The following is a 115343-nucleotide window of genomic DNA, read 5'->3' as shown; positions in this document are numbered from 1 at the left end:
TCGCACCGGAATTGCTATACCCAATCTTCAAAAAAATATTTCTCCCGCTCGCTTTTTCGAATACCTCAGCGATGAATTCATGAGAATTCCTTTTACTCAAGCTAATACCGTGCATCGCTCGCCCGCAGCTCGATCCACCAACCGTCGCGCGAATAAACATACCGTAGCTTCTACGATAAGCACACAGCAACCAACGCGATTGCACTTTTAGGCGAAGCAAGCTAGCTGCAACCCCCGTCCGTCGCTTCCCATCGACCCGACGCGGAAACGGTCTGTCAGGCGGCCAGTCCGCCAGCGGCCGCAAGGCGGTCCAGGTGATGATCGAGATCTCCGAAAGACAACTCAATCATCGTCAATCGTTTGAAGTAGTGGCCGATCGCCAGTTCCATGGTCATGCCAATCCCGCCATGAAGCTGAATCGCCGCTTGCCCGATGCTTCGTGCTGATCGATTGATTTGTACCTTGGCTGCAGACAGGGCTCGTTCGCGCAGAGCGGCATCGGCTTGCTCACAGTTCATCGCTGCGAAAAACGCCATCGACCGCGCTTGCTCCAGCGCGATGACCATATCGGCCGCCTGATGTTGCAGAGCCTGAAACTTGCCAATGACCGTTCCAAATTGCTGGCGAGTGCGCAAATATTCCACGGTCTGCTCCAGGCAGCTTTCCATCGCGCCCACCGCCTCCGCACAAATAGCGGCTAGCGCCGTTGCGCGAGCCCGATCGAGCAATCCGCCGGCATCGCTTGCCGCCAGCCTTTGTGCCACCGCATCCTTGAACGTGATCTTGGCGCTCCGTCGTCCGTCCTGGGTTGGATAGCCCCGACGGGTTACACCCGCTCGCTCTCCTTCAATGAGAAAAAGCGCCAAGCCTTTTCCGGTCTCAGCCGGCAGGATCAACCAGTCCGCCTCACCGCCCCAGGGTACCAGCGACGCGTTTCCCGTAAGTCGCCATTCGCCGCCGGTCGATGCCGCCTGCACCAAGTCTGCCGATTCCTGCCGCGCAGCGACGGTGCAGATCGCCCGACCCTCCATGATGTCCCCGCGCAAAGCCGTGACAACGCCGCCGCCGTCTTCGGAGAGCAGTACTGGCGCCAGCACGCATGTTTCGAGGAAAGGCTCAGCCGATAGCGCCCTGCCGAGCTGCCGCATGACCAGCATCGTATCCACCGGGCCGCCGCCTATTCCACCCTGTTTTTCGTCGAACGGAAGCGCCAGAAGCCCAAGCCGGGCGAATTCTGCCCAAAGCTCCGGGCTCCAGCCCGGAGCGCGAGACGACAAGCGTCGCCGTGTCTCAAAATCGGCGTGGTCGGCCAGCAACCGCGCCAGGGAATCGTCGAGCATCCGCTGTTCGTCGCTTAGATCGAAATTCATGGTCAGCTCACAATCCCAGGATCAACTTGGCGATGATGTTCTTTTGCACCTCCGTCGCGCCCCCATAGATGGAGACCTTGCGGAGATTGAAATAGAGTGAGGGAGCGGCGTCCGCCCAGGACGGGCCCGGCGCCAACGCCCGTATGGCCTCGTCCCCCTGCGGCCAGGGCAAGGCGGCCGTACCGGCGATATCCAGCATCAACTCGGAGGTGCGCTGCTGAATTTCAGCCCCCTTGATCTTGAGCACCGAAGATGCGGGATCAGGCGTCCCGCTGTTACCGCGGCTCGCCTCCGCCGCCAGAAGCCGCAGGGCCGTCAGTTCCAGCGCCTTCAGTTCCACCTCAAGGCCGATGAATCTGTCGAGGAAACGCGCATGCTCGATCAGGGGACGGCCATCGCGAATGCAGGTGGAGGCAGCATCGCGGATCAGACGCATGCGGCCCTTGGAGATGCCGATGCGGGCGATACCGACACGCTCATTGCCCAGCAGGAACTTGGCGTAATCCCAACCCTTGCCCTCCTGCCCGACCAATGCATCGCCCGGGATGCGCACGTTGTCGAAGAACACCTCGTTGACCTCGCAGCCGCCATCGATGGTCTGGATCGGCCGCAAAGTAATACCCGGCGTCTTCATATCTATGAGGAAAAACGAGATGCCTTCCTGCTTCTTCGCAGCGGGTTTTGTGCGGGCAAGGACGAAGATCATGTTGGCGTACTGACCGTAGGTGGTCCAGGTCTTTTGTCCGTCGATCACCCAGCCGTCGTCGTTACGAACGGCACGCGTTTTCAATGAGGCGAGATCGGACCCTGCGCCCGGTTCGGAAAAGCCCTGGCACCACCAGTCCTCCATCGACGAAATACGCGGCAGATATCTGGCCTTCTGCTCAGCGCTGCCGAACGTGTAGATTACTGGCCCGACCATATTGACCCCGAAGCTGAGAAGATCCGGCGCCGGCGCAGCCTGGCATTCCTCGATGAAGATGTATTGCTGGATCGGGCCCCAGCCGGGTCCGCCATACTCCGCTGGCCAGCGTGGCGCGCCCCAGCCGCGGGCATGCAGAATGCGCGACCATGCGACGATCATGTCGCGGGTCGGCGATCGGAAGCTCTCCATGTGTCGACGGGTCGCCTCAGGTAGATTATCCTGGATGAAGCAGCGCACGTTCTGGCGAAAGGCTTCTTCCTCTCTAGTAAAACTCAGATCCAACTGGCTCTCCGTCAGTTCGAAATTGTAGCGCGGCGCTCTTGTTCCTGCGCGCGCAGTTCCAGCCGCGATGTCTTGCCCACGGCCGTTCGCGGTAGGGTGGAACGAAACTCGAGTTGTTGCGGCATCTCGTGACGTCCCAGACGCTCGGCCAGGAATTCGCGCAACTCTTCCAGCGAGAACTCGGCTGCGCCTTCACGCAATACGACGAACGCCTTGGCGGCCTCGCCTCGATATGAATCAGGAATGCCGATCACGGCGACATCGGCCACAGCGGAATGCTCATGCACCGCCTTCTCGATCGCGACCGGATAGACGTTGAACCCGGACGAGACGATCATGTCCTTCTTGCGATCGACGATGTAGAAGTAGCCGTCTTCGTCCATGTAGCCGATATCACCCGTCATTAGCCAGCCATCGATAAAGGCCGCGCGCGTTTCTTCGGGGCGTTTCCAATAACCACGCGTCACGCTTGGACCGCGCACACGAAGCTCGCCGTGTTCGCCGGGCCTCAGCAGCCGGCGCGGATCGTCAACTGCAACAATCTGGACGTCGATGCCCGGGACCGGTATGCCGACGGTGCCATCCTTTCCCGGCGGCAGCATCGGCGGAATGTTGATGCCTACCGGCGATGTTTCGGTCATGCCCCCCCCCCCGCGAATGTTGACGCCCATCAATTCCTTGACGCGGCCCGCCACGGCCACCGGCAGGGGCGCTCCTCCCGATATCGCGTAGTTGATGGAGGATAGGTCCTTGTCTTCGAGGCCGGGCTGTTGCAGCAGATTGATCCACATGGTCGGCACGCCACCAAACGCGGTGATGCGTTTCTCATGGATCAGATCCAACGCCTCAGAAGCATCGAAACGTTGACGCAGATAGATGCTGGCGCCTTCGGACAAACGACGTAGCAGACTCGTGGTTAGCCCGAAAATGTGAAAGAGCGGCGTATAGACAAGCACCCGTTGATCCGGACCGAACTGCGGCTCGCTGCGAAACAGTTCGCTGTAGCTCTGCACCGCTGCCGCAATATTGCGTTGGCTGAGGATCGCGGCCTTGGGCTCTCCTGTTGTACCCCCCGTATATTGAAGAAGCGCTACATCTTCGGGAGCGACCGCCACGTCTGGCAGTGCAGCGCCCTTATGCTCGGCGATCAGATCGGCATACCGCAGGGTTTGATCCGGCAATTTCGCAGCCGGAGTGGTCACTGCATCGTCGCACGTCACGGAAACAAGGCCGGAGAACCGCTGCTGTAACGCCGAGATACGAGACAGGTAGCCATCGCCATTCGCCGTGACGACCCAACGCGCGCCACTATCGGCTATCTTGTGCGCCAATTCACGAGGCGCATCGAGAGGCGAGAGGTTGACCACCGTCGCCCCTGCCGCCAGCACCGCCAGGAACCATACAGGCTGCCAGTTCGTGTTCGGCAGATAGAGCGCGATGACATCGCCGCGCCCAATTCCGCGGGCGCGCAGCGCAACCGCAGTTTCGGCGATACGCGCATACAAATCGGCATAGGTCCACTGCTCGCCGTAATAATCGATCGCGAGTCGCGACGGATGATTGGCCCAGCTGCACCGCAGCAATTCATTCAACGTACCGACGGGCGGATTGTAGTCGGCGCGCACGCCCCGGGGCAGCAGATGCGACCAGGGTCTCACTTCCCCACTAGACCGCATCCGATCTCCTTCTCGACGGAATCAGAAAACTCGTCATCATAAATTCAAATACTTAGTATGTTTCTACATCCATTACCACAAGACCCACGCATTCGCACACACGCGACGCTCAAACCTCACCCTGCCCCGGATTCCAAACAGACAAAAACGCATGCGCAGGACCTCCGTCCGCGATCGATCGCGCCCACCAAAATTGAGAGACACGTCGTTTGACACAACCAGTATTGCGTGTAATTTCCCTTGTCAATCAGCTTGATGGTGGTTCTCAGGCGCCAGAATTCGTCCCGGGCGCTCGCAAAAGACAAGCCTATACAATGCGGAAAGAGGCCGCCCGATCGTGACTGCGTTTTTCAGCTTCTTGATCAAAACCGGACCGCATCCCGCAGCTCCCACGGACTTCGCCTCAGCCAGAAAAAAAGAATATTTGAGTATTCAGTATGTATCTGTCGGCACCTCGCCCCCCTCCATCTTCTGTTTCGGCGCGCTGTCGAGATGACCCGGTTTCGGCTTCTCTGGGGTCACACTCATCCCCGCACTGTGCTTGCGACCATCACACTGGCCATTACGGGAGGCGCTTTTGCCGCGTGGTTGAACCTGCCGCTCGCTTGGCTGCTAGGATCGGTCGTCGCAGTCGGCCTGGTCGCAGCGCTCGGCATCAGGATCGGCCCCGACAGCCCGGATCTCCCCCCGCTCGCGCGCGCAATAGCCATTCCGCTCATAGGAACCGGGATCGGCGCCGGCTTCACGCCGGCCATCGTCGCGGAGATGCCGCGCTGGTGGATCACGATCCTCGCGCTGTTGATATTTCTGCCGGTGTTGCATCATTTGGTGTACCGGCTGTTTCTGCTCTCGCCTCATGTTTCCAGGCCAACCGCCTGGTACTCCGCCGTACCCGGCGGTCTGGTGGAGTCGATCGAACTCGGCCAGGCTGCCGGCGGCGACGTGCAAATGATGACCATGCTGCATGTGCTGCGAATGATCGCATGCGTCGTGCTGGTGCCGTTCGGCCTTGCCCTCGTTTCAGGGCTGGATACGGCCAGCGTTGTGGCTGGGTCCGATTCGGCCAGCGATCTTGTATGGTGGCGCAACGTGATCGAAGGCGTCGCCATAACACTGGCCGGCGTCATCACAGGCCGGTTCGCGCGCCTACCAGCGGCGAGTTTTTTCGGTCCATTGCTTGTCAGCGCGGTCTGCCACGCTAGCGGCCTGTCTTCCGCCACGATCTCCGTTTGGGTGATTGTCGCGGCTCAGATCGTTATAGGCGCGAGCCTCGGTGCACGGTTCGAAGGCATATCTTCCAGCAAGCTGATGCTTGCCATACGGCTCACCATGGTCAGTTCAGTCGCCACCTACGCGCTCGGCGCGCTTTTCGCGTGGACCCTGGCGAGACTGAGCGGCATCAACGCATACGCCATATTCCTCGCATACGCGCCCGGCGGGATAATAGAAATGTCATTGATAGCGATGGCGATGCAGCTCAATCCGATTTTCGTGTCAACCCACCATCTGCTACGCATCATGGTCGCTATGGTGGGAATGCGTTTGGTACACCCTAAGGAGCACACCCTGGACCCCTTACACTTGGGCGCTACGCCTGAAGAGGTTTCGTGTGAGCCGGACCGATCAGAGACAGAGCCTTGAGCGCCAGCAGCCACGCCAGAATCGACAGGACATGACGCCCGTGGTTGAGGAGCGTCCATGTCTCGAGGGTTGAAGCAACCACTGCCCCTGCGTCGCCGGTCTGCCCCTGGAGCCAGACCATGGTCGGTATGAAGTATGCGAATGTCGCGATGCGCTCCATGACCGAGACCACCAGCGCTGCAAGCCACCACGGCCGTACCGGTCCCACCGAACGCCATGAGAAGTAAAGGCCGGCGAGCACCAGAAGCGTCAATGGGCCAGTGGTGACGAAGGCCCAGAACGCGATTCCTGTGTTGAGCCAGGTTTCGGGCGGGGTATCCCGCCAGATCGGCACCATGATCCGGGCTTCGTAGAGCCCGGCGCCGACACTGATTCCAAGGAAAATAACAAACAGCCAAAGGATTATGGTGGCTGGTTTTTGCATGGACACGCCTCTCTGGTTTCCTGCCGGATGACCACTTGACCAGCCGTCCGGAATCGACGAAATTTATTCGGAATATATATATTACGAAATTCGAGATATCAATATCGCAAAGCAATTGAGTGCAAAGGCGCAATCGCGCGCGGAGATTCTCGATGCCCTTCAGCGCGCTCAGCGCCTGCAGGGCGCCCATTCGACCGTGCATGGGGCAGCAATCGCTGCAAAGGTTGGGATCAACCCGGTCGATCTGGAATGTCTCGACCTCTTACAGATCTACGGCCCCTTGCCGGCGGGCCAACTCGCGGCGCACGCGGGTCTCAGTACCGCGACGATAACGACCATCGTCGATCGATTGGAGAGGTCAGGGTTCGTATTGCGGGACCGAAGTGGGCCAGACCGGCGCGTGGTCCTGATCCGTATGCTGCCGAAGGCGTTGCAGATGATCGGTCCCCACTATCGCCATCTGATGGAACGGCTGACCGCGATGCATGAGAAGTTCACGGACGAGGAGCTTGCTATCGTAGCGCGCTTCATCGAAGGCACGGCAAGTGCCGTGGGTGCAGCCGTCGAGGCTTTGCGCCACGAAACGGACAAATAACGAAGCAGTCGCTTGAAAGCAGGCAAACCGCCGCCATCGACACTCGGCCACACGGCACGGTAGCCATATCATTCCGCGAACTGCACATCGATCAGCATGGGGCCGTAAGCGGGCAGCGCCGTTGCCAGCGTGTCGCGAAGTTCCTCAATGTGGTGACGGCCTGCGCCTCCACTTCGAACCCTTTGGCTATGAAACACCCGTCGATTTCGGGTCGGTCGAGGCTCATCATGCCACTCGCCATTTTGCTTGGCTTGGCGCCGACCTTGGCATAGTCGCCGAGCAGGATTGCGTATGATTGGTTGTTCAGGATCAGCGTCGTGACCGGCAACCTTTCGCGGGCCTGTGTCCAGAGACCCTGGATGGTATGGGCTGCCGGCCCGCCCGCCTGAAGGGTAATCACGCGCCACGAGAACAACCAACCCTTCGTAGTCAAGGTCATGACCTCGAGCGAAAAAAACATTGAAAATACTACTTATTGCGATAACTTCTTCAACGGCTTGACGCTTTGCGGCGCACGACCGGTCCAAGGCACATGAGGAGATCATGACCCAGGACGACAGGCAGACGATATCGGACCTCGGTCCTTCGCCCGCCAGAGCGAGGCGAAGGGAGTTGCTGGCCTTTCTCGTTCTCGCATTCGGCATCTGGCCTGTCGTGGCTGTTGGTGTCGTCGGCGGCTACGGCTTCATCGTCTGGATGTATCAGATCGTATTCGGGCCGCCCGGCCCGCCGGGAGGGTGAGGCGATGAGCAACAGCCCCGGCATCACCCGCAGGTCGCTCCTGACGGGCGGGCTTCTCTCCCAACATCACATATCGAGCGCCGTGATCATCGCCCTTCCCGCGCGAAGGGAAGAGATCGGCAGACAACTCGCCTCGATACCGGGCGTTGAGGTCCATGCCAGCGAGACCAGCCGCATCGTCGTGACGATCGAGGGGCCGACCAGCGGCATGCTCGGAGAAACGCTGAACAACATCTCGATGATGGACGGCGTCATCTCCGCCAACATGGTCTTCGAACACGTCGAGCAATGGGAGGATGCAAATACATGACGGCATCCATCAACCGTCGCGACCTCCTGAAGGCGCATGCGGCCTCACTCGCTGCAGCTTCGGCGGGAATAGCGCTTCCCGCGGCAGCGCAGCCGGTCCCGGGCGGCGTAGAGGCCCTGGAGATCAAGTGGTCCAAGGCACCCTGCCGCTTTTGCGGCACGGGATGTGGTGTGATGGTCGGGGTGAAGGACGGCCACGTCGTCGCCACGCATGGTGACATGCAGGCGGAAGTCAACCGCGGCCTCAACTGCGTCAAGGGCTATTTCCTCTCCAAGATCATGTACGGCGCGGACCGACTGACCACGCCGCTCATACGCAAGCGCGACGGCGTCTACGACAAGGATGGCGAGTTCGAACCCGCCTCCTGGGACGAGGCGTTCGACCTGATGGCGGAGAAGTGCAAGGCCGTGCTGCGCGAGAAAGGCCCCGAGGCCGTCGGCATGTTCGGCTCCGGCCAATGGACGATCTTCGAGGGCTACGCCGCGACCAAGCTGATGCGGGCCGGCTTGCGATCGAACAATCTCGACCCCAATGCCCGCCACTGCATGGCCTCGGCGGCCTTCGCCTTCATGCGCACCTTCGGCATGGACGAGCCGATGGGCTGCTACGACGATTTCGAGCATGCCGACGCCTTCGTGCTATGGGGCTCGAACATGGCCGAGATGCACCCCGTTCTCTGGACGCGCGTCGCTGACCGCAGGCTCGGACATCCACATGTGCGCTGCGCCGTGCTGTCCACCTTCACGCACCGCTCGATGGATCTCGCCGACATCCCGATCGTCTTCAAGCCGGGTACCGACCTGGCGATACTGAACTACATCGCCAATCACATCATCCAGACCGGACGGGTCAACGAAGCCTTCGTGCGCGACCATGCCGTCTTCATGAGTGGCGCGACGGACATCGGATACGGACTTAGGCCCGACAATCCGGTCGAGATGGCGGCGAAAGGCGCGGCCGATCCCGGGAAAACCGAGCCAATCGACTTCGAAGCGTTCAAGACGATGGTGTCGGACTACACGCTCAAGATGGTGTCCGAACTGTCTGGGGTCGAACCGGAGTTCCTGGAGGAACTCGCCGAGCTGTACGCGAACCCCGACATCAAGGTGATGTCGCTCTGGACCATGGGCTTCAACCAGCATGTCCGCGGCGTGTGGGCCAACCAAATGGTCTATAACCTCCACCTGCTGACCGGAAAAATCTCGGAACCGGGCAACAGCCCCTTTTCACTGACAGGGCAACCGTCCGCCTGCGGCACGGCGCGAGAAGTTGGCACCTTCGCGCACCGGCTGCCGGCAGATATGGTGGTCACCAACCCCGAGCATCGCCACCACGCCGAGGAAATCTGGCGCCTACCGCAAGGGCTGCTGCCGGACAAGCCTGGCTTCCATGCCGTCCAGCAGGACCGGATGCTGAAGGACAGCATGCTCAATTTCTATTGGGTGCAGGTCAACAACAACGTCCAAGCCGCACCCAACAACAGCAACGAGACCTACCCAGGCTACCGCAATCCGGACAATTTCATCGTGGTCTCCGACGCCTATCCGACCGTCACAGCGCTCTCGGCGGACGTGATCCTACCTGCCGCCATGTGGGTGGAGAAGGAGGGTGCCTACGGTAACGCAGAGCGTCGTACCCACGTTTGGCATCAATTGGTGAACGCACCAGGCGAGGCGCGATCCGACCTCTGGCAACTTGTCGAATTCTCCAAACGCTTCGCAACCGAGGACGTCTGGCCAACCGAGATCCTGGACGCAAATCCCGGATATAAGGGCAAGACCCTGTTCGACGTTCTTTTCAGAAACGGCAAGGTCGACCGCTTCCCGCTCGCCGACCTCGACGGCGAGTATGAAAACCGGGAATCGCGCGAGTTCGGCTTCTACCTACAAAAGGGTCTATTCGAGGAATACGCGGAATTCGGCCGTGGCCACGGCCACGACCTCGCACCCTACGACGTCTATCACCAGGTACGGGGGCTCCGCTGGCCCGTCGTGGACGGCAAGGAAACGAAGTGGCGTTACCGCGAGGGACTCGATCCCTATGTGAAGGCCGGCGAGAATGTGAAATTCTACGGCAGGCCTGACGGCAAGGCAGTCATTCTGGCGGTGCCTTACGAGCCTCCCGCGGAATCCCCCAATGACGAATACGACATCTGGCTGGTGACCGGGCGTGTGCTCGAACACTGGCACTCGGGCTCGATGACCATGCGCGTGCCCGAACTCTACAAGGCCTTCCCCGGGGCCGTGTGTTTCATGAACGCCGACGATGCGCGGCGGCGCGGGATCAACCAGGGAGCCGAGGTCAGGGTCGTCTCGCGGCGCGGCGAGATCAGGGTCCGGGTCGAAACGCGCGGACGCAATCGCATGCCGCGCGGCGTGGTGTTCGTGCCCTGGTTCGACGCAAGCAAGCTCATCAACAAGGTCACCCTCGACGCCACCGATCCAATCTCCAAGCAGACGGATTTCAAGAAATGCGCGGTCAAGGTCATCCCGGTCTGACGCGCCGAGCGCGCGTAGCGCTTGCCGCCGGGGCGCTATTTGCGGCCGGCACCGCCGCGCTGGCGCAGATGTCGGCCGAGACAGTCCCTCCGCTTACCGGTGCCGCAAAGCCCATGGAGGAACTGCCGGCTGTTCCGACACCGAAGTGGACGGTCGACGACATCCGGCAGATGCGCGCCTATCCCGACCAACCACCCGTCATTCCGCATTCGATCGAAGGCTACCAGCTTTCGGTCAACACAAATCGTTGCCTTTCCTGCCACAAGCGCGAGTTCACGCAAGGGTCCGGCGCGCCGATGATCAGCGTCACGCACTACGTCACGCGCGAGGGCCAAATGCTCGCCGACGTTTCCCCGCGGCGCTATTTCTGTACGGCCTGCCATGTCCCGCAGGCCGACACCGGGCCCCTCGTAGGCAATACGTTCACAGATATGAGCAAGCTCGGAGTTGGCCACGCGGGAGACCAGTAGGATGTGGCTGCAGCTCAAGGCCGCCACCTTATGGGCCTGGCGCATACTGGCGACGCCGGCCGCGACGCTGAGCCTGGGTTTCCTTACGCTGGGCGGTTTCATCGGCGGCGTGATGTTCTGGGGCGCGTTCAACACGGCCCTGGAACTGACGAATACCGAGCAGTTCTGCATCTCGTGCCACGAGATGGAAACGAACGTCTATGAGGAACTTACCCGCACGATCCACTTCTCGAACCGTTCAGGCGTAAGGGCATCATGCCCCGACTGCCACGTTCCGCACGAATGGACCGACAAGATCGCCAGGAAAATGCAGGCGTCGAAGGAGGTCTGGGGCAAGATCTTCGGCACCATCAACACACGCCGCAAGTTCCTCGACCACAGGCTCGAACTTGCCCAGCATGAATGGGCGCGGCTCAAGGCGAACGACAGCCTGGAATGCCGAAACTGTCACTCGTCGGTTGCGATGGATCTGTCCAAGCAGACAGAACGCGCCGCGACGATCCACACGCGATACCTGCTATCGGGACAGGCAACCTGTATCGACTGTCACAAAGGCATCGCCCACGAGCTTCCGAACATGGAAGGCGTCGATCCCGGCTGGAAAGTCCCGCCTGAACTCGAAGGAAAAACGCTCCCGGCCGCGTCGGTGTTTGACGAACTCGAGCAACTTGCCCGATCTCCGCACCGGATCATGTGGAATCTGGATGACGCCGCAGACCCCGCCGCTTCGCAGGTGGTGGAAACGACTAAGGAATAGCACCGGACTATCACGAGATTCTGTTACAAGCTCGGCGCCGTCTCTGAGCAGCCGGGGCTTCCCCGCCCGCGAGCAGCGTGGAAAGCCGTCACCCAAACGTATAGGCGGTTTTCACCACGGTGTAGAATTCGCTGGCATACTTGCCCTGCTCGCGCGGCCCGTAGGACGATTGCTTGCGGCCGCCGAAGGGCACATGGAAATCGACGCCCGCCGTCGGCAGGTTCACCATCACCATGCCGGCCTCGGCATGGCGCTTGAAATGCGTCGCATGCTTGAGGCTCGCCGTGGCGATGCCGGACGACAATCCGAAGGGCGTGTCGTTGGCAATGGCGAGCGCCTCGTCATAGTCCCTCACCCTTATCACCGCAGCGACCGGACCGAAGATTTCCTCGCGCGAAATCCGCATTCGGTTCGTCGCCTCGGTGAAGAGCGCCGGCTGGAGATAGAAGCCGGGCGTGTCGCGGCGCGCAAGGTCGCCGCCGAAGGCAAGCCTCGCGCCCTCCCGTTTGCCGATGGCGATATAGTCGACGTCCTGGTCGAGCTGCTTCTGGTCGACGACCGGGCCGATATGGGTGTCGGCCTTCAGCGCGTCGCCGACGACGAGATGCTTCATCCGTTCGCCCATTGCCGCGACGAAGCGGTCGTGGATCCCCTCGGTGACGATCAGCCGCGAGGAGGCGGTGCAGCGCTGGCCCGTCGAGAAGAAGGCGGAGTTGACCGCCGCCTCGACGGCAATGTCGAGATCCGCATCGTCAAGGATGACGAAGGGGTTCTTGCCGCCCATCTCGAGCTGGAACTTGCGGTTATGCTCGATCGATGCGCTGGCGACGCGCTTGCCGGTCACGGTCGAACCGGTGAAGGTGATGGCGTCGACATCCGGGCTGTCGAGCATCGCCTGGCCGACAACCGAGCCCTTGCCCATGACAAGGTTGAGCACGCCTTTCGGCAGGCCGGCACGGTGAAGGATGTCGACGATCGCATGGGCGCAGCCGGGCACCAACTCGGCCGGCTTGAAGACGACGGTGTTGCCATAAGCGAGCGCCGGCGCGATCTTCCAGGCAGGAATGGCTATCGGGAAATTCCACGGTGTGATGATGCCGACGACGCCGACCGGTTCGCGGCTGATCTCGACCCCGATGTTCGGGCGGACGGAAGGCAGCGTCTCGCCGGAAAGGCGTAAGGCTTCGCCGGCGAAGAAATCGAAGATCTGGCTGGCGCGCACCGTTTCTCCGATGCCTTCCGCGAGTGTCTTGCCTTCCTCGCGCGAGAGCAGCCGACCGAGCTCGTCCTTGCGGGCGAGAATCTCGTCGGCGGTCTTTCTCAGGATCGCATGCCGCTCGAGGATGCCGGAGCGCGACCAGGCCGGGAATGCCGCCTTCGCGGCCACGATCGCCGCCATCGCATCCTCGGCGGAGGCTTGGGCATAATCGCCCACCACGTCATTCGTGTTCGACGGATTGATGTTGTTGATCGCGTCCGATCCGACCCATTCGCCGGCTATCAGGTTCTGGTGGATGGTCATGAGTTCTCCGGATTCCAAGGCGGCGGATATGGGCGGCAGGTGGAACGCCCTCATCACGGAGATGAGGGCGCTCCGTTTGTTCACTGACGCTTGTGTTCCCCGATCAGGGTTTCCAGCACCGACATTTCCTCCGCCGTCAGATCCTGCAGTGGCGGACGAACGGGACCGGCATCGAAGCCCTGCAGGCGCACGCCTGCCTTGATGGCCGACACGGCATAGCCCTTCGCGCGGTTGCGGATCGCCATGAACGGGTAGAAGAAATCGATCAGGATTTCCTCGCACCTGGTCCGCTCCCCGGCGCGCAGCGCCTTGTAGAACTCCACGGCCAATCCCGGCACGAAGTTGAAAACGGCCGAGGAATAGGTGGTGAACCCGGCGCCGAGATAGGCTTCCGCAAAAAGCTCCGCCGTCGGCATGCCGCCGAGATAGGTCAGGCGATCGCCCATCTTGGCTGTGATCTGCCGGACGAGGCCGATGTCGCCGGTGCCGTCCTTGAAGCCGACGAGATTCGGACATTCGTCGCAAAGTCGCGCCAGCGTATCGGCCTGGAGAACGGAATTGTCGCGGTTATAGACCATCACGCCCATGCCCGTCGCCCGGCACACCGCCTTGATGTGCCGGTAAAGGCCTTCCTGCGGCGCATCGATCAGGTAGTGCGGCAGAAGCAGGATGCCGTCGGCTCCGGCTTTTTCGACCGCTCTGGCGATCGATACGGCCACGTCGGTGCCATAGCCGCAACCGGACACGATCGGCGTCTTGCCGGCGGCTTCCTTGGCGACGCGCACGATCTGCGGAATTTCCTCCGGCGCGAGCGAAAAGAACTCGCCCGTGCCGCCGGCGGCAAACAGAGTTGCCGCCTCGAAGCCGGACAGCCAATTGACATGCTCGCCATAGCTTTTCGCATTGAACCTGCCCTCCGCATCGAAATGCGTCACCGGGAAGGAAAGCAGGCCGGCGCCGAGCACATGCTTCAGTTCTTCAGTTTTCATGGGTGTAACCCTCCTTTGAAGGAAGCATCGGAGACGGTTGAAGCTTCCTGGTTGATCTGGTTGCCGAAAACATTTCTCAGGCCTTGATTGACCGCACCATCGCGGCAAGGCGCTGGCAGGCGCCCTCCAGTTCACGGTCGGACGCCGCGATCGACAGGCGGATGAACCCGGGAGCGCCGAACGCCGCGCCCGGAACGCTCGACAGACCGAACTCCCGAAGCAGGTGCGAGGCGAAGGTCGTATCGTCGGAGATGACCTCCCCGGCTGCCGTCTTCCGGCCCAGCAACCGGCCGACGCCGATGAAGGCATAGAAGGCGCCGTCGGGCGGCGTGAAATCGATGCCGTCGATCTCGACCAGCCGTTCAGCAATGAGCTTCGCCCGACCGGCGAAGGTTTTGGCAGCCGTGGCTACGAAAGCCTGATCGCCGTTCAGCGCGGCAAGCGCCGCAACCTGCGCGACGGTCGAGACGGAAGTCACGCTTTGCGACTGCATCTTGTTGAGTGCCGCGATCAGGCTCTTCGCGCCGGCCGCATAGCCCACGCGCCAGCCGGTCATCGCATAGGCCTTGGAGACGCCGTTGACGATGAGCGTCCGCTCTCGCAGCTCCGGGCAGGCCGACGCGAAGGATATGAAGGGCACGTCCTTCAAGAGGATGTGCTCGTAGATTTCGTCCGAGACGATCAGAACCCGTGGGTGACGTGCAAGCACTTCAGCAAGCGATCGATACTCGTCGGCGCTGTAGATCGCCCCTGTCGGATTGGACGGCGAGTTCAGCATCAGCCAGCGGGTCTTCGGCGTGATCGAAGCCTCCAGCGTCTGGGCAGTGATCTTGAAGCCGGCGTCCGGCCCGCAATCGACGTAAACCGGCTCGCCGCCATGCAGTGAGACGATGTCGCCGTAGGATACCCAGCACGGCGTGGGAATGACGACCTCGTCGCCCTGCTCCAGCGTCGCGAGAAACACGTCGAACAGGATCTGCTTGGCGCCATTGGCGACCATCACCTCGTCGACGGCATAGTCGAGCTGGTTTTCCCTCTTGAACTTGCCGACGATCGCCTGGCGCAGGCTTTCCATTCCCGCCGGAACGCCATAGCGCACCCTGCCTCCGCGAATCGCGGCGCAGGCGGCATCGGCGACGTGAGCCGGCGGCTCGAAATCCGGCTCGCCGAGCGACAGATCGATGATGTCACGGCCTTCAGCCGCCAGTTTCTTGGCGGTCATCGCGATCGCCATGCTCGGGGACGACTTGATACCCGCAGCGCGCGTGTTCTCGAATTTCATCTCCGGTTCCCTTCAGGTTTCGCATTGGGCCGGACGACGCTCACGTTTCGCCCGGCCTCCGGGAGGATTACCTAGCGACGACGTAGTCGAAATCCCTGTCGCGCCTGGCAGCGGCCGGATCGCGTTTGTCGGCCGGGCCATAGCCGCCACCGCCAGGAAGCTCGAGGATGAGCCGGCGCCCTGCCGGCACATGCTGACGTCCCTTGGCGGCAAGGCGCGTGCCGTCATCGAGCAGCACCGCACCGGGCGAACCGTTCTCGCCGCCATTGCGACCGCGCGCCGGATGCTCGATGCGGTCGAACATCGCATTGAAATGCATCTCGTGGCCCTCCGTCGGCGAAATTTCCACCACCTGGCCGAGACCGCCGCGAAACTGGCCGGCGCCGCCCGACCCATCGCGCAGTTCCTTGCGCCAGAAAATCACCGGACCGACATGTTCCGTCGCCTCGATCGACATCGAATGCACGCCGCTCGGGAATGCCGTGGCGCTCAGGCCGTCGAGCGTCGAACGCGCACCGGCGCCGCCGCTGTTGAACAGAAGCACCTCGGCGCGCTGCCTGCCGTCGACTGGTGCCTTGTCGCCTTGAAGCGGCCGCACGCTGACATGCAGGTTCCAGAGAGCGCCCGCCCCCTCGGCCGGCACGCGACCGGGCAGCATCTTGTGAACGGCACCCAGCACGGCGTCGGGAACGAGATGGCCGAGAACGTGACGCACCGAGACAGGCGCCGGATGCTGCGCATTGAGGATGCAGTCTTCCGGCGCCGTGACGCGAAACGGCAGGAGCGAAGCGTGGTTGTTGGGGATCTCCGGCGCGATCGAGCACTTCAGGCCGTAGCAGGCATAGGCCGCGGAATAGATGATCGGGCAGTTGATGCCCTTCGGGCTTGGCGGCGACGTGCCTTCGAAATCGGCGACGATATGGTCCTCCGCCACGTCGAGACGAACGGCGATGTCGATCGGCGAACCGTAACCGTCGACGCGCATCACATTGGAATAGGATCCCTTCGGCAGCGCCGCGATCCGCTCCAATGTCGCATCGTAGCTACGCTTGAAGATGAAGTCGGCCAGCATTTCCAGATCGGCGAGATCGAATTCCTCCATCATATCCATCAGGCGACGATGGCCGATTTCGTTGCAGGCAGCGAGGGAATAGACGTCGCCCACCACCTGATGGCTTTCGCGCACATTGTTGCGAAGGATGTTGACGAGGTCGTTGTTGACCTTGCCACGCTCGGCGAACTTCATGATCGGAACGAAGATGCCCTCTTCGTAGACCTCGTTCGCGTCCGGGCCAAAACCGCGGCCACCGACGTCCACCACATGCGCGGTGCAGGCGAAATAGCCGACCAGGACGCCGTTGCGAAAGCTCGGCGACACGACGGTGAAGTCGTGAAGGTGGCCGGTGCCCTTCCACGGATCGTTGGTGATATAGACGTCGCCCTCGAAGATGTTGTCGGGCCCGATGTCGCGGATGAAATGCCCCACGGCCTCGGCCATGGCGTTGACGTGGCCGGGCGTGCCGGTCACCGCCTGGGCGATCATCTTGCCGCCGCGGTTGAACACCCCGGCGGACAGATCGCCAGATTCACGCACGCTGGTGCTGAAGGCAGTGCGGATCAGCGTGACGGCCTGTTCTTCGACCACGGAGATCAGCCGGTTCCACATGATCTGCATGCGGACGTCGGAAAGCGCATTGGTTTTCATGGTTCCTACTCCGTTCAGGCGGCCTGCTTGGCGCACACGAGCAGGCAGCCATCGGCCTGCATGACGACCTCGCGGCTCGCCGTGACGATGGTCGAGGTTTCGCGTTCGGTGATGACGGCGGGCCCGGCGACCCAGTCGCCCGGCTTCATGTCCTGGCGGGAAACGATCGCCGCCTTCTGGAAGCTACCTTCCTGGACATCGAATATTTCACGCGCCCCGCGGGCGATCGCGGCTGCTCCCTTGGCGGTCCTGCCGATGCGTTCCGGCGGAATGACCTTCGAGCTGGCTCGCAGCGACCAACTGACGATCTCGACGTCGAGCCCATCGATGGTGCGGCCAAAGAAATGTTCATATTGCTGGTCGAACAGCTCGCGAAACGAAACACCGTCGCCATCGGCATAGTCGCGCACCTCGATCGTCACCGGCACTTCCCAGCCCTGGCCGACATAGCGCATGTAGGCCGTGCATTCGAGATCGGGCTCCGCGTCCGGCGCGCCCGACCGGACGAAGGACGTCGCCTCCGCGATCAGGTCCGAGATGGTCTGGTTGATCGCCTTCGCGTCGAACCGGCTCAGACGGCTATAGGCGCTGCGGACGGATTCGAAACCGAAGGGCGCGCGCAGGAAGCCGATGGCCGAGCCGACGCCCGCGCCGGGCGGGATCACCAGCTCCGATATGCCGAGCTTCTCGCAAAGCCGCGCGGCATGGATCGGCGCCGCCCCACCGAAAGCGATCATGGTGAACTCCGAGAGTTCCTTGCCGTTCTCGACCGCATGCATGCGGGCGGCGTTGCTCATGTTCTCGTCGACCACTTCGCTGAGCCCGTAGGCTGCCGTCGCGACATCGGTATTCAGTCTGGAGGCGACCCCGTGATCCATCACGGTGTCCGCGGCCGGACGGTCGAGCCTCATCGTGCCGCCGGCAAATTCGTCGGCGTCCAGACGACCGAGGATCAGGTCGGCGTCGGTGACCGTCGGATTCTCGCCGCCGCGGCCGTAGCAGGCAGGCCCAGGCTCGGAGCCGGCGCTGTGCGGCCCGACACGGATCTGACGCATGCCGTCGACGGTTGCGATGGAGCCGCCGCCGGCGCCGATCTCGACCATTTCGATCACCGGAATGGAGATCGGCATGCCGCTACCCTTCTTGAAGCGCCAGGTGCGGGCGACCTCGAAGGTTTTCGACGTTTTCGGCGTCTGCTTCTCGATCAGGCAGATTTTCGCCGTCGTACCGCCCATGTCGTACGACAGGACCTGATCGAGACCGTAGCTGCTCGCGATATGGGCCGCGAAGATCGCCCCCCCGGCAGGGCCGGATTCCAGGAGGCGAACCGGGAATTCGATCGCGCTTTCCACGCTGATGATGCCGCCGCCGGAATGGATCATGAAGACCGAGCAGCTTGTGCCTTCTTTCGTCAGCCGGCCGACCAGGCGGTTGAGATAGGAGGCCATCAGCGGCTTGACGAAGGCGTTGGCGCAGACCGTGTTGAAGCGCTGGAACTCGCGCATCTGCGGCGAGACTTCCGACGAGATGGAAACGGAAATATCCGGCTTCCTCGCCAGCAGGCGTTCGCGCACGGCTCGTTCATGCGCATCGTTGAGATAGGAGTGGATCAAGCCGATCGCCACGCTCTCGTAGCCGGCTGCAACGATGCGGTCGCAGAGAGCGTCCACTTCGTCAGGATCCAGCGCCTTGAGAATGGAGCCGTCGGCACCGATACGCTCGTCGAGAACGAAGCGTTCGTTGCGGGAAACCAGCGGCGCCGGCAGCACGATGTCGAGATCATACTGCTCGAAACGGCTTTCCGTGCGCATCTCTATGACGTCGCGGAAGCCCTTCGTGGTGATGAAGGCCGTTTTCGCTCCGCGGCGCTCGATCAGCGCGTTGGTGGCAAGCGTCGTGCCGTGAATGATCGTGTCGATCTCGGAGAGCGCCACTCCCGCGATGTCGGCAACCTGGCGGATTCCCTTGACGATCGCGTTCTCGGGGAACGAGTAGTCCGTCAGTACCTTGATCGAATGGAGCGCGGCGCCTACCTCCATCGCAACGTCGGTGAAGGTGCCGCCGATATCGACACCGACCCTGATCTGCTTGCCATCTTTCGTCATTTTCTTGCAGTGCTCCATAAGCGAGCTGTTGTTGCGCCGCCCGGTGAGGCTTGACTTCGACGTGCAGCGGCCAGTCTCCGCCCGCGAACGGGCGGAAGCCGTGAGCTCTTCGGTTGTTGATTGTTCTGGGGCCCCGCGCGGCGGCTTGCGCAGTCGCGCAGGGCCAGAGCGTTACTGCTTGCCGGTGAAATCGATGCCCGGCAGCGTGATGGGCAGATCGGCGCGTTCCACGCCAATCCACTTTTCGTAGAGCGTGTCGAGAGAGCCGTCCGCGGTGTGACGGGTGACGAAGTCGGTGAGGAAATCCAGCATTTCCTGGTCGCCCTTGCGCACCGCCATACCCTGGAAATTGTCCGCCACCTTGTATTTGCGCTCGTATGTCGCGCCGTGACCTGTCTGTTCGATGACGAGCCCATAGGTGACGCTGCCGAGGATCGCGTCGACTTGCCCGGAGAGAAGCGCCTGAACCGTGGTGGCATCATCGTCGAAGCGTTTGATTTCGGTGTTCGGCGGAGCGGCCTTTACAAGGACCGGTTCGAACACGCTGCCGCGATTTACGCCGATGACATAGTTGCCGAGATCCTCGTTGCCCGTGATCTCCGCATCTTTCTTCGCCCAGACGGTGATGTCGTTCGACGAATAGGGGATGACATACTGGATGACCCTGGCGCGCTCTTCCGTGATCGTCATCGACGGGACAAGGAAATCGACATTGCCGTTGACGAGCAGCGGAATGCGGTTCTGGCCGGTAATACGCTCGAACTTCACATCGACGCCGAGTTCCTCGGCGATAAGCTTGGCGATCTCGATGTCGAAGCCGTCGTTCTGGCCGTTCTGATCGATGAAACCCCAAGGAAACTGATCCATCTGGACGCCGACGACCGCCGTGCCCTTGGCCTTGATCTCGTCCGGGGTGACGGCATCGGCGTCGGTCGCGAAGGCGGTCGCCACCAGCAGGGCAGCCGCGAGACCCGACAGGACCCTGGAACATGAACTGGTCAGTGCTGAATTGAACATATTGGTACCTCTGTTGGCTTTGGTTGTGCGTTCTTCTTGTCATCGGGCGGCGTTGAGGCGCCGCTCGACTCTTGCGCTGAAGTAGGTCAGGGGTAGGCAGATGAAGAAGTATACGAGCCCGACCGCCCCGTAGACTTGCAGGGGTTGGAAGGTGATGTTCGCCATGAGCTGGCCCGAGCGGGTAAGCTCGGTGAGGCCAAGCAACGCCGCCAGCGCCGTGCCCTTGATCAGGTTGACCATGAAGCCGATGGTGGCGGGAAGGCCGATGCGAAACGCCTGCGGCAGAACCACGTCGATCATGCGGTGAAAATAACCGATGCCCAGCGCACGGGCGGCCTCGCTCTGGCCGGCGGGCACCGCCTCGATGCTGCCGCGCCAGATCTCGCCGAGAAAAGCGCTGGCGTGGAGCGACAATCCGACGGTCAAGGCCACCCAGATATCCACCTTGAGGCCAAGCAACGGCATGCCGAAATAGACGAAGAACAGTTGGACCAGCAGCGGCGTGCCCTGGAATATCTGGATATAGACCGCCGTCAGCCCGCGCAGCAGCGCCCACTTGCTGGTGCGAGCCAGTGCGACCGCGAGGCCGAGCGCGCCGCCGCAAGTGAAGGCGAGGAGCGAGAGAATGATCGTCCAGCGGGCGCCTTCCAGAAGAAAAAGGAACTCTGCGAAACCAAATTCACGGATCATCGCTTCCGCCTCACTTTGTCGGATAGGAGAAGTAGGATCTGCCGATGAATTGCAGCGCGACGGAGAAGAACTGCGACAGCAGGAGATAGATCGCGCCCAGCACGAAATAGATCTCGAAGCTGCGGAACGTCTGCGCATCGAGGGTTTGTGCCATGTAGGTCAGCTCTTCCGCTGAAACCGACGCAACCAGGCTCGAATTCAGCATCATCAGGATGAACTGGCTGCAAAGCGCCGGGTAGACGGCACGGATCGCCGGGCGGAAAACGATGAAGCGATAGATGTCGATCGTGTGCAGGCCTAGCGCCCTTCCCGCCTCGACCTGGCCGGGCTGGATGGACTGCACACCGCCGCGCACGATCTCCGCGGCATAGGCCGCGCAGTTGAGCGACATGGCGAGGATGGCCGCTTGTTCGCCACCCAGTCTGATGCCGAGCACCGGCATGCCGAAATAGATGAAGAAGACCTGCACGAGAAACGGCGTGTTGCGGATCAGCTCGATATAGGCAATCGCGACCGTGCGGAGAGGAGCGAACCCGCTCATGCGCATCAGCATGAAGATGATCCCGAGCGTCAGCCCCGCAACCATCGAGATCGCCGACATCCGGAGCGTCTGGATGGCGCCGTCCAGGAACATGGGCCAGGCGGAGAGAACCGGAGCGAAATCGAAGGAATATTGCATCGACCGCCTCCGCCCTAATGATTGAGGATCTGGCTGAGGAACGCCCTGGTGCGCTCGTGGCTCGGATTGCTGAAGAACTCCTCCGGTTTGGCGCTTTCCATGATCTCGCCGCGGTCCATGAAGATGACGCGATGCGCGACGGCCCGGGCGAAACCCATCTCGTGGGTGACGCAGATCATGGTGATGCCGTCGTCGGCGAGCGAGACCATCGTGTCGAGCACTTCCTTGACCATCTCGGGATCGAGCGCCGAGGTCGGCTCGTCGAACAGCATGATCTTCGGGTCCATGCAGAGCGCGCGGGCGATCGCCACGCGCTGCTGCTGGCCACCGGAAAGTTGCGCGGGATATTTCAGCGCCTGCTCGGCGATATGCACGCGCTCCAGATGGCGCATGGCCTTTTCCTTGGCCTCGGCCGCGGATGACTTGCGCACCCGGCGCTGGGCCAGCATGCAATTTTCAAGCACCGTCAGGTGGGGAAAGAGGTTGAACTGCTGGAACACCATGCCGACATCGCGCCGGATATGATCGACATTCGAGCCTTTCTGGTTAAGCCGGGTACCGTTGACGACGATCGTGCCCTCCTGGATTTCCTCCAGGCGGTTGATGCAGCGGATGAGAGTGGACTTGCCCGAACCCGACGGACCACAGAGAATGATGTGTTCGCCACGAGCGACGCTTAGGTCTATGGCCTTCAACACTTGCAGCGAGCCATACCATTTGTTGACTCCGATCATCTCGATGGTTTTTCCGGCGTTCGCGGTATCGCCCATAGGCAGTTCCCCTTCCTGTCGTCTTCAGGACTTTGTTGCGACTTCAAATACGGCATCGACCTCGACGGACGAGCCGCGCGGAAGCGATCCGGCGCCCAGCGCCGTGCGCGTGTGGCGTCCCTTTTCTTCGAAGATTTCAACGAGCAGGTCGGAAGCGCCGTCAATGACAGCCGGATGGTCCCGGAAGTCTTCGGGCGCGTTGACAAAGCCGCGAAGCTGAACGCAGGCCTCTACCCGATCGAGATCACCATCAAGAGCGGCATAGACCCGAGCCACGAGGTTCAGCGCACAAAGCCGGGCCGCTTGATAGGCGTCTTCCGGGGAAATGTCCCGCCCGACGACTCCAACGAAGTGCTCGACCCCGTCGATCCTCGGGATCTGACCCGAAACGAACAGAAGATTGCCGGCCAGCCGATAGGGAATGTAATTGCCCGAAGCCGGGGCAATCGAAGGCAATGCGATTCCGAGCTTGGAGAGGCGTGCGGCGACGTCACCCATAGCAGTTTCCACCTGATTTTTGCGTGCGCCACAAAGCGCGAGATTTCGTTCCCGGAGCCGTTGCGCCCTCATCCACTCAAGGACGGCGTCGGCTCTCTTTTCTAGAGGCCGAAATTATCGAAATAGTATCTCTTGTCAATAAGGAAGTTAGAGATACTATCTCTATGCAAACACTCGCAAGCCGTCACCAAAAAATCTTTTATTTCAAATTACTAGCCAGTTCCATTTGGCGGAATCCCATACTAAAGTTCGCAACCGTCGGAAATTTTTTTGAGTCCGATCAGGAGAAAAACTGGTACGGCACGCCACTTTCCAGGCGCTCTCACTGATGGTGTGCGCACTCTTGCACGCTCATTCTGCGCATGGAGATAGCATCACATTGCAAGGTCGTGATACCTTGTCAGAAAGGCAGAGAATGCCTATCAGTCGGGCATCGCGTGAAGAATGCGAAGCAGTTAGCGGGTGAACCTTGGACACACTGACAAGCCGGACCATACAGGCACTCAAGGCGCACATCATCGAGAGCCGGATCGGCGAAGGTGACAAGCTCGGCTCGCTCAACGAGCTGGCCCAGCAATTCGGCGTCAGCCGTACGGTCATCCGCGAGGCCGTGTCTGCGCTGCGCTCCGACGGCGTCGTCGAGGCGCGCCACGGCGTCGGTGTGTTCGTGCGCGAGGTGCCGCAGCCGGAAGACCCGAACAGCTTCGATTCCGGCGCGGCGCTTGCGCCGCTGCGTCGGCTGAAGACCTCGTTCATGGACCTTCTCGAACTGCGGATGGCGTTCGAGGTGCATGCGGCCGGCCTTGCCGCAGCCCGGCGCTCCTGGGCGCAGGAATCGAATATCTGGAATGCCGCCCGTCAGTTCGAAGCGTCGCTGGACGATGAAGCCGCACTCGACCATCTCGACTTCGTGTTTCACCGATCGATCGCGGAAGCGACGAACAACGGCGCCTTCATAGAGTTCTTCAATCTGATGAGCCTGCAGATACTCCCCCAGCCTGCATTCTCGAAAGCGCTCAACCCCGCGCTGGTCACACCGGAATACATTCAGAACACCGTGACGGAGCACCGAGCCATCTGCGAAGCGATCAGCACAGGAAATCCCGAACAGGCACGCGAGGCCATGCGCGCGCATCTCAACAGAAGTCATCTTCGATATCGGGGGTTCGCCGATGGCAATACCTCTCCCCTAAGCAACGTGGCGCGGGAGGAATAGGGGCTCGGAAAGGCGCTTAATCTTGAACGGGCGGTCGAAGTTCCGGCAGGCCCTTGAGGGTCATCTATACAGCGTGAACGTAGTTCTCATCGTTGACCGCGGTGGTCGGCCAGCGCGGGCGACCACATATCCCAATCGGATGGAATATCCTCGCAGGATAGCCGCCGATCAATCGCCGGCGAACTCGTTGCCCGATGGTCCGAGTGGTTCACGCCCGCCCTGGCGGCCTTCCGGCTGATCGTTTCGAGCAGCAGCTTTGCCGCCACCGTCGCCCCGTCCGTGCGCATCTTGCCAGCCACGGCGGTCGCCCGCGCGCGGGTCTGTGAAGACAGTGCTGCCTCGAGGGCGGCTGACAAGGCCTCGAAGGTCAGGACCGGACCATCCTGGGCAGCGCCGATGCCCAGCTCGATCACCCGGCTTGCCCAGCGCGGCTGGTCCGCGGCCTGGGGCACGATTACCTGAGGTGCGCCGGCCTTCGCCGCGGTCGTCGTCGTGCCCGCGCCGCCGTGATGCACCACGGCCGCCACGCGCCCGAACAAAGCCTGCTGGTTGATCTCGCCCACCGCGAAACAGTCGTCCCGGGCATCGATCGGTCCCAGATCCGCCCAGCCGCGAGCAAGGAGCACACGAGAACCCTGCGCACGGACGGCCTCGATGGCGATACGCGCGCTTTCTTCCGGGAGGCGCATGCTGCCGAAGCCGACATAGACCGGCGGGGTGCCGGCGTCTAGGAAGGCCGCAAGAGCCGCTGGGAGCGGTCGATTGTCCGGCAAGAGCCACGCGCCCGTCCTCACGACCGGCACGTCTCCGGATTCCTGCTCCGGACTAAGGATCGGGTCCGCCGCCAACCACGGATGATCGGTGAACAGGAACGTTCGGGCGTCGTTCACCGGCGGCAGGCCTATCGACGCCCGATGGGCGTTGAGCGGCGCGTTGACCAAAGCGTGCCAACCCTGCGCGCCCAGCAGGCTCGGACAGAAAATCACGAACCGATGAGGAACGCCCACGTTCTCGGCCACCGATTGCGCGATGAAATGCAACATGCCGCTTGCCACGAACAGGTCGCACCCCTCGGCTGCCGCTGCGAGCGTGTCGTATGTCGCGGCGATGTATCCGGTTACGAAATCGTCCACGCTCGGGACGCGCTCCTCGGAACTCGACCGGCTTTCCGCCCACGAGCGCCACGACCTCGCAAATGGCACGAATGGCACGTCGGCGCGGGCCAACAGTTCAGCGAACTCCCCGTCCGACGGTGCGCACACGCGCACCTGTGCACCAAGTGCCTGCAGTGCCACCGCCAGGGCCACCATCGGTTCGACGTCCCCGCGCGACCCGTAAGTCGATAACAATATACGCATTTCGGTTTTCCCTATTCCTCGGATTCAGGTTTAGGGCAGCGCTCATAGACTAGGAGCGGGGCCTTGCCGCAAGCCCCCCAGCGTGGTACACGCTGGCAATGGAAGAGACTGAGGGCTCTCCACCTCCCCTTTTGCAGCGATAGAACCTTCCGGAAGCGGGAGATCCGACTATTGCTCGTTTCAACGCTGCTCGAATATTCGAGTTAGGCGTCTCACCTCGACACCGGGTCATTAGGGGCGTCGAGTTGTCCTCTCCAGGGGCGCCCGTTTGCCAGTTCAAAGGCCAGATGATCGATCAGCACACGCAGCTTAGCCGGCATCGGGCTGATGTGAGGCCAGACCGCCATCACCGGCAATGAACGGGTCTCCCTGTCAGCCAGGACTTGCCGAAGCCGCCCTTTGGCGATCGCATCGGCCACGATGAAGCCCGGCAACATAGCCAGCCCCAGGCCGGCGATCGCCATGTCGCGCATCGCCTCGCCGTTGTTGAGCACCAGCCGACCGCCAACATGGGGCGAAACGAACCGGCTGCCGTCGCGGAACTGCCAGAGCTGGCTGTCGGCCATGTGGGCATAGCCGATGGTCTGATGGCCAGCGAGATCGGCCAGCGTTTGCGGCGTGCCGGCCTGCGCCAGATAGTCCGGGCTTGCGACGACGATCTGCCGGTCGTCGCACAGCTTGCGCGCGATCAGCGCCGAGTCGCGCGCCTCGCCGATGCGGATGCCGATGTCGAACCCCTCGCGTGCCAGATCATGGGTTCGGTCGTCATAGTCGATATGGAAGCTGAGGCCAGGGTGCGCCATGGCGAACCGCGCCAGGATCGGCCCCAGATGCATCGTTCCGAAGCTCATCGGCGCGGCGATCGACAGCGACCCGACGAGCGGCGCCGCGCCGTCCATGCCCCATGCCGCGCTTTCGGCAGCCTGCATCAATTCCCTCAGCGCCGGGCGCAGCCTTTCGCTCAGGCGCATGGCGTTTTCCGTCGCGCTGATACGGCCCGCATTGCGTCGGAAAAGCGGAGCGCCGACATTCGCCTCGAAGTCCGAGATCCGTTTCGAGACGACTGATTTCGACAGGTTCAGCCGTGCCGCCGTGGCGGTGATGGAGCCAAGTTCCATCACGCTCAGGAAGGTTTCGATCTCATCCAGATTGTAACGCATGGCACGAACTCATCCCTGTCCGGGTTCGAAATTTTCGAACGCCAGATTAGCTCCCCAGGCTCTGGTATCAAACCAGGATAGTGTCGATATGGACGTCAATGGTCGAAAGGAGACAGCCATGGACCTTACAGGCATTCACCATTTGACGGCGATCACCGCCGATGCGCCGGCCAACAACCGCTTCTACACTCAGACGCTCGGAATGCGGCGCGTCAAGAAGACCGTCAACCAGGACGATACCTCCGCCTACCATCTGTTCTTTTCGGACGGGGCTGGAAGCGCCGGCAGCGACATCACCTTTTTCGACTGGCCGGTTGCCCGCGAAAGACGCGGCACCCATTCGATCAGCCAGACCGGGCTAAGGGTCAATGAGGCGAGCCTCGACTGGTGGGCGAGCCATCTGAGCGAGAACAAGGTGACGGCCGGTGAAATCGGCCGGATCGACGGCCGCGCCACCCTCGATTTCGAGGATCCGGAAGGCCAGCGACTGCGTCTCACCGCCGACCAGCCCAGTGAGGCACATCCATGGGATCGCAGCCCCGTGCCCGCCGAACACCAGATCAGGGGGCTCGGCCCGATCACCATATCCGTGCCCGATCTCGCCAACACCGAGATCGTGCTGACCAGGGTCATGAACATGATCCGGGAGCGGGACTATGCGTCTCCCGACGGCAGCGGACAGGTGCACGTGTTCAAGATGGGTCAGGGTGGGCCAGCGGCTGAACTGCACGTCGCGGTTCAACCCGATCTGCCCGTGGCGCGCCAGGGCGCGGGCGGCGTTCACCATGTCGCATTCCGCACGCCTGACGTCGGCACGATCCATCAGTGGGCGGAGCGGCTGAACGAGTTCCGCGTCCCCAGTTCCGGCGAGGTCGAGCGATACTATTTTCGCTCGCTTTATTTCCGCGAGCCGGGCGGCAACCTGTTCGAGATCGCAACCGACGGACCGGGATTTGCCGTGGACGAGCCATTCGAGACGATGGGTGAGAGGCTTTCCCTCCCACCATTTCTCGAGCCCCGGCGGGCACAGATCGAGGCGGGCCTGAAGCCGCTGGCGTAAGCGGTATTGGCTGAAGTGGTCCGGGCGAGGTGCAGCCTTGCCCGGCTCCCGATGGTGGCGACCGCATCATTGCGGCTGGCCGCCGGAACTGATTTCCTTCAGAATCGGGTTCGGGCCTGCCGTTCAAGCCGGACCTGACGTGATGTCGGTGATGATCTTCAATGGACAATATTGCATACAAAGTTGACATCGTGATCATCGGCGGCGGGCAGGCAGGCCTGTCGTCGGCCTATCATTTGCAGAAGATCGGGCTCGCGCCCGGCCGCGGTTTCGTCGTCCTCGACAAGTCGCCGCGGCCCGGAGGGGCATGGCAATTCCGCTGGCCGACCCTGACCATGAAAACGATCAACCGACTGCATGATCTGCCGGGGATGGGGTTCGCCGAAGTGCTAGACCCGGCGCAGACGGAAGTACGCGCCGCCGAAGCCGTGCCTGCCTATTTCAAGGCCTACGAGGAGCGGTTCAGCCTGCCGGTCTATCGTCCGGTGACGGTCGGCGTGGTTTGCGCGCGCGGCGACCGTTTCCGCATCGAGACCGACCGCGAAACCTTTTCAGCGCGCGGCATCATCAACGCAACCGGGACCTGGGACGCGCCACAGGTTCCTTACTATCCCGGCAGGGAGCTATTTCACGGCCGCCAGATACATACGCGAGACTATCGCTCGGCAGACGAGTTCGCCGGCCAGCGTGTAGCCATCGTCGGAGCGGGGATCTCGGCGTTGCAGATGCTGGACGAAATCTCGCACGTGGCGACGACAATATGGGTCACGCGGCGCGAACCGGAGTTCCGCCCGGGCGACTTTACCGAGGAGGCGGGCCGCTTGGCGGTGGCACGCGTTGAGGAGCGCGTGCGAAAAGGCTTCATTCCGGGCTCGGTCGTGTCGGTGACGGGCATACCCGAAACACCGTCGATCGCGGCTATGCGTGCACGCGGCGTCCTGAACCGCCTGCCGATGTTCTCCGAAATCACGGAAACGGGAATCCACTGGACCGACGGGCGGGAAGAAGCCGTCGACGCGATCGTCTGGGCTACGGGCTTCCGCAGCGCTCTCGACCATCTCGCCCCGCTCGGCCTTCGCGAGGACAATGGCGGCATCGTCATGACGGGGCGGCTGGCGACGCGGGCGGCCAGGGATCCGCGCGTGCATCTGGTCGGCTACGGCCCTTCGGCCTCGACGATCGGCGCCAATCGCGCCGGGCGCGCCGCGTCCCAGGAGCTGGTCGCCCATCTCGGCCTGCGTCCCGAGGTCGAGACGCCCACGTCGCCTTACTGATCGCGCTTCTGTTCCACCGGCAAAGAAAGCATTGCAGGAACTATGGCCTGGTCATGTCGGCGAACGCCTCGCGGACAGCCCGTTGCCGAACGCCCAGACATAGACACACGGACCGAGTTCGATTGACCACGGTCGCCGCCCTACATTTTGCTGTTCTTGTAGCCTGGCGCGCGCAATCGCCTCGTGCGAAGCGATCTCCATGGCAATGTCGTAGTCGACGCGCATGCGAAGTCTTTCACAGCCGACGATCTGCGCCAAGTCAACGAAGGTTCCCTAGCCCCGAAGCACGAACGCCGAGGCTTGACGATTTCTTTCTCCGGCTCGTGCGGGCGGCGTGATAGCCCGCCCATACGCGGTTCATTGCGAAAGCGACGCCTTGATCGTTTCGCGAATCTTCTCCTTCTCATCGCCACTCATGTTGCTCGAAAGCTCAATGTCATGCGCGATCCGCGCCGGGCGCTTCAGCACGATGATACGATCGCCGATGTCGAAGGCTTCGTTGATCGAGTGGGTGATGAACACGGCCGTCTTGCCGTTTTCGCGTACGAGGCGGGCGAATTCGGTGCGAAGCTTCTGGGCGGTGATCTCATCAAGCGCCGAGAAAGGCTCGTCGCACAGGAGAAGTTCGGCGTTGGTTGCGAAGGCACGCGCAATCGACACGCGCTGGCGCATGCCGCCGGAGAGCGCGTGCGGATAGTCGTTCTCGTGGCCGGCAAGGCCGAGCTTGTTCAGCCAGTGCATCGAGGCTTCGTGGCGCTCGGCCTTTGGAACTTCCAGCATCTCCAACCCGAGCTCGACATTCTGAACGGCCGTGCGCCACGGCAGAAGACGGTCGTTCTGGAAGACGATGGCGATCTTGCCGCGAAACCAGTCGAAGTTCTTGAACGGATTCTGTCCGGAGACGACAACCGTTCCCTTCGATGGCTCCGACAAGCCCGCGATCATGTTGAACATGGTGGACTTGCCGCAGCCGGTCTTGCCGAGCAGGGCCACCAGTTCACCCTGATTGATATCGAGCGACAGATCGTCGACAGCCTGGAAAACGCCGAGCGGTGAATCGGGATTTCCGAACTGCTTTGAGACGTTTTCGAAGCGGATTTCCGGGATCTTGTTCTGTACTGCCATGTTCATAGCGCTCGCTCCGAAACTGCGCGATAGCGGAAGGCGAAGGTTTCGATGAGGGTCAGCACCCACTGGAAGAGCAGGACGAAGAAGACGAGCTGCAGCGTCCATGCGAGCGCGCCGGCCATGTCGAAAAGCTGCTGCTGTTGAAGCAGCTGATATCCGACACCGCCGGAAGCGCCGACCAGCTCGGCGACCACCACGACGCGCGAGGCGTTGCCGAGATTGACCTTCCAGGAAGTGAGTATCTCCGGCAGCACCGCCGGCAAGATCATCACCCTGAAGAATTTGAGCCGCGTCGGGCGGAAGCTCATCACCATCTCGAGCAGGTCCTTGGGCATTGCCCGCAGCGCACCCACCACCTGGAAGGTGAAAGCGGGCAATGTCGTCACGACCATGATGAAGAGGATCCGGAACTCCACGCCGTGGAACCAGATGATCGCGAACACCACCCACGAGAGCGCCGGTATGCCCTGGAAGAAGATCAGGACCGGCGAGAGAAAGCGATCGCCCAGCTTCGACTGAACGATCAAAAAGCCGAGCAGGCAGCCGATGATGAAGGCTCCGGCAAGACCGGCCAGGATGCGGCCGGCCGTCGCCAGGACGTCGGAGAATGCCGACCAGTCAGTCAGGATATCGAGGCATCTCCAAAACACGTCCACGAGGGACGGGAAGAGATAGGGCGGGAAGAAGAGCGAGCCGAACTGCCACACCAACGCCATCACGGCGAAGGGAGCAGCCGTCATCGCGATATTCTTCAGGCTCGCCATCCCGGGAATGCGCACGGGCGCGTTATCCGATGTCGCGCTGGTCATGGTTTCTCCGATCCGGAATAGATGGTCGCGTCCGTCGGCATGGACGGCAGATAGTCGATCGAGGTGCCCGCCTCGTAAACCTTGCGGATCTCGGTGGCCACGTCGCCGGCCCACTGGACGTTCAGCCCGAGCCGGTCGTTGTTGCGGATGAGATCGGCGTAATTCTTGCGGACCTCGGGCGTGCCCTTGGCGCCGATCACCTCGGCCGCTTCCTCGGGATTGGCCGAGACCCAGTCGGCCGCGTCCTTGTAGGCGGCGTAGAGACGCGGAACGAGCGCCTCATTCTCCTCGACCCAGGACGCATGGGCAGCCACGCCGAGATAGGGGATGTTGGTCGATCCGGCGAACTCGCTCCAGGCGTCCTGAATCTTCAGATCGAGCGTGCGGGTCTCCGGGCGCTGAGCCAGAAGCGAGGTGTAGGCCGGCTCCCAGAGCTGAACCGCTGCCGCGCGATTGGCCATCGCATAGCCGACGAGGCCCGGTGTCGCCGTGTTGACGATCGAGACGTTCGAGGTATCGATGCCCTGCTGGCGCGCGAACCAGTTGAACATGACATAATTGGTCGTGCCGGCCGCCGCCGCGAGGTCCTTGCCCTGGAGATCGGCCAGCGTCTGCACTTCGTCGTTGGACGTGACGACGGCGCCCCAGAAATCGAACAGATTGAAGAGGTAGGTAGCCTTCACGCCGCGCGCTTCCGCCAGGCCGACGGTCAGCAAAGCGGCGCTGCCGCCGACCTGGAACTCGCCCGAATTGAACTGCGCGGTATAGGCGTCGGGCGTGCGCTCGACAAAGGTGATATCGAGGCCATGCTTCGTGTCGAGGCCTTGCGCCTTGATGATCGGCGGCAGGAAGGCGCCCAGCGAAGGCGGCCCGAAGACGACGATCGAAACCTCGTCCGCCACCTGCTGGGCGATGGCCTGGCTCGAAGCGATGGCGAACGCTCCGGCGACGAGTAATGTCCTGCCTAGAAATCCTGACGTCATGATTTAGTCCTCCCGTTACTTTTTGACGATGGTTATTGGTTCAATGTCCGGCGAAGCTCCCTCAGAGTGCTGGCGAGACGATCCGGTTGCTCGACGGCACTCATATGCGCCGCTTCCATCACGACGAGTTCGGCGCCAGGGATGCGCTCCACGATTTCCTGCGCGCGCGTTGGCGGGGTGGAAGGATCCGACGCTCCGGCGACGACCTTCACCGGGCACGCGATCTTGGCGAGGCCGGCCTCGAGATCGAGCGTCTTGAGAAGCTCGCAGGATAAGGCATAGCCTTCCGGCGTCACCGTCTCGATCATCGCCGCGACCTCTTTCATCAGATCCGGATTGGCGGTGGCGAAAGCCGGCGTGAACCAACGCTTCAGCGAGGGTCCAACGAGCGGCGCCATTCCATCGGCCCGCGCCACGCTCGCCCGGCTCTCCCACATCGCGGGCGTTGGAAAACTCATCGCAGTGTTTGCAAGGCACAGGCCGACGATCCGGTCGGGCGCATGGATCGCCATCCACATGCCGACCGCCCCGCCAAGCGAAAGGCCGCAAACAAGGGCCCGCTCGACGCCGCAGGCGTCGAGGACGGCGAGCGCATCCGCTCCGGCATCCGAAATGTCGAAGGCGCCGTTCGACGGCGACGAGCGACCGTGCCCGCGCGTATCGTACCGGATGCGGCGTATGTCGCCGAGCTGGGAGCAGACCGCGTCCCACATGCGCCAGTCCGCGGCCAGCGAGTTCGAGAACAGGATCGGCGGTTCATCGCCGCCCTCGTCCAGGAAGGCGATGCGCGCGTCGCCGCCAACCGTCACCTCGACGGGCTTGCCACGAGCGGCACCATGGGAATGCGGAGCATTCATGCCTTGCCTCCCGGCGCGGCTTCAAGTTCCTTGCGCAGGCCGGTGAAGAAACGACCGATGAGATTGCGCGAGACGCTGCCCAGGATGCGCTGACCAACGCCGGCGACAAGCCCGCCGACCTCGCCGACGCCGCTGTAGTCGAGACGCGAGCCACCGTCTTCCAGCTCGACGATCTCGAAGCGGGCGTCGCCCTTTCCATTACCCAGAGTGCCTTGGCCGGAAACGGAGATGGTGCAGACGCTGGGCGGTTCCTTGTCCTTCAACGCGATCGCACCCTCGAAGGAGCCGCCGACGGCGGCCACGCGAAGCTGCATCTCCACGCGATAGGCGTCGGGCGCCGTCTCGGTCATCGCCTTGCAACCGGGAATGCAGCGGGTGAGCACGTCCGGATCGTTCAGCGCTTCCCAGAGTTTCTGCCGGGAAATAGAGAAGGTTTCGTTCCCACCGATGTCGAGCTTCATCAGGCAGCCTCCAGCCCGAGCAGCCGCGCGGCCAGACCGCCATTGATCGAAGCCTTTTCCGCGTCGTCGAAGCCGGTTTCGTCGACAATCCCGAGCGGAGCGAGGTCGCCGATGGGGAACGGCATGTCCGAGCCCATCATGATGCGATCAGGCCCGACGACGTCGCTGAGAAAGCGCAAGGCGCGTGTGTCCTGGACGATCGTGTCGTAATAGAAGGAGGCAAGCGCGGCGTCCGGATCGCCAAGTTTGTCGCGATCGAGGCTGAAGTTGCGCCGTAGGCGGCCAACCACGTAAGGCAGGGCCGCTCCACCGATGCCCGCAACGATCTTGGCACCAGCATAACGCTGGACGTGACCGGAATAGATGATGCGTGACAGCGCGATCAGCGTATCGGTGATGCGCCCGACCGCATTCGCCATGCCGTAATCGTGAACGCGCTCGTCACCGCTCTCGAAGACAGGGTGAATAAAGATCACCGAGCCCAGATCGGACGCCGTCTTCCAGAACGGGTCGAGATCGGGATCGTCGAGCACGCCGCCGCGTCCCTTCGGCTGAGTGCCGATCATCGCGCCCGCGAAGCCGACGCGGTGCGCCTCCTGCAGGACTTCAGCCGCGGCCGCGCCGTCCTGCAGCGGGACGGTGGCAAGCGGGATCAGGCGTGGCTCGGCCTTTGCCGCCGCCATCAGATGCGCGTTGATGAGCCGCGACCAAGCCGCGCCTTCCGATACAGGAATCTCATAGCCGAACATATCGAGCCAGCCGCCGAAGACCTGGCGGTCTATGCCCTGCTCGTCGAGCCATTTGAGACGGCCCTCGAGGTCGGTCAACGGCTTGGAGACCGGCCGCGTCGGCTTGTGCCCTGCGAAGGAGAATCCGAGGCTGGCGCCGTCCTCGACCAGGCGGACGGATGGGAATGCCGAGCGCTGCTCGCGGATCGCGGCGAGCAGGTCCTGAGGCACGAAATGAGCATGGGCGTCTATGATCATCGCAGTCAGTCTTTCTTCAAAGTGTCGGATGCTTCGGCCACGGTGTCGCCGATGGCCGAGATTCTGATCGGTAGGGAATGGAAGCCGATGCCGAGATGGCGAACGGCATCGTTGATCGCGCCGGAAATGGCGGCCGGGGCGCCGAGATAGCCGCTTTCGCCGGAACCCTTCTGGCCGAACACGGTGAAGGGCGATGGCGTGCAGTGATGCACGATCTCGACATGGGGCACCTCGTGCGAGGAAGGCAGGAGATAGTCCATGAAGCTCTGGGCGAGCAGCTGGCCCTCCGCATCGTAGGCGAATTCCTCCAGCAATGCGGCCCCGAGCCCGTGGGCGATGCCGCCCAGGGTCATGCCCTTGACGATATGCGGATTGATCACCGTGCCGCAGTCGTGGCCGATCACGTAGCGGCGTATCTCGGGCTTGCCGAGGACCGGGTCGATCGCCACCAGCAGCATGTGGAATTCGAAGGAGTGGCACGGATACATCTGCACCCGACCGTCCTCGGGCAGCTTGCCGCCCGTGGGGACCTGCATGATGTGGGTCGCCTCAAGTCCTGGCGTCATGCCCGGCGGCAGATCGTGATAGCGCCGGTGGGCGATGTTGACGAGTTCGGCCCATTCGATCCGCTTTCCGTCCGGAGCGATGACGGCCCCGGCCTCATACCGCGCATCGTCCGCCTCGCAGCCCAGCCGATGAGCACCAATCGCGACGAGCTGTTGCTTCAACTTCTCGGCGGCCTTGAAGGCGGCGCCTCCCAGCATGATGGCCATGCGGCTGCCGACCGGCGAATTCGACGGCAGGCTGGAGAGCGTATCGGGGCGAACGATCTGGATCCGTTCAGGGTCGATCTCCAGCACCTCCCCGAGCACGGTCGAGGTCAGCGTCTCGTGCCCCTGCCCCGCGGAGGTAGTGTGGATCGTCGCCGTGACATAGCCGAGGCCGTCGACGTTGATCCGGCACGAATCCATCCAGGTGGTTGTCTCGTTTTTCTCGTTGAGCAGTGGCTCGAAGGACGAGTTGCCGCCGCTGGGCTCCAGACAGGATGCGATGCCGATACCCGCAAGGAGACCTTCCCCGCGCAGACGGTCTCGCTCTTCGATCAGCGCCTTGTAGTCGATCGCGTCAACGACCTTCCGCGCGACGGTGTGATAGTCGCCGCTGTCGTAGCGCGTTCCCGACGGGATGAGGTAAGGGAACTGATCAGACTCGATGAAGTTGCGCCGACGCACTTCGAGCCGATCCATGCCGAGCGCCGCGGCGACCTTGTCCACGGCCGTCTCAATCGCATAATTGGTCGGCGACTGGCCAAAGCCGCGGACGGCTTCCTGAACGGTCTTGTTGGTCATGACCGAACGTGCCTGATAACGAACGCTCTCGATGCGGTAGGGGCCGACGATTGCGCCGATGGGCTTGCCGAGCTGGAAAGGAGCGCGGCCGGCATAGGCGCCAACATTGTCGGTGGCGCGCATCTTCATCGAGCGGATGCGGCCATCGGTCTCGTAGGCGACCGACACGTCGAAGATACGCTCTGGACCATGCGCGTCGCCCGCCCGCATATTCTCCAGCCGGTCTTCGATCAGGCGAACCGGTCGGCCAAGCGTGCGGGCGAGATGAGCGGCAAGCACGGTGTGCTTGATGCCACGCTTAACGCCGTAACTTCCACCGACATCGACATCCTGATGCACCCGGACCTTGTTGAGCGGGATACGCAGGGCCCGCGCGATCTGGTCCGAATATTTCGGCATCTGGATCGACGCCCAGACGTCCAGCATCTCAGCCCAGGGATCCCACTGCGCGACGACACCGAAGGTCTCGATCGGAACGGTCGAATTGCGCCCCCAGGTGACGCGGAAGTCGAGCTGGTGCGCCGCCTCCGAGAAGTGGCGGTCGACCTCTCCCCAGTTGAAGGTCTTATCGAGAAGGACATTCGTGCCATGCGCGGGATGCACCAGAGGGCTTCCGCTGCCCATGGCCTCCTCGACATCGACAACATGCGCCACCGGGTCATAATCGACACGCACGAGTTCCGCCGCATCCTCGGCAAGCGCCCGGCTGTCCGCGACCACGGCCGCCACCCATTCTCCCGAGTACCGGGCCTGATCCACGGCGAGCGGATAGCGCTTCACCCGGGGTGTATCGAGGCCGTTCATCAGGGGGTCGGTCGCCGCCGCCAGATCCTCACCGGTCAGCACGGCGTGCACACCATCCGCGGCCAAAGCTTGGGAGGAGTCGATCGAGACGATGCGCGCGGCCGGATATTGCGACGCCACAAGCGCCACATGCAGCATGTCGGGCAGGACGATGTCGGCGACATAGCGCCCCTTCCCGGCCACGAAGCGACGATCCTCACGTACGCGGCGATTGGAAGAGACGAAGCGGAAGGGTTTGGACGGAGCGTTCATGTCGGTCACTCCGCAGCCGCCGCGCGCGGTTCGTTCGCGCGGGCCAGGCGCTCGGCGGCAAACTCGATGGCTTCCACTATCTGGCCATAGCCGGTGCAGCGGCAGATATTCCCGGATATGGCGTCGACGATCTCTTCGCGCGACGGTGTCACGTTCTTCTGCAGCAGCGCGTGCGCCGTCAGGATCATGCCCGGAGTGCAGTAGCCGCACTGCATGCCGTGCGTCTCGCAGAATGCATCTTGCAGAACGCTCAATTCACCTGGAGCCGGAGCCAAGCCTTCGATGGTGGTGATCTCGTGTCCGTCCGACTGAACCGCCAGCATGAGGCAGGCACGCACCGGCGCGCCGTCCACGAGCACCGTGCAGGCGCCACAGACCCCGTGCTCGCAGCCCGTATGCGTGCCGGTCAGCCGAAGATCGTCGCGCAGCGCATCCAGCAGGGTCTTGCGAGGCTCGACGTCGATCTCGACCATTCTGTCGTTCACATTCAGCTCGACCTTCATCGCCTCGTCTCCAATGCTGCCGACGCGTTCGAATGCGCCTGAACCACGGCCTTGACAGCGAGATCGAGTGCCGCACGCTTGCGATAGGCCGCGCTGGCATGGAGATCGGTCTCCGCATGGAGCGCTTCGATTCCCGATGCGACCGCATCGCTCAGACGCCGCCGATCGAGTACCTCGCCGGCGACTTCGCCCAGATCGATCGCCACCGGTCGGTCCTCAACACCGCCGACACCGAGGACGATGCGCGATATCCGCCCCTCCGGGTCGAGAGAGAGCTGGGCGGCGGCGGAAGCAAAGGCGAAATCGCTGCGGCGCGCGCTGATTTCCTGGAAGCCCACACCCACAGCCCCGTTCCAGACCGGCAGGCGCACCGCGGTCAGACAAGCCTCGGGCGCAGCCGCCGTCACCATGGCGCCGATGAAGAAATCCTCGGCAGGAACGATGAATTCGTCCTCGCCCTCGCGAAGGATGATCTCTGCCCTAAGCGTCACGGCCACCAGCGGGATCTCGGCCGACGGATCGGCGTTGGCTATGGAGCCGCCGACCGTGCCGCGGCTGCGTGTGGGAGCATGTCCGATCCAGGGAAGCGCGGCGTGCAGCAGCGGCACATACCGAGCGATATCAGGCGACGCTTCGGCCTCGGCCTGCCGCGTCGCAGCGCCGATAACCAGGTGGTCGCCATCGATTTCGATCCTGCGCAACTCGGCGATGCGAGCCACGTCTATCAGGAGCGTCGGCCGGGCAAGCCGCATGGCCAGCATGGGTATGAGCGTCTGGCCGCCGGCAATGATCCGTGCATCGAAATTGTCCGCCAGGAGCGCACAGACGTTCGAGACGGTGTCGGGACGGATATAGTCAAAGGGGGCTGGCTTCATCGGAACTCCTCCATTCGCTTGCCTGCGCCGCTGCTCAGCCCAACGGCAGGCCCGCAAAAGCAGGAGACAGCACCGAAACGGTCTGCCGCGCCAGGAGCGGGCCGTCGGATTCGCTGGCCGTCTTGATCCGCTTCCAATCCGGATCGGAACCGAAACGCTCCCAAGCCGCCTTGCGTGCTTCCTCATTCGGGAAGCGGGTCACGTAGGTCAGCTTTCCGTCCTCTTCAGGAGCAACGAAGGCACCCAGCAGCTCTATGCCAAAGCCGGGAAAACGCGGGGCGACCTCCTGCTCGAAACGCCGCCTCATGGCCTCGGCCTTGCCGTCTGCGGCCTCATACACGCGCACTTCGTAGATCACGGAACCTCCTTCAGCCTCCTCATGCCCTCGATGCGGGCAATTGGCTGAAGGCTATAAATTGATCCCACTCAATGTCAACATATGATATGCTACAATCGCACCATATTTCTAGATTGTTCTCGATTTATTGGCTGTGCGCCGTTATAACAGGAACAATAACTGGGTACATCGGTGACATTCCCATTGCGGAAATGGCTTGCATGGCCTATCCCGCCAGAAGGTAACGCAAGGACGGGTACATTGAATGGGTGAATGGATACCTGTTCTGGAGAAGCAGGAGGCGCTTCGCTACACGGCGATCGTGGAAGCGCTCGAACGCGATATCGCCTCGGGGCACCTCCACGACGGCACGCGACTTCTTCCGCAGCGCGAGCTTGCCAATCATCTCGGCGTCAGCGTCGGCATGGTATCCCGCGCCTATGCGGAGGCGGAACGTCGCGGGCTGATCAGCGGTCAGGTGGGTCGTGGCACCTACGTTAGCGCCAAGACTGGCAAGCACAGTCCAAAAGCCGAGCAGGCGGGCGGCTTCGTCGACCTCGCGCTGAACGCTCCTCCGGATACGGGCGCGACGGAACTGGTGGAGGGCCTCCTTGCGGAAATCGCCGCGGACAGGACGATCCACAGGCTGTGCGGATATCTGCCGCATCAGGGACTAGCCGAGCATCGGGCGGCAGTCGCCGAGTGGCTGGCCACGACCGGATATCCCGTACCGGCGGACCGCGCCTTCATAACGCACGGAGCCCAGCACGGCCTGTTCCTGGGCATGTCCATGGTGGCGGCGTCGGGCGACACGATCCTGACCGAGGAACTGACCTACGCCGGCATCACTGCCTTGTCGACGATGGCCGGCTACCACATTCACGGAGTGGCGATGGACCGCCATGGACTGCTTCCGGACGCGCTGGACGCGGCATTCCGGGAAACGCAGGCGCGGGTCGTCTACATGATGCCGACCTACCAGACGCCAACGGCGCGCACCATGCCCCAGGAGCGGCGCGAAGCAATCGCGGAGGTGGTGAGCCGCCACGACGCCTATCTCATCGAGGACGACGCCTATGGATTTCTGCCACCCACGCCGCAGCCGTCGATCTCGGCGCGCATTCCCGAACGCTCCTTCTACGCCGTGAGCTTTGCCAAATGCCTGGCCCCCGGCCTACGGATCGGGGCTCTGGTCCCCCCCGATTCCTTCCGGGGACAGGCAATCAACTCGCTTCGCGCCACGGGCTGGATGGCGACGCCGACCATGGCCGAAGTGGTCAGCAGGGCGATCCGCGGCGGTCACCTGGCGGAACAGGCGGAGCGGAAGCGGGTCGAGGCGACGAGGCGACAGGACGCAGCCAAGCTCATCCTGGGCGAATGGCTTTCTCCTGTCTCGTTGGCCGGCGGCTTCCATGTCTGGCTTGAGCTGCCGCGAGGCAGAACGTTGGATACCCTCATCGCCCAGGCCTACAGCGCGGGGATACGCCTTGCCGCCTCCAGTGCGGTGGGTGGCGGAAACGGAAACCAGCTCAACGGCGTCCGCCTGTGCCTCGGTGGGGCTTCGAGCCTGACCGAGCTGGAAGGGGCGCTGCGCGGCATCAGACGCATCGTCAGCAGCGTCGAAGAGATTTCCCTCGTCTGAACCGCCCGAAAGAGGCACATCCGTTCATCCCATCCGAAAAAGAGCGAATGTCCCTGACCCTCCTCGCCCTCGTCTTCGTCTCCCTGCTCGGCGGCGGAATCGTCAAAGGCGCGGCCGGTCTCGGTCTGCCGATGATCGCCATTCCGGTCCTGTCGATCTTCATCGGCATCCCCCAGGCCGTGACGATCGTGGCTCTACCTATGTTCGCTACGAATGCATGGCAGATCTGGCAGTTCAGGCAGGAGCGGTCGAATGCCGGTTTCCTGCCCTCCTTCCTGACCGCCGGGGCTCTGGGCATCCTGCCGGGAACCTGGCTTCTGTCGAGCATATCGGCCGAATATCTTGACCTCGCGCTCGGCATCACGGTCGTCGTCTATCTGCTGCTTCGGCTGAGCGCGCCCGAGTTCAAGCTTTCCGAGGCACAAACCCGAAAGATTGCCCCGGTGGCCGGCTTTTCGGCCGGACTGCTGCAGGGCGCCACCGGGCTATCCGGTCTCGTCGGCGCGACCTTCTTTCATGCCGGCCGGTTGTCGCGAGGTGCATTCATGTTCTGCCTCGCTTCGATGTTCTTCCTGTTCATCTGCATCCAGCTATCCCTGCTGGTCGCCACCGGCATGGCCACCCGCGCCAATCTGGGCGCGGGCGTCTTCGCGCTGATCCCCGCGGCGCTCGGACTTTATGCGGGCAATGCCATAGCCGGCCGACTCGAACGACGCGTGTTCGATATGCTGATCTATGTCGTCCTTTCCGGTTCCGCGATCCCGCTGATCTGGAGGAGCCTCGCCTTGCTCTTTTGATCCGCCTTACCTGGCGGGGGCCGACCCATTTGGTCGGATGCGCGAGCACTCAAGACGGATGATGCTGGGTGTCCCTCGACTTTCAAGCCGTCGTCGCCGGCCCGAGAAAGCTCATGGTTCTCCCACGAGACATCGCCGCCCACACCCTTTTTCATGCCCCGAATGCACCAAAGCCAGCCGGAAACGTTATCGCCTAGAACCTCGCCTTCATGTTGATGCCGAAGGTCTGTGGTGCACCCAAGGTCGCATATTCGTTGCCGGAATCCAGATCGTAGTAAGTGTAGTGGCGTTCGTCGAACAGGTTCTCGGCGAAAGCGTTGATCTCCCAGTTCTCCGCGCGATAGCCGGCCTGCAGGTTGACGACCGCGTAGCCGTCGAGCCGCTCCTGCGGGGCGGCACCGAAGCGCGTCAGGAAGCTGGAGACGTATTTCGCATCCGCCCCGACATAGAACCCGTTCTGGAACTCGTAGCGCCCACCCAGCGCAATGGTCCATTCCGGGGCCTCCGGGAAAGGCGTGCCGCTGAGATCGCCGTAAACCGCATGGTCGAAATCCAGAAACTCGGTATGGACATAGCCGATCGACATGAAGGTCGAGAACTGATCCGTGACCTGGAAGGTCGGCTCGATCTCGAAGCCGTAGCTTTGGGACGAGGCGGCATTCGTGGTGATGCGGTAGAACGGGTCACTGGGATCGGGACGGATCTCGATCTGCTGGTCGGTATATTTGGTGTAGAAGACGTTCGCGTTCAGGGTGAGGCGATCATCCAGGAAACGTCCCTTGTAGAACAGCTCCACATTGTGCGCCTTCTCGGGATCGTAGGAGTAGACGTCCTGCGTCCTGCTGTCGAATACATATCCACCGGTGCGGAAGCCCTGCGAGTAGGTCACGCCGGCCGTATGCACCTCTCCGAAATCCTTCGAAAAGCCGACCTTTGGAACGAAATTGAACTCCTCGATCTGTGTAGAATAGTCGACAACTTGCGGGGTGGGAAGCAGGACGGCCGACCTCACATTGTGATGTTCCGCATCCTGCCACGTGTAGTCGGCACGCCCCCCGAGGATGACGTTCCAGGTTGGAGCGAATTCGTAGCTGAGTTCGCCGAAGGCGGCCAGATTGGAAGTGTCGCGCTTCATCGTGTTGCGGTCGTTGACCGAAAACGCCGGAAATCCCGGGATCGGCATGGTCCGATCGAAGAGCGTATCGTAATGCTGGTAGCTTCCGTAGACGCCGGCGACCCAGGTGAGCCTCTCTCCTTCGTAGTTCAGCCGCGCTTCCTGGGTGAAGAGCAGATCGTCCTGATAGCCCTTGAAGACGTTTGTTTCGCCAGCGGTGCCTTCATTGACGGAGGGGCGATCCGTATAGGAGTTGGTCAGGCCGGTCATCGAAGTGAAGCGCAGCCTATCCGACAGGTCGTGTGTTATCTCCAGGCCGGCATTGTGAACGCGCGTCGAACGGACCTCGGTATAATAGGGAACGTTGAAGTCGCCGCGATCATCGTCGAGGTTGAAGCCCGGGCCCGAGCCGATGTCGCGGGTTGTCGGTGCGTCGTGGGCAAACGAATAGCTGAGGAGCGCGCGCGTGCTCTCTAGCTCGGCCGGCGTCAGCAATAGTTTGCCGCGAATATTGTAGTAGAGGTCCTCGGAGAGTTCGTCGTACCGCTCGAACCGCTCGTAATCGGGAAAATTAAGGTCCGATTTGCTGCGTTGGAACGCACCGGATATGCGCATCGCGACCTGATCCTCGACCAGCGGCGTGTTGATCATGAACGCCGTACCGAGCAGGCTGTTCGTACCACCGGTACCGGAAAATTCCAGCTGCCTGTCGAAGGTCGGATCCTTCGTCTTGAGATATATCGCGCCAGCCATCGCCGCGCGACCGCTCTGCGTGGACTGCGGGCCACGATAGACCTCGACCTGCTCCACGTCCCAAAGGCCGCGCGCGCCGCGACGCGTGCCGTCCAAGGTCTGCAGGACTCCGTCGACATAGAAGGAGCCGACCGGCGCGCCTCCCGGCACCAAGCCTTCGGAGCTCATGCCGCGGATAATGAAACCGGAATCAGCCCAGGCCGCGTCGAGAACGTTGCCGAGGCGGCGAAACGCATCGCGGAAGCTGTTGATCTGACCGTCCTCGATATCCTTCGCCGTTACGACGCCTACGCTCGCGGACGTATCGCCCAGCGTTCCGGCATCTTTCGAACCGTAGATGACGATCCCGTCGAGCGTGATCACTTCACCTTGCGCCTCTTGGGCCATGGCGCTTCCCGCCACCGGCGCCACGAGCAAGGCTGCGACGCTCACGCTCCGCAGCGCCTCACGGCTCGACTTACAGAAAATATTCATATCCCCAGCTCCCTCACAAGCAATCCGGGGAACCTTAGATTAAATCTTGACTGTATCAATCATATTTTGCCGCCGTGCCCTGCCGGGCGACCGGACTGTTGCAGCGCGGTCACAGTTTAACCATTGTCGGGACAAACTCTCGTTCCGAGAGCCGGGATGCACATCGGCGCACCCGTATAGGGATCGGGGATGATGGAGGCGTCGACGCCGAAGACATCACGTATGTGCTCGCGGCTCATAACGTCGTGGGACGTTCCCTCCGAGACGATGGATCCTTCCTTCAGCAGCACCAGCCGGTCCGCATAGCGCGCCGCTTGATTGAGATCGTGGAGCACGGCGACAATTGTCTTGCGTCGTTCCCGCACGAGCTTGACGACGAGGTCGAGAACCTCGATCTGATGGCCTAGATCGAGGAAGGTCGTCGGCTCGTCCAGAAGCAGGATCTCGGTCTGCTGCGCCAGCGTCATCGCGATCCAGGCGCGCTGCCTTTGCCCGCCTGACAGGCTGTCCAGCGGCCGCCCCGCGAACTCCCCCATATGCGTGAGTTCGAGTGCCTCGGTGCATGCCACTTGATCCGCCTCAGACCAACGGCCGAACAGGCTTCGATGCGCGTAGCGGCCCTGCTGCACCAGCTCGGCGACCGTAAGCCCCTCGGGCGCGCGCGGATTCTGCGCCAGCACGCCGACATGGCGCGCGAGTTGCTTGATCGACAACCTCGCGATCGACTGTCCGTTCAGCTCGATCGTCCCAGCCTCCACCGGCAGAAGGCCGGCGAGCGCACGCAGGATCGTGGACTTGCCGCTGCCGTTCGGCCCGACGAGGACGGTGAAGGCCGCGGGCTCGATGGTCAGGTCCAGGGCGCCGACGACGCGCGTGCGCCCGTAGCCGATCGCAACGCCCGTGGCCGACAGAGAGGCCGGGCCCTGCCGCTCATGCTGCAACATGACGCCGCTCCCACATCAAAAAGGCAAAGAAAGGTGCGCCCAGCAGCGCGGTGAGGATGCCGGCCGGGATCTGCGCGGGCGCGATGATCGTACGCCCCACCAGATCGGCCGCCATGACGAGAACTGCGCCGAGAAGCGCGGCAGCCGGCACCAGCCTGACATGGCTGCGCCCGACGATGCGCCGCGCGAGATGCGGCGCGATCAGCCCGACGAAACCAATGAGCCCCGAGACGGCGACGGCCGCACCCGATAGAAGCGTGCAGGCGGCGATCATCATGAGACGCACGCGGTCGACGGGTTGGCCGAGCGAGCGCGCCGTCTCGTCGCCAAAGCTTATCGTGTCGAGCTGCCGCGCGCTTGCCCACACGAGAGCAAACGGAAGGCCCGCCCACATCAACAACGTCTGCACTTTCGCCCAAGAAGCGTCATAGATGCTGCCGGCGAGCCAGACCATGGCGCGCTGCACGTCACGCACGTCGCCAAACGCGCTCAGAAAGGCGGTCGCCGAGCCACCGAGCGAGGAGAGCCCTATACCGATGAGAATGAGTCTCAGCGAACTGGTGCCGTTGCGCCATGCAAGCAGGTAGACGGCGAGCGTCATGGCCGCGGCGCCGGCGAAGCTCGCGGCCGGAACCAGGTGATCGGGCGCCGGGTTCATGCCGACGATGATGATCATCGCCGCAAGCGCCGCGCCGCTGTTGATGCCCAACAGGCCCGGCTCCGCGAGCGGGTTGCGCATGACGGCCTGCGTAATCGCCCCGGCTACGCCCAATGCCGCGCCGACAAGCAAGGCAAGCACGGCGCGCGGCAGCCTCAGGTCGAGCACGATCATGTCGATTTCCGCGCCGACAGCCGGATCGCCGCGCAGCACCTGCCACAGTTCCGTAAGCGGGACCGGATAATCGCCTTGAACCAGCGATACCAGCAGCAGCGACATGATCGCCAGCACGAGCAGGGTTACGGGACGGATCATGCGCGTGCGTCCGCCCTGGAGCGCGCGAGATAGATGAAGAACGGCGCGCCGATCAGCGCCATGGTCACACCCACCGGGAGACTTTGCGAAGGCATCAGCAGACGCGCGACGGCGTCCGCGCTCACCACGAGCAACGCCCCGAAAAGACCGCTGAAAGGTATGATCCAGCGATAGTCGACGCCCATGGTCATGCGCGCGATATGCGGCACGACCAACCCGACGAAGGCGATCGGGCCGGCAAGGGCCACGGCACTGCCAGCCAGAATGACGACGATGCCGGCCGCGATAGCCCGCCAGAGAACCGCGTTCTGGCCGATCGAGCGCGCGATCTCGGCCCCAAGGCTCAACGTGGTGATCTGACGGCGAAACAATAAGGCGGCCAATATTCCCAGGATCGTGTAAGGCGCGATGGCCACCGAGCTGGAGAGCGGACGCCCCGCGAGCGACCCGACGGCCCATAGCCTTATCTGGTCCAGCGCACCTTGGTCGAAGATCAACACCGCCGTGGTGAGCGACGTCAGGAAGACGCTGAAGACCGCCCCGGCCAGCAGCAGCTTCAGCGGCGTGGCCCCACCGACGCCGAACGAAGCCACGGTGTAGACGGCGACCGCCGCCGCGGTCGCTCCCGCAAAGGCGAACCAGGCATGCACCGCACTGGAATCCGTGTTGAACAGGATGATCGACATGACCACGCAGAAGGCGGCGCCGGCGTTGATGCCGAGCAGATCCGGCGAAGCCAGCGGATTGTTGGTCGCAGCCTGCATAATCGCGCCGGCCACCGCGAAAGACGCTCCGACCAGTATCCCGGCAAGCACGCGCGGCAGTCGCACGTAAATCACCACCGTATGCTCCCTGGACCCGTCGAAACGTACCAGCGCATCGACGACCTCGCTAGCTGCAAGGTCGGAGGTGCCCACGGTCATTGCCCACACACCGGCAACCGCCAGCAGACCGGCAAGCAGCAGAAGGGTCGCGTTTTTTCCGACCGAACCCCCGGTCACGCCGCTATGGGCCGAAGTCCCGATCACCCGGCCATTCACTTATTCGAGAGAACGTAGCGCTCGACATCGTCGAGCACGCGATTGGCCGACGCGAGACCGCTGAACTCCATCCAGGTGGCGGGATCGACCCGATAGGCGCGGCCCGCCGCCACCGCCGGCAGCATCTGCCAGAGCGGATTGTTCAGCGTTTCCGTTTCGAGGCGCCCGCTCGGATCGTTGTCGTGCCCGCCGCCGACGATATAAAGGAGGATGTCGCCATCCAGCGCAGCGAGCCCTTCCCAGTCGGGGCGCTTGAGCACGGTGTCGTCGCTGACGGTTTCATAGACGGTTCGCGTCACGCCCGCCTCGCGCAGGATGCTGAACGGACCGTAGGAACCCGGCCCGTCGACATAGACCTGAAAGCCGCCCGGAATGATACGCACGACGGACACTTTGACCTCCGGCATTCGTGCCCGGATGTCGGCCGCCCGCTTTTCATAGGCGTCGAATTCGATGTCGGCCTCGCCCTTGCGCCCAGTGAAGTCGGCGACCAGCGCATAATATTGTTTCCAGTCCTGCGCCTCGATCAGAACCGTCGGCGCGATCTTTTGCGCGATGTCGTAGGCGCGCGCATGCATGAAGGCATCGCCGAGGATAAGGTCCGGCTTGAGCCCGATGATCGCCTCCACGCTCGGCTGGCTGGAACTGCCGATATCCGCGACGCCGCGCTCCTTCGCGGTGGCCTGCAAGGCGTCATCGTCCATCGCGAAGAGAGGCGCGCCGATAATGGGAGCTCCGAGCTCCAGCCCCATCCCGAGATTGTAATAGGCATCAAGCGTTACAATCCGCTGCGGATTTTCAGGAATGCAAACGGGCGGATTGAAGACGCCTTCCGTCAGCAGCCGCCCGTCGCAAGCGAAGGCGGACAGGACGCCGATGGCGGTGAACAGGATCGCAAGGATGATACGCATGGGCCCGTAAACTGGATTATCTATCTCATGTTTTGACTTAACCCGGCGCGTCGCCGTTTACAACGGCGTCTTCCGGACGCGGGGCAAGGCCGAGATGCCGCCTCATGCCAGCCTCGACGATTCGATCGCGATCCGCTGGCTTCTGAAGCACGCAGGTGGAGCATAGATGCCCGCCTTCCACCGTGTAGAAACGGCAGCATCCGCCGCGCGCCCGGAAGGTGCGCCGGGCCAGGACCCGGTCGGGGTCGGCATCGTCCCTCACCGTGACCTCGAAATAGTGCAGCTGCCGGTTGTTCAGCGGCGATCCGCGATGTTTCAGGATCGCCAGAGCGTCGCTCTTGGCTTCTTCCAGCCGGTCGAAATACTGGCCTGCATCTAGAAAGCGTGCGCCAAGCGAATCGCCGACCAGCCGCCACATCGCGCTCTCCGACAAGCTGGTCTTGCGATGCAACCCCGAGATCAGCGGCTCAAAATGTGCTTCCACGCCCTGCCGCAGGAGATCGCGCAGCAGTGCTCGTGCTTCGGCAGCGGCAGCGCCTTGCGCCACCAGGGCGTCCGAAGTCGCTGCTCGTTCCGACAGGAAGCGCAGACGCGTCAGCCGCTCGTCGACCAAGCGCGTCTTCAGTTGCAAGGGACGTGTGTCATGGGAAAGCGCGACGCTGGCCGGGCGGAAATCCGGCACGAGGCCGAAACCGACGAACGGCGCCACGGCCACCAGCGCGAAACGGTTGCTGTATTCCGTGATGTGGTATGCCGCGCGCGTCTTGAGGTCCATCTCGTCGGCGAAGCCGGCCTGATAGTCCAGCATGTCTTCCAGCGCGGCATCGTCGCCGAAGAGCAGATCAGCGCGTGTCCAGCCCGGCGCAAGCGCGCCTATATCCGCCATGGTCTGGGACGAGACCTTTTCCTGGAGCTTCAAGGCCGCGCGGAGGCCGGCTTCGCCATCGGCAATGGCGAGACGTTCCGACGCTCCGTCGAAAATGATCTCAGGGGTTATCTTCATCGAAGATGAGTACAACACTCGACTTTTGAAGCGCAATAGAAGATGGCCGCGCTTTGCTCGAAGACCTAGAGACTACGCAGGATATGGCATTCGATCTCCTGCGCGATCGACATCGGCACGCTGCGAAAAAGCCGAAGTCGCCACGGCTCAGCCGCTTTGGCAGCCACGGACAGGGCGTAATCCCCACCGGCATCGAGCGTCCAGAGCCGCCAGCCGAACGGCGCGTCCGGGGGATCGTCGACACGGAGGCTGATTGCATCCTCTTCCGGAAAGCCTATGCAGAAACTGTCGAGCGGGATCGAAAGCCCCCTCCCCAGCGCCTTCACATAGGCTTCCTTGAGAGTCCAGAGCATGAAGAAGCGCCGGTCGCGTGCGACCGCGACGTCTGGAAGGTCCGCCGTTTCCTCCGCGGCAAAAAAGTGACGGGCAAGATCGGCGCTTTCGATCTCCCTGCCACGCCATTCGATATCCACGCCGACAAAGGTCGAGCGCGACACGGAGATCACCGCACGGCCCGTCGTGTGGGAAAGATTGAAATCGAGAGCCTGCCCGATCTCGTTGGCGATGGCCGGCCTGCCATGCCCATTGCGCGTGAACCGCCAGTCGCGCGGCGCGACCCCTGGTACGTATTGTGACAAGGTGAAGCGCAGCAAGGCTCGGGTGATCGTGAACTGTCGGCGATTGCGCTCGAAATGGAATCTGTCGCAACGCTGATGCTCGTCGTCCGACATGACTTCGCGATAGGAGTCGAGGCGATTCTGGGCGATCTCGGCCTCGTCCACCATGTGCAGGTGGATCTCGCTTTCGGCAATATCCTCAAAGAACGACATGCCGGACCCATTTGCGGTCATGCCAGCGCCACAGCATCGCGATGCCCTTGATCGTTTCCTCGACGATCATCGCATACCACACGCCGACCACGCCGTAACCGAGATGCAGGCATAGGAACCAGGCCAGCGGCAGGCTCAGGCCCCAGGTAATCCCCTGGCTGACCATGACCGGCCAGCGGACGTCGCCGACCGCGCGCAACGACTGGAAAAGGACGGTGTTGAACGCGAAGCCGGGTTGCAGCAGCACGGTCAGCAGCGCCAGTTCCGTACCCAGCACCACCACCGCCGGATCGTCGGTGAAGAGCGCGAAGAACAAGTCCGCGAACAGATAAAGGAGGATAGCCAAAAAAGTAGCGAGAACCGCCGCGACGATGCTGGAGCGCAACGCCTGTGCAAACGCCTGCCCGGCCTCGCCCGCGCCGCGCCGGTACCCCAGCAGCACCTCGTTGCCCTGGCTCACGGCCATGATGACGAAGATGAAGAAGGTGACGGCGATCATCACATAGGCGCGGCTGAGAACGGCGACTATACCGAACCCGGTGATGAAACCGAGCAGGATCAACTGATAGCAGCCATAGGCGATGTAGTCGGAGACGCTGGGCATCGACAGGCCGAAGAGGCGGCGCAGCAGGCGCCAGTCCGAGAACGCCTCGCGATGCGGCAGGCTCAGGCCGAGCCCGCGCGCAAGGATAAGCAGGAGTGCAACGGCAGCCGCGATCCGCATCAGCAGCGTACCGAGCCCCGACCCCAATACACCCAATGCCGGTATCGGACCCCAGCCAAGAATGAGGACATATTCGGCCGCGATATAGAAAGTCGCGGCGAACAGGCCGAGCAAGGCGATCGTCCGGCTGCGGCCGAAACCACGCAACGAGGCGGTGGCGGCCGTCGCGAACCCGTTGAATGCCATGGCGATCCCCACCACGCCGACATAGAGGCGTATATCGGGCGCCATGGCTTCCGGCGTGCCGAGAAGCCACAGCACCACCGGCGCGGCCAGCGCGGTGAACAGCCCCACGAGCAATCCGAAAAGCGTGTTGGCGGTGACGGCGATCGCGGCCACGCGCTCTGCCCGCTCACGGTCACCTTGGCCGAGATGGTGAGCGATAACGATCACGGCTCCGGTGCCGAGCGCGGTGGAAAGCTCCAGCGCGACGATCAGGATCTGGTTCGCTATGGCGACCGCCGCCGCCGCATCGGCGGAGTGCGCGCTGATGATCATGGTATCGAGCAGCATGACGCCGAAATTCAGCAGCGAATTCAGGAACAGAGGAAAGCTGAGCTTGAAAAGCGTCGCGCGACGCGTCTCCTCCCTTTGGGCATGCGCGGCGGCCAGAGCGTGAGGCTCTGTCATCAAGGCATCTGAAGAACTCTGCGCGAGAGGCTCGACCGACACGGGCGCCCGATCAGACCCGGACCGGCCGCTGGCTCAGACGCCGCTGCATGAGCCGCTCGCGCCCCGCCGCGCGCATTTTGCCCCGGTCGGGTAATTCCGCGGCAGCCACGTCGCCGCCAAGTTTGGTCTCCAGATGGGCGGCAAGCGTCTCCAGTGTCGGAAATCTGAACAGATCGGCGACCGGGAGATCGACGTCGAACTGCTCACCGATGAGCCGCTGGACGTTGACCGCCAGCAGCGAATGTCCGCCGATCTCGAAGAAATTGTCCTTCGGTCCGACCCGATTTAGATCGAGCACGTCACACCAGATCCGGGCCACCGACGCGGCCGGCTCGTCGAAGCGGAGGTCGACGTCGGGCGGAGGCGTTGGCGCCAACCCGGGCGCAGGCAGCGCCTTGCGGTCGACCTTGCCGTTCGGCGTCAACGGAAAGGCGGCGAGCGATACATAGGCGGCAGGCAGCATATAGGCCGGAAGCGTCGTCTGGAGATGCGCGCGTAACAGAGCCGCGGCCCCGTCCGGCTCGGCGTCCCGCCATTTCAGATAGGCGACCAGACGGGCCCCGATACCGTCATCGGCGACATGCACGAGCGCCTGCGCCACGCCGGCAAATGAGACAAGCCTCGCCTCGATCTCGTCGAGCTCGATACGATGACCGCGCAGCTTGACCTGATTGTCCATGCGACCGAGGAACTCGATATGTCCGTCGGCGCGCCAGCGGGCACGGTCCCCAGTGCGGTAAAGTACCGCCTGGTCGTAGGAAGCCGAACAGAAGCCATTTGGAACGAATTTTCGCGCGGTCAGCTCCGGTCGCCGCCGATAACCGCTGCTCAGGCCCAGTCCACCGATGCACAATTCCCCCGCCACGCCCATGGGCACTGGAGCGCCACGTCCGTCGAGCAGCAGCAGATGGGTGTTTGCAATCGCGCCGCCGACCGGAACGGCGTGGCCTTCCAGCAATTCGGGCTCCACCTTGAGCGCCGCCGACCAGATGGTCGTCTCCGTCGGCCCGTACATGTTCCACAGCTCCCCACCATGGTTCAGAAGCGTCGTCGCGAGCCGGCTGTCAAGCGCCTCGCCGCCGCATAACATCTTGAGATCCGGCTTTCCCTGCCATCCGGCGTTGAGCAGCATCCGCCATCCGCTCGGCGTGGCCTGCATGACGGTGGCGTCCGTCTCCTCGATCAATCGCGCGAGACGCACCCCGTCTCGACAGGTCGCCGCGTCGGTGAGCACCAGGGTACCCCCCGAGACGAGCGGGCCGAAAATTTCGAGGCCGGCAATATCGAACCCGACCGTCGTCACGGCCAACATCCGGTCACGGGCCCCGATCCCCGGCCGCTCACACATGGCGGCGATCAGATTGGCAAGGTTGAGATGCGATATCGGCACGCCCTTGGGTCTGCCGGTGCTGCCGCTTGTGTAGAGCAGATAAGCCATGTCCTCCGGTTCGACCGAACCCATCTCGAGCGTTGCCGCAAGCGCGGCATGGCCGCCGGGCACCAGAACGTCGATGTCATACACCCGCTCCGCGCGTCCGGCATTGATCGCGTCGGTGACGATCAGCCCTACCGCCGCGTCCCGCAGCATGTGGTCGATGCGCTCGTCCGGATAGTCTGGGTCGATCGGAAGATAGGCCGCGCCGCTCATCATCACGCCAAGCAGAGCGACAATCAGATCGGGGCTGCGCTCCATCCATACGGCGACCACCGCCCCGCGATCGAGCTGTCTTTCTCGCAGCGTGGTTGCCAGCTTTCCAGCGCGCGAGACGAGCTCCGAACAGGTGAGGATCCGCCTCCCCTGCTCTCCGATGAATTCGATCGCGACGGCGCCGGGTGTGGCTTCCGCCCGCGCGACGATCTGATGGGGAAGCGGCGACGGCACGGCGCACGCTGGACCACGGCCGCGCGACAGCAGGCAATCGCGTTCCTCCGCCCCCACCATGTCCAGCTCGCACAATCGCGCATCGGGCCGTTCGCAGAATGCGTTGAGGATCGTCTCGTAATGTCCGAGCAGCCGGCGCGCGGCCTCCGGATCCATCTGCAAGGGATCGATACCGAGAACCAGTTCGACCGACGCACCCGGAAAAACGCGCAGGGTGAGCGGAAAATTGGTTCGCTCATGACTTCCAGCATCGCCGATGCGAAGCGCGCGTCCCTCCATCTCGACCGCGTCGAGTATTCCGAGCGGATAATTCTCGACGATGACGAGCGTGTCGAACAAGGATGTCGTGGCGCCAAGGCCGCTGCAACGCTGGATGCCGGCAAGGCCGATATGCCCGAAGCGCTCCCGGCCGGCCTGTCCGGCTTGGATGGCCTCCAGCAAGGAATCCAGCTTCCCGTCGGCATCGACCCGAACGCGGACGGGCACCGTGTTGAGGAACAGGCCGATCATGTCTTCCGCTCCGGGCAGGTCAGCCGGTCGCCCCGACTGCACCGCCCCGAAAACCACGTCGTCCTGCTCACCATAGCGCGCCAGGAGCAAGGCCCACGCCCCTTGCAGGATGGTCGCGAACGTCAATCGCCGTGAGCGCGAGAGCGTCCGCAGCCGCTCCGCGCACTCCTGTGACAGCGTCGCCCGCAGTTCTACCGCTTCGCTTGCCTCCGACGTTCCCTTTGCGATCGTGATCGCGGTCGGGCCATCGAGCCCGGCAAGCTCGTTCCTCCAGTAGGCTTCAGCCGCCCCAGCATCCTGTGCGGCGCGCCAATCGATATAATGCTTGTACGGAGTTGGGGCTGCCGCAGGCTGCTGGCCCGCGTAAAGCCGCAACATTTCGCGTACGAGCAACGCGCCGCACCACCCGTCCATCAACAGATGGTGGAAGCTCCAGACGAAGCGGTGCCGGTTCCCGGCAAGCCGGAACAGGGCGAAACGGAGCAACGGAGCCTCGTCCATGCGAAAACCACGCTGTCGATCCGCCTTGAGCCATTCCTCAAAGGCGACGTCCTGGGCACTCGAATCGAGGCCGCTCCAGTCCTCGATATGCCATTCCGGTTCGGCGTGATCGTAAACGACCTGGACGGGGCGATGCAGGTCGATCCAGTGACATTCGGTACGCAAGACGTCATGCCGCTCGATCACGCGCCGCCACGCAGCGCGAAACGCCTCGACGTCCAGTTCGCCGTCGAGACTGCACCAGAGCTGCTCGAAATAGATGCCCGAGCGCGGCTCCATCAGCGTATGCAGCAACATTCCCGCCTGCGCGGGATGCATCTCGAACGCATCGACCACGGCCGCCACGTCAGGCCTGCCGCTGCTTGAGGGTAGAAAGTAGCCGGTCCAGCCTTGCGGTCGCGGATTTTCCACGCGGCTCGACCGAGCGCAGGAATGCCTCGCAGGCACGCGACACCTGCTGAACGGCCGCCGACGCAAACCGCGCGGGATCGTGACACCACTCGATCCGTATGGCGTCGTCCGCAACATGCGCATGGGCAGCCAAGGCATAGCCGGGCGGAAAGGCCGTCGCCGGTGTGGAATGCCATGCGAGATTCGAGCCGTCGGTCGAAGAGACCGCCACCGCAAGATCGGACCGGGTTGGTGCTGCAGGATCCACGCCCTGACCACCCTGTGCGGAGAGCATGGCGGCGGTCGCGGCAAGCCTGGCCGCGACATCGCCGTTCGAGGCGGAAACGGAGAGCGGCACGAGACGCGTGAAATTGCCCACGGCCAGCCGAAGCCCATTGCCGAGACCGAACCGCGAGGAAGTCAGGAGATCGACTTCGGCCTGCTCGGCACCGTTGGCCTCCAACACGGCGTGGGCCACAGCGGTCAGGATCACCAGTTCCGCCGACGTTTCCAGATCGCGTGCCGCATCGAGCAGCCTCCGTGTGTCGGCGTCATCGAAAATGAGCGCACCGCCGTCGGCCATGGCGGCCGCCTGGGCCGCGCCGGTATCCGCGGCGGTCGAGGATCTTGGCGTCGGCTCGCCGCCCTCGAGCCAGGCTCGGTAATCGCCCATCGCCTGCAATGCGGGGTCGGCTCCCGCACTCAAGCGCGCCACCACCTCCCTGACGTCCGCGGCGAGCCTAGGCAACGACTGCCGGTCGAGTAGAAGCGGAGGAACCGCGAGCGCGAGTTCGGCATCGCCTTCCGCCCCCATCAACAGGGCGTGCCATGAATGATCCGCGTCGAACCCTTCGTTCGCCCATTGCAGCATCGCGTCGCCGGAAAGGCGTTTGGCAAGGACTTTCAGGCCGCCGAAACGCCCGTCCAGGCAAGCATGGTGCCGGGCGACGAAAGCAAGGGCCTCGGCGACCCGCGTTCCTCCGGCCGCCAGCGGGAAGCTCACCACCCAAGGTTCGTCGGCGGCACCGGCCCGCCAGCGCTGCCAGAGACTGACCTCCAACGCGGTCCCGCGCTTCGGTGGTTCAGCGATCAGGGCCTGCGCCGCGACCGTCTGGTGCTCGAACAATTGTCCCGGCGCCAGCACGAGGCCACGGCCGCGCGCTCCCGCGGCGATCCGGATCGCTCCGATCGAATCGCCGCCGAGATCGAACAGATTGTCCTCGACGCCGATGTCGTCGCGGCCCAGCACCTGCTTCCAGACACCGAGCAGGATCTCTTCCGTGTCGTTGCGCGGCGCAAGCGGCGTCTTGAGACTGGTCGGCGTTTCCGGCGCGGGAAGCTTCCTGCGATCGACCTTGCCGTTCGGATTGAGCGGAAACGCATCCATCAGCACGAAGGCCGCAGGCACCATGTAGCGCGGCAGCTTGGCGGCGAGCGCCCGCCTCAGCTCGCGTCGCATCGCGCCTTTGTCGGAAGAGGCCGCCGAGCCGTCGACAAGGCAATAGGCGACGAGCCGCTCGTTCGGCTTGTCCAGAACGACGATGGCCTGCTCGACGCCCGCCTGTTCATGCAACAGGCTCTCGATCTCGCCGATCTCGATGCGGTAGCCGCGCAGCTTGATCTGGAAATCGGTGCGGCCGATGAATTCGAGTTCCCCGGACGGACGGCGAACCACCAGGTCGCCGGTACGATAGAGCCGTTCACCCGCAATGGTCGTGGCGCTGGGGTTGGGAACGAATTTCTCCGCCGCCAATGCTGGCCGGCGCCAATAGCCGGGACTAAGACCGACGCCGCCAATCAGGAGTTCTCCGGGGTTCCCGTCGGGCACCGGTTGCAGATAGCCGTCAAAAATATGGAATTGCGTGTTGTCGAGCAGGCCGCCGATCGGGACTTTTCCGCCTTCGATATGGCGCGGCAGCACACGCAGCGCACTGGCCCAGATCGTCGTTTCGGTCGGGCCGTAGACGTTCCAGAGCGAGCCGATACGCTCGACCAGCCGCCCGGCGAGCTGCGCATCCAGCGCCTCGCCGCCGCAAAGGCCGATCAGGCCAGGCCTGCCCACCCAGCCGCTGTCGAGCAGCATGCGCCAGCTTGCCGGCGTCGCCTGAAGGTGGGTGATGCCATGCTCGTCGAGAATATCCGTCAAGCGGCGCGGCGCGAGCAACAGGTCCTGATCGTACATGACGACGGTCGCGCCCACGCTCAGCGGCCAGAGCATTTCGAGGATCGAGATGTCGAAAGCCGGAGTGGTCAGCGCCAGCATCCGGTCGCCGGGCGCGATGCCCGGCTCGCGCGCAAGCGAGCAAAGCTGATTGAGCAGGCCGACGTGATCGATCGGCACGCCTTTGGGCCGTCCCGTGCTGCCGCTCGTATAGAGAATGTAGGCGATGCGTCGGGGATCGCTGGCCGGCAACGCGCATTCGGGCAGCTCATCGGAAAAAGCGGTCGGATCGACGCATCGATGCGAGGGGAAGAAGGATGGATCGCGGGTCAGGACGACGGTCGCCTCCGCATCCTCCAGAATATAGGCGATCCGGTCGGCGGGGTTCTTCGGATCGACCGGAACATAGATCGCGCCCATTTTCAGGATCGCGAGAAACGCGATCACGGAATAAGCCTTGCCGGGCATGGAAACTGCGATCCGCACTCCGGGCCGCTCCAGTCCGGGTACGGACAGGAGATGCCGCGCGAGCGCTTCCGCTGCCTGCTCCAGCTCCGCATAGCTCCACGCACGGCCTTCGCAGACGAGCGCCGTCCGATCGGCATGGCCCGAAGCGATCTCCGAGATCGCCTGATGGACGCCGAGAGGCGGCAGCGGCCGGTTCTTCCCGAGGCCGCGCAGGTTCAAGGCATCCCGCTCATGCGGCTGCATGTAGTCGAGCGTGGGCAGCAACCCATCCGGTGAGCCGGCCACCGAGCGCAGCAGCTGCTCGAAATGTTCGATCATGCGTTCGATGCGCGCGGCGTCGAAAAGACCCGTGCGGTACTCCACCATCACGGCGAGACCGTCCTCGCGCTCCATGATATGCCAGCCCAGATCGAACTTGGTTTCGGCCAGCGGCAGCACTTCCTGCGTGACCTCGAGGTCGGCGACGCCGAGATCGACGGTCCGAGCGTTCTGCTGACGATAGCCGGCCGTCTGCGCCTGGAACATGATCTGGAAAAGCGGGTTCTGCGACGCCTCGCGTCCCAGGTCCAAAGCCTCGGCCACGCGCGGAAACGGAAACTCCTGATGCTCGAACGCATCCGCCAGCGTCGAACGCACCCGGTCCAGCCATCCCCGAAAGGAAAGAGCGGGATCGAGCGCGGTACGCAGCAACAGCGTGTTCGTGAACAGCCCGACGACGTCGGAAGCCGCGTCCTCGCGTCCCGCCACCGGCACGGCCACCGCGAGATCGGACTGACCGCTGTAGCGATGCAGGAGCAGCTTGAAGGCTGCAAGCAGAACCATGAACGGCGTCGCGGAGAGCTGTCCCGCCAACGCCGAGACGCGCTGCGAAAGATCGGCCGGCAGAGTTCGCAGGGCGGTCCCGCTCGTGACGGACAGCGCATGCGCGCTTCCGCGCGGACGGTCGGTAGGAAGCTCCAGCGCATCGAGCCCGGAAAGCTTGTCCCGCCAGAATCGCTTCTGCGCCTCATAACCGGCGCCGGCGAGCCATTCATGTTGCTTCAGCACGAAATCGCCATAGCTGCGCTGAAGCGGCGGCAGCTCGGGATCGCGCCCCGCGCTGAAGGCGCGATAGCAGGCGGCCAGTTCGCGCATGAAGATGCCGCGCGACCAGCCGTCGGCGACGATGTGATGCATGCAGATGACGAGTGTATGGTCCCGCTCGGCAAGCCTGAACAGATGCGCACGCAAAAGCGGCGCGCGCGCAAGATTGAAAGCGGATGCCGCCGCGCCTTGCACCTCTTTCGCCAGCCTCTCCGGCGCGGCGGCGAGATCGGTGAAACCCAGAGGGAGATCGCATTTCTCCTGGATATTCTGCCAAGTCTCGCCGTCCGTGACGGCAAAGGATGTGCGCAAGGGCTCATGCCGATCGACGATATGCTGCAGGCTGCGCTGCAACGCGTCCCGGTCCAGCGTCCCCCGCAAACGCCATGAGAACGCGATCAGATAGGCGGTGCTTTCCGGTTTGAGCTGCTGCTGAACCCAGAAATGCAGCTGTGCCGGTGTGAGCGGCAACCTGGACGGCCGGTGCGTTTCCTCCGGCGGCGCGACGCGCGACCAGTCGATGCCGCGCCGCTCGAGTTCGCGGCGCAATGCCGCCCGCTGCTCCTCGCCCAGCACGGCTACGCGGGAGCGGAGGGCCTCGATGGGATCGACCTGTGCCGCCTGCATGCCGAACATCACACAGCGATCTTCATGGCGGGAGCATCGAAATCCCGACCCGCAAGCTCGACGATATGGGGGAGCGACGCCATGACCAGATCGTAGTCCTGCACGAAATCGATCAGGCACGCGATCTCATTGACACCCGCATGAGCGAGCGATTGCACCATCGAATGGCAGCTTTCGGGCGTACCGATCAGCGACCTGCCCTTCATGAAGCCTTCCACGCCGAACTGGAGGAGGCTGTCGAGGTCGTCCTTGCTGAAATCCTCGAAGCGCACATTGACGCCCATGCCGCGGGCGAGACCTTCGAGCAAATGATAGTGGGTCCGTAGATAGTCGCTGAAGGGCCCGATGACATTCGCCTTCACCTGATCCACGTCATTGCCGAGGAAGGTATGCACCATCATGCTCACCGTCCCGCTCTCCGGATCGTGCCCATGCTTCTCCAGCGCGGTCCGGTAAGCCCTTATCTTCGGCTCGACCTCATCCAGCGTCTCGCCCAGCAGGGAAGTCAGCACGTTTATGCCGCGCTTGCCGGCCTCCATGAAGGATTCCGTCGACTGGCAGGCCAGCCAGAAAGGGATGCGGGGCTGTAACGGTCTCGGCAACGTGCGCGCTTCGACCAGATTGCCGTCGGCATCCTCGAAGGACACCGCCTCCCCTGCGAGCAGCGTCGTCAGTTGATCGTAGGCCTGCCACATGACGCTACGCCGGCTGCCATGCGGTTCGCGCGACATGACGAATTCGTCCTTGGTCCAGCCGGATGCGATCGCCATTCCCGCCCGGCCACCCGATAAATTGTCGATCACCGCCCATTCCTCGGCCACCCGAACCGGATGATGCAGCGGCAACACCACGCTGCCGGATCGCAATTGCACGTTCTCCGTGACCATGGCGAGGGCCGCGTGGATGACGGACGGGTTCGGATAGAGGCCGCCGAAAGCGTGGAAATGCCGCTCGGGTACCCAGAGCGCAGTCAGGCCGTTGGCATCAGCAAAGCGCGCGCTGTCGATCAGCAGCTTGTAGCTGTCCTCCCTTGGCCGCGATCCGTCACCGTCGAAATAGAACAGGCTGAACTTCATGGACGTTCCTCCTCGCAATTTAGTTAGACACTCTCGGGGGCGGCGAGCGACACGTGTCCCGCCTCGATGTCATCGAGCAATCCGGCTACGGTGTCGCGTTCCCGCGCTGCCGCTACAGCCGCATCGCGGATGACACGCGCGATGCCTTCGACGGTCGGCGCCTCGAAGAGCAGCGCACGCATCGGCAATTCCACGCCGAACCGCTTGCGAAGCTGGGTGACGACCTGAATCGCAAGCAACGAATGCCCGCCAAGCTCGAAGAAATTGTCCGTCGCGCCGATGCGTTCGACGCCGAGCAGGTCGCGCATCACCGCGGCCACCGTCTGCTCATATTCGTCGCGCGGCGCGACATAGGCCGCCTTCACATCCGACCGGCCGGTGTCCGCGCTCTTCGATGCGGCCTGCGCCAATGGCGAGGCTGCAAGGCGGTGCGAAAGGTCGAAAGGCGTGACGACGGCGCGCGCCACCTGCGGATTGGCGAGCATGGCGCGCGTCACCTGCCAGACCTCGCCGGGGTCGATGGCGTTAGCCAGCATCCCGCCGGCGCTGTCGGTATCGGTATCGTTGCGGCAGACATCCCAATTGACCGCCTGCCACGACGCGCTTGAGGCCGCCTGCCGCTCTGTGACGAAGGCGTCCAGAAAGGCATTGGCCGCCGCATAGGCTGCAAGCCCCGATCCGCCGGCCAGCGTCGAAAGCGACGATTGCACGAAGAAGAATTCGGGAGGCGTATCGGCGAGGCAGGCATCGAGGTTGCGCAGCCCGTCGATCTTCATGTCGAAGAGACCCCGATAATCCTCGTTCTCGATCTCCCCGAGCGGGCAATGATGACGGTCGCCCATCGCCGCCGTATGGAAAACGCCACGGATCGAGCCGAAGCTCCGCTGCGCCTCGTCGAGCGCGCTTTTCACCCATGCGGCATCGGCAAGATTGCCGCTGAACAGCATGTAGTCCCTGCCGGGCGCGCCTATGGCGCGCAGGCGGCGTATCCATTGCGATATGCCGTGCTGCGGGCTGTGCGACGCCAACCAGCGATCCCATTCATCTGCGGACGGGAGTCCCGGCCTGCCGAGCAGGACCACCCTGGCGCCGAGTTGCTTCACGAGCGCGTCGGCGTAAACAGGTCCCAGGCCCTCGACCAGATCGCCGGCCACGAGATAAGTAGCACCTGCCTGCAAGGCGGGGATGTCGGACGCCGCTTCCAGCGGCGTTTCCTCGTGCTCTTGCGTCCACCCAAAGCCGCGGCGCAGCGCGGTCACGCCGCCGTCCTGCCCATCTCGACGAAGGAGATCCTGCAGTCCGGCTACGGGTTGGCCTGCCGACAGCTCCGCGTCGTCCAGATCGATGATTCCGCAGTCGAGGCCGGCAATCTCCTGCGGCAGCACTCGCAGCAGGCCGGTTAGGAGAGCGGATCGAGGGTCGAGCGCTTCCGTGCCGATCACCTGCCGCGCGCCCACCGTGACGAGCGTCAGGCCCACCGGCCGTTCGGACGCGCCGGAAAGCGTCTGCGCGAGCGCCACGGCATGGGCGAAGGCTGCCTCGCCCCGCATGGTGTCGCCGCCGATCGCAAATCCGCCGACGATCCGGTCGGGTCGCCAGCCTCGCCTCGCGAGATCGGATAGGACCGCTGCATGATCCTCGGCGCTTGAGGGATCGATGGCATAGGAGCCATCGCGCTCCGCGAAGGTTTCGCCTGGCTGAACGAAGACCGCTTCGATCTCATCCGGCAAAGAACCAAGAGCCGCGCCGAGAGCGCCATCGTCGAAAACCAACCAGCGCATCTTCTGTTCCGGAACGAGCCTGGAAGCCGCCGGACGCCGCTTCCAGACCGGCTGGTGAAACCACGTCGAAACGTCCGGCCGGCGCAACTGCGGGTCCGCGGTGTCCCGCATCGCGGCAGGCGGTATCCAGAAGGAGCTGCGCTCGAAGGCGTAGGTCGGCAGACCGATACGGCGGCATTCGCCTTCTCCGTGCAGCGCCTGCCAGTCGATCTCCACCCCCGCCACCCAAAGCTGGCCGAGCGCCTTCAGCACATGGCGGCCGGCATCGGCCTGCCGCGCGTCGGGGTCCGGCAACGAGGCCACAGCACGCGCCCCGTCATGAAGCTGCTGGCGCAGAAGCCTTGTCAGCGTCGATCCCGGGCCGATCTCGAGGAACACCGGGCTGGAAAGGTCGAGTAAACATGAAACACCGGCGCTGAAGAGCACGGGCTCCCTCGCATGCCTGACCCAGTATCCGGGATCGGTCGCGAGCTCCGCGGTCAGCCAGTCGCCCGTGACATTGGAGACGAGATCGATCTGCGGCGGGCTGAGCGTGCACGAGGCCAGCACCTGCGCGAAGGTTTCCAGCGCAGGCTCCATCATGGACGTATGAAAGGCGTGCGACGTCCTGAGCATCCGCGAACCCAACCCCCGCCGCTCGAACCGCTCGGCAAGCGCCCGCACCGCTTCGAGAGGGCCGGCGAGCACACTGCTGCGCGGCGCATTCACTGCAGCCAGCTCGACGCCGTCGGCCACAGCGGCGCGCGCTTCCGCTTCGGACAGGCTGACGGCGAGCATTGCGCCGTTTTCGCATGCCTGCATCAGCCGACCGCGTTCGGCGACCACGCGCAGCGCATCCTGCAAGGAGAAGACACCCGCCAGGCAGGCCGCTACATATTCGCCAATGCTGTGGCCGATCAGCGCCTTGGGCCGCAGCCCCTTCGCCATCCACGATCTGGCCAGCGCGTATTCGACCGCGAACAGGGCCGGCTGCGCCCATTCGGTCCGGTTCAGCGCCTCGGAATCCGCCTCTGTCGGTCGATGGATGAGCCCGCACAGCCGCTCGCCTTCGGGCAGCAGGGACATGCATTCGTCGAACGCCGATTTAAAGGCTGCGTCGCTTTCATAGAGGGCGCGCGCCATGCCGGCATGCTGGGTGCCCTGTCCCGAGAACATGAAGACGAGACCGGGCTCTCCGGGCAGGGCCTTTCCGGTAACCACTTCCTCGTCGCCATCCGCCATCAGTGAGGCGGCAGCCGAGGCGGGGTCGCGCGCGAGGCAGGCCATGCGCTCCTGCATCGGCCGCCGGCCGAGCTGGAGCGTATGGGCGGCATCCGACAGGCCAAGGGCGGGATTTTCCTTCAGATGCCTTGCGAGAGCCTCGCGCATCGCCGCAAGCGATTGCGGCGTCCGCGCCGAGAAAGGCAGAACGTGCAGCCCCTCCACGGTTGCCGTCCGCGGCTCTTCCGGACCTTCCTCGATCACGACATGGGCGTTGGTCCCGCCCATGCCGAAGGAGCTGACGGCAGCACGGCGTGGCCTGCCTGCGACGCGAGGCCAGTCCATGCCCTCCTGCACGACACGGAACGGGCCGGCAGTGAAGTCGCAGGCCGTGTTGGGGCTCCTGAAGTTGGCCGTGGCGGGAATGCGCCCGTGCCTGAGCGCCAGGAGCGTCTTGATGAGGCCGGCCACGCCGGCAGCCGCGTCGATATGGCCGATATTGCCCTTGACCGACCCCAACGCACAACTTCCGCCGGCTTGCCCGAAGGCGGGTCCGTAGGCGCGGTTCAGCGCGGTGAGCTCGATCGGATCGCCGAGCGCGGTCGCTGTCCCGTGCGCCTCCACATAGCCGATGCTGGACGCTTCCACGCCCGATGCGGCCAGCGCCGCCTCGATTACCGCAGTCTGGCCCGCGACGCTCGGCGCCGTGAGCCCAACCTTGGCCGCGCCGTCATTGTTGACCGCCGACCCCAGGATGATTCCGTAAACGGTGTCGCCGGCCGCACGCGCGTCGCTCAGCCGCTTGAGAACGACGATGCCTACGCCGTTGGCAAAGACGGTTCCCTGCGCGTCGGCGTCGAAAGGCCTGCAGACGCCGTCCGGCGAACCGATACCTTCGCTCTTGTGCACATAGCCCGCGGGGCGCGGCTGGCCCACGCAGACGCCACCCGCCAGCGCCATCTCGCATTCCCCGGCAAGCAGACTGCGCGTCGCCATGTGGACCGCGACCAGCGAGGTCGAGCAGGTCGTCTGCACACCGAGACTCGGCCCTTTGAGGTCGAGATGGTAGGAGGTGCGCGCAGCGATCATGCCATTGACATTGCTCAACGCCGCCTGCACGGGATCCACCGTCTCGCTCAACGCGCTGTTCGCGCGCAGATGGGTGAGATAGTCGGTCAGCGCGCCGCCGCCATAGACCCCGATCCGCCCGGGAAAACGGCGACTGTCATAACCGGCATGTTCCAGAGCGCTCCAGGCGCATTCCAGGAAAACGCGCTGCTGGGGGTCGAGCAGCTCCGCCTCGCGCGGCGAATAGCCGAAGAAGCCGGCGTCGAAACCCGTGGGGTCGTCGAACCCGCCCCAGACCGGCACATAGTCGTCCTCGTCGGCCGGCATGCCGGCATCGGCGAGTTCCTCATCGCTCAGCCTGCGCAGCCCGGTGCGCCCCTCGTCGAGCATCCGCCAGAAGGCGTCCACATCGTCGGCCCCGGGGAAACGCCCGGCCATGCCGACGATCGCCACACGCTCGTCCTCCAGCCTGCGATGCTCCTCCAGCCTGCGTCTTGCGTCCCGAAGGGCCGCGAGAACCGGCCCGGTCATGGCTGCATCTGCTGCGGTTTTCTTCGACTTCGTTCTTGTCATGAGCGGTTGTCGTCCGATGCTGGTTGGGCGTGGCGCTCGCCTATCGATCCAGGCTGCAGGAGTGCCCTGAGCGCCGATATTTCCGCCGCTATGGCGGCATCCATGTCGGACTCTTCCCCGACCGCCGGCTGGGGCTGCGCCGAAACGCCGGTGTCCTCGGCGACGGTCGACGGCTCCGGCCGTCCAAGATTGTCGATCAGGTAGTCGACCAACCTCGACAAAGTGGGATGCTCGAACATCACGGTGGGCTCGACTTCGAAACCAAGTTCGCGCTCCAATATTGCGCCGATCTCCACCACGGCGACGGAGTCCAGGCCAAGGTCGAAGAAGCCGGCATCGTCGGACACGACCTCTCCCGCCGACAAGCCGGCGAGCCGCGAGACCTCGGTACGCAGCCGATCCCGCAAAACGCCCGCGCGTCGCGCTTTCGGCAGTACCTGCAATTCCTCCAGCCATATGGGCCGAGAACCGGCCTGCGCCCGATCCTCGTCAGCGACGAAATCAGCCTCCCATTGCGCCACGGCGGAGAGCGAGCCATCCAGCAACCGCTCGCGGCACTCGAAGCGCCGCACCTTGCCGCTCGGTGTGCGGGGCAGCCTGCCCGGCTTGATCAATGCGAGGGCCGAGAGCTGGAGATCGTGTTCACGCGACACCGCGCCACGTATCGCCGCAAAAAGCTCCGGCGCGTCCAGCGCGCGCAGCGCCTCGCGTGACACCTCGCAGATCAGGCCGACGCATTCCTCACCGTCACGCTCCATGGCGAATGCGCCCGCCATGCCCTCGACCAGAAACGGGTGGCAGGTGGACGCGGTCCTTTCCAGATCCTGCGGATAGTGGTTCTGACCGCGAATGACGATCATGTCCTTGAGCCGACCCGTCACGAAGAGTTCGGCCTCATGCAGAAAACCAAGATCGCCGGTGCGGAACCAACCCGGCTCGCCATCGAGCCTCTGATCGAAAACCTCGCCGTTCAGCTCGGCGCGATCCCAGTATCCTCCAGACAGGTTGGCGCCCCTGACCCAGATTTCGCCGACCTCTTGGTCCGGCAGGGGTTTCCTGGCGACGGGATCGACAATGGCGATATCGAGGGAATCCGCCGCCCTGCCGCAACTGACGATATCGATGGACTGCGCCTCCAATCCGCCCTTTGCACGCTCGACAATGCGGCGCTCGGCCGCGAGAACGCCCCGATCCACCGAGACGAGGCTCGGCGGATCGTGTGGCCGGTTGCCGCTGAGGTAAAGAGTAGCCTCCGCCATGCCGTAGCAGCAGAGAAAGGCCTCCCACCTGAAGCCGTTCGGCGAGAACACCTCGTGGAAGCGATGCAGCGTGTCGCCGCGAATGGTCTCGGCGCCGTTGAAGGCGACCCTCACCCCACTCAGATCCAGTTTCGCGCGTTCATCGTCTGCGATTTTGCGGACGCAATGGTCATAGGCGAAATTCGGACCGCCGATGATCGTGGCACCGAAATGGGTGGCCAGAGCGAGGTATCGCGAGGGCCTTCGCAGGAAGGATGCGGGCGCCATGAGGGCGATGGGGAAGCCGTTATAGACCGCCGAGAGCAGACACCCGACCAGCCCCATGTCATGATAGTGCGGCAGCCAGCACGCCATGCGATCGGCCCTGCTCAGGCCGAAGCCGTCGCGGATCTGATCCAGATTGGCCATCAACCCGCCATGTGTGACCATGACGCCTTTCGGCTCGCTGGTGGAACCGGACGTATATTGCAGGAAGGCGAGGTCTTCAGGGCCTGGATAGGTCACCGGGACGGCACCGTCCGGCCAGACGTTCGAATGCTGCGGATCGGCACCCGCGGGCGCGAGACAGAACCCTTCTCCCAGCTCGTCCACGAGCGTCGCGAAGGTCGCCGAGGCATCTGCCGCGCATAGGACGCCCGACACCTCGGCGTCTCGAGCGATATGCAACCAACGATTGAGTCCTTCCGAACGCCGTGGAGCCGGAACCGGCACCGGAACGGCGCCGAGATAGAGGCATCCGAGGAAGGCGGCGAGGAAGCCCGGCCCGGCCGGATAGACCAGAAGGATACGAGCCCCGGGCATCGGCACACCGGTCGCCTGCAACTCTCCGGCCACCGACAATGCGCGGTCGCGCAACTCACACCAGTTCCAGGAATCGGTTCGTGATTCCGCTATCGGCTGCGGATCGTCATGAACAAAAATCGTTGCAGGATCGTGACCAAAATCGTGAGCCGACTCATCAAGTATTTGAAGAATCGATGTAAATTCGATTGGTCGTTCGCTTCCGGCTGATCGGCCACGGGCAGAAGCCATCATTCAGCACCTTCATTCAGCATTGGCGAGCACGCGACTTGGACACTTCCGCGAGGCGCAGCCACGGTCGGGAAACAAGCATGCATGTGCCGCATCGACTCCACGAAAAATAACATGAGCCCTTCCGATTTCCCCTTGCTTATAATTCATGATTCAAATAGTCAACTTTACGGATGAGAATTTTTCGCTGCCCGATGCGACAGAAACGATTACAACGTTTGGATGTATTTCGTGAGCGCCCGCCGATCACGGGTAACCCTTGCGACCGTGCCCGAACCGCGAAAATTCCGGCCATGGAATGGCGCTTGGGCGGCGGCGGTCGCAAAGGATGGACGGCGTGACGGCGGTGGTCTCCATAGAACGGCTGCTCGCCGACCTTTCGCGGCAGGACATCCGCCTCTGGGTCGATGATGGCCGCTTGCGGTGCACAGGGCCGGACGGTTCGCTGACACCTGAGCTGACTGCTTCGATAAGAGCTCGCAAGACGGACATTCTCGCTTTCTTCGACGGAGCCGCATCACCCCAACGCGCGGAACGGCATGCAGCCGAGCCTGATCGACCCGGCCAGCTGTCCTTCGCGCAGCAGCGGCTATGGTTCATGGAGAAGTTGGGCGCGGAACCCGGTCTCCATGCCCTGCCGGTCGTGCTCGACGCGCGCGGCAAGCTCAACATGAACGCTCTGAAAGTCGCACTTGACGCCGTTATCGCGCGTCACTCGATCCTGCGCACGCTGATCCGCGAGAAAGATGGCGAACCATATCAGGAGATCCTGCCCTCCGCCGCCGCCCCCGTGCGCGTGATTGACCACGCATCTCCATCCGAAACGATCCAGGACCTCGTCGGCAAGGAGATGCGCCGTCCCTTCGATTTGTCACGGGAACTGCCGGTGCGGCTGGCGGTCGTGCGGCTCGGAGCGGACCGGCATCTGCTCATTTTCACGCTCCATCACGTCGCGACGGACGCATGGTCCGTCGACGTGCTCACCAGGGATTTCGCGACCTTCTATCGCGACGCGGTGAAAGGAACGAAGTCCGCGCTGGCGCCTCTGCCCGTGCAGTATGGAGATTTCGCGCGCTGGCAGCGCGAGCGCCTCCAGGGCGCGTCTCTCGAACACGCGCTGTCTTTCTGGCGCGGGCATCTCGGCACGCCGCTGCCCGTCACACAGCTTCCGACGGATCGTCCACGCCCGCCCACGCAAGACCACTCGGGCGCGCATCATCGTTTCGAGATCGCCGCTCCACTCGTCGCGCGCCTGAAGAAAATCGCGCGCGGTCAGGGGACCACGCTTTTCGGTGCGCTCTTCACGGCGTTCAATATTCTCGTGCATCGCTATACCGGGCAGGCCGACCTGATCGTCGGCACGCCGGTCGCCAATCGTGGCATGAGCGAGTTCGAGAATCTCGTCGGTCTTTTCGTCAACCCGCTCCCCGTTCGCTCGCATGTCGATCGCGCAAACGGTTTCAACGCCAATCTGCGCGCAACACACGCAAGCCTCATGGACGTCCTGCAACATCAGGACATGCCGTTCGAGCGGTTGGTCGACGAGCTCCAGGCCGCTCGCGATCCCAGCGCAAGCCCCCTGTTCCAGCTCAAGTTCCAGCTCGACCGCGCGCGTCAGGACAAGGTTTCCCTGCCGGATCTCGACTTGGAGTGGCTTCCCGTCCCGGGCGGCGTCGCCAAGCACGATCTGAGCATGGATCTTCGCGAGACTGGCGACGCCATATCGGGAACGATCGAATATGCGGCGGCGCTGTTCAATTCTGTCACGATCGAGGCTCTGACCGAGCATTTCCTCGCCCTGCTGGAAGCCATCGCCGCTGATCCGGAAGCGCCCGTTGCAACCTTGCCATTGCTCACCTCGGCGGCGCGAGATCGCCAACTTCGCAAATGGAACGAAACGGCTGCCCCCTATGACGAGACGGAGTTCTTCCACCGTTCGTTCGAAAAGCGCTCGGCGGAGACCCCGGATGCGGTTGCGCTGATCCACGTCGAGGGCGACGCCGTCACAGAGGAGACCTATGGCGCGCTGAACCGGCGGGCAAACCGTCTGGCGGCACATCTCAGGGCGCAGGGCGTTGGCCCGGAAAGCGTCGTGGGCATCGCGCTGGCGCGCGGGCCGGACATGATCGCTGCATGGTTGGCCGTGCTGAAGGCCGGCGCCGCCTACCTGCCGCTCGATCTCGACTATCCGGCAGAGCGGCTCACCTACATGGTCGAGGATGCAGGAGCGCGGCTGGTGCTGACGTCCAGCGGCGTGGCTCTCCCGCAAGGTTTCGCCCGTCTCGATCTTGATACCGGCTGGCCCGCCGATACGCCGGACGAGAACCCGCCCTGCCTGACCCATCCGCGCCATCTGGCCTACACGATCTACACCTCGGGCTCGACCGGGCGGCCGAAGGGCGTGCTGGTGGAGCATGGCGGCCTCGTCAATCTGACTGCGGACAAGATCCGCACCTGCGACGTCCGGCCGGGCGATTGCGTCCTGCAATTCTTCAGCTTCAGCTTCGACGCATCCATTCCAGAGCTGGTGATGAGCCTCGCGGCCGGCGCGTCGCTTCTTCTCGCGCCGAGCGCCGACCTTCTGCCCGGCCCGCGTCTCGCGAACCTTTTGCGCGACCGCCGTGTCACCCATGTCACGATGACACCTTCCGCCCTGCTCGCCATGCCGGCCGGCGAGTTTCCCGACCTGCGCATGGTGCTGGTTGGCGGCGAGGCGCCATCCGCCGAGCTGATTCAGCGCTGGAGCGCGGGGCGCCTCTTCATCAACGCCTATGGCCCGACAGAAACGACCGTCAACGCAAGCATGGTCGCGTGCGGCAACGGCCACCCCATGGATGCCACGGTACGGCCGTCGGCGAACAAGCAACTCCATGTCCTCGACGAAGCGATGGAGCCGTTGCCGACGGGTGTTCCCGGTGAGCTCTACATCGGAGGGCACGGACTGGCGCGGGGTTATCACGGCCGGCCCGGACTGACCGCCGAGCGGTTCCTTCCAAACCCGTTCGATCACGATAACGGCGCCCCGCTGCTCTATCGCACCGGCGACCGCGCCTGCCAGTTGCCGGACGGCCGCATCAGAATACTCGGCCGTATCGACGACCAGGTGAAGGTGCGCGGATACCGCATCGAGCTTGGCGAGGTGGAGGCGGCGCTCTCCGCCCATCCGGATGTCGCTTCGGTCGTCGCCACCGCGCGCGAGGCAGGTCCCGGCGACAAGCGCCTCGTCGCCTACGCCGTTCCCACCATGTCCGAACATGCTTCCGCCGGCGCGCTGCGCGACTGGATGGCTCAACACCTGCCTCGTTTCCTCGTACCGGATGCGATCGTCTGGATCGACGCCTTGCCGTTGACGGTGAACGGCAAAACGGATCTCAACGCCTTGCCGAGCCCCGACTTTCGCACGCGCCGCACCGGCCGCGCTCCCGAAGGCGGAATGGAAGAAGCGATCGCGGCGGCCTTCCGCGCCGTGCTCGGCCTCGAGGCCGTCTCCGCCGAGGATGATTTCTTCGAGGCCGGCGGCCATTCGCTCCTCGCGACGCGACTCGTCGCCGTCGCCCAGGAGCAATCCGGCGTGACGCTGAAAGTGCGTGATGTCTTCGAGGCCCCGACCGTAGCAGCCCTGGCTCGCCGGGCGAAGCACCCGGAAACCGGCCAGCCGGCCAATGCCGTATGGCAGGCCGACACCACTCTCGAAGCCGCGCTTTCGCCCGCCGCCCCGATTCCCACCCGCGATCGTATCCGGAAGGTTCTACTCACCGGGGCGACCGGCTTTCTCGGCGGCTATCTGCTACGCGAACTTCTCGCTGATCCAGACTGCACGGTCTATTGCCTGTTGCGAAACGAGGACGCACTGAACCGCCTGCGCGACGCGCTGGCGCAAGACGGGTTCGACGAGCGTGACCTTTCCCTGCGTCTGCGCACCGTTGCCGGCGATCTGGCGAAGCCGGGTCTCGGCATCGACGCAGCATTTCGCGCGAAACTCGAAAGCGAGCTCGACGCCATCGTCCACAACGGGGCCGAGGTACATCATCTTTCTCCCTATGAGCGGCTGAGGGCGGCCAATGTCGAAGGCACGCGCGAGATCATCCGCCTCGCACTGGCAGGCTCCGGCCGACCGCTGCATCACGTTTCCTCGCTGAGCGTCCTGCATTCGCGAGACGACGAGCGGACGGCCTTCCGGGAAATCGACGACATCCGAACCTTGGCCGCGCCCGCGGGAGGCTACAATCTCAGCAAATGGGTGGCCGAACATCTCGTCGCGGAGGCCGCCCGCCGCGGTCTGCCGGCCAGCATCTATCGACCGGGCTCGATCAGCGGTGACAGCCGCACCGGCCATTTCAACAAAGCAGACATTCTATGCCGCCTCATGCAGGGTTTCCTGTGGTCGGGTACGGCTCCCGATCGACTGGCCCAACTCGGCATGCTGCCGGTCGACTATGTCGCCAAAGCGATCGTCCACATCGCTCGCAAGCCGGAAACACTCGGCCGGACGTTCCATCTTACACATTCGCGGCCCGTCTCCTCCGATGTTCTGTTCGAAGCCTGCGATGCGGAAGGCATGTTTGTCCGCCGCATCGCTGTCGACGAATGGCGACGCGACCTCGCCGCCATAGCGAAAGGCAAGCCGGATCATCCGCTCTTTCCGCTGGTCGGCCTGTTCGAGACGGGCGGCGGAGACCGGCCGTCCATGCGGCGCGGCTATGACCGCGGCCAGGCGCAGGCGGCGCTTGCCGACGCGCCCTTTGCCGAGCCGGCGCTCGACGCCGCGCTGCTACGGACATATCTGCGCGCCTTTTCGGCCGCCAACGCCCTCCACCGCGAAGTCGTCGGGGACCAATCATGACTGATCAGCAAAGCGACTATGACGACTGGGCATGGCTCTACAACCAGACTCTCGGACTGGAGTACGGGCGCGAGAAAATGGCGTTCCTGGAACGCGCCTTCCTGCCCACCCTTCCGGTCGGCGGGCGGGTGCTCGATCTCTGTTGCGGCACCGGACAGCTCATCGCTCCGTTGTTGCAGCGCGGTTATCAGGTGACGGGCCTCGACGGATCGGCGGGCATGCTCCGTTTCGCGCGCGAGAACGCGCCGGAAGCCAGCTACATGCAGGCCGACGCCAGGGATTTCCGCTCCGATGAGGCGTTTGACGGCGTTCTCTCGACCAGCGCGTCGCTCAACCACATATCCGGCCTCGCCGATCTCGAGCGCGTATTCGCCTGCGTGCGCAACGTTCTGCACGACGGCGGCGTGTTCGTTTTTGACATCAACCACCCCGCCCAGATGAAGCGTTACTGGCGCGGCCAGGCCGCCGAGGGCGAAATTAAAGACGATCATGCCTGGCTGATCACGCCGCAGTACGACGCGGACGCGGCACAGGGCACCTTCACGGTCGACATATTCCGCCGCCCCGCGGATGCAACTCGCACACCGCTGAAGGCATTCATCGCGAGACTGGCATCGAAACGCAGGGCTTCGCGCCTGAAACTTGGCCTGCTCGCCCGCTTTTCACGATTCCAGCCGGAATGGGAACACCGCGCCACCGCCTATCCGGTGCATGGCCACGACGTCGAAGCAGTCCGCGATCTCCTTCGCAGGCTCGGCTTCGACGCCGAGTTCGCCACCATCGCCGGTGACCCGCTGGATGACAACCATTCCGCATATTTCGTGTGCCGCAAGCTGGCGGATGCCGGCCACGCGGATCCCAGGCAAAAAACGGAGACCGCCGCATGAACGCACCGTCTCACCTGCCGTCCGATGTTGATCCGGCCGCGACCATCATCGCCGAGTTCAACCGGCTCACAGCCGCGTCGAAGCACACTAGCATTCGGAACCGCCAGTTCCTTGCGGACAAGAGCGCGGTTTCGCTGCCCTACTCTCGCGAGTTCAAGGAAGCTTTCTATCCGATCGTCGCCGAGCGGGCCGAGGGCGCGTATCTCCACGATGTTGACGGGCGGCGCTATGTCGATATTTTGATGGGACTCGGCTCGGCGCTGTTCGGGCACAATCCGGCGTTCATCCGCACCGAAATTGAAAAGCGTCTCGCCGGAGGCTTTCCCGTCGGGCCGCAATCGGCACTCGCCGGTGAGACGGCCGAGCTGTTTTGCCGGCTCACCGGCATGGATCGCGTGACGTTCAGCAATACCGGCAGCGAAGCGGTGGCGGCCGCGATCCGCATCGCGCGCGCCGCGACCGGACGCGATCGCATTGCGGTATTCACCAACTCCTATCACGGCCACAATGACCAGATGCTGGGTCGCGCCCGGCGTCTGGAATATATAAGGCGCGGCGCGATCGCCCGCGCCGAGTCGGGCGCGCTGGCCACTTTGCGGCCTCTGCTCGAAAAGATGATGTTCACCAGCGGCGAGCCGGGTTTTCCGGGTATCCCGCGCAATACCGTCGGCGACGTCATCTATCTCGACTACGGCAACCCCAAATCGCTGGACGTTCTGCGGCGCAAGGCATCGCGACTGGCGGCGGTTCTGGTCGAGCCGGTGCAGAGCCGGGTTCCCGAACTGCAGCCGCGCGAATTTCTCCATGCCCTTCGCGAGATCACGGAGAAAAGCGGCGCGGCACTGATCTTCGACGAGATGATAACCGGCTTCCGCGTGGCCCCCGGCGGGGCACAGGAGCATTTCGGCGTCGAGGCCGATCTTGCCACATACAGCAAGATCGCCGGGGGCGGCATGCCCCTCTCGCTGATCGCCGGCCGCAGCCGCTGGATGCAGCATGTCGATGGAGGCGCACTGCTTGACGGCGAAAGGCGCGACGAGGCAGTCGCGACCACTTTCTTCGCCGGTACCTTCTGCCGCCACCCCCTCGCGCTTGCCGCCGCCCGCGCGAGCGCTCTGCATCTCCTGGAGCGCGGCCCCTCGCTCCAGCAGGAACTGAACGCCAGAACCGATGCGCTGGTCGAGCGTCTCAACCGGTCGGTCGAGGCGGAGTCCCTGCCGATCGCGTTCACCTCCTTCGGTTCGTTCTTCGCGATCGCGGCGAGCCGCAGCGCTATCTCGCCGAAGACGCTCGCTCTCCTGTCACTGCTTCTCTTGAGCAACGGCATCCACCTCAGGGTCGGCGATCGCGGCGGTTTCCTGTCGACCGCCCATTCCGACGAGGACGTCGATTTCATCCATGACGGCTTCCTCCGCGGGCTGCGAACGCTTGCGGATTTCCGCCTTCTCAATCGCCTTGATGGGAGCACGAGCACATGACCGCACAGACGCCCGCCGGTGAGCAGGAATATATCGTCGTCATCAGCGACGAGGAACGCTACTCGATCTGGCCGAGCTACAAGGAGATTCCGCTGGGCTGGCGCGTCACGGAATTTTCCGGCGGCAAGGAGGCCTGCCTCTCCCACATCGAGGAGGTCTGGACCGACATGCGACCACTCAGCCTGCGCCGTCTGATGGACGGCGAGGCGACGCAGCCACAGAGCGGGGAGGGCGTCTCGTGAGCGTAAGCGAGAGCCTGCTCGGGACGGCTTCTGCGGACGTTGCGGAGGAGGTCGCGGCCACCATGGCCGAGCGGGCGGCGGAAGACCGCCAGCCGCGTCCGGAAAGGCATGACGATCCCGACGGCAACGACGTCCTGGAACTGATCCTGCCCGACGCGCTGCCGGCCGAACTGCACCTTCCCGATGCGGAGAAGGAAGTCCTGCACGCGATGTTATGCGACCTCGTCGCCGCTCTACGGATGAACCGACAGGACGGTGCGGAGCGGCTCGCCCTGCTGCTCCTGCGCATCGGGTCTCCAGACATCTCTTCGGCGCCGGTCGAACGCACGGGCATTCCGGCCGATGCCGAAAAGGTCGCGGATTTCGACGAGTTCTTCCGCGTCAGCCGGATCGCCAGCACCCGCCCTTCCCTCAGCCTGGTGAAAGGGCTCGCGCGTACGGCACATGCCGTCGTCAGGCTGTTCGACCGTCTCGACGATCTGTCGGAAGATCGCGCGAAACAGCAGATCGACGGCTTCATCGCCTATGCGCATCTCATGGCGCGGACGTTCGGCCTTGGAAAGCTGCCATGACGAGGCGTCCTCCTTCCCCCCATCTCATCTGGCGTGAGTTCCACTGGGCATTCTTCATCGCCGTCCAGGGACTGGTCATCTGCCTGCGGCGCTTCGAGAAGCAGCTGGACGACGGCCGCATGCCCGAAGCGGCGCAGGAGCTGCGAACGGCGTCGACATTGTTGACCGCATCGGCCGCCGCGATGGAGCTCGCCGCCAGCTTCACGCGGGAGGTCTACGAGAACACGGTCCGCGTTTCGATGACCCCGCCGACGGTTCGCTCCGAGGATTTCAGTGGCCTCATGTCTTGGGAGCACGGGGTCCTCATCAATGTCTGGCGCAATCTGCGCTCACGTTTCGCGGATCTGCCCGCAGAGCTCGGCGCGGCGCATGCCGATTTCGTCGAGGCCTATCGCGACCTCGCGGAGCGCCATACCGGCGTGTGCGAGCGGTTCGTCGGCGCGCAGGCGGGAAGCATACGCTTCGACGACCGTAACGCGATCGAGACACTGCGCCGGTTCGGCCGCAGCCGGCTGGGCCTGATAGATCCCGAAGGCAAGACTTGCCCGTTCCACCCATGAAGCACGACCATCTTGAGGGTTCCGCCCCGCACAAGGACCATGATGCCATGACAAGCTCAACGCGCGAGGAGTACTCGGGGCTGGAGATCGCCGTCATCGGCATGGCGGGTCGGTTTCCCGGTGCGCCGGACCTCGCTGCCTATTGGCGCAATCTCACCGAAGGGCGGGAATCCATCAGGCGCTGGAGCCACGAGGAGCTCATCGCCCTGGGCCTTTCCGCCGAACATATAGAGCAGCAGGACTTCGTCCGGGCCGGCGCGCCCCTTGAGGAGGCGGATCGTTTCGACGCATCGTTCTTCGGCTACAGTCCTGGCGAGGCGGAGATCCTGGATCCGCAGCAGCGCCTCTTCCTCGAATGCGCCTGGCAGGCGCTGGAGACGGCGGGCTATTCCGCTGACAGTTACCGAGGCGCGATCGGCGTCTATGCCTCGTCGGGCATGAACACCTATCTGTTCAACCTCCGTGACAATGCGCGCATCCGCGAATCGGTCAGCCGGTATGAGCTGTTCGTCGCCAACGACAAGGATTTCCTCGCGACGCGCACGGCCTTCAAACTGAACCTGCGCGGACCGGGCGTCACCGTGCAGACGGCCTGCTCGTCCTCGCTCGTAGCCATACATATGGCCGTCCAGAGCCTGCTTGCCGGCGAATGCGACATGGCGCTCGCAGGCGGTGTCGGCCTTTCCTGGCAATATGGTTATCAGGCCCGCGAAGGCGGCATCCTCTCCGCGGACGGCCATTGCCGCGCCTTCGATGCAAAGGCGGCGGGCACGGTCCCGGGCAGCGGCGTCGGCGTGGTGACGCTGAAGCGGCTCGAGGACGCGCTTGCCGACGGCGACACGATCGACGCGATCATCCGCGGATCGGCCATCAACAACGATGGCGGGCTGAAAGCCAGCTTCACCGCCCCGCAGGTCGACAGCCAGGCGGCGGTGATTGCCGCTGCGCAGGATGCAGCCGGCATCTCGGCCGACACGGTCGGCTATGTCGAGGCGCACGGGACCGGAACGCCGCTCGGTGATCCCATAGAACTCGCCGCGCTCAACCAGGCATTCCGCCGTCACACCGACCGGCGCGGCTATTGCGCGCTGGGCTCGGTCAAGACGAATATCGGCCATCTCGATACGGCGGCCGGTGTCGCGGGCTTCATCAAAGCGGTGCTGATGCTGCGCCATCGCAAGCTGCCGCCGAGCCTCCATTTCGAGGCAGGCAACCCGCAGATCGATTTCGCCGCGAGCCCCTTCATCGTCAACGACAGGCTGCGCGACTGGGAAGCCGCGCCTTCGCTGCCGCGCCGCGCCGGCGTCAGTTCATTCGGCATTGGCGGCACGAACGCGCATCTCATCCTCGAGGAAGCGCCCGCAAGCGATCGCGCCGCGGACGACACGTCTCCGCAACTCCTCCTCCTCTCGGCGCGCAATCCGGATGCCCTTGGCGAAACGGTGTCGGCGCTCGCCTCGCATCTCGAAGGCAGGCCTCATGCGTCGCTCGCCGATGTCGCGCACACGCTGCGCGAGGGTCGCCGTGCCTTCACGCATCGGCAGGCCATCGTCGCGAGCTCGGCACAATCGGCCGCGGCGCAACTGCGTGCTCTCGGGGATTTTTCAGCCGCGTCGCCCGAAGCTACTCCGCCGGCGGTCTTCCTCTTTCCCGGTCAAGGCAGCCAGCATGCCGCGATGGGCCGCGAACTCCACGCGGGCTTCCCTGCCTTCCGCGAGCATTTCGATGCATGTGCGGAACGGCTCGACGAACTGCTTGGGCGCGATTTCCGGCAGGCACTGTTCGCGGGAACCGACGAGGTTCATCGAACGGAGCTGGCACAGCCTGCGCTGTTCGCGATGGAATATGCACTTGCCCAGGCCTGGTCTTCATTCGGCGTCGCGCCGCGCGCGATGCACGGCCACAGCATCGGCGAATATGTCGCCGCCTGCCTCTCCGGCGTCTTCGATCTCGACACGGCACTCCGGCTGGTGGCCGAACGGGGCCGGCTGATGCAGCAGGCGCCGGCCGGAGCAATGCTCGCGATCATGCACCCCGACGGGTCGATAGACGAATGGCTGGGTGACGACATCGCACTGGCCGCCGTCAACGCGCCCGGCGTGAGCGTCGTCGCGGGCCCGGCGGACGCGATCGGGCAGTTGCGCGACCGGCTCGAAAAGGCGGGACTGGCGGGCCGGCCGGTGCGGACGTCGCACGCCTTCCATTCGCCGATGATGCGTGACGCGGCCATGGCGTTCCGGGAAATCGTCGCCGGAGTTCGACTCAATGCCCCTGCCATTCCCGTGATCTCCAACGTCACCGGCGACTGGCTGACGGAGAAACAGGCAACCGACCCGTCCTATTGGGCGGATCACCTGCTCGGCACGGTGCGCTTCTCTCAGGGCACGCAGCGTTTGCTCTCGCTCGGCGATGCGGTGTTCATCGAGATGGGCCCCGGGAATGCCCTATCCACGCTCACAGCGCTCCAAGCGCCGGCCAATGCGCGCATCATTCCAGCGCTCGGCAACGGAGATGGAGACGAGGCGGCGCGGCTGCTTGCCGCTGCGGGCAAATACTGGCAGGCGGGCGGACGGCTCTCATCGCCCCGCACCGGCGCGCGCCGCAGAGTGCCGCTGCCGACCTACCCGTTTCAGCGCCAGCGTTTCTGGGTCGATCCCGATGGGATCCGACAGGCGACGGGAGAGCCCCGCAAGGGCACGGCTACTGCCGCGGGTCCGACGCTCTATCGCCCGAGCTGGCACAGATTGCCGCCTGCCCCCGGCCATGCCGGCCGCGGCCGCTGGTTCATCTGCGACGATGGCGTCATCGGCGGCGCGCTTGCGGGGCTGATCGAGCGCGGCGGCGGCGATGCCTATCGCGCAACGCCCGCTGCCGCCCTCGAGGAAAGCGGCTATCGCGGCTTCACGGTCCCGGCGCACGACAAGCAGGGCCTTCGATCCCTGCTACGGGCCCTGGAGGAGCGCGATGCAAGCCCGGATCATATCGTCTATCTCTGGCCACTGGCCGATCACGCCGCAGACGACGCCTTCGACCCCGCCCATGCATTACAATGGCTGATTGACGCCGTGGCGGCCGCCGAGCGTCCCCTGAGCCTCACCGTCGTCACGCGCGGAACCACCGACGTCACCGGCGATGAAGCCCTGGACGCCGCACAGGCGGCAACCGCCGGGCTGCTCGAGGTGATCGACCAGGAATATCCGTGGGTCTCCTGCCGTCTCGTCGACCTGGAGCCCGGCTCCGATGCCGTGCCGGCAAAACAGGCCGAGTGGCTGCGTGACGAATTGGGCGCATCCGAGCGTATCGTCGCGAGGCGCGGAACCCATCGCTGGGCGCTGGACTTTGCCACACATCGCCTGCCCGAGAGTGCGGCAAGGCCCCCGCGCCTTCGCCAGGGCGGCGTCTTCGTCATCGTCGGCAACATCGCGGAAGGCCTCGGCCGCATCTGGTCCCACGGCCTCGCCTCGATACAAGGGAGCCGCATTGCGTGGCTGCACGACATCGGCGCTCCGGACTGCCCGGCCCCTGCGGGCGTCGAATTGGTCGAGCATCGGATCGATTGCGCCGACCCCATCGCGCTTGGCGCCGCGCTGACCGAGATCGACGAAAGATGGGGCCGCATCGACGGCGTCTTTCTTAGCATCTCGCTGATCAGCCCCGAGGCGATCGCGCCTCTGGCGATCATGGAACGGAACCATTGGGCGTTCAACCGGCGCTCGACGGTCGAACCGGTTCGCGCTCTTGCCGAGGCGCTGGGCGATCGCAGGATCGGCTTCTGCTGCATCCAGTCCTCGCTTTCGACCGTCGTGGGCGGGTTCGGTCTGGGTGCCTATGCCGCCGGTTATCGCGAGGCTGAAATGCTGGCGGCAAGCCAAAGCCGTGGTGCTTCCTGCACGTGGCTCGTCGTCAACTATGCGCTGAACCATTCCGCCGATGACGGGGAGCGGCACGTCGCCAATCCCTTCGCGGTGGAGGCAGATGTCGCTTGGGACGTTACTCGCGGGCTGATCGAAGCGGGATGGGGTGGCCAGTTTGCGATCGCGCACGGCGAACTCGATCGCCAGCGCAACCGAATCGACCTGCATGACAGCCCCGTCGAAGCGGGTCGCAACCGCCGACCCGACCTGCCTATAGACCATGTCGCGCCGCGCAATGAGGTCGAGGCGACGGTGGTGAACATCCTCGAAGAGCTTCTCGGCATAGACGGCATCGGCGTGGAGGACGGCTTCTTCGAGCTCGGCGGCCATTCGCTGCTCGCCATTCGCGTGGTGGCGAGGCTTCGACAGGCGTTCCCCGTCGACGTCGAGATGCGCGAGCTGCTTTTCGAGAACCCCACCGCCGCGGGCATCGCGCAAGCCATTGCCGCGCGTTTGCCGCAAGCCTCGGAGCTGGACGCGATGGCCGCCCTCCTGGCCGAGGTCGAGGGTCTTTCGGATCAGCAGGTAAGAAAGCAGATAGCGGGAGCTGGCGGACAGTGAACGAACTTTACAACAAGCTCTCCACGCTTTCGCCCGAGCGGCGAGCCCTTTTTGAGCGAAGACTTGCCGAACAGGGCCTTGCGGACGGGTTGCGGGAAACGATAGCGCCACGCCCGGCGGGTCTTTCCGAGGCGCCGCTTTCCTTCGCGCAGCAGCGCCTCTGGTTCATGCAGCGGCTTGAGCCCGACAACACGGCCTATAACATGAAGACCGTGCTGCGGTTGCGCGGAGCGCTCGACCGCGCGCGCCTCGACCGCGCTTTTCATGCGCTTGCGATGCGTCATGAGCCATTACGCACGCGCTTCGTTCTCTCCGAAAGCGAAGAAGTACGGCAGTGTGTCGAGCCGTCGGGTCCGGCTGCGCTCGACTATGTCGATCTTGCCGGCGAAGCGAGGCCCGAGCAGGCCGCGCGCAACTATGTCGCGCGATTGATCGGCGCTCCTTACGACCTCTCTCGCCCGCCGCTGCGCGCCGCTCTGCTGCGCCTCGGCGAAAACGACCATCTCCTCGCCTTCGGCCTCCATCACATCGCCGGCGACCGGTGGTCGCTGCACCTTTTCGTGCGCGACCTATCGCTTCTCTATCAGGCCGGGGACGCCAGCGGCCTGCCGGACCTGCCGGTACAATATCTGGACTGGTCGCTGTGGCAGAGGAAAACTTTACGGGGCGAACGCCTCGACCAGCAACTCGGCTACTGGACGTCCCAGTTGGCGGACGATCTTCCGGTCCTGGAACTGCCCTTCGACCGCCCCCGGGGAGCCACGGCGAGCACGCGCGGCGCACTTCATCCCGTGCATTTCGATCCAGCGCTCTCGGCACGGCTACGGGCATTCGCCCGCGCAAAGCGCGTCAGCCTCTTCACGGTATTGCTCGCCGGCTTCAAGGTCCTGCTGCATCTTTGTTCCGACAGCGACGACATCGTCGTCGGCTCGGAGGTGGCCAACCGCGATCGTCCCGAGACGCAGGCGATCATGGGACCGCTGGTCAACACGCTGGTTTTGCGCACGGATCTCGGCGGCGATCCCGATTTCGAAGGCGTGCTTGCGCGCGTCGGCGCTGTCGTTCGCGGCGGGTTGGCGCATCAGGACCTGCCCTTCGAGCGCCTTGTCGAGGCGCTCAATCCCGAACGACGGCTTAATGAGATGACGCCGCTGTTTCAGGCGAAATTCGACCTCCAGCATTCCGTCATTTCCTCGCCCGCCCTCGGCGATCTTACGGTCGAGCCTTTCGCCATGGAAGACGAGGAGGTCAAATACGAGCTCAGGTTCAATCTCGAGGACCGCGATCCCGAAATAGGCGGCCGCATCGAATATTCAGCCGACCTGTTTGACGCCTCCACCGTTGCGCTGCTCGCCGAACGTTACGAGCGACTTCTGGCTACGCTCCTCGACAACCCCGATCGCGCATTGTCGCGCATTTCCCTTCTGACTGGCGGGGAAGTCGCGACGGCACTGGCGGAGGCTTCCACTCCGATGCCGGACCTTCCCGCGGAGCTTCGCCTGCACGATCTCGTGCGTGCGCAGGCCGAGCGGACACCGGACGCGGCCGCCATCACCGACGGCAACGCCTCTCTCACCTATGCGGAGCTCATGAAGCGGGCGAATGCCGTCGCCACGCAGCTCATCGCCGCCGGCATCGAGGTCGAGGACCGCGTCGGAGTGTGCATGCGGCGCACGCCGGATCTCGTCGCCGCGCTTCTCGGTATACTGAAGGCCGGCGCGGCCTATGTGCCGCTGGACCCGGACTATCCGCAGGAACGGCTCGCGTTCATCGCCGGCGACGCAGGCATCGACATGCTTGTCTGCGACGGAGAGACCCTGCCCTTCAAATCGGAGCGCCCGCTGCAGACACTGAAATTCGGCGATATCGTCCCGGCAACGGGACCCGTCGATCGCGGTACGGCCGATGGCCTCGCCTATATCATCTACACATCCGGCTCGACGGGCCGGCCCAAGGGCGTCGCCATCGAGCATCGCAACGCGGTGGCACGCATGTTCTGGGCGGCGGAACAATATTCGGCCGACGAACTCGCCGGCGTGCTCGCTTCGACCTCCGTCTGCTTCGATCTTTCCGTGTTCGAGATTTTCGCGCCGCTCTCGTGGGGCGGTAAGGTCGTGCTGGTCGACAATCTCCTGAGCCTGCCCCGGCTCGACCCTGCCGTCGGCGTCACCCTGGTGAACACCGTGCCGAGCCTTCTGCGCGAATTGCTGCGCAAGGACGAACTGAGCACCGGTGTGCGAACGGTCAACCTCGCGGGCGAGCCCCTGCCGCCGGCGCTCCTCGAATCGCTGAAAAGCGATCCACGCGGCCTGAAGATCTACAACCTCTACGGCCCCTCGGAAGACACGACATACTCGACCGGAGCAGCGCTTCACGGCGACGCCTATGGCGGCGGGGCGGTTCCCATCGGTCGGCCCCTGCCCGGGACGACGGCGCTCGTTCTCGATCGCGCCGGGCGGCTGCGGCCGAAAGGCCTTGCCGGCGAGCTCTGGCTGGCTGGAGCGGGATTGTCGCGCGGCTATCTCAATCGTCCGGAACAGACCGCCGATCGGTTCGTTTCCGCCGCGTTCGGCGACCAAACACTGCGCCTTTACCGCACGGGCGACAGGGTAAGGCAACGTCACGACGGCCGTCTCGATTTCCTCGGACGTATCGACCATCAGGTGAAGATCCGCGGCTTCCGCATCGAGCTGGGCGAGATCGAGCACCGTCTCGAAAAGCACCCGCAGGTGGCGGAAGCCGTCGTCATCGCCACCGGCGACGCGGCAAGCCCCGACCGCCAGCTCGCGGCCTATTTTTCCCCGAAAGCCGGTGAACAGGTCCGCGAACAGGAGCTGCGCGACGCGCTGGCGCGAGACCTGCCTTCCCATATGGTCCCGACCTTGTGGCAACGCCTTGATACGCTTCCGCACCTGCCCAACGGCAAGGTGGACCGCAAGGCGCTGCCTGGGATCGGCGGCACCGGGCGCCACGAACTCGTTGCCCCGCGCAATGAAACCGAGGCACGGCTCGCGGGCATCTGGGCCGACGTGCTTGGCGTGCCGGAGATCGGCGTGCATGACGGCTTCTTCAATCTCGGCGGACATTCCTTGCTGGCGATCCGCATCATCGCGCGGATCGAGGCCGAATTTGCGATTTCCCTGCCGCTCAAGACGCTCTTCGAACGTCCGACCGTGGCGCGGCTTGCCGAGGCCGTGGAGGAACGAAACAACGCGTCCGCGGCTGCGCGACCGCAACTTGTGCCCGATCCCTCGTCGCGCTTCGAACCATTCCCGCTGACCGACATCCAGCAGGCCTACTGGCTGGGACGGAACGGAGGCTTCGAGCTGGGCAATGTCGGCTCGCACGGCTATCGCGAATTCGATGTCGACGGGCTGGACCTCGAAGCCTTTGAAGCGGCTCTTCGTAAACTCATTGCACGGCACGACATGTTGCGCGCGGTGGTGGATGCCGATGGCTCTCAGCGCGTGCTGGAGGATGTGCCGCCTTACGCGGTCGCCGTCACCGATCTGCGCGCCGACGCCGAACGCGACGACCGCCTTGCGGTTATTCGCGAGCGCCTCTCGCATCAGATGTTCGCACCGAGCCGCTGGCCGCTGTTCCACATCGAGGCGGCGCGGCTCGACGATGACACGACGCGCCTTTTCGTCGGCTTCGATGTGCTGATCGGCGATGCCTGGTCGTTCAAGCTGATGGCACGCGAGGTTGCCGTGCTGCTGGCGGGCGAGGAGTTGCCGCCGCTCGAACTCACCTTCAGGGATTACGTGCTCGCCGAGCGGGCGCTCGAAGGGTCTGAAAGCCATCGCCGTGCCGTGGAGCATTGGCGAGCGCGGCTGGAAACCCTGCCGCCGTCGCCGGAGCTTCCGCTGGCCAAGGCCCCGTCGCAGATCGCAACGCCACACTTCCGCCGACGTAGCGCAACCCTTTCGGCCAAGGACTGGGCGCAGTTCAAGGAACGTGCGTCGGAAGCAGGCCTGACGCCGACGAGCGCAGTCCTGGCCGCCTTCTCCGAGGTCCTGGCGCGCTGGAGCCGCAAATCGCATTTCACCCTCAACCTGACGCTCTTCAGCCGCGAGCCGGTGCATCCCGATGTCGGATCGATCGTCGGTGACTTCACCGCCTCGTTGCTGCTGGCCGCCGATTTCTCCGGGCGTGACGCTTTCGTCTCGCGCGCGCGACGTCTGCAGGAGCGTCTGCTGGACGATCTCGACCATCGCTCGGTCAGCGGCGTGCGTGTCCTGCGCGACCTGATGCAGCGGCAGGGTCGCGCCGCCTCGGCCCTGATGCCGGTGGTTTTCACCAGCGTGCTCAACCAGGCACAGGCCAGCGACGGCGGCAGCCCGCTCGGGGCGCGTCTGGTCAACAGCGTCAGCCAGACGCCACAGGTCTATCTCGACCATCAGGTCGCCGAAGAGCAGGGCGCGCTGGTCTTCAATTGGGACGCCATCGAGGAGTTGTTCCCGCAGGGGATGCTCGATGCGATGTTCTCCACCTATGAGCGCTTTCTCCGCAGCCTCGCGACGGATGCGGAAAGCTGGCGCCGAATGCCCGACCTCGTCGCCAGCGAGCCCTTCGACATGCTCAACCAGGCCGCAACGCAGACTCTGGAGGGAAGCGGCAAGCTGCTGCACGAGGCATTTTTCGACTGCGCGCAACGCTGGCCGGAACGCGTCGCGGTCATCGGCGGCAGCGTGGAGGTCAGCTATGGCGAGCTTGCGGGACGGGCGCTCGCGCTTGCTGCCGCCCTGCAAGAGCGCCGTGCGCAGCCGAACCGGCTTGTCGCCATCTCCCTGGAGAAAGGTCCCGACCAGGCGATCGCCTGCATGGGCATATTGGCAGCGGGCGCGGCCTATGTGCCGATCGATCCGGATCTGCCGCGCGAGCGCCGCTGGCAGTTGATCGAGGACACGGCGGCCTCCGTGGTGATCTCGGCGGACAGCGACTGGCCCGCAAATGTCGAGCGGGTGGCCGTTCCGGAAGAGGCGGGCGCGCAGCCACGCCCCGTTGCGACACGCCCCACCGACCTTGCCTATGTGATCTTCACCTCGGGCTCCACCGGCCGACCGAAAGGCGTGATGATCGACCATCGCGGCGCGATGAACACGGTGCTCGACATCAACCGCCGTTTCGCGATCGGCGCGGAAGACCGTTTCTTTGCCCTCTCGTCGCTGAGTTTCGACCTATCGGTCTATGACATCTTCGGGCCTCTCGCCGTGGGCGGCGCGATCGTCTTCCCGACCCCGACGGAGGCGAAGGAGACGGCGAGTTGGCCGCAGCTGCTCCGCGACCATCGCGTCACCATCTGGAACTCCGTCCCGGCGCTGGCCCAGCTTCTCGCTGCAGAGATGAAAGGAACCGCGCCGACAGTGCCGCTGCGCCTGATCATGATGAGCGGAGACTGGATTCCGCTCGGCCTGCCCGACACGCTGCGTGAACTGATTCCGGCGGCCGGAATCGTCAGTCTGGGTGGCGCCACGGAGGCGTCGATCTGGTCGATCTTCTATCCCGTCGAAGCCATCGCGCCGGAATGGTCGAGCATCCCCTACGGCTATCCGCTCGCGAACCAGCGCTGGTATGTGCTCGACGAAGAGGGCGAGCCCTGCCCGCCCTGGGTGCCCGGCCGGCTCTTCATCGGCGGCATGGGCGTTGCCCGCGGCTATTGGCGGCAGCCGGCGCTCACGGCCGAAAAATTCGTGCCGGATCGCTTTGCGACGGCAGAGGAGGCGGCGCAGGGCGCGCTCATGCTCTACAACACCGGAGATCTCGGCCGCCTGCGCGGCGACGGCTTCCTGGAATTCCTCGGCCGCGAGGATTTCCAGGTCAAGATCAACGGCTTCCGCATCGAACTGGGCGAGATCGAAGCGCATCTCCTGCAGCATGACGGCATCTCGGAAGCCGTGGTGTCCGCCATGGGCTCGCCATCGAGCCTGGTCGCACATGTGGTGCCACGCCTGCAAGGCGGCAATGGACCATCGCGCTTCGAGATGAAGGCCGAGCGCATGGCGCTGCGAACGCCGTCACAGGACGAAGAGCGCATCGCCCTGCCCGACGCGCCGAAGCCTGGCGCACTGCATGTCGGTCGGCAAAGCCACAGACGTTTTCTCGACCGTCGGCTCGGGCCCGATCTTCTGGGCGGGCTTCTGGCCGCCCTTGGCACGGTCGCCCCGACCGGCGCACCACTGCCCAAATACGCCTATCCGTCCGCCGGCAGCATCTACCCGATCCAGACCTATGTGATGGTGCGCGAAGACCGCTTCGATAGCATCAACGGCGGCTGGTACTACTACCATCCGGACCGTCACGATCTCGTACGCATGCCGGTCGACTGCCCGCTCGGGGCCAATGCGCCTCTCGAACGGCTTTTCGGCAGTTCAGCCGATCTCGCCGGCGATAGCGGATTCTCCATCCTGCTCGCAGCACACTTGCCAGCCATGACGCACCTATATGGCGACCGCGCGCGCGATTTCTGCCTGCTCGAAGCTGGCTATATGGGTCAGTTGCTGATGATGCACGCTCCCGAATTCGCGATCGGGCTCTGCCCGGTCGGTGGTGCGGATTTCTCCGAAATCGCCCGAGTCCTTGATCTCGGATCCGATCATGAAATCGTTCACGCCCTGTGCGGAGGGGCAATCGATCCCGCCTGGAACCAGACCTGGCATGCCGCGGCAAATTCATCCGGCGCGGCGCCCCTTTCCGAGCGACTTGGCACGTTCCTGGCCGAGCGTCTGCCCGCCTACATGATCCCGCGCGACGTGGTGATCATGGATCGCCTGCCGCTCACCGCAAACGGCAAGGTGGACAGGAAGGCGTTGCCCGAGCCCGGCCGGCGTCGTCGCGAGGCGGTGGAGCCCGACACGGCGGACGAAGCGCGCATCGTCGAACTCTGGCAGCGGCTTCTCGACAATCCGGCGATCGGCGTGACGGACAATTTCTTCGAAGCCGGCGGCAATTCGCTGACGGCGATGCAGCTCCTGACCGAGTTGCGCCGCGAGTTTTCCGCCGAGTTGACGATCGCGCAGCTTTTCGGCGCGCTAACCCCGCGCGCTCAGGCGAAGCTGGTCGCCGCTGGCCAGCCCGCCGTAGAATCCAAGGCAATCCCGACCCTTGCCCGCACTCAGGACATCGCCGAGCTGGCCGATGCGGATGTGGACGAGATGCTTGCCACGTTGCTCGACGAGGAAGGGGAAGCCCGATGAGCGACCGCGATCTCACCAGCCTGTCGGCCGAAGAGAAGCGCGCCCTGCTGGCGCGCATGCTGCAACGCAAGCAGAACCGCCCCGCACGTAGCTTCCCCCTGAGCTTCGCCCAGGAGCGTCTCTGGTTCGTCGATCATCTGCGGCCCGGAACCAGCCTCTATTCGGTTCCCGTCGCGATCCGGCTGCGCGGCGTGCTGGATGTGGACAGGCTCGCTGCCTGCCTCGAAGCGCTGGTGGAGCGTCACGAAAGCCTGCGGACACGCTTCGTGACGCGCGAAGGCTTCCCGACACAGGTGATCGATCCTCCAGCATCGATGCCGCTCGCGATCGAGGATATCGGCGCCGACGAGGACAGGCTGCAAGGAAAGCTGAACGAGCTGGTCGCGCAACCGTTCAATCTCGCGCAGGGCCCGCTTCTGCATCGGCGGCTCTTCAGGCTGACTTCCGATGAGCATGTACTGGCTCTCGTCTTCCATCATATCGCCGTGGATTACTGGTCGCTCCAGACCATCATCCGCGAGCTGATCGCGCTCTATGGCGGTGACGAGGAACCGGCCGCGCAAAATCTGCCGCCCCTTTCGATCCAGTATGCGGATTATGCCGCGTGGCAGCGGCAGCACGAGACGGATTACGAGGAAAAGCTCTCCTTCTGGAAAACGGAGCTTGCCGACGCGCCGCAACTCCTCCAATTGCCGACGGACCGCACCCGGCCCGCCGTCCAGAGCTTCGATGGCGCGCGCCATGCCTTCAGCCTGAGCGCCGAGATCTCGGCCGCGATCGACCGCACCGCCCGCGAGCACGCCGTGACGCCCTTCATGGTGCTGCTGGCGGCGTTCCAATATCTCCTGCACCGCTACAGCGGCTCCGACGACATCTGCGTCGGCTCCACCGTATCGAACCGCGAGCGCCCCGAACTGCGCGACCTGGTCGGCCTGTTCGTCAACAACATCGTCCTGCGCACACGCATCGCGGATGACGATACGTTCGAGACGTTGCTTCGACGCGTGCGGGCAACGGCATTGAATGCATTCGCTCATCAGGACGTCCCGTTCGAACGCGTGGTCGATGCGCTCGGCGTCGAACGCAGCCTGGGCCACAACGCCGTCTTCCAGGCCATGCTGGTCCTGCACAATACGGAGCGCCGGCAATTCTCGGTGCCAGGCATGGAGCTTTCTCAGATCGACTGCTCGAACCGGGCTGCCCGGTTCGATCTCGGCCTCGACATGTATGAGGGCGACGCCTATCGCGGCGTCCTCGAATATCGGACCGATCTTTTCGATCCCGCCACCATTGCCCGGTTGAGCGATCATTTCGCGACCCTGCTCGGGGCGGCAGTGGCTGCGCCGACAAAGCTGCTGCACGCCATCGACCTGCTTGGCCCGCGCGAGCACGAGCGGCGCGTCGCGCTCAACGACACGACCGTGCCCTTCCCGGGGGAGGACGTCGCCACACTTTTCGAGGCGAGCGTGCGCGAGCGCGGATCGGCGGAGGCAGTGCGTTGCGGCGACCGTGCGCTCAGCTACGACGAGTTGAACGCTGCAGCGAACCGTCTGGCCGCGCGCATCCGCGCCGCTCTGGCGTCGCATCGCGAGCAGCCGCGCATCGCGATCTGCCTGCCCCGTTCGGAGGAGCTGGTCGTTGCCATTCTGGCCATTCTGAAGATCGGCGCGGCCTATATACCGCTCGACCCGGCCCACCCGGCGGATCGGCTGCGACAGTCACTCGAGGATGGTGAGGCCTCCCTGCTGCTTCATGGCGAGCTGTCAGCCGGTATCGCGGCCATCGCCGGCCAGCCGCCCTGCCCGATGCTCGGCCTTGAACCGGCCGCGCCAACCGCTGAGAACGACGCGGAGAACCCCGCCCGCCGGGTGAGCCCGGCGGATCTCGCCTATGTGATCTTCACCTCGGGCTCGACCGGCCGGCCGAAAGGCGTCCCGATCCGGCAGGACAGCCTCGTCAACCTGCTGAACAGCATGGCCCGCGAGCCCGGCATGACGGCCGACGACATCTTCGTTGCCGTCACGACCCCGGCATTCGATATCGCGACGCTGGAATTGCTGCTGCCGCTGATCGTCGGCGGGCGGCTCGTCGTCGCGGAAGCCCATGCCGTTTATGACGACGTCGAGCTGACGAGGCTCCTTGAAGACAGCACGGCCACGATGATGCAGGCGACGCCGGCCACATGGCGACTGCTGACCGATGCTGGATGGCACGCCCCCGCGGGTTTCAAGATACTCTGCGGTGGTGAAGCTCTCGACCCGTCATTGGCAAAACGACTGCTCGCCGGTCAGGGCGAGCTCTGGAACCTCTATGGACCGACCGAAACGACGATCTGGTCGGCCTGCCTCCGCATCACGAATCGGCATGTCGAGGGACCGATCATTCCGATCGGCCCCCCCATTGCCAACACCCAGTTGCACGTTCTCGACAGCCACCTGAAACCGGTGCCCGCGGGTGTTGCGGGCGAACTCTACATAGGCGGCGTCGGACTCAGCCCCGGCTATTTCAATCGCCCCGACCTGACCGCCGAGAAGTTCGTCGGCAATCCCTTCCACGCCGGCGATCCATCGACGAATTCGCATCGCCTCTACAAGACGGGCGATCAGGTCAGGCAGCTCGACGACGGCAGCATGCTTTATCTCGGTCGCCTCGACTTCCAGGTGAAGCTGCGTGGCTTCCGTATCGAACTCGGTGAAATCGAAGCCGCGCTCTCCGATGCGCCCGGCATCGAGCAGGCGGTCGTCGCCTTGTGGCCGGAGCTGAATCGCGGCGGCGAGCTTGTCGCCTACTGCCGCACCACGGCGGATGCGCCAGCCGATTTCGGCGTATATCTGCGTGGCTTCCTCGCGGGCCGCCTGCCCGCCTACATGATGCCGTCGACCTTCGTGAGGCTCGACGCCTTCCCGCTCAACACCAATGGCAAGGTCGACCGCAAGCGCCTGCCGCAGCCGAAAAACGCGCCGCGCGTGGAAAATCATCACGCGCCCCGAACGCCGACCGAAACGCTGGTGGCCGAGTTGTGGGGCGAGATCCTCAATGCACAGCGGGTCGGCCGCGAAGGGCATTTCTTCGAACTGGGCGGACATTCGCTGCTGGCCGCCCGCATGATGGCACGGCTGCGTCCGATCTTCGAGACCGTTCCACCGTTGCGCACATTGTTCGAGATGCCGCGGCTGAAGGACTTCGCGGAGGCGATCGATCAAGGCCTCAAGCTCCAGCCCTTGCAGACGAGTTCCATCGAACGCGTGCCCCGCGACAAGCCCCTTCCGCTCTCCTTCGCGCAGCAGCGCCAATGGGCGCTCGCCCAACTGGAAGAGGAGAGTGCGGCCTATCACATGCCCGCAGCCGTGCGCCTTGGAGGACCGCTCGACATCGCGCGTCTGGAGCAAGCCTTCATGCTGCTGTGCGATCGTCAGGAGGTTCTTCGCAGCCGCTTCCCGACGGCAGATGGGCGTCCCTTCGTCGACATCGCACCGAAGCTGGAATTCAGGCTTACGCCACGGACCGTCGCCGCCGAAGCCCTGGAAAGCGCGATGATGGAAGAGGCCCGGCAGCCGTTCGATCTGGCGGAAGGTCCGCTTCTCAGGGTATGCCTGTTCGAAACGGGCGAGGAGCGGAACACGCTCCTGCTGGTGCTGCATCACATCGTCGCCGATGCACTCTCGGTCGATGTTCTCGTGCGCGAGCTGACGCAGCTCTACGCTGATCTTGGCCGGGCGGAAACGCCGAGGCTGATGGCGCTGCCGGTCCAGTATGTGGATTTCGCCGCATGGCAGCGCGAGCAGGAAATGGGCACGCAACTCGCCTACTGGCGCGAAGCGCTGAAGGGCGCGCCCGCCCTGCTCGAATTGCCGACGGATCTTCCGCGACCGCCCGTGCAGGCTTACGCGGGCGACAGCGTGCGCTTCTCAATCGGCGCGCCCCTTGCGGCGGAGCTGCGCGCGCTCGGCGTGAAATCCGGCGCGACCTCCTTCATGACCGTGCTGTCCGCCTTCGCCTCCCTGCTCGGCCGCTACAGCGGCATGAACGACGTCCTCATCGGTACGCCGGTCGCCCAGCGCTCGCACCCAGCGCTGGAAGGGCTCATCGGCATGTTCGTCAACACGCTGGTGCTGCGGCTCGAATGCGACCCGGACCTGCCGTTTGCATCGCTGCTTTCACAGGCACGAACCAGGGTTCTGGAAGCCTTCGCAAACCAGGATGCTCCGTTCGAGAAGGTCGTCGATGCGCTGGAACTGCAACGCAGCCTCAGCCACAATCCGCTGTTCCAGGTCATGTTCGTCTGGCATGCGGAGGAAAAGCACGCCACCCGCCCGGTTGATCTGGACTGGGAACGCGTCAGGCTGCCGGACCGCACCTCGCGCGTCGATCTTTCCCTGATCGTTCATGACGGGGAGCACGGCCTCGACTGCAAGATCGAGTACAGGACCGACCTGTTCGATCGCAAAACCATCGTCGGCATGGCCGAGGCGCTCACGGCCTGGCTGGAGACGGTCGCGCGCGAGGCCGGCAGTCCGCTCGGGCAGTTCCCCTTGCCGCAAGGCCGGCGCAGGCTCGTCGAGAGACAGTCCGGCCACAAGCCGTCGTCGCCGATCGACGCCTCCGGCACCCGCAGTTTGCCACAGCCGGACATAGAAGCCCGTATCGCCATGGTCTGGAGCAGCCTGCTCAGGCGGCCCGATATCGGGCGCACCGACAATTTCTTCTCGCTCGGCGGCGATTCCATTCTCGCCATCCAGAGCGTCTCGCGGATGCGACGGCAGGGCTTTCGGATTTCGCCGCGCGACATCTTCCAGCATCCCACGATCGCGGCTCTCGCTGCCCATGTAGGCGCGGTAACGTCGACCTCGCCGAAAGGTGTGGCAAGCGGCACCATGCCGTTGAGCCCGATCCAGAAGTGGTTCTTCGAGCTCGAACTTGAAGATCCCGTCCACTGGAACCAGGCGGTGCTTCTCGCGACGACGCAGCGCCTCGATCCCGCCAATGTCCAGGCCGCCCTCGAGGCCCTGTCTGCCAGTCATCCGATGCTGCGGGCGAGGTTCCGGGCAGGCACCGAGGGTCCCCGGCTGCATGTCGCGAAAACTCGTGACGCTCCATGTTTCCAGGTCGTACGGAACGATACGGCAGCGCATGAAGCAATCCGCGATGCTACGGCTAGCCTGCAGGCCGCGTTCGACCTCGAGAACGGTCCTCTCTGGGGTGCGGTGTTGGTCGAGGGTGGCGAGGATGGTCAGTTTCTCGCACTCGCCGCGCATCACCTCATCATCGACGGTGTATCCTGGCGCATCCTGGCCGCCGATCTGGAACTCGCCTACCGCTGCCTGTCCTCGGGAGCGGCACTTCCGCCTGCCCGCGACGACAACGCCTTCGCGGACTGGGTGGAACGGCTTGCCAGGACGGATTTTCCGGCGGACGAGGCGGCATATTGGAGAGCTGTCGGCAACGCGGCCGTCGCCACACTTCCTCAGGATCATTCGGACGGCGAAAACACGGTGGGACTTTCCGGAACCATCGAAACCGCCCTCGGCGCAGACCTGACCGCATGCCTGCTGCGCGAGGTTCCAGCAGCCTATCCGGTTCGCGTCGACGACCTGCTGCTTGGCGCGCTCCTACTCGCCCTGCGCGAATGGACCGGCGAATCCAGCTTCCGCATCGACCTGGAAAGTCACGGCCGGGCTGATCTTTTCGACGACATCGACCTTTCGGAGACCGTCGGCTGGCTGACCTCGCTCTACCCCGTGCGGCTCGAGGCTGCCCCGGACGCGGATGCGGCACAGGTGCTGCTTTCCGTCAAGGAGACGCTGCGGCGCGTACCGCGTCACGGCATCGGCTACGGCGTGGCACGTTACCTGCACGGGATCGACATACCGGCGCCGCGCAGCCAACTCCGCTTCAACTATCTCGGTCAGGCGGATGTCGTGGCGGACGATACGCTGTTCCGTATCGCCGACCAGCAGGCGCTGGCGTCCACACGCGGCGCTCGCAACGCCCGGGACGTCGAGATCGAGGTAAATGCCATCGTCGTTGACAATCGCCTGCGCCTGCGTTGGACCTTCGCGCCGACCTTGCACCGGCGCGAGACCATAGAGAAGCTGGCGAGCAGTTTTTCGGCCAACCTCGCGCGGCTGGTGGACCACTGTCTGACCGACGACAGCGCTGGTTACACCCCAGCCGACTTCCCTCACATGGATTTCGGGCAGGACGAACTCAACGCCTTGCTGGAGCAACTTTGAGCATGTCGCAGACTTCCACCGCGGCCGAGCGCCACAAGACCATCGAGAACATCTACCCGCTGACGCCGATGCAGGAGGGGCTGCTCTTCCACAGCGCCCTGCAACCGCGGGACGGACTCTACGTGCCACAAGCGGTGCTTTACCTGGAGGGACCGCTCGACGCCGGGCTTCTGGAACAAGCATGGCAGGACGTCGTCAGGCGGCACGCCGTTCTGCGCACCACCTTCCACTGGGAAGAACGGGACACGCCATTCCAGGTCGTCCATCGCGCATCGAACGAACAACCGTTCCGCACGCTCGACTGGAGCGACGCAGACGATGCACAAGTGGATCTCCGGCTCACCGAGCTGCTCGAAACGAACCGCAGGCAGCCCTTCGACCTCAAGCGCGCGCCCCTCGCCCGGCTCGATCTGGTCCGTTGCGGTGGCGCACGGAACGTCATGGTGTTGTGCTACCATCATCTCATTCTCGACGGCTGGTCGGCGGGGCGCGTGCTCCGTGAAATCTTCGAGCTTTATCTTGTCCGAAAGGACGAGCGCGCGCCACTCCTCCCCCCGGGGCGACCCTATGCGGATTATGTCGGTTGGCTGAGGCGCCAGAACGCAGCGGCGGCGGCCCGGTTCTGGCAGACCTATCTCTCCGGCCATCCGGGATCGACCCGGCTTCTGCCCCCGAGCGAAGGCCGCGACTTCGCCCGCCGTGATTGGTCGTCCACGCCTGCCGTCAAAGCCGCACTCGATGCTTTCTGCCAGGCAAACGGCGTCACCTTGAACACCGTCCTGCAGGGCGCGGTCGGGCTGTTGATCGCGCGAACCACCTTCGAAGACGACGTTCTTCTCGGCAACACCATCGCAGGCCGGCCGCATGACCTTGCTGGGTCGGACGACATGGTCGGGCTCTTCATCAACACGATTCCCGTTCGGGTGAAGATCGATCCCGGTGCGAGCCTCGGTCAATGGCTGGGCGGCCTGCAGAACCGGCACGCCGAAGCCAGCGAGCAGGGTTTTCATCCGCTGCGCGAAGTCCAGGGGCGTGCCCCGGCGCTGTTCGATTGCCTCCTCATTCTGGAATCCTACCCCGTGTCGGCCGAGTCGCTTGCCGACCTTCCCTTCCGCCTCACCAAGGTCAATTTCGAGGAATGGACCCATTATCCACTGACGCTCTACGTCTCCAGCGGCGAAACGCTGACATTCAGCGCGCGGTATGCGCGGGATGTCCTGGAGGCGGAAACGCTCGATCTTCATCTGGCCGAGATCGGCACGTTGCTGGAGGAGTTCACGGCGAACCCGGAAGCGCTCGTGTCGCGATGGGCTCCGCAGGCACCCCTTGCTCCGCGTCCAGCCGTCGGACCCGAACACTCGCCGGCCGCCGCGCGCCGCGCCTCGGACGGTGGAGACGGTGCAGGCACCACAGCAGCTTCCGGGTTCAGTCCCGCCTCCACACCGACGGAAAAGATGCTGGCCACGGCCTGGGCCGACATTCTGAAGATACCCGAACCGGGAACGGAAGCGCACTTCTTCGATCTGGGCGGGCATTCGCTGCTCGCCGCGCGCGTCATCGGCAGGGTCAGGCGCGAGATCCGGATCGAGCTGCCGGTGAAGAGCCTTTTCGACCGCCCGGTGCTTGGCGATCTCGCCACCTATATCGACGCGCTACGCGCGATGGCGGCTCCGCCGGACGACACGTCCGCCATCGAGATATGACGCGTCAAGCAGCACGGAAGGAACCGACATGCAGCAAAGACCGCGCCTTATCTGCCTACCACCCGCGGGCGCGGGACCCAGCCTCTATCGCCCGTGGATGAGCCGCCATCCGGCCCATGTCGAGGTGCTTCCGGTATCGCTCCCCGGCCGCGAGTCCCGCATTGCCGAGCCGCTACCGGAAAGTCTCGACGCATTGGCGGAACATCTGGCAGAAGAACTCGAGGAGCAGCTCGTCGGCCGCTTCGCGCTGTTCGGCTATTCGATGGGGGCACTGCTCGGGCTGGAAATGGCGCGCCGATGGGAGAAGTGGGGCCTGCCCGCACCCGATGTCTTGTTCGTGCTCGCCTGCAACGCGCCCGACCGCCTCCTGGCCGGCCGCGATCCGATCCACCGGATGCCCGCGCCGTTGTTCCGCCAGACCTTGCAGGACATAGGCGGCACGCCCACTGAAATCCTTGAGAACGAGGAAGCGATGGCGCTGTTCGAACCGGTGCTGCGCAACGATTTCCGCATCTGCGAGACCTATGGCGCGCCGTCGGACGGCAGGCTTGTCGAGTGTGGCGCGCATGTCTTCGTGGCCGAGCGCGACAACCTCGTCCAGTGGGAAGATGCCGCCGGCTGGGCCGATTTCGTCGCCGGCGACCTTCGCATGCATCGCCTGCAAGGCAATCATATGCTCGAAAGGAGTCAGTTCGACGCCGTGCTCGACACGGCACTGGAGCTGTGGCTCGGCGTTGCGGCGCAGGTCGCATCAGTTCGTGATTTGGGCGTTGCCGGCCCCATTGCGCGCGCATAGCTGGCCGGCGAGACACGCCAATAGAGGATGGCGACGCTAGCGGCGCAGCAAAGGTGAAGCACCCAGCCGACTGTGAAGCTGCCGGTGAGATCATGGAGGATGGCGACGATCCAGGGCGGCAGCGCCGCCAGCAGGAACCCGCCTCCCTGCATGAGCGCGGAGAGCGCGCCGGCCTCGACCGGGTCGGGCAGATGGTCGAGCGCCACGATCATGGAAAGCGCAAAACAGCCACCCAGCCCCGCGCCAAGCACGGCCACCCACAACAAGGGTGCGACCTCGGGCTGCAAGGCCAGCGCCGCGAAACCAAACCCCTGCATGGCCAGCGTCAGCCACAACCATGGGCGGCGATCCTTTCGTCTGCCGGCCAGAACCGGTATCGCCAAGGCGGCAACGGCCTGGCACACGGACATGACCGCCAGCAGGCTGCCACTGGCAGCGGCGGTCCAGCCGAGATCCCGATAGAAGGGAGCAAGCCATGCCACCACGGTCGAATAACCACCATTGACGAGACCGAAACAGGCCATCAGCAGCCAGGTTCGCGGCCGCCGGAGAAAGGCGGCGGTCGTGTTTGCGCCAACCTCGTCTTGCGTGTCCTTCGGCAGGCTGCGCATGACCAGCCAGAGCGCCAAGAGGGCCGGCAGGGCCATCCAGCCAAGCCCGGCACGCCAGCCTCCGCCGGCGGTGGCGACCAGCGGCGCCAATTGCGCGCCCAGCGCCCCACCGCCCATTAGCATGGCGGAGTAAAGCCCCATCACCACGCCGACATGGCGAGGAAAATACCGTTTGATGAGGCCGGGAAACATGGCCTGCACCACTGCCGCCCCCAGCCCGAGAAGGGCGCCCGTGGCCACCATCTGCCAGCCGGCCGATACGAACAGGCGAAGGAACGATGCAAGGGCCAGTACGACAAGCGCGACGATGATCGAACGCCGTGCTCCCGTCCGTGCCTGTAATGAGGGGCCTGCGAAGGCCAGTACTCCCATCAGCAACATCGGGACCAGCGTCAGTAGCGCAATGCCTTGCAGGCCAAGGCCGGTCTCGGCCCCGATATCGGACGCAAGCGGCCCGATGCCGGTGATGAACGGCCGCAGGTTGAGCCCGACCATCACGATGGCCGCAAGCAGCAGCAAGCGGCCGGAGGCCGGTGCGCAGCTCCCCTCCATCGCTATCGCCGGCCGTCGCGAGCCCGCACCCACTGCTCGTAAAGGCTCTGGCCGGATTCACGCTCTACCGGCATGTGACTGATCGCCATCGACTGTTCGGCGAAGGGCCGCTTGAGTTCGGCGTAGATGTCCGCCGTGGACAGGTTGAAGGGCGCGCCATCCTCGTTGGAATAGGCAAAGGCGACCGTGCCCACCCCGGCCAGCCGCATGGCGGCAAGGCACATGGGACAGGGATGGCCGCTGGCATAGACGGCACTGCCCTCGAGTGCCTCCGGACCGTGTATGCGGGCAGCTGCGCGGATCGCCAGCAACTCGGCATGATCGGTGACGTCGTGGCTCAGATGCATCTCGTTGACGGCACTTGCGATCACCTCGCCATTGTTTACCACGACGGCGCCGAAGGGACGGCCACCCGCTTCGACATTGGCGCGCGCAAGCTCGATCGCCTGGCGCAGGTAACGGCTTGCATCATTCATGGAAGCCTCCTTTGTCTATCGGGCGCCGGCGGCGGCGAGAATTTGTTCGATTTCGCGATAGCCGGCGCTACGGGCGTGCTGAAGCGGCGTCACGCCGTTCCCGTCCGCCAGATTGACATCGGCGCCCGCCTTGACCAGCAGATCGACGATCTGCTGGTGGCGGGAGCCACCATCGCCGAGGATGATCGCCTCCAGCAGTGCGGTCCAGGCCAGATTGTTGACGTGATCGACGTCGACGCCCGCCTCGATCAGCGTGCGCACCGTTTCGACATGGCCGCGTTCCGCCGCCGGGATCAGCGCCGTGCCGCCATAACGGTTGGTGCTTTTGAGATCGGCGCCTTGCGCCAAGGTGAGCTTCAGTATCTCGAGGTGTCCGCGTGCGCCGGCATAGAGATAAGGGCTGTCGTTGATACTGTCCTTGGCATTGACATCGGCGCCTGCTTCGATGAGGGCGCGTGCCGCATCGATCGCATCGACGTGGGTGGCGACCAGAAGCGCAGTCGCTCCCCTGTCATCGCGCGCGTCGATTTTCGCGCCTTCGGCCAGAAGCCGGGTGATGAGGGCGGCATCATTGCTCTGGGCCGCCTTATGCAATGGCGTTTCACTCATGGCTTTTCCTGCTGCAACGAAGGGTACGGCCATCAGCAGCAGGCAGGCGGCACCTGTAAGGATCGAACGCCGAAGCATGGTGGAACTCCCGATCAATGGCCGCAGCGGGCCTGCTGCATGATTGCTCTGTGGCTACCATGCCTAGATAGGGAGGAGCGTTTACATTTGAAAATTAAATATAGAGATGCTTTATATCATGATTGTGAATGTTCTTCGGAACCTTGTCCCGGGATAATTATGCTCGATCCACGCCTTCTTCGCGCCTTTACCGCGATCGTCGATGCGGGCAGCTTCACCCTCGCAGCCGAGCGGCTGCATATGACACAATCCACCATCAGCCAGCAGCTTGCCAGACTGGAAGATGCCGTGGGCGCGGCGCTGATCGAGCGTTCGGCGCGGCCGGTCGGGCCCACTGCCGCCGGAGAGCGGCTCCTCGGCTATGCACGCAGGCTGCTCACCCTCCAGCAGGAAGCGCAGGCGGCCCTCGGCGACCCGGCGGGAACGGCCGCCATTCGCATCGGCGTGCCCGAAGACATCGTCAATGCGGAGATGGCCAAGACTTTCAGCGACTTCGCCCGCCGGCATCGCGAGATTCGGCTCGATGTCACGGCGGGATTGAGCCGCGAGCTCACCAGGCGTTATCGCGGCGGCGAATTCGACATTGCCATCGTCAAGGAGAATAAGCCGGCCCCTGATTGCCGGGCCGCCTTTCAAGAGCCCATGGCGTGGTTCGAAAGCGCCGATGCACCAAGCGATTGGCCAGATCCCCTTCCCCTGGTAGCCTTTCCGCCAGGCGGCCTTTACCGCGAGACGATGTTTGAACGCATAGAACGCGAGCAGCGTCGCTGGTATGTCGCCTTCGCAGGCAGCAGCCTGCACAATGTCCTCGTTGCCGTGGAAGCTGGGCTCGGCCTGTCGCTGCTGCCCGTCGGTGCAGCGCAGAAATACCACGTCCGGCATTACGCGCCCTTCGGCGCAGAGACCGCCATGGCCGTTTCCCTCTATTCGTGGGAAAATGCCGGAGCCGTTTGCGAGCTTGTCAATGCGATGCAGGTTGTGCTTGCTGCCAGGGCGGCAACACATGGTGCTGGCCAAGAAGCGACATAGACAAAAAACGGCCGAGTGCATTTCAGTCGTGCGCAGGCTGCAAGGATGCATCCATGACGAGCAGCCGTCCAATCCTTGAAAGCCCCTCAAGCTGATCGTTATCGGAAGAATTCTGCAGCCTGCCGTGGCGAGTACGCTCGCAACCCTCCAGCGATGCTGGAAAGCTGCTTGACGAGGCGGGTCTCTCCAATCGATTGAGAAGCCTTCATATCTGGACTATCTGTTACCGATGAATGAGCGGCTTCCAATACTCAAGCAGAAGACCAGGCTGCCGCGGGGCGTCCAGTCGATCGATACGGGCGGTGTAATCCTCAAGGCACTCGCCGAGGCGCGCGGCCCCCTCAAACTGCGCGATCTGGCCGAAATGACGGGAATGGCGGCCGCGCAACTCCATCCTTATCTCGTCTCGTTCCGCAAAATGGGCATGGTGGAGCAGACCGAAGCGGGGCATTACCAGCTCGGCGCCTTCGCTCTGCATCTCGGCCTGACGCGGTTGCGCAATCAGAACGCATATCGCGAGACGGTGCGCCGCGTCGCCGCGCTTGCCGACGAGCTGCAGCTGATGATCGCCATCACCGTTTGGGGCCTGCACGGGCCGACGATCGTCTACGTCCAGGAATCCTCTGCGCGCATTCACGCCAACGTCCAGGTCGGCAACATCTTCCTGATGACGGCGACAGCGACGGGACGCGTCTTTGCCGCCTATCTGCCGGCCAACATCACCCAGCCCATGCTGCGCCTGGAGCGCTCCGACCGCACGTTGCTCGAACGCGGCCCGTTCGAGTTCGACGAGGCCCGGTACTGGCAAGACGTTGAGACCGTGCGCCAGCGCGGCTTCGAGACGACGCGGGACCTGCCCATACCCGGGGTCAGCGCCGTGGCCGCACCCGTCTTCGACCATACCGGCAAGATGCAGCTGGTGCTGACGGCGATCGGGCCAACCAGCATGATCGATCTGTCCGAGGACGGCCCGGCGGTACGCGGCTTGCTCGACTTCACGCGCCGTCTGTCGTCCGAGCTCGGCTATCGCCAGCGCGAGAGCGAACACGACGCCTGAAATCGAGCGAGACGGCGAGGCCGCAAGTCGCCAACGCGATGCCCGACAGTGCCATCAGGCTCGGCACTGAATCGGCGATCACGACCCCGACCAGGATCGCAGCCGGCGGCAAGAGCGCGGGAAACAGCGCCGCCGTTCCGGTGCCGAGACGCACCACGGCACCGGCGAAGGCAACGATGGCCAAGGCACCGCCGAGGATGCCCTGGTAGACGGCCTGTTCGAGCCAGAGCGCGGCCGGCATCGGCGTGACGCCGAAGCCGAAAAGGTGGACGGGCAGAAAGGCGAGCGCCGACAGAATCGAGATTGCTCCCGTCGTCTCGACCGGCGGCAGATGCCAGCGCCCGACCAGCCAGGTGAATACGCCCCAGAGCGTCCCCGAGGCCACAAAGCACAGATCGCCCAGCCAGATCGGCAGATCGGAATGCGGGCGAATGTCGGGCTGGTCGACGGCGATGGCGATCAGACCGGCGACGAGCAGCGCCATGCCGATCCGCCGGTTGAGTGGCATTCGACGTCTATCGACCAGGATGGCGAGAGCATTGGCCACCAGCATGGTCACGCCGGGTGAGATCACCACGGCGTGCGACAGCGGCGCGATGCCGTAGCCGGCATTGATGAACAGCGCGAAGGGCGGACCGATCATCGCCGTCAAAAGGAGAAGCCGGCGCCAGCCGATCGCACGGGCGACGGCAAGGCGCGGCACGAGGAACGGCAGCAGCACCAGGGCGGCAACGCCGTAGCGCAGCATCGCCAGATCGGCGCTGGAAAAGCCGTCGGCCCGCCCGATCGCGGTGCCGACATTGTAGAGCGCCCAGGAAAGCGTGGCGGCAAGACCCAGCGCCACGCCCTGCATGTAGCGGGCGCTGCTTGCCTCGCTCACGCGTTGCCGCCGGCCATATGGCGAGCCGCAATGTAGCCGAAGGTCACCGCCGGGCCGAGCGTGATGCCGCCGCCCGGATAATTGCCGCCCATGATGCTGGCAGCATCGTTACCCACCGAATAGAGACCGCCGATCGGCCGGCCGTCGCCATTCAGCACCTGTGCATTCTCGTTGCAGCGCATACCAGCAAAGGTGCCGAGGTCTCCCACGACGAGCTTGACCGCGTAGAACGGACCCTTTTCAATCGGCGCGACACATGGGTTCGGCTTGTGGTCGGGATCGCCAAGTGAACGGTTATAGGAGGTCGAGCCCTTGCCGAACTCGGGATCCTCGCCCTTGCGCGCATAGCCGTTGAACGTCTCGATGGTCCGGCGCAGGCCTGTCGGATCGGCACCGATCTTCCGTGCCAGTTCCTCGATCGTCGCACCCTGGATGAGATAGCCGTTGTTGACATGCTGGCGGTAGGGCACCGGCGCCGGCTTCACATAACCCAGCCCGTATTTGCGCAGCACGCCATGGTCGGCAATGAAGAAGGCACAGATCTCGCTATCCTCCTCGCGGCAGCGCGCGATCATCGCCTGGCAAAAGTCATGGTAGGAGTTCGCCTCATTGACGAAGCGGCGACCCGATCGCGTGACGGCTATGACGCCGGGCTTGGAGCGATCGACGAAATGCGGGAACGTTCCCAGCGTGCCGTCCGGCTTGACCGGCCGCGAAATCGGCACCCAGGCGGCCGCGTTCGGCAGTTCCGTCTCGACCGTGCCGCCGGCAGCTTCGCCGAGCCGCAGCCCGTCGCCGATATTTCCGGGAGGGGCTGGCGAAGCGTGCTCATAGCCAGACGCGGCGTGCGGGAACATCTCCTTGCGGCGCACCGGATCCTGCGGAAAGCCGCCGGCGGCAAGCACGACGCCCTTCGACGCATGCACCCTGACAGGGCCTTCGGCCGTGTCGACGATCGCGCCCGTCACCCGGCCGGTCTCGTCCTTGACGAGTTCGCGCACCGACGCGCGCGTCCAGATCGGCACGCCCTTGTCGAAGCAGGATTTCGCCAGCCGCGCGACCAGCGCATTGCCGTTCATCAACCGCATCGGCCGACCATGAAAGACCATGTCACGCAGGAATTTCAGGAAGAGCTTGCCGACATAGTAGGCCGAGACGGGCGAGCGCGTGACGTTGAAGAAGTGCAAGAGCTCCTTGCCGGAGCCGATCATCATGCCGAGGAAAGTGATCTCGGCCAGGGGCGGGCGCAGGCGTTTGATCTCAGGGCCCAGTTCGCGCCCATCGAAGGGGCGGGCGACGATCGAGCGACCGCCATCCATGCCGCCCGGCGCGTCGGGATGATAGTCGGCAAAAGTTGGGCCGAGGTCAAACTGGAGGGACGTTTCCTCCTCGTAGAATTCCACCGCCCTCGGGCCCGCCTCCAGGAACGCGTCGACGCGCGCCGCATCGAAATGCTCGCCCGCCTCGTGCTGCAGGTAGATGCGCGCCTTTTCCGCCGAATCCTCGACGCCCGCGCGCTTGGCCGGCGCGTTGCCGGGAATCCACATCCAGCCGCCCGAGCGCGCGCTCGTGCCGCCGAAGACCGGCTCCTTCTCGACGACGAGCACGTTGAGCCGCCGGTGCGCGGCACTGACCGCCGTCGACAGTCCCCCTGCTCCCGAACCGACGACCAGCACGTCGCAATGATGTTCTTTCATCTGCATGTTGAATTCCCTGGATCAGGCGGCGAGATAGCCGCCATCGACCGGCAGAAGCGCACCGGTCACGTAGCTCGAAAGATCGGATGCGAGGAACAGCACCGGGCCGGCGAGTTCGTCGGGCTCACCGACGCGGCCGAGTGGCGTGTGGGCCATGAAGCGGCCGATCGCCTCGGGATTCTCGCGCGTCACCTTGGTCATGGGCGTCGCGATGACGCCTGGCGCGATCGCGTTGACGCGGACCCCCAGCGGGGCAAGGTCGTGTGCCAGCGCCTTGGTGAACTGCAGCACCGCGCCCTTCGATGCCGCATAGGCGCTGAGCGCCGGTCCGGCCGTCACCGACATGATGGAGCCGAGGTTGATCACGCTGCCACCAGATGCCGATAGCTGCGGCAGGAAGGCGCGCACCATGTTGCGGATACCGTCGACGTTGACTCGGAAGATCGCGTCCCAGTCGGCATCGAAGGCCGGATCGTCGATGGGCGTTCGGCGGATGATGCCGGCATTGTTGACGAGAATGGCGGCCGGGCCGAGCTCGCGTTCCACCCGCGCGGCGAAATCCGCTGCCTCGGCGCTGTCGGAAACATCCGCGCGCGCGGCGATCACCGTCGCCCCGGACGCAGTGATCTCGCGCGCCGCCGCTCGTGCCGTCGCTTCGTCGAGGTCGCAGATCGCGACGCGTGCGCCGGCCGATGCCAGCCCGCGGGCAATGGCCAAACCATTGCCCTGCGCCGCCCCGGTTACGACGGCGGTCTTGCCTTCTATGCCTTTCACGGCCCCTCCCATTCATTCGTTATTCGCAAACGCGTTTGATTATAGCTAATTTTTTTGTTGAGCCAAGACGCGGAATTTGCGACAGTGCACCCAGGTCGAAGGCGCTCGGCGCACACGATCAGTGGTTGGAGGCCGCTCCGGCGGCACAGGGAGGAGAACAATGAAGCGCATCGTCGCCGCGGCAGTCCTTGCCGCATCCGTTGCCGTGAGCACTCAGGCCATGGCGCAGTCGTTCGATCTGCAGAGCGTATTCGGGCTCAACGTGCCCTCGATCGGACCGAGCCCGGTCAACTGGGCGGACAAGGTCCGCCTGATGACCAATGGCGAGGTGGATATCAAGGTTCACGGCGCAGGCGACTTCGTGCCGCCCTTCGAGGTATTCGGTGCGGTGTCGTCGGGCGCCATCCCGATGGGCTTCGACTGGATAGGCTATTGGGCCGAGTCCATCCCCGTCGCCAATCTGGTCGGCTCCATGCCCTTCGGCCCGACCCCGGAGATCGCGCTCGGCTGGATGTTCGAGGGCGGCGGCCTGGAGATCATCCAGAAAGCCTATGACCCGCACGGCGTGAAGGTCATCCCGTGCCATCTGGTCGTGCCGGAGGCCGGCGGCTGGTTCAACAAGGAGATCAACACGCCGGAGGACCTCAAGGGCCTCAACATGCGCATCGCCGGCCTCGGTGGCCAGGCGCTCGCCAAGCTCGGCGCCAACACGCAGCTCGTGCCGGCCGGCGAGATATACGTCTCGCTCGAAACCGGACGCATCCACGCCGCCGAATTCTCCGCGCCGCAGCTCGATCAGGGCTTCGGCTTCCAGGAGGTCGTCAAGTCCTACTACTTCCCTGGCTGGCACCAGCCGTCGAGCTGGGATTCCATCATCATCAACATGGATGTCTGGAACGGCCTGTCGGAAGACCAGCAGAAGATCATGGTCGAGGCGTGCAAGGCCAACATCACGGAGAACATGGCCGACCAGCTCAACGCCCAGATCGAGGCCGTCGAGGCCATCGAGGCGGCAGGCGTCGAGATCAAGCGCTTCCCCGACGAAGTGCTCGTGGCAATGCGCGATGCCGCCCATGAGGTGATGCAGGAAGAGGCCGCCAAGGACGAGATCTTCAAGGAAGCCTATGAGTCGCTGACCGCCTATATCAAGCGCACCTCGCGCTGGGGCGACCTGCAGGCGCTGCCGCGCTAATCGATCTGGCGGCCACCCTGGCGACACGGGTGGCCGCCGGTCTCTGACTTTGCGCATTGTTGGAGCCTGCGGATGAAGCGCATTCTCGATCTCGTTGTTCTGCCCGGCAAATGGGTCGGCTGGCTGGTCCTGCCGCTCATCCTGTCCGTGTGCCTGACCGTGCTCGCCGCCAGGATGGGGTGGAACGCCTTCGTTCGCTGGGACCAGGCGCTGCCCGTGCTCGGCCGGGGCATCACGGTCAACACGCTGGCCGACCTTCAGTGGTATATCTTCGCCATCGTGGCGATCTTCGGCGGCGTCTACGCCTTCCGCGATGGCCAGCACGTCAGCGTCGACGTCTTCTCGGCCGGACTGCCGCGCCGCGTTCAGCTCGGCATGCGCCTGTTCGGCGACCTCGTCTTCCTGCTTCCCTTCTGCGCCATCATCTTCTGGTACGGCTGGTCCTTCGCTCTAACCTCGTTCAATTCCGGCGAAGGCTCCACCTATGGCGGGTTGATGAACCGCTGGCTGATCAAATCGATCATCCCGATCGGCTTCGCGCTACTCGGCATCGCCGCCATCACCCGCGCAATCACGACCATCGGCGAGATCCTGCACCCCGCCGCGACCGACGAAACGACATCGCAATGACCGAATATTTCTGGCCGCTCGCCATGCTTGCCGGGCTCGTGCTCGGCATCTTCTCCGGCTATCCCGTCGCCTTCGTCCTTTCGGGGATCGGCATCCTGTTCGCCGTGCTTGCCGGCGTGCCGATGCTGTTCCTGTCGACGGGCGTCTCGCGCATCTATTCGGGCATCCTGACGAACTGGCTGCTGATCGCCATCCCGCTCTTCGTCTTCATGGGGCTGATGCTCGAACGCTCCGGCGTCGCCGAGCGCCTCCTGAAGACGCTGGCGGCGCTGTTCGGGCGGGTGCCCGGCGGCTACGCCTTCGCCGTCGCCATCATAGGCCTGATCATGGCCGCGTCCACCGGCATCATCGGGGCCTCGGTGGTTCTGATGGGCATGATCGCGCTCCCGGCGATGAACAAGGCGAACTACGATCCGCGCATCTCCACGGGCCTCATCGCCGCATCCGGCACGCTCGGCATCCTCCTGCCGCCATCGATCATGCTGATCGTGCTCGGCGACCAGCTTCGCATCTCGGTCGGCGACCTGTTCATCGGTGCGATCGGGCCGGGCCTTTTGCTCGTCGCGCTCTACATCCTCTACCTGATCGCGATAGCCATCTTCCAGCCGCACCGGATGCCGCCGAGCGAGCACGAGCGCGCGCCCGACCTGGGCACGGCGGCCCTGCGGCTGATCCGCGACCTCCTGGCGCCGGCGCTGCTGATCACCGCCGTGCTCGGCACCATCGTCATGGGCGTCGCGACACCTACCGAAGCGGCCGCGATCGGCGCGGCCGGCGCGCTCTTCCTGGCGCTGATCTCCGGCAAGCTCAATTTAGAGACCCTGCGCACCTCGCTGCGCGACACGACCAAGACAACCGCCATGATCATCTTCGTGATGATCGGGGCAACGATCTTCTCGGTCATCTTCCGTCGGCTCGGCGGCGACGAGATGGTCATCCACGCCTTCGACGCGCTCGGCACCGGTCCTTATTTCGTGCTCTTCGTCATCATGGCGCTGGTCTTCATCCTCGGCTTCTTCCTCGATTGGGTCGAGATCGCACTGGTGGTGGTGCCGCTCGTTGCGCCGGTCGTCGCCAATCTCGATTTTGGCATGCCGCAGGGTCAGGTGCTCGCGTGGTTCGCGATCGCGCTCGCCGTCAACATGCAGACCTCGTTCCTGACGCCGCCCTTCGGCTACGCACTCTTCTACCTGCGCGGGGTCGCCCCCGATGTGTCTATCGGAACCATATATCGCGGCATCATCCCTTTCGTTCTCCTGCAACTTCTGGCGCTCGCGCTGGTCATCGCTTTGCCCCAAATTAGCTTGTGGTTGCCAAGCTATTTGTCGAAATAATCGAGCTTCGCTGCTAAAGTATGCCGGGCTCTCGATCACAAGCTCATCAGCGAGAACGGTTCGCATATTTCTTTATGAACGAGCTCGACGGATCAAAAGAACAATCGAATCGGAGCTGACATGACGAAGAACTTCGCATCCACCGGCGATATGGCCGAGAAGAACATCTCCTTCACGGAGATCGGCCGCGACCTATGGGCCTTCACCGCCGAGGGCGATCCGAACACCGGCGTCATCATCGGCGACGATTCGGTCATGATTATCGATGCGCAGGCAACGCCGCGACTGGCGGGTAAGGTTATCGAGAAGATCAGGACCGTCACCGATAAGCCGATCAAATATGTGACGCTGTCGCACTACCACGCCGTGCGCGTGCTCGGCGCGTCAGCCTATGGCGCGTCGGAAATCATCATGTCGGAAAAGGCGCGCGCCATGGTGGCGGAGCGCGGGCAGGAGGACTGGGATTCCGAGTTCGGCCGCTTTCCGCGCCTCTTCCAGGGCCATGAATCGATCCCGGGCCTGACCTGGCCGTCCATGACCTTCAACGACCGGCTGACCGTTCACATGGGCAAGCGCCGCGTCGATCTGTTGTTCCTCGGCCGTGCGCACACAGCCGGTGACATCGTCGCCTACGTGCCGGACGAGAACGTGATGTTCACCGGCGACATCGTCGAGTACTACTCGGCCTGCTATTGCGGCGACGGGCACTTCTCCGACTGGCCGATGACGCTGGAGGAAATCCGCGCCTTCGATCTCGACGCCATCGCGCCCGGCCGCGGCGATGCTCTCGTCGGGGCTGCGATGGTCAACGACGCGATCGACAACACCGCCGATTTCGTCATGTCGACCTACCGACCGATCGCGCGCGTGGCGCTGGGAGGCGGTTCCCTGAAGGAAGCGTGGGACGCCTGCCGCGAGGTGTGTGATCCGAAATTCGGCGAATACGCGATCTACGAGCACTGCCTGCCGTTCAACGTGGCTCGTGCCTATGACGAGGCATTGGGCATCGACACACCGCGCATCTGGACGGCCGAGCGCGACAAGGCGATGTGGGCACAGTTGCAAGGCGGAGCGGCTTGATATGGCAGCTTTCCGCGGCTCGGATTCCCTATTTCCAAGCGCGGTCGAACTAGTTGGCAAGTGCCTCTCGGAAATGGCGGGCGTGGATGGTTTGCCGCCCGTCCGCCTAGGAGTTGGCTGCCTGGAGCAGCCGCCATCCTCCAGTCCACCTAACAGGTAAATTCGAACCCTCGGCTTGGCGTGCGACGAAGGTCGGAGCGACGTTTGTCATTCGACTGCGGATCGTTCGGTTGCCGCGGCGATGAGGTTGGCTACCATCTTGAAATGGCTGCCCCTTCTACGCGCCAACCCGAACACGGCCTGGAGATGGCGCCGCGGCGCCAACTATCGCACGCTGTCAGGCCGCAACTGATGCACGCAGTCGATACCTGAAGCATCGCGCTCTCCGCCCGGAGCGGCATGGGTCTCGGATATGATCTCTCGAAAACACCCCGTAAGCGCGCAGGTATCTGACAATCCACAGGCTTGAGGTTGACAAGTGGTAAGACCACGGTAAGTTCTCTGCATGACCACAACGGCGACAATTCGACGAGAGACTAAGGAGCCCTCCAGCGGCTACGCGAAGATTTCGTCGTTCCTGCGCGAGCAACTCCTCACCGGGCAGCTCAAGACTGGGGATTTCCTCCTGCCCGAGCGTGAGTTGGCGGTCCGGCTCAATGTCTCGCGGCCGGTCGTGCGCGAGGCGCTCCGAGCGCTGTCGATGATCGGCATCGTTGAAATCCGCCATGGGGTCGGCACCGTCGTGAAACGCCCGGACGTGTCCACGTTGCGTGAGTTCTTCACCTTCGCGCTCGCGCAGCAGTCCGACGTCATCGACGACATCATGCAGGCGCGAATTGCGATCGAGCACCAGGCGATCCGACTGGCCTGCCAACGCGCGACGCAACGCGATTTCGATCGGCTGGCCGACGCCCTCACCACCATTACCGAAACCATTCACGATCCGAGCGCTGGCGCCGCGGCCGACTTCGCCTTTCACGAGGCGATCGTCCAGGCGGCGCATTCGCCGACCTTGGCGAGTATCTACGGTTCGATCTCCGAATTGATGATGCGTTCGCACCGCGAACGGCGCGAGCAGATCATCCGCATCGACGGGATCGAGGAGTTTCTGGTCGATCATCACCGCTCGATCTTCGCGGCGATCGTCGAGCAGGACGTATCGCGCGCCGACGAGCTTCTGGCTCGGCATTTCGAAATCGGCGCCGACTTCCGGCGCCGCGCCACGGCGCGTCACGCCTTGCCGCAGTCGGCAACGGTGCAATCGGCGCAAACGCCGCACATTCAGGAATAGGGGTTGAGTGAATGAAGATCGTGATCGGCAGCGACCACGCAGGGTTTCCGATGAAGGCGGGCATCCTCGCATTCCTGAAGGAGAGTGGCCACGAGGTGGACGACGTAGGTAGCTTCGATCCCGATCCGGTCGATTTTCCCGATATCGCGCGCCTCGTCTGCAACAAGGTTCGCAGCGGAGAGGCCGATCGCGGGCTGCTCATCTGCGGCACGGGGGTCGGTGCTTCGATCGCGGCCAACAAGATCCGCGGCATCCGAGCCGCCGTCTGCCATGACGTGCATTCGGCGCACCAGTCCGTCGAACACGACGACGTCAACGTGATGTGCATCGGCGCGCAGATCGTCGGTTCGTGGCTCGCGCGCGACCTCGTCGAATCCTATCTCGCCGCGAACTTCGACCGCGACGACGCCGATTTCGTGCGTCGCGTCGAGAAGCTCGCCGACCTCGAGAACGCCGGCTGAAGCGGCGAGTGGGAGGAGCAGACCAGATGAGTGACCAGACACAGAAGGGTGTCGTCGGCTTTGTCGGCCTCGGCGTGATGGGCCGCGAGATGGCCCGCAACCTCGTGGAGGCCGGCTTCGACGTGCGCGTCTTTGACGTGATACCAGCGGCCGCCGAGGCCTGCCTGGCCTTCGGCGCGTCCCCGGCCGCATCACTACCCGAAGCGGTCGGCGAGGCCGACGTGGTCGTCACGATGCTCCCGGACACCCCTCAGGTCGAGGAGGTCATTCGCGGTCCGGACGGCCTCCTCGCGCATCCGCCGGAGGGCCGGCTCGTCGTCGACATGAGCACGATCTCGCCGCAAGCGACGCGCCGACTCGCTGCGGATCTCGCCGAGGCGGGCATCGCCTTGCTCGACGCGCCGGTGTCCGGCGGTCCGGTCGGGGCCAAGAGCGGCACGCTGTCGATCATGGTCGGCGGCGACGCCAATGCGGTGCGGCAGGCGCGTCCCGTTCTGGAGGCGATGGGCACGACGATCAATCACGTCGGCGCGTCCGGCGCCGGCCAGACCGTCAAGCTCTGCAACCAGCTCATCTGCGGCATCAACCTGCAGGCAATATGCGAGGCCCTGGCGCTCGGTCGAGCCTGCGGCGTCGACCTCTCCCAGATGCGCGAAGTGCTGCTGGGCGGCTCGGCCAATTCCTGGATGCTCGAGAAGCTCGGCCCCGCGATGATCGAGGGCGACGACAGCGCGGGCTTCCGCATCGATCTGATGTTCAAGGACCTGCGTCTCGTTCTCGAGATGGCACAGCACGAGAACGTTCCCTTGCCCGGCACCTCGCTCGTCACCTCGCAATACATCGAGGCGCGCGCGCACGGCGAAGGGTCGAACGGCAACCAGGCGCTGTTCCGCGTCTACGACCGAATGAGCGGCCAGGTCCGCGGCCGCGTCACGCGGGATGCCGCGGAATGACTCTCGATTTCACGGCCATCCTTGCCCGCTGGCAGATGCTGCTCGACGGGCTCGCGCTCACGGTGCAGCTCGCGGCCGTGACAACGTTGACGGGGTTCCTCATCGGCACGCTCTGCGCGATAGCGCGGCGCTCCGACGTGTCGGCGCTGCGGTGGGTCGCTTCGGTCTATATCGAGGCGATCCGCAACACGCCGTTCCTCGTTCAGATCTTCGTCGTCTATTTTGGCTTGTCGAGCCTCGGCTTCTCCTTCTCGGCCGTGACGGTGGCGATCATCGCCCTGACAATCAATGTCGGGGCTTACACCGCCGAGATCATGCGCGCAGGCTTCGACGCAATCCATCCGGGCCAATGGGAGGCCGGCGAATGCCTCGGCCTGTCGCGCACCCAGACCTATTGGCACGTGGCCCTGCGCCCGGCGATGGAACGCGTTTATCCCTCGCTGACCAGCCAGTTCATCCTCCTGATGCTCGCTTCCTCGGTCACCTCGCAGATATCGGCGGAAGAGCTGACGGCCGCGGCGAACTTTATCCAGTCCGAGACCTACCGCCCGTTCGAGACCTACATCGTCGTCGCGCTGATCTATCTCGCGCTGTCGCTGGCGATGCGCGTCGTGTTCTGGGCGTTCGGCCTCGCCGTCTTCCCGCGCCGCCGGCGCCTCGGCACCAATCTTTGAGGGGGAAAGGACGGCAATGAACACCGCCATCAATTCCGGGCACCTCGTCTTCCTGCTCAACGGCGCGATGTGGACGCTGGTGCTCTCGCTCCTGGCGTTCGCCGGCGGCGGGCTCGGGGGCTTCGTCGTCGCGCTCGGTCGCACGTCGCCGATCAAGGTGCTCCGCATCCTCTCCAGCGCCTATGTTCAGCTCATCCAGGGCACGCCTCTCCTGGTGATCCTGTTCCTGACCTTCTTCGGCCTGCCGACGCTCGGCTTCTCGATCACTCCGCTTTTTGCCGCCGCCCTGTCGCTGACGATCTATGTCAGCGCCTATCTCGGCGAAATCTGGCGCGGCTGCATTGAATCCGTGCCGAAGGCGCAATGGGAAGCGGCGGAATGCCTAGCGCTGTCGCGCGTCCAGCGCATGTTCAAGGTGATCCTGCCGCAAGCGGTGCGGATCGCCACGCCGCCGACCGTCGGTTTCTCGGTACAGATCATCAAGAACACCTCACTCGCGTCTGTGGTCGGCTTCGTGGAACTGGCCCGCGCCGGGCAGCTCATCAACAATTCGATCTTCGAGCCTTTCGCGATCTACATGATCGTCGCACTCCTCTACTTCTGCCTCTGCTTCCCCGTTTCCGCCCTCAGCAAGCGCCTCGAGCGCACCGGCGCCGCCCGGCTTCGCACCCTGAAGGCCGCGTCCGCTTGAGGACGCCACAGTCCCGGAGACTTCAATGTCCGTCGTCGTTCTGAAAAACGTCAAAAAGAGCTTCGGTTCGCTGCCGGTCCTGCACGGCGTCTCTTTCGCGGTCGCCAAGGGAGAGGTGCTCGCGCTCATCGGAGCCAGCGGCTCGGGCAAGAGCACGGCGCTGCGTTGCATCGACCGGCTGGAGATCGTCGACAGCGGCGAGATCGAAGTCTGCGGCCATATGGTCCACGATCCCGGGCTCGACCTTCGGCGGCTGCGTCTCGATGTCGGCATCGTTTTCCAGAGCTACAACCTGTTTCCGCATCTGACGATCAAGGAAAACGTCACGCTCGCCCCGCGCTCGGTGAAGAAGCTGGATCGGCGCGCCGCGGACGAGATCGCCATGCAGTCGCTGCAAAAGGTCGGCCTCGCCGAGAAGGCCGACAACTATCCCGAGCAGCTCTCCGGCGGGCAGCAGCAGCGCGCCGCGATCGCGCGGTCGCTCGCGATGGAGCCGAAGGTCATGCTCTTCGACGAGGTGACCTCCGCGCTCGATCCCAAGCTGACCGGGGAGGTACTCAAGGTCATTGAGGCGCTCGCCGCCTCCGGCATGACCATGATCATGGTGACGCACGAGATGGGCTTTGCCCGCCGCGTCGCCGATCAGGTCGTTTTCATGCACGAAGGCCTCGTTCACGAGGCCGGCTCGGCCGACATTCTCACCAATCCGTCAACCCCGGAACTGCGCGAGTTCGTCTCGAACGATCTCTGAAGAAACCAAGCATGCTCAATCCACAGGGAGGAAACCAAATGCGAATGCTGAAAAAACTCGCCGCCGCCATGGCGCTCTGCACCCTCACGCTGGTAGCCCCGGCCAGCGCCGATGCCTATGAGGATATCATCGCCGCCGGCAAAATCCGCGTATCCACCGATCTCGCCATTCCGCCTTCAGGCATGCTGGACGCCAATCTCCAGCCGATTGGGTCGGATGTCGAGACTGCCAAGCTACTGGCGGAGGATTGGGGACTTGAACTCGAGTTCGTACAGACGACCGGCGCGACCCGCATCCCCAACCTGCAGACTAACAAGGCGGATATCGTCATCTCGACCCTGTCGGTGACGCCGGAGCGGGCGCAGGTTATCGACTTCTCAGCGCCCTACGCCGCCCTACGCTCCGTACTCGGCGCGCCGGCCGCGGCCGACATCTCCGGCTGGGACGATCTGCGCGGCGCGACCGTGACGGTGACGCGCGGCACGACCCAGGACAGCGAACTGACGGCGATGGCATCCGAGCACGGCTTCACGGTCGCACGCTACGACGACGACGCCACGATGGTGACGGCGGCCGTCAGCGGGCAGGCGCAGATGGTCGCAACCTCCGAGACGGTCGTGAACCAGATACGCGAGCGAAGCGCGGAGCGGGCTTTCGAGCCTAAATTCACGATCCGCACCTTCGATCTCGCCATAGGCGTGCGCAAGAACGAGCCGGAGCTGCTCGCCAAGCTGAACGAGTGGATCGAGGCTAATCTCGCCAGCGGCAAATTGAATGAAATCTACGAGAAGCACCACGGCGCGCCGCTTCCCGACGAAATGCTGAAGTAGGTCCTTTGGTTCGGGGCGGCGGTCGAAAACGCCGCCCCTTCGCAAATGGAACGGCAAGACAATTCCGGCCTTCGGCTCGGTGAATGTCGATCTCGTCTCGCGCGTGGAGGAAGCAGTGCAAGGCGCACGCCACCCGTCGACATGGCCGTTTGTCCGGGTTGCGCATGTTTTCAATGCATCCTCGGCAGATAGATGCGATCGCCGGATCGTATCAGATGGGGGCTGGCGATGTGCTCCATGTTGAGCACGACGGTTTCCGTCACGTCGGCGAAGTGGGCCCTGGCGATATGACCTATGCTGTCGCCATCCCGGGCCTCGACCCAATGGTGTCCGTCCCGCTCCAGGCCCGGGTTCGTGCGCGCTCCCGTTCGGCCATCCGGATGAAGAGTGTCCTCCTTCGGCGCCGAATGGCCGGAAGCATGGTCCATGGAGGCGCCTCGCACCCATGGCAGCACGTAGCGCACCCCCGTCGCAGCGTCGACGTACAGAATATGCGATTTGTGCGCCAATTCCGGCTCGTCGCCGCGCGCATGCGGGGCGTCGGCTTGAGGCACGTAGACATTCTCCGCGCTCCCGGGCAGCAGTCCATAGCGGGTCGCTGTAACGAATTGCCCATTTTCGTCCCGTATCTGCATCGGGCCGATCCGGCGCCCGCCGACCTGCGATGAAAGCAGGGTCATGACCCCATCCGCAACGTTCCGGCGCATGAAACCGCCATCGATGATCGATGGGCCAAATTCCGTGCGGAACCGTGATATCGCCGCAAGCTGGTCGGGCCGGGCAGTCTTCTCCAAGTCGCCAAGCAACGTTTCCAGCGAGGCCCTGCCGCCCTTCGGGATGCCCGTCGCGGCTCCGTCGCGCGAGGTTTCCACGGCACGTGCCAGCCAAGCAGGCACCGTCAATTGCTCGTTTTGTCCGCCGGCGCGCTCGAAGGTCAGCGTTGCGGTTTCATTCCTGGCGACCGACCGCGCGACCTTGGCGGCCTTGGATTTGTACTGGATCCTGACTTCGGCGCTGAATGCCAGCACACCCGCCGGCAGCGGCGGTGTAGACAATGAGAAGGTGTATCGCGTCGCCGGCGTGCCATCGGCGCCATAAAGGTTCCTGTAGATATTGCCGGCGCTCGGCATGTAGCGCGGCTGCGATGCGCCTTCAGGGCTGAAACGCGAAGGCAGCCAAGATTGCACCGTCGTTTTCACCTTGTAAGCAAGCGAGGTCGCCATTCTGTCGGGATTGAACGTCAGCGGGCCGGCCAGCCTGTGGCGGTCGTTGAAGATGATATCGACCAGCATGGCCTCGGGATTGACGACGCGTACCGTCTCGCCGGTCAAAAGCATGATGTCCGAGAAGGGTGCCTTGCCCGGCACGGCCGAGAGCCGCATGCCGCTCTGCGTCGGTTCATCGGCGAACGACAGCGTGTTCGAGCGATCGATATGGCCGGCTTCGACGAGATTCCGGATCGCGCTAACGTCTCCGCCCTCCCCCAGCGCGGCAACGAGTTCCGACGCCTTGGTCGAATCCTTCAGGGTGAACTGGATCTTCAGCCTGATCGAGCCGAGGCCGGACTGGATCTGGTCGTAAGTCTGCCTGGCGACGATGTCACCCGGCTGCAGCGTGTCCTTCACGGGGAGTTCCGGTCGCATTTCAGCCCCTATCCGGGGAAGCTGGTCGACCGCGTCGACATGGGCGGCAACGACGGGCAGGCGCAGGCCGGCCTTGGTTTCGGTCATGACGCGATCGAACGGAAGCGCGCCTTCCAGCCTGACGTGGCCGGCGCCGTTTTCGGCGGGCACGCCGAAGAAATCGTGCTGGCCCGGGGCAAGCGTGACCTCCTCCGCCCTCAGCGACGGCGAATAGGTCATCTCGATGACGGTGCCATCGCCGTCCGGCGTCAATCCGACGATCGTGGCGTCATGCGGTTTCGCGTCATAGCCGCTGCGATCGCCGAACACGCCCTGGCTTGCCTGCGCCGCCAGGTCTCTGGCACGGACCGGGAAAGCAGTCTGTTCGGAAATCGGCCACACGCCGGCCTGAAGCCCGGTGATGTTTCGATATTCGCGGGCACGATAGGAAACCACGCCGTGCGTGCCCAGCGCATCCTTCAACGGCGTCAGGCTGCGCTGGCTGAAGCTGTCGACGACCGACCAGCCGATCATGCCGAAATCGGTCTTGGTGCCGACGCCGAAGCCGACGGCCGCCACGGTCGGCGAGCCGATGTCGAAAGCCTGACCGGTATTCAGCCGAACGCGGAAGGTGAAGCCGACACGAAAGTCGGGCAAAACCTCGCGAAGCGGCGTGCGCGGCAGGTGAACGCCATCGGGGCCGTAGCGTTCGGCCAATTCGCGGCCCGAATAGTAACTTCTTTCCGCCTCGTACCTGGCTAGCATCTGCTCGGGCGTGAGTTTCAGGTCATTACCGTCCGGGCCCTTCTCCAGATAGGCGGATGGCGTCCTGGGATCCTTTCCGCTGGTGTAGGCATAGCTGCTGGTGTCCGCTTCCGGCATGCCGCTCAAGCTACGCGTTTGCGGGTCCCAGACGAGGCGCGGTGGATTGTCCGTCGCGGCAGTCATGGAGAGGGGGTCATCGCCTGCCAGCGGGAAGCTGGCCCATTCGCCCGTTTCCGGATCTCTTGCGAGTCGTACCGAGTGGTCCGTCGCCGGGACGATTATCGGGTCGCCATCCCTCGGGTGGGCGGTCTGCCGGCTGAGGGAAATGTGCGGATCGTCGGCGGAAGACGTCCGGCTCGCCTCTTCCGATGTCGCCCCATTGTTTGCGGCTTCGTTTGGATTGAGGCGGATTGGTTGATTGGCCGGGTTTGTCTTTTGTGTTCCTGCGTAGTTTATGATGCCCCTTGCGCCGAGG

The 115343-nt window shown here is 64.0% G+C and carries 84 protein-coding genes; 36 read left to right on the top strand and 48 right to left on the bottom strand.

Annotated features, from left to right (window positions below):
• Window positions 1-275 precede the first annotated feature (275 nt).
• The 3 genes from XW59_RS11200 to XW59_RS11190 are packed head-to-tail and all read right to left on the bottom strand — an operon-like array spanning window position 276 to window position 4202.
• Window positions 276-1370 carry an acyl-CoA dehydrogenase family protein gene (locus XW59_RS11200; protein ID WP_047145207.1) on the bottom strand — a complete coding sequence of 365 codons (1095 nt, stop codon included), beginning with the start codon at window positions 1368-1370 and terminating at the stop codon, window positions 276-278.
• Between the two features lie 7 nt (window positions 1371-1377).
• The gene (locus tag XW59_RS11195) at window positions 1378-2577 is read right to left on the bottom strand and encodes an acyl-CoA dehydrogenase family protein (RefSeq protein ID WP_047145208.1); all 1200 of its coding nucleotides are present in this window, start codon (window positions 2575-2577) and stop codon (window positions 1378-1380) included.
• A gap of 11 nt (window positions 2578-2588) precedes the next feature.
• On the bottom strand, window positions 2589-4202 hold the full coding sequence (locus XW59_RS11190; protein WP_170990127.1) for an AMP-binding protein: 1614 nt from the start codon (window positions 4200-4202) through the stop codon (window positions 2589-2591).
• 639 nt (window positions 4203-4841) lie between these two features.
• Between XW59_RS11190 and XW59_RS11185 the strand changes: the two genes are divergently transcribed.
• Entirely contained in the window at window positions 4842-5894 is a 1053-nt protein-coding gene (locus XW59_RS11185) for an AbrB family transcriptional regulator (RefSeq protein WP_206077701.1), read from the top strand.
• Here XW59_RS11185 and XW59_RS11180 read toward each other — a convergent pair.
• The gene (locus XW59_RS11180; protein WP_047145211.1) at window positions 5842-6318 is read right to left on the bottom strand and encodes a DUF1772 domain-containing protein; all 477 of its coding nucleotides are present in this window, start codon (window positions 6316-6318) and stop codon (window positions 5842-5844) included. The genes XW59_RS11185 and XW59_RS11180 overlap by 53 nt on opposite strands.
• 115 nt (window positions 6319-6433) lie before the next feature.
• Here XW59_RS11180 and XW59_RS11175 point away from each other — a divergent pair, with 115 nt between their 5' ends.
• On the top strand, window positions 6434-6913 hold the full coding sequence (locus tag XW59_RS11175; RefSeq protein ID WP_052958119.1) for a MarR family transcriptional regulator: 480 nt from the start codon (window positions 6434-6436) through the stop codon (window positions 6911-6913).
• 91 nt (window positions 6914-7004) lie between these two features.
• Here the strand turns inward: XW59_RS11175 and XW59_RS11170 are convergent, their stop codons facing one another.
• Window positions 7005-7373: a thiamine pyrophosphate-dependent enzyme gene (locus tag XW59_RS11170; protein WP_047145213.1), complete on the bottom strand. Its 369-nt coding sequence runs from the start codon at window positions 7371-7373 to the stop codon at window positions 7005-7007.
• Window positions 7374-7456: 83 nt separating this feature from the next.
• Here XW59_RS11170 and napE point away from each other — a divergent pair, with 83 nt between their 5' ends.
• The 5 genes from napE (at window position 7457) to XW59_RS11145 (ending at window position 11689) form a co-directional block, all read left to right on the top strand.
• Window positions 7457-7654: a periplasmic nitrate reductase, NapE protein gene (napE, locus tag XW59_RS11165; protein ID WP_047145214.1), complete on the top strand. Its 198-nt coding sequence runs from the start codon at window positions 7457-7459 to the stop codon at window positions 7652-7654.
• Window positions 7655-7658: 4 nt separating this feature from the next.
• A complete protein-coding gene (locus XW59_RS11160; RefSeq protein ID WP_047145215.1) occupies window positions 7659-7964 on the top strand; it encodes a chaperone NapD in 306 nt (101 codons plus the stop codon).
• A complete protein-coding gene (gene napA, locus XW59_RS11155; protein ID WP_137327013.1) occupies window positions 7961-10462 on the top strand; it encodes a periplasmic nitrate reductase subunit alpha in 2502 nt (833 codons plus the stop codon). The genes XW59_RS11160 and napA overlap by 4 nt, the downstream gene beginning before the upstream one ends.
• 68 nt (window positions 10463-10530) lie before the next feature.
• Window positions 10531-10932: a nitrate reductase cytochrome c-type subunit gene (locus XW59_RS11150; RefSeq protein WP_246666076.1), complete on the top strand. Its 402-nt coding sequence runs from the start codon at window positions 10531-10533 to the stop codon at window positions 10930-10932.
• A 1-nt stretch (window position 10933) separates the two neighbouring features.
• Complete coding sequence (locus tag XW59_RS11145; protein WP_047145218.1) at window positions 10934-11689, top strand: cytochrome c3 family protein; 756 nt, start codon at window positions 10934-10936, stop codon at window positions 11687-11689.
• An 88-nt stretch (window positions 11690-11777) separates the two neighbouring features.
• Here XW59_RS11145 and XW59_RS11140 read toward each other — a convergent pair whose 3' ends face one another.
• The 10 genes from XW59_RS11140 to XW59_RS11095 form a co-directional block, all read right to left on the bottom strand.
• Window positions 11778-13211, bottom strand: a complete 1434-nt coding sequence (locus XW59_RS11140; protein ID WP_047145329.1) for an aldehyde dehydrogenase family protein — start codon at window positions 13209-13211, stop codon at window positions 11778-11780.
• Window positions 13212-13291: 80 nt separating this feature from the next.
• Window positions 13292-14200 (bottom strand): 5-dehydro-4-deoxyglucarate dehydratase, encoded by a 909-nt coding sequence (gene kdgD, locus XW59_RS11135; protein ID WP_047145219.1) that lies wholly within the window; start codon window positions 14198-14200, stop codon window positions 13292-13294.
• A 76-nt stretch (window positions 14201-14276) separates the two neighbouring features.
• Window positions 14277-15482 (bottom strand): pyridoxal phosphate-dependent aminotransferase, encoded by a 1206-nt coding sequence (locus XW59_RS11130; RefSeq protein ID WP_047145220.1) that lies wholly within the window; start codon window positions 15480-15482, stop codon window positions 14277-14279.
• Window positions 15483-15549: 67 nt separating this feature from the next.
• On the bottom strand, window positions 15550-17187 hold the full coding sequence (locus XW59_RS11125) for a hydantoinase B/oxoprolinase family protein (protein WP_047145221.1): 1638 nt from the start codon (window positions 17185-17187) through the stop codon (window positions 15550-15552).
• A 14-nt stretch (window positions 17188-17201) separates the two neighbouring features.
• A complete protein-coding gene (locus XW59_RS11120; protein ID WP_047145222.1) occupies window positions 17202-19292 on the bottom strand; it encodes a hydantoinase/oxoprolinase family protein in 2091 nt (696 codons plus the stop codon).
• Window positions 19293-19463: 171 nt separating this feature from the next.
• The gene (locus XW59_RS11115) at window positions 19464-20309 is read right to left on the bottom strand and encodes a transporter substrate-binding domain-containing protein (RefSeq protein WP_047145223.1); all 846 of its coding nucleotides are present in this window, start codon (window positions 20307-20309) and stop codon (window positions 19464-19466) included.
• Between the two features lie 39 nt (window positions 20310-20348).
• Window positions 20349-20999 (bottom strand): amino acid ABC transporter permease, encoded by a 651-nt coding sequence (locus tag XW59_RS11110; protein ID WP_047145224.1) that lies wholly within the window; start codon window positions 20997-20999, stop codon window positions 20349-20351.
• A 10-nt stretch (window positions 21000-21009) separates the two neighbouring features.
• Window positions 21010-21678, bottom strand: a complete 669-nt coding sequence (locus XW59_RS11105) for an amino acid ABC transporter permease (protein WP_047145225.1) — start codon at window positions 21676-21678, stop codon at window positions 21010-21012.
• A gap of 14 nt (window positions 21679-21692) precedes the next feature.
• Window positions 21693-22448, bottom strand: coding sequence for an amino acid ABC transporter ATP-binding protein (locus tag XW59_RS11100; RefSeq protein WP_047145226.1), 756 nt, complete (start codon window positions 22446-22448; stop codon window positions 21693-21695).
• A gap of 24 nt (window positions 22449-22472) precedes the next feature.
• Window positions 22473-22946: a RidA family protein gene (locus XW59_RS11095; RefSeq protein WP_047145227.1), complete on the bottom strand. Its 474-nt coding sequence runs from the start codon at window positions 22944-22946 to the stop codon at window positions 22473-22475.
• Window positions 22947-23415: 469 nt separating this feature from the next.
• Here XW59_RS11095 and XW59_RS11090 point away from each other — a divergent pair, with 469 nt between their 5' ends.
• Entirely contained in the window at window positions 23416-24162 is a 747-nt protein-coding gene (locus XW59_RS11090; protein ID WP_047145228.1) for a FadR/GntR family transcriptional regulator, read from the top strand.
• An 86-nt stretch (window positions 24163-24248) separates the two neighbouring features.
• Here the strand turns inward: XW59_RS11090 and XW59_RS11085 are convergent, their stop codons facing one another.
• Complete coding sequence (locus tag XW59_RS11085) at window positions 24249-25520, bottom strand: glycosyltransferase (protein ID WP_082137548.1); 1272 nt, start codon at window positions 25518-25520, stop codon at window positions 24249-24251.
• A 212-nt stretch (window positions 25521-25732) separates the two neighbouring features.
• A complete protein-coding gene (locus tag XW59_RS11080) occupies window positions 25733-26680 on the bottom strand; it encodes a LysR family transcriptional regulator (protein ID WP_047145229.1) in 948 nt (315 codons plus the stop codon).
• Between the two features lie 118 nt (window positions 26681-26798).
• Between XW59_RS11080 and XW59_RS11075 the strand changes: the two genes are divergently transcribed.
• Window positions 26799-27740 carry a ring-cleaving dioxygenase gene (locus XW59_RS11075; protein ID WP_137327012.1) on the top strand — a complete coding sequence of 314 codons (942 nt, stop codon included), beginning with the start codon at window positions 26799-26801 and terminating at the stop codon, window positions 27738-27740.
• A gap of 161 nt (window positions 27741-27901) precedes the next feature.
• The gene (locus XW59_RS11070; RefSeq protein WP_047145230.1) at window positions 27902-29014 is read left to right on the top strand and encodes an NAD(P)/FAD-dependent oxidoreductase; all 1113 of its coding nucleotides are present in this window, start codon (window positions 27902-27904) and stop codon (window positions 29012-29014) included.
• 51 nt (window positions 29015-29065) lie between these two features.
• Here the strand turns inward: XW59_RS11070 and XW59_RS11065 are convergent, their stop codons facing one another.
• The 11 genes from XW59_RS11065 to XW59_RS11015 form a co-directional block, all read right to left on the bottom strand.
• Complete coding sequence (locus XW59_RS11065) at window positions 29066-29272, bottom strand: hypothetical protein (RefSeq protein ID WP_136068156.1); 207 nt, start codon at window positions 29270-29272, stop codon at window positions 29066-29068.
• Between the two features lie 99 nt (window positions 29273-29371).
• Complete coding sequence (locus XW59_RS11060) at window positions 29372-30145, bottom strand: ABC transporter ATP-binding protein (protein WP_246666060.1); 774 nt, start codon at window positions 30143-30145, stop codon at window positions 29372-29374.
• The gene (locus XW59_RS11055; RefSeq protein WP_052958120.1) at window positions 30142-30951 is read right to left on the bottom strand and encodes an ABC transporter permease subunit; all 810 of its coding nucleotides are present in this window, start codon (window positions 30949-30951) and stop codon (window positions 30142-30144) included. Before XW59_RS11055 ends, XW59_RS11060 begins: the two co-directional genes overlap by 4 nt.
• Entirely contained in the window at window positions 30948-31934 is a 987-nt protein-coding gene (locus XW59_RS11050; protein ID WP_047145231.1) for an ABC transporter substrate-binding protein, read from the bottom strand. Before XW59_RS11050 ends, XW59_RS11055 begins: the two co-directional genes overlap by 4 nt.
• 32 nt (window positions 31935-31966) lie before the next feature.
• Complete coding sequence (locus XW59_RS11045; protein ID WP_052958121.1) at window positions 31967-32791, bottom strand: alpha/beta fold hydrolase; 825 nt, start codon at window positions 32789-32791, stop codon at window positions 31967-31969.
• Complete coding sequence (locus XW59_RS11040; protein ID WP_047145232.1) at window positions 32788-33252, bottom strand: carbon monoxide dehydrogenase subunit G; 465 nt, start codon at window positions 33250-33252, stop codon at window positions 32788-32790. The genes XW59_RS11045 and XW59_RS11040 overlap by 4 nt, the downstream gene beginning before the upstream one ends.
• Window positions 33252-34238 carry an amidohydrolase family protein gene (locus XW59_RS11035; protein WP_047145233.1) on the bottom strand — a complete coding sequence of 329 codons (987 nt, stop codon included), beginning with the start codon at window positions 34236-34238 and terminating at the stop codon, window positions 33252-33254. Before XW59_RS11035 ends, XW59_RS11040 begins: the two co-directional genes overlap by 1 nt.
• 5 nt (window positions 34239-34243) lie before the next feature.
• On the bottom strand, window positions 34244-36643 hold the full coding sequence (locus XW59_RS11030) for a xanthine dehydrogenase family protein molybdopterin-binding subunit (protein ID WP_047145335.1): 2400 nt from the start codon (window positions 36641-36643) through the stop codon (window positions 34244-34246).
• Between the two features lie 5 nt (window positions 36644-36648).
• Complete coding sequence (locus XW59_RS11025) at window positions 36649-37146, bottom strand: (2Fe-2S)-binding protein (RefSeq protein ID WP_170990125.1); 498 nt, start codon at window positions 37144-37146, stop codon at window positions 36649-36651.
• Window positions 37143-38021, bottom strand: a complete 879-nt coding sequence (locus XW59_RS11020; RefSeq protein ID WP_047145235.1) for an FAD binding domain-containing protein — start codon at window positions 38019-38021, stop codon at window positions 37143-37145. Before XW59_RS11020 ends, XW59_RS11025 begins: the two co-directional genes overlap by 4 nt.
• A gap of 34 nt (window positions 38022-38055) precedes the next feature.
• A complete protein-coding gene (locus tag XW59_RS11015; RefSeq protein WP_052958122.1) occupies window positions 38056-38379 on the bottom strand; it encodes an NIPSNAP family protein in 324 nt (107 codons plus the stop codon).
• 244 nt (window positions 38380-38623) lie between these two features.
• Here XW59_RS11015 and XW59_RS11010 point away from each other — a divergent pair, with 244 nt between their 5' ends.
• Window positions 38624-40000, top strand: coding sequence for a PLP-dependent aminotransferase family protein (locus XW59_RS11010; protein WP_047145236.1), 1377 nt, complete (start codon window positions 38624-38626; stop codon window positions 39998-40000).
• A 47-nt stretch (window positions 40001-40047) separates the two neighbouring features.
• Window positions 40048-40797 (top strand): sulfite exporter TauE/SafE family protein, encoded by a 750-nt coding sequence (locus XW59_RS11005; RefSeq protein ID WP_047145237.1) that lies wholly within the window; start codon window positions 40048-40050, stop codon window positions 40795-40797.
• A gap of 193 nt (window positions 40798-40990) precedes the next feature.
• Here XW59_RS11005 and XW59_RS11000 read toward each other — a convergent pair whose 3' ends face one another.
• The 13 genes from XW59_RS11000 to XW59_RS10940 form a co-directional block, all read right to left on the bottom strand.
• Window positions 40991-43138 (bottom strand): TonB-dependent receptor, encoded by a 2148-nt coding sequence (locus tag XW59_RS11000; protein WP_082137549.1) that lies wholly within the window; start codon window positions 43136-43138, stop codon window positions 40991-40993.
• Between the two features lie 116 nt (window positions 43139-43254).
• Window positions 43255-44082 (bottom strand): ABC transporter ATP-binding protein, encoded by an 828-nt coding sequence (locus XW59_RS10995; RefSeq protein WP_047145238.1) that lies wholly within the window; start codon window positions 44080-44082, stop codon window positions 43255-43257.
• Entirely contained in the window at window positions 44069-45055 is a 987-nt protein-coding gene (locus tag XW59_RS10990; protein WP_047145239.1) for an iron ABC transporter permease, read from the bottom strand. Before XW59_RS10990 ends, XW59_RS10995 begins: the two co-directional genes overlap by 14 nt.
• Entirely contained in the window at window positions 45052-46083 is a 1032-nt protein-coding gene (locus tag XW59_RS10985) for an iron ABC transporter permease (RefSeq protein WP_246666059.1), read from the bottom strand. The genes XW59_RS10990 and XW59_RS10985 overlap by 4 nt, the downstream gene beginning before the upstream one ends.
• A gap of 8 nt (window positions 46084-46091) precedes the next feature.
• Window positions 46092-47006: an iron-siderophore ABC transporter substrate-binding protein gene (locus tag XW59_RS10980; RefSeq protein ID WP_047145241.1), complete on the bottom strand. Its 915-nt coding sequence runs from the start codon at window positions 47004-47006 to the stop codon at window positions 46092-46094.
• Between the two features lie 37 nt (window positions 47007-47043).
• A complete protein-coding gene (locus XW59_RS10975) occupies window positions 47044-48009 on the bottom strand; it encodes a (2Fe-2S)-binding protein (RefSeq protein WP_047145242.1) in 966 nt (321 codons plus the stop codon).
• Window positions 48010-48074: 65 nt separating this feature from the next.
• Window positions 48075-48839: a 4'-phosphopantetheinyl transferase superfamily protein gene (locus XW59_RS10970; RefSeq protein ID WP_047145243.1), complete on the bottom strand. Its 765-nt coding sequence runs from the start codon at window positions 48837-48839 to the stop codon at window positions 48075-48077.
• Window positions 48826-50193 carry an MATE family efflux transporter gene (locus tag XW59_RS10965; RefSeq protein WP_047145244.1) on the bottom strand — a complete coding sequence of 456 codons (1368 nt, stop codon included), beginning with the start codon at window positions 50191-50193 and terminating at the stop codon, window positions 48826-48828. Before XW59_RS10965 ends, XW59_RS10970 begins: the two co-directional genes overlap by 14 nt.
• A gap of 52 nt (window positions 50194-50245) precedes the next feature.
• On the bottom strand, window positions 50246-53473 hold the full coding sequence (locus XW59_RS10960; protein ID WP_052958124.1) for a non-ribosomal peptide synthetase: 3228 nt from the start codon (window positions 53471-53473) through the stop codon (window positions 50246-50248).
• A 1-nt stretch (window position 53474) separates the two neighbouring features.
• Window positions 53475-57866, bottom strand: coding sequence for a non-ribosomal peptide synthetase (locus XW59_RS10955; RefSeq protein WP_052958125.1), 4392 nt, complete (start codon window positions 57864-57866; stop codon window positions 53475-53477).
• Complete coding sequence (locus XW59_RS10950) at window positions 57866-58933, bottom strand: LLM class flavin-dependent oxidoreductase (RefSeq protein ID WP_047145245.1); 1068 nt, start codon at window positions 58931-58933, stop codon at window positions 57866-57868. Before XW59_RS10950 ends, XW59_RS10955 begins: the two co-directional genes overlap by 1 nt.
• Window positions 58934-58956: 23 nt before the next feature.
• Window positions 58957-63513 carry a type I polyketide synthase gene (locus XW59_RS10945; protein WP_082137561.1) on the bottom strand — a complete coding sequence of 1519 codons (4557 nt, stop codon included), beginning with the start codon at window positions 63511-63513 and terminating at the stop codon, window positions 58957-58959.
• 38 nt (window positions 63514-63551) lie between these two features.
• A complete protein-coding gene (locus tag XW59_RS10940; RefSeq protein ID WP_246666058.1) occupies window positions 63552-65846 on the bottom strand; it encodes an AMP-binding protein in 2295 nt (764 codons plus the stop codon).
• Window positions 65847-66183: 337 nt separating this feature from the next.
• On the opposite strand from XW59_RS10940, the gene XW59_RS10935 reads away from it, so the two are divergent.
• From XW59_RS10935 to XW59_RS10885, 11 genes are read left to right on the top strand one after another with little or no spacing between them, the layout of a single operon-like run.
• Complete coding sequence (locus XW59_RS10935; protein ID WP_246666057.1) at window positions 66184-70689, top strand: non-ribosomal peptide synthetase; 4506 nt, start codon at window positions 66184-66186, stop codon at window positions 70687-70689.
• On the top strand, window positions 70686-71576 hold the full coding sequence (locus XW59_RS10930; RefSeq protein ID WP_047145248.1) for a class I SAM-dependent methyltransferase: 891 nt from the start codon (window positions 70686-70688) through the stop codon (window positions 71574-71576). Before XW59_RS10935 ends, XW59_RS10930 begins: the two co-directional genes overlap by 4 nt.
• Window positions 71573-73054, top strand: coding sequence for an aminotransferase class III-fold pyridoxal phosphate-dependent enzyme (locus XW59_RS10925; protein WP_047145249.1), 1482 nt, complete (start codon window positions 71573-71575; stop codon window positions 73052-73054). The genes XW59_RS10930 and XW59_RS10925 overlap by 4 nt, the downstream gene beginning before the upstream one ends.
• A complete protein-coding gene (locus XW59_RS10920; RefSeq protein ID WP_047145250.1) occupies window positions 73051-73296 on the top strand; it encodes an MbtH family protein in 246 nt (81 codons plus the stop codon). The genes XW59_RS10925 and XW59_RS10920 overlap by 4 nt, the downstream gene beginning before the upstream one ends.
• Window positions 73293-73868, top strand: a complete 576-nt coding sequence (locus XW59_RS10915; RefSeq protein ID WP_136068160.1) for a hypothetical protein — start codon at window positions 73293-73295, stop codon at window positions 73866-73868. Before XW59_RS10920 ends, XW59_RS10915 begins: the two co-directional genes overlap by 4 nt.
• Window positions 73865-74428 (top strand): hypothetical protein, encoded by a 564-nt coding sequence (locus XW59_RS10910; RefSeq protein WP_047145251.1) that lies wholly within the window; start codon window positions 73865-73867, stop codon window positions 74426-74428. The genes XW59_RS10915 and XW59_RS10910 overlap by 4 nt, the downstream gene beginning before the upstream one ends.
• A gap of 47 nt (window positions 74429-74475) precedes the next feature.
• Window positions 74476-78903, top strand: coding sequence for a type I polyketide synthase (locus XW59_RS10905; protein ID WP_137327010.1), 4428 nt, complete (start codon window positions 74476-74478; stop codon window positions 78901-78903).
• Entirely contained in the window at window positions 78900-86099 is a 7200-nt protein-coding gene (locus XW59_RS10900; protein WP_047145252.1) for a non-ribosomal peptide synthetase, read from the top strand. The genes XW59_RS10905 and XW59_RS10900 overlap by 4 nt, the downstream gene beginning before the upstream one ends.
• Complete coding sequence (locus XW59_RS10895; protein WP_047145253.1) at window positions 86096-92332, top strand: non-ribosomal peptide synthetase; 6237 nt, start codon at window positions 86096-86098, stop codon at window positions 92330-92332. The genes XW59_RS10900 and XW59_RS10895 overlap by 4 nt, the downstream gene beginning before the upstream one ends.
• A gap of 2 nt (window positions 92333-92334) precedes the next feature.
• Window positions 92335-94035 (top strand): condensation domain-containing protein, encoded by a 1701-nt coding sequence (locus tag XW59_RS10890; RefSeq protein WP_047145254.1) that lies wholly within the window; start codon window positions 92335-92337, stop codon window positions 94033-94035.
• 28 nt (window positions 94036-94063) lie between these two features.
• On the top strand, window positions 94064-94831 hold the full coding sequence (locus tag XW59_RS10885) for an alpha/beta fold hydrolase (protein ID WP_082137552.1): 768 nt from the start codon (window positions 94064-94066) through the stop codon (window positions 94829-94831).
• Here XW59_RS10885 and XW59_RS10880 read toward each other — a convergent pair.
• Genes XW59_RS10880 through XW59_RS10870 form a run of 3 tightly spaced genes read right to left on the bottom strand, consistent with a single transcriptional unit; the run spans window position 94723 to window position 97157 of the window.
• The gene (locus tag XW59_RS10880; protein ID WP_082137553.1) at window positions 94723-95994 is read right to left on the bottom strand and encodes a cyanate transporter; all 1272 of its coding nucleotides are present in this window, start codon (window positions 95992-95994) and stop codon (window positions 94723-94725) included. The genes XW59_RS10885 and XW59_RS10880 overlap by 109 nt on opposite strands.
• Before the next feature lie 2 nt (window positions 95995-95996).
• Window positions 95997-96470: a nucleoside deaminase gene (locus tag XW59_RS10875; protein WP_047145256.1), complete on the bottom strand. Its 474-nt coding sequence runs from the start codon at window positions 96468-96470 to the stop codon at window positions 95997-95999.
• 15 nt (window positions 96471-96485) lie between these two features.
• A complete protein-coding gene (locus tag XW59_RS10870; RefSeq protein ID WP_047145257.1) occupies window positions 96486-97157 on the bottom strand; it encodes an ankyrin repeat domain-containing protein in 672 nt (223 codons plus the stop codon).
• 159 nt (window positions 97158-97316) lie between these two features.
• Between XW59_RS10870 and XW59_RS10865 the strand changes: the two genes are divergently transcribed.
• Both XW59_RS10865 and XW59_RS10860 read left to right on the top strand, forming a co-directional pair.
• Complete coding sequence (locus XW59_RS10865) at window positions 97317-98186, top strand: LysR family transcriptional regulator (RefSeq protein WP_137327009.1); 870 nt, start codon at window positions 97317-97319, stop codon at window positions 98184-98186.
• Between the two features lie 229 nt (window positions 98187-98415).
• On the top strand, window positions 98416-99243 hold the full coding sequence (locus XW59_RS10860) for an IclR family transcriptional regulator (RefSeq protein ID WP_047145259.1): 828 nt from the start codon (window positions 98416-98418) through the stop codon (window positions 99241-99243).
• On the opposite strand, the gene XW59_RS10855 is transcribed toward XW59_RS10860, so the two are convergent.
• The 3 genes from XW59_RS10855 to XW59_RS10845 are packed head-to-tail and all read right to left on the bottom strand — an operon-like array spanning window position 99182 to window position 102594.
• Complete coding sequence (locus XW59_RS10855) at window positions 99182-100123, bottom strand: DMT family transporter (protein ID WP_047145260.1); 942 nt, start codon at window positions 100121-100123, stop codon at window positions 99182-99184. The genes XW59_RS10860 and XW59_RS10855 overlap by 62 nt on opposite strands.
• Window positions 100120-101820: an FAD-dependent oxidoreductase gene (locus XW59_RS10850; protein WP_136068167.1), complete on the bottom strand. Its 1701-nt coding sequence runs from the start codon at window positions 101818-101820 to the stop codon at window positions 100120-100122. The genes XW59_RS10855 and XW59_RS10850 overlap by 4 nt, the downstream gene beginning before the upstream one ends.
• A gap of 21 nt (window positions 101821-101841) precedes the next feature.
• On the bottom strand, window positions 101842-102594 hold the full coding sequence (locus XW59_RS10845; RefSeq protein WP_246666056.1) for a glucose 1-dehydrogenase: 753 nt from the start codon (window positions 102592-102594) through the stop codon (window positions 101842-101844).
• Between the two features lie 160 nt (window positions 102595-102754).
• Here XW59_RS10845 and XW59_RS10840 point away from each other — a divergent pair, with 160 nt between their 5' ends.
• The 11 genes from XW59_RS10840 to XW59_RS10790 all read left to right on the top strand — a co-directional run bounded on the left by XW59_RS10840 (window position 102755) and on the right by XW59_RS10790 (window position 112481).
• Window positions 102755-103786 (top strand): TRAP transporter substrate-binding protein, encoded by a 1032-nt coding sequence (locus XW59_RS10840; protein ID WP_047145263.1) that lies wholly within the window; start codon window positions 102755-102757, stop codon window positions 103784-103786.
• Window positions 103787-103858: 72 nt separating this feature from the next.
• Window positions 103859-104416 (top strand): TRAP transporter small permease subunit, encoded by a 558-nt coding sequence (locus XW59_RS10835; protein WP_047145264.1) that lies wholly within the window; start codon window positions 103859-103861, stop codon window positions 104414-104416.
• Window positions 104413-105750 (top strand): TRAP transporter large permease subunit, encoded by a 1338-nt coding sequence (locus XW59_RS10830; RefSeq protein ID WP_047145265.1) that lies wholly within the window; start codon window positions 104413-104415, stop codon window positions 105748-105750. The genes XW59_RS10835 and XW59_RS10830 overlap by 4 nt, the downstream gene beginning before the upstream one ends.
• Window positions 105751-105870: 120 nt before the next feature.
• Window positions 105871-106830, top strand: coding sequence for an MBL fold metallo-hydrolase (locus XW59_RS10825; RefSeq protein WP_047145266.1), 960 nt, complete (start codon window positions 105871-105873; stop codon window positions 106828-106830).
• Between the two features lie 505 nt (window positions 106831-107335).
• A complete protein-coding gene (locus tag XW59_RS10820; protein ID WP_047145267.1) occupies window positions 107336-108121 on the top strand; it encodes a FadR/GntR family transcriptional regulator in 786 nt (261 codons plus the stop codon).
• Between the two features lie 11 nt (window positions 108122-108132).
• On the top strand, window positions 108133-108582 hold the full coding sequence (gene rpiB, locus XW59_RS10815) for a ribose 5-phosphate isomerase B (protein ID WP_047145268.1): 450 nt from the start codon (window positions 108133-108135) through the stop codon (window positions 108580-108582).
• 8 nt (window positions 108583-108590) lie between these two features.
• Window positions 108591-109535: an NAD(P)-dependent oxidoreductase gene (locus XW59_RS10810; RefSeq protein ID WP_281406226.1), complete on the top strand. Its 945-nt coding sequence runs from the start codon at window positions 108591-108593 to the stop codon at window positions 109533-109535.
• Window positions 109532-110209, top strand: a complete 678-nt coding sequence (locus XW59_RS10805) for an amino acid ABC transporter permease (RefSeq protein WP_047145270.1) — start codon at window positions 109532-109534, stop codon at window positions 110207-110209. The genes XW59_RS10810 and XW59_RS10805 overlap by 4 nt, the downstream gene beginning before the upstream one ends.
• 16 nt (window positions 110210-110225) lie before the next feature.
• Complete coding sequence (locus tag XW59_RS10800) at window positions 110226-110900, top strand: amino acid ABC transporter permease (protein ID WP_047145271.1); 675 nt, start codon at window positions 110226-110228, stop codon at window positions 110898-110900.
• Between the two features lie 25 nt (window positions 110901-110925).
• Entirely contained in the window at window positions 110926-111651 is a 726-nt protein-coding gene (locus XW59_RS10795) for an amino acid ABC transporter ATP-binding protein (RefSeq protein WP_047145272.1), read from the top strand.
• A gap of 44 nt (window positions 111652-111695) precedes the next feature.
• Complete coding sequence (locus XW59_RS10790) at window positions 111696-112481, top strand: transporter substrate-binding domain-containing protein (RefSeq protein ID WP_047145273.1); 786 nt, start codon at window positions 111696-111698, stop codon at window positions 112479-112481.
• Window positions 112482-112651: 170 nt separating this feature from the next.
• On the opposite strand, the gene XW59_RS10785 is transcribed toward XW59_RS10790, so the two are convergent.
• A complete protein-coding gene (locus XW59_RS10785; RefSeq protein WP_137327008.1) occupies window positions 112652-115051 on the bottom strand; it encodes a hypothetical protein in 2400 nt (799 codons plus the stop codon).
• Between the last annotated feature and the right edge of the window lie 292 nt (window positions 115052-115343).

It is taken from the genome of Aquamicrobium sp. LC103 (assembly GCF_001014615.2).
Classification (GTDB): Bacteria; Pseudomonadota; Alphaproteobacteria; order Rhizobiales; family Rhizobiaceae; genus LBCQ02.
The sequence above is the reverse complement of the archived record's forward strand: the minus strand, read 5'-3'. Positions and strand labels throughout refer to the sequence as shown.

Bases quoted from the DNA above. Each gene is read 5' to 3' on its own strand.
- XW59_RS10965 (WP_047145244.1), bottom strand. From the start codon at position 50,193: ATGACAGAGCCTCACGCTCTGGCCGCCGCGCATGCCCAAAGGGAGGAG.
- XW59_RS10970 (WP_047145243.1), bottom strand. From the start codon at position 48,839: ATGTCGTTCTTTGAGGATATTGCCGAAAGCGAGATCCACCTGCACATG.
- XW59_RS10875 (WP_047145256.1), bottom strand. From the start codon at position 96,470: ATGAATGATGCAAGCCGTTACCTGCGCCAGGCGATCGAGCTTGCGCGC.
- XW59_RS11200 (WP_047145207.1), bottom strand. From the start codon at position 1,370: ATGAATTTCGATCTAAGCGACGAACAGCGGATGCTCGACGATTCCCTG.
- XW59_RS10995 (WP_047145238.1), bottom strand. From the start codon at position 44,082: ATGTTGCAGCATGAGCGGCAGGGCCCGGCCTCTCTGTCGGCCACGGGC.
- XW59_RS10895 (WP_047145253.1), top strand. From the start codon at position 86,096: ATGAGCGACCGCGATCTCACCAGCCTGTCGGCCGAAGAGAAGCGCGCC.
- XW59_RS10880 (WP_082137553.1), bottom strand. From the start codon at position 95,994: ATGGAGGGGAGCTGCGCACCGGCCTCCGGCCGCTTGCTGCTGCTTGCG.
- XW59_RS10870 (WP_047145257.1), bottom strand. From the start codon at position 97,157: ATGCTTCGGCGTTCGATCCTTACAGGTGCCGCCTGCCTGCTGCTGATG.
- XW59_RS10785 (WP_137327008.1), bottom strand. From the start codon at position 115,051: ATGACTGCCGCGACGGACAATCCACCGCGCCTCGTCTGGGACCCGCAA.
- XW59_RS11010 (WP_047145236.1), top strand. From the start codon at position 38,624: ATGGGTGAATGGATACCTGTTCTGGAGAAGCAGGAGGCGCTTCGCTAC.
- XW59_RS11160 (WP_047145215.1), top strand. From the start codon at position 7,659: ATGAGCAACAGCCCCGGCATCACCCGCAGGTCGCTCCTGACGGGCGGG.
- XW59_RS11125 (WP_047145221.1), bottom strand. From the start codon at position 17,187: ATGAAAACCAATGCGCTTTCCGACGTCCGCATGCAGATCATGTGGAAC.
- XW59_RS11050 (WP_047145231.1), bottom strand. From the start codon at position 31,934: ATGACGTCAGGATTTCTAGGCAGGACATTACTCGTCGCCGGAGCGTTC.
- XW59_RS11045 (WP_052958121.1), bottom strand. From the start codon at position 32,791: ATGAATGCTCCGCATTCCCATGGTGCCGCTCGTGGCAAGCCCGTCGAG.
- XW59_RS10920 (WP_047145250.1), top strand. From the start codon at position 73,051: ATGACCGCACAGACGCCCGCCGGTGAGCAGGAATATATCGTCGTCATC.
- XW59_RS10800 (WP_047145271.1), top strand. From the start codon at position 110,226: ATGAACACCGCCATCAATTCCGGGCACCTCGTCTTCCTGCTCAACGGC.
- XW59_RS11005 (WP_047145237.1), top strand. From the start codon at position 40,048: ATGTCCCTGACCCTCCTCGCCCTCGTCTTCGTCTCCCTGCTCGGCGGC.
- XW59_RS11030 (WP_047145335.1), bottom strand. From the start codon at position 36,643: ATGAACGCTCCGTCCAAACCCTTCCGCTTCGTCTCTTCCAATCGCCGC.
- napE (WP_047145214.1), top strand. From the start codon at position 7,457: ATGACCCAGGACGACAGGCAGACGATATCGGACCTCGGTCCTTCGCCC.
- XW59_RS10850 (WP_136068167.1), bottom strand. From the start codon at position 101,820: ATGAAAGAACATCATTGCGACGTGCTGGTCGTCGGTTCGGGAGCAGGG.
- XW59_RS11000 (WP_082137549.1), bottom strand. From the start codon at position 43,138: ATGAATATTTTCTGTAAGTCGAGCCGTGAGGCGCTGCGGAGCGTGAGC.
- XW59_RS10795 (WP_047145272.1), top strand. From the start codon at position 110,926: ATGTCCGTCGTCGTTCTGAAAAACGTCAAAAAGAGCTTCGGTTCGCTG.
- XW59_RS11025 (WP_170990125.1), bottom strand. From the start codon at position 37,146: ATGAAGGTCGAGCTGAATGTGAACGACAGAATGGTCGAGATCGACGTC.
- XW59_RS10860 (WP_047145259.1), top strand. From the start codon at position 98,416: ATGAATGAGCGGCTTCCAATACTCAAGCAGAAGACCAGGCTGCCGCGG.
- XW59_RS10905 (WP_137327010.1), top strand. From the start codon at position 74,476: ATGACAAGCTCAACGCGCGAGGAGTACTCGGGGCTGGAGATCGCCGTC.
- XW59_RS11055 (WP_052958120.1), bottom strand. From the start codon at position 30,951: ATGACCAGCGCGACATCGGATAACGCGCCCGTGCGCATTCCCGGGATG.
- XW59_RS11095 (WP_047145227.1), bottom strand. From the start codon at position 22,946: ATGGGTGACGTCGCCGCACGCCTCTCCAAGCTCGGAATCGCATTGCCT.
- XW59_RS11170 (WP_047145213.1), bottom strand. From the start codon at position 7,373: ATGTTTTTTTCGCTCGAGGTCATGACCTTGACTACGAAGGGTTGGTTG.
- XW59_RS11020 (WP_047145235.1), bottom strand. From the start codon at position 38,021: ATGAAGCCAGCCCCCTTTGACTATATCCGTCCCGACACCGTCTCGAAC.
- XW59_RS11120 (WP_047145222.1), bottom strand. From the start codon at position 19,292: ATGACGAAAGATGGCAAGCAGATCAGGGTCGGTGTCGATATCGGCGGC.
- XW59_RS10950 (WP_047145245.1), bottom strand. From the start codon at position 58,933: ATGAAGTTCAGCCTGTTCTATTTCGACGGTGACGGATCGCGGCCAAGG.
- XW59_RS10820 (WP_047145267.1), top strand. From the start codon at position 107,336: ATGACCACAACGGCGACAATTCGACGAGAGACTAAGGAGCCCTCCAGC.
- XW59_RS11145 (WP_047145218.1), top strand. From the start codon at position 10,934: ATGTGGCTGCAGCTCAAGGCCGCCACCTTATGGGCCTGGCGCATACTG.
- XW59_RS11115 (WP_047145223.1), bottom strand. From the start codon at position 20,309: ATGTTCAATTCAGCACTGACCAGTTCATGTTCCAGGGTCCTGTCGGGT.
- XW59_RS11100 (WP_047145226.1), bottom strand. From the start codon at position 22,448: ATGGGCGATACCGCGAACGCCGGAAAAACCATCGAGATGATCGGAGTC.
- XW59_RS11080 (WP_047145229.1), bottom strand. From the start codon at position 26,680: ATGCGTTACAATCTGGATGAGATCGAAACCTTCCTGAGCGTGATGGAA.
- XW59_RS10825 (WP_047145266.1), top strand. From the start codon at position 105,871: ATGACGAAGAACTTCGCATCCACCGGCGATATGGCCGAGAAGAACATC.
- XW59_RS11110 (WP_047145224.1), bottom strand. From the start codon at position 20,999: ATGATCCGTGAATTTGGTTTCGCAGAGTTCCTTTTTCTTCTGGAAGGC.
- XW59_RS11075 (WP_137327012.1), top strand. From the start codon at position 26,799: ATGGACCTTACAGGCATTCACCATTTGACGGCGATCACCGCCGATGCG.
- XW59_RS10945 (WP_082137561.1), bottom strand. From the start codon at position 63,513: ATGACCGGGCCGGTTCTCGCGGCCCTTCGGGACGCAAGACGCAGGCTG.
- XW59_RS11070 (WP_047145230.1), top strand. From the start codon at position 27,902: ATGGACAATATTGCATACAAAGTTGACATCGTGATCATCGGCGGCGGG.
- XW59_RS11060 (WP_246666060.1), bottom strand. From the start codon at position 30,145: ATGAACATGGCAGTACAGAACAAGATCCCGGAAATCCGCTTCGAAAAC.
- XW59_RS10885 (WP_082137552.1), top strand. From the start codon at position 94,064: ATGCAGCAAAGACCGCGCCTTATCTGCCTACCACCCGCGGGCGCGGGA.
- XW59_RS11085 (WP_082137548.1), bottom strand. From the start codon at position 25,520: ATGCGTATATTGTTATCGACTTACGGGTCGCGCGGGGACGTCGAACCG.
- XW59_RS10930 (WP_047145248.1), top strand. From the start codon at position 70,686: ATGACTGATCAGCAAAGCGACTATGACGACTGGGCATGGCTCTACAAC.
- XW59_RS10835 (WP_047145264.1), top strand. From the start codon at position 103,859: ATGAAGCGCATTCTCGATCTCGTTGTTCTGCCCGGCAAATGGGTCGGC.
- XW59_RS10975 (WP_047145242.1), bottom strand. From the start codon at position 48,009: ATGAAGATAACCCCTGAGATCATTTTCGACGGAGCGTCGGAACGTCTC.
- XW59_RS11150 (WP_246666076.1), top strand. From the start codon at position 10,531: ATGTCGGCCGAGACAGTCCCTCCGCTTACCGGTGCCGCAAAGCCCATG.
- XW59_RS10865 (WP_137327009.1), top strand. From the start codon at position 97,317: ATGCTCGATCCACGCCTTCTTCGCGCCTTTACCGCGATCGTCGATGCG.
- XW59_RS10890 (WP_047145254.1), top strand. From the start codon at position 92,335: ATGTCGCAGACTTCCACCGCGGCCGAGCGCCACAAGACCATCGAGAAC.
- rpiB (WP_047145268.1), top strand. From the start codon at position 108,133: ATGAAGATCGTGATCGGCAGCGACCACGCAGGGTTTCCGATGAAGGCG.
- XW59_RS10790 (WP_047145273.1), top strand. From the start codon at position 111,696: ATGCTGAAAAAACTCGCCGCCGCCATGGCGCTCTGCACCCTCACGCTG.
- XW59_RS10805 (WP_047145270.1), top strand. From the start codon at position 109,532: ATGACTCTCGATTTCACGGCCATCCTTGCCCGCTGGCAGATGCTGCTC.
- XW59_RS11180 (WP_047145211.1), bottom strand. From the start codon at position 6,318: ATGCAAAAACCAGCCACCATAATCCTTTGGCTGTTTGTTATTTTCCTT.
- XW59_RS10940 (WP_246666058.1), bottom strand. From the start codon at position 65,846: ATGGCTTCTGCCCGTGGCCGATCAGCCGGAAGCGAACGACCAATCGAA.
- XW59_RS11130 (WP_047145220.1), bottom strand. From the start codon at position 15,482: ATGAAATTCGAGAACACGCGCGCTGCGGGTATCAAGTCGTCCCCGAGC.
- XW59_RS11040 (WP_047145232.1), bottom strand. From the start codon at position 33,252: ATGAAGCTCGACATCGGTGGGAACGAAACCTTCTCTATTTCCCGGCAG.
- XW59_RS10980 (WP_047145241.1), bottom strand. From the start codon at position 47,006: ATGCGTATCATCCTTGCGATCCTGTTCACCGCCATCGGCGTCCTGTCC.
- XW59_RS11105 (WP_047145225.1), bottom strand. From the start codon at position 21,678: ATGCAATATTCCTTCGATTTCGCTCCGGTTCTCTCCGCCTGGCCCATG.
- XW59_RS10925 (WP_047145249.1), top strand. From the start codon at position 71,573: ATGAACGCACCGTCTCACCTGCCGTCCGATGTTGATCCGGCCGCGACC.
- XW59_RS11140 (WP_047145329.1), bottom strand. From the start codon at position 13,211: ATGACCATCCACCAGAACCTGATAGCCGGCGAATGGGTCGGATCGGAC.
- XW59_RS10910 (WP_047145251.1), top strand. From the start codon at position 73,865: ATGACGAGGCGTCCTCCTTCCCCCCATCTCATCTGGCGTGAGTTCCAC.
- napA (WP_137327013.1), top strand. From the start codon at position 7,961: ATGACGGCATCCATCAACCGTCGCGACCTCCTGAAGGCGCATGCGGCC.
- XW59_RS10830 (WP_047145265.1), top strand. From the start codon at position 104,413: ATGACCGAATATTTCTGGCCGCTCGCCATGCTTGCCGGGCTCGTGCTC.
- XW59_RS10955 (WP_052958125.1), bottom strand. From the start codon at position 57,866: ATGTTCGGCATGCAGGCGGCACAGGTCGATCCCATCGAGGCCCTCCGC.
- XW59_RS11035 (WP_047145233.1), bottom strand. From the start codon at position 34,238: ATGATCATAGACGCCCATGCTCATTTCGTGCCTCAGGACCTGCTCGCC.
- kdgD (WP_047145219.1), bottom strand. From the start codon at position 14,200: ATGAAAACTGAAGAACTGAAGCATGTGCTCGGCGCCGGCCTGCTTTCC.
- XW59_RS10990 (WP_047145239.1), bottom strand. From the start codon at position 45,055: ATGATCCGTCCCGTAACCCTGCTCGTGCTGGCGATCATGTCGCTGCTG.
- XW59_RS10840 (WP_047145263.1), top strand. From the start codon at position 102,755: ATGAAGCGCATCGTCGCCGCGGCAGTCCTTGCCGCATCCGTTGCCGTG.